Here is a 111,509-nt window from a genome sequence, read left to right as displayed (position 1 = left end):
TGCGGCGGTCGCCGAAGCCAGGTGCTTTCACTGCGCAGGTTTTCAGGATGCCGCGGATGTTGTTCACAACCAGGGTCGCCAGCGCTTCGCCTTCGATGTCTTCCGCGATGATCAGCAGTGGACGGCCAGCTTTTGCGACTTGTTCCAGTACCGGCAGCAGGTCACGGATGTTCGAGATTTTCTTGTCGCACAGCAGGACGAATGGGCTGTCCAGTACGGCAACTTGTTTCTCTGGGTTGTTGATGAAGTATGGCGACAGGTAGCCGCGGTCGAACTGCATGCCTTCAACGATGTCCAGCTCGTCGTTCAGCGACTTGCCGTCTTCTACGGTGATGACGCCTTCTTTACCGACTTTTTCCATCGCTTCAGCGATACGCTCGCCGATCGAGTAGTCCGAGTTCGCCGAGATCGCGCCAACTTGGGCGATTTCTTTGGTCGTGGTGCAAGGACGGGCGATTTTCGCCAGTTCTTCGACGGTGGCTGCAACAGCTTTGTCGATACCGCGCTTCAGGTCCATCGGGTTCATGCCGGCGGCAACGAACTTCATGCCTTCGCGCACGATGGCTTGTGCCAGCACGGTTGCGGTGGTGGTGCCGTCGCCGGCGTTGTCGCTGGTGCGGGAAGCAACTTCCTTGACCATTTGCGCGCCCATGTTCATGAGCTTGTCTTTGAGTTCAACTTCTTTCGCTACCGACACACCATCCTTGGTGACGGTAGGGGCGCCGAACGAGCGCTCCAGAACGACGTTGCGGCCTTTCGGGCCCAAGGTGACTTTGACTGCGTTGGCGAGGATATTGACGCCTTCGACCATCTTGGCGCGCGCTGCGTCGCCGAATACTACTTCTTTAGCTGCCATGTTCAATTCTCCTGAGTTTCGGGATGTATCTGTCTACAACGTGGAAACAATTACTTGACGACGATCGCCATGATGTCTTCTTCGCGCATGACCAGCAGCTCATCGCCGTCAACTTTGACGGTTTGGCCAGCGTATTTGCCGAACAGGACGCGGTCGCCTACTTTGACATCCAGAGGACGGACTTTGCCGTCGTCGAGAATCTTGCCATTGCCTACGGCAAGGACTTCGCCTTGATCCGGTTTTTCAGCAGCTGCATCAGGAATGATGAGGCCGGACGCAGTTTTGGTTTCCTGGTCGAGGCGTTTGACGATGACGCGATCGTTCAATGGGCGCAGATTCATACAAAACTCCTTAAAGTTCAATGGATAGGTGTTGCTAAATGAATACATGCCTGGCACAGCGCCAGGCGTGCTTTCAGTGACCGCCGTTGAAAGCAGCCCGCAACGGTCAAGCAAACCCCATGTCATCGGGTGCGTGCCAGCTAGGCAGTGGTGGCATCGCGGCGTCGCCCGCCGCGTAGCGTTCCCTGCTGTTGCCCGGCAGACACCATCATGTCCTGAGGATTGCTACGAAAGAGTTTGTTAGCACTCTCTACTAACGAGTGCTAATTATAGGGACGGTAGGGGGCTTATTCAAGGGCTTATTCTCCGGGAAGATAAGCTTAGACGTTCTGCGCAGCCTGCATTTACGCAGGGTTTGCGCAAACGCAAGCCTCGTTCCCGGGCGTCAGCAACAGGCGCGACTCTAGCATGCCCGTCAGGCGAACGGCGTTCCTGTACGTACAGGAAACACAGTTTTACTATGGACTTTGATAAGATGATTGTAATTGCATATCAATATCACCATATATCGCCACCTGCACGAGAAAGCACGCCATGCCATCGACCACTTCCCGTACCGCCCTGCGCCTGTTGGGCGCCACCGTCATCGGCCTCGCCTGCCTGGGCAATGCCGCCGCGCAAACGCCCACCATCGTCGACGAGATCACCGTAGCCGCCCTGACGCCGCAGCAAAAGGAAATGCTGCTGGGCGACCTGTTCAACGATCTGAACAAGGATGACGACGACCAGGAAGCGCACGTGTGGGACAACGGCGGCGACCGCGGCGTGATGGTCAAAGTCACGTATAACTTCAGCAACTCCGGCATGACGGAACACAGCCTGAAGGCGCACATCTGCCGCGACCTGAAATTCGTCGTCACGGCGGGCGGCAAGTCGCAGGATCTGAGCCGCCGCACCTGTTCGCAGAACAGCGGCCGCTGGGATGTGCAGGGCAAGGATCCGGCGCCCGTCGTGTATCCGCCTTTCCTGTCCGACGTCACCATCGCCAAGCTGAATGCCAAGGAAAAGCAAGCCCTGTTGACGGCCGCCGTGCGCACCTTGAAAGATGAAGAGGATGGCAAGACGCGCCAGTGGAGCAACAAGGGACTGGGCAATGCGGTACCGCTGGCGGTGCGCCTGACGCCCTCGGGCACGGACGGCAAACCTGGCAGCTACGGCCGTACTTGCCGCGATTTGACGATGGTGCTTGACGGCAAGAGCGGACAACAGACGCTGACGCGCCGCTCTTGTGAAAACCGCTATGGCGGACTCGATATCGAACCCGATTACGTCGACGAGTAAAACGCTGCCATCACGGCGCTGGCAGATGCGCGCACTTGGCGAAAAGCGCCGGAAAAAGCGTGTATTTCACGGCAACTGACCTGCATTGATGTAAATATGTGTGACAGCGGCGTGATTCGATTGACGCCCATGGAGCGTCCGCCCTATAGTGGCGGGATGATTTCCGAATTCAACGAATTATCCGACAAAATAGGCCTGCTGGCCGAAATGACCCATGCGCTGCGCCGTGAAAACGCGCAACTGCGCAAGGATAACGCCGCGCTGGCCGCCGAGAACGCCCTGTACGTGCAGCGCATGCGCGAGGCGCAGGAGCGGGTGGAAGCCTTGCTGGAAAAAATTCCCGAACTGGTGCAAGCCGGCCTGGAGCAAGCCGCTTCGGAAGCGGGCGCCTATATTGCAGAGAACGAGAAGGAAGCGTGATGCCGCGTGTCGATGTCAATATCATGGGCCAGTCCTACAGCATGGTGTGCCGCGACGGCGAAGAGCGCGCGCTGCGCGAAGCGGCGATCTATCTCGATAGCAAAATGAAAGCCATCCGCGACGCGGGCAAGGTCAAGGGCAACGACCGCATCGCCGTGCTGGCCGCCCTGGGCGTGGCCGCGGAATTCCTCTCCGTGAAGTCGCCGCAAGGTCCGCTGTCGGAATTGACGATCCTGGAAGTGAAGCAGAAAATCTCGGCCATGCACACGGTATTGGATAGCGCGCTGACGCCCCAGGAAAACCTTTTTTAAGCGTGCACGCGACGATTTGTCTTTGAGATGCGCGATCAAAGGAGTAAACTTGGGTCTACCCTGCGGTGTTCGCGATTGCCATATATTCCTTGAACCATTTATGCGCATCGGTTGCGAATTTTGTTTGATGGGAGTGAGCGTCGCTCGTTCGACGAACCCGAAATTGAACTAACGTGACCACCTTGAACCGTTTGGTTCGGGATGCCGGCATAGCGGCACAGGCGGGGCCCAATTCGCAGTAACTTGGTAGTACAACTGAAAACGGTTGCAGCATTGATGCGCAACCGTTTTTTTACGCCTGTCACTTTGATACGGAGTCTGCATGAAACAATACTGGCTGATGAAATCCGAACCCGATGAAGTGAGCATCGACGACCTGATGGCGGCGCCCCAGCACACCATGCCGTGGTTTGGCGTGCGCAATTATCAGGCGCGCAACTTCATGCGCGATGGCATGCAGCCGGGCGATGGCGTACTGTTCTATCACTCGAGCTGCCCGCAGCCGGGCGTGGCGGGCGTGGCCGAAGTGGCCAGCGGCGCGTATCCCGATCACAGCCAGTTTGAAGAGGGCGGCAAATATTTCGATCCCAAGGCCACACAGGAGCAGCCGCGCTGGATCAGCGTCGACGTGCGCGGCCTGAAGAAGACAGCATTGCTGCCCCTGTCCGAGATGCGCCAGATGCCGGAACTGGAAGACATGCTGCTGCTCAAGAAAGGCAGCCGGCTGTCGATCACGCCCGTGACGCCGGCGCAATGGAAAGTGATTACCAATAAGCTGAAAGGCTAGGCTTCGACCCGGTTGCGGCCATTCTGCTTGGCCCGGTACAGGGCCTGGTCGGCGGCGGCCAGCAATTGTTCCGGCGTCTGCCCTGCGTCGCTCAAGGCCAGGCCGATGCTGGCCGTTACCAGGCCGCCGCGCGACGGCGCGTGGACGATGGCGGCCGCGGCGATCGCTTCCTGCATCTTGTGCGCCACGGCCAGTGCGCCGTCGCCATCGGTGGCGGGCAGGATGGCGGCAAACTCCTCGCCGCCGAAGCGTGCCGCCAGGTCGCTGGCGCGCGGCAGCGCCGAGTGCAGGGCGGCCGCGATCCGCACCAGGCAGGCGTCGCCATACGGGTGGCCGAAGGTATCGTTGAGGCTCTTGAAGAAATCGATATCGATGATCAACAGGGCCAGCTCTTGATGGTTGCGCGCGGCGCGCTGCCACTCCAGCTGCAATGTCTGGTCGAAGCAGCGCCGGTTGGCGATGCCCGTCAAGCCATCTGTCAGCGACAACTTTTCCAGTTTGTCATGCGCGACGCGCAAGGCCAGTTCGCTTTGCATGTAGCGGCTTTGCAGGGTGGCCGAGCGCAGCGCGTGGACCAGCAGCGCGACGAACAGCGACGCCGCCGCCAGGTAGAAATGCGCGCGCATGACGGCAAAGCCCAGGCCCAGCAGGGCGGCCGTAAAGAAGATGGGACTGAAATTGTCGATCAGCAGGGTCAGCTTTTGCGGGGCTTGCTGCGCCTGCGTATTTTCGGCTGCGGATTGCGCCGCCGTGACGCGCGTGGCCAGCAGCACCAGCAGCAGGAACGGCAGGCTGGGCAGCACTTCGCTCCATGCTTGCGTCACGCCATGCAGGGTCAGATAGTTATACGCGGCCGCGCAGCCCGCATAGCACCATAAAAACACCGTCAGCAGCAGGTAAAAGCGGCCTTGCCCGCCATCGCGGCGGTGCGCCAGCAGGCGCAGCGAAGCGCAACAGGCCAGGACCAGGTTTTCCACGTTGTAGGTCAGCACCAGCAGACTGGCGGGAATCGGCGCGATCGAGCGCTGGTCGAATGGCGACACGGAAAAGATGGCCGTATAGGCCAGGTAGGCCGCCAGCAGCACTTGCACGGCGTCGAGCCATTGTAAGGTGCGCGAAGGATGGCTGTGCGTCACGGACGACATGGCCAGCAGCAGGGGCGCGCCATACATGAAATAGGCGAAATCGGAAAAATACGTGGCGTCGGATGCCACTTGCCAGCTCAGATCCTGCCAGGCGGACAATATCATGCCCGTGCTCCAGAACAGCATGGCCACGGCGAACAGGGCCCAGCCTGTCCTGGCGGCGCCCGCCGTGCTGAGATAGGCGCAGCGGCAACAGGCCGCCAGCGCCAGCAGGGGCGCGACAATGTTGAACGCATAGCTGACGTACGGCGCGTGCGTGCCGGCCCAGGCCGTCAAGGCCAGCTGCGCCAGCACATAGCTGGCGCCCAGCGCAATCGAGTACGTCAGTTGTTGTCCGGCAGGCGGCATGGCAAGGCACTCCCCGGTGGCGGCATGAAAACGATGATACCGAGATGTCAACAGCAAGTCTATTCCGCGAGGAAATTTAATTGTGTTGAGGGAAATGTTGCCGGGGAGGCGAGGCGGGAGAGCGGCGCGCCTGCTTGGCGCGCCACCTGGGAACAGCGGTTTTACGTGTTGGCCGGGCGGACCTTGGTGGGCGGCGTGCCCATCACCTGGCATTTATACGCCCACACCAGCAGCGCGATGGCGCCGACGATCATCGGCAGGGACAGCATCTGGCCCGAGGTGATCGGCACGCCCAGCCACACGACTTCCCAGTCCGGCGTGCGGAAGTATTCCGTGAAGAAGCGCGCGCAGCCGTACAGCAGGGTGAACATGGCGCCCACGGCCATGCGCGGGCGCTGCTTGCGCGCAAACAGCCACAGGATGATGAACACCAAAATGCCGTCGACCAGCATCTGGTAGATCGGCGACGGGTGCACGGGATAGGGAATACCCGGCCACTGCATGGCCCACGGCAGGGTTTCCGGCGCGATGCGGCCCGGCAGTTCGGCATTGATGAAGTTGCCCAGGCGGCCGGCCGCGTAGCCGAGCGGCACCAGCGGGGCGATGAAGTCGAGCACGTCGAACAGGTTGCGGCCCGCCTTGCGGCTCCACAGATACATGGCCACGATGACGCCGAGGAAGCCGCCATGGAAGGACATGCCGCCATGCCAGACCATGAAGATCTCGAGCGGATTGTGCATGAAGTATTCGGGACGGTAGAACAGCACTTCGCCCAGGCGCCCCCCGATCACCACGCCCAGCATGCCGTAGAACAGCATGTCATCGAGGTCTTCCTTCTTCCAGCCCAGCACGGCGATGTGCGGCTGCTTGATGCGCACTCTGCCCAGGATAATGAACAGGGCAAAAGCCAGCACATACATCAGGCCGTACCAGTGCACGGCGAGCGGGCCGATCTGGATGGCTATCGGGTCGGGCATCGGGTGTATCAGCATGGGGTTTCTTTCTTTGTTTAAAGCCAAGGTTGCGTAGTATGGGGGCGCTGGCCGTTTTTTGTCTTAGCGGCCACTTAATTTTAATCGGCGGTAGCGCCGATCTGCTTGCGCAGCAGCGCCAAAAAACCTTGCAGCACGGCGGAGGGATTGTCGCGGCGCCAGGCCAGGCCCGTTTCCACCAGCGGCGTGGCGTCCTGCAGCGGCCTGTATTCTACGCCCGGGCGCATCAGATTCGATACCGATTGTGGCACAAGCGCGATGCCCATGCCAGCCGAGACGAGGCTGACGATGGTCTGCATCTGGATCGCTTCCTGGCCGATCTGCGGCGTGATGCCGGCCGCGCGGAAGACGCCGAGGATCGCGTCATGCAGGGCGGGAGAAATGGCGCGCGGGAAAACGATCAAGGGCAGGGGCGGCACGTCGCGCAGGCGCACGGGGCCCGGCGTATTCAATATGTCGAGGCCGGACGGCGCGGCCAGCACCAGTGGTTCGGCCAGCACGGGCAGGTAATCGAGTTCCCCTTTCGCTTTTTCGGGCAGGGGCGGGATCAACAGGCCCGCATCCGTGCGCCCGGCCAGCAATTCATCGAGCTGCAGGTCGGACGTGGCTTCCTGCAGGGCGATCTGCACTTGCGGATAGGCCGCCTGGTACGCGCGCAGCAGGGGCGGCAGCACGCTGTAGTCGGCCGACGAAACAAACGCCAGGCTCAAACGCCCCGCCTCGCCCTGCGCGGCCCGCAGCACCAGCGCGGATAAATCCTGCGCCTGCGCCAGCAGCCGGCGCGCCTCGGGCAGCAGGGCCGTGCCGGCCGGCGTCAGCTGCACTTCGCGCCGCGTGCGCACGAACAGCGGGGCGCCCAGCAATTCTTCCAGCGCCATGATGGTTTGCGACAAAGGCGGCTGCGTCATGTGCAGGCGCGCGGCGGCGCGGCCGAAGTGCAATTCCTCGGCGACGGTGACAAAGTAGCGCAGCTGGCGCAGTTCCAGGTTCATATGTGTTTCCATGCGGATTGATTGCTGTGATATGTAAAACGACTCACAGACACGTGCATCATATATTTGACAGTGGGGCGCGCGCAAGGCAATCTGGCGTACCCCCACTGCATGCAGGGTTTTGTTGAAAATCCGGGCAGTCAGGCATTATTCATTTCTCGGAAGGTCCCCATCATGCCTCAATACCGCTCCCGTACCACCACCCACGGCCGCAACATGGCTGGCGCCCGCGCCCTGTGGCGCGCCACCGGCATGAAGGACGGCGACTTCGACAAGCCGATCATCGCCGTCGTCAACTCGTTCACCCAGTTCGTGCCCGGCCACGTGCACCTGAAGGACCTGGGCCAGATGGTGGCGCGCGAAATCGAAAAGGCTGGCGGCGTGGCCAAGGAATTCAACACCATCGCCGTCGATGACGGCATCGCCATGGGCCACGGCGGCATGCTGTATTCGCTGCCGTCGCGCGACCTGATCGCCGACTCCGTCGAATACATGGTCAATGCCCACTGCGCCGACGCCATGGTCTGCATCTCGAACTGCGACAAGATCACGCCGGGCATGCTGATGGCCGCCATGCGCATCAATATCCCCGTCGTCTTCATCTCGGGCGGGCCGATGGAAGCGGGCAAGGTCGTCAAGGTTGTCAACGGCACGCAGAAGATCATCAAGCTGGACCTGGTCGACGCCATGATCAAGGCCGGCGACAGCACCGTGTCCGACGCCGACGTGGCGGAAATCGAACGTTCGGCCTGTCCGACCTGCGGTTCCTGCTCCGGCATGTTTACAGCTAACTCGATGAACTGTTTGACCGAGGCGCTGGGCCTGGCCCTGCCCGGCAACGGCACGATTCTGGCCACGCACTCGGACCGCCAGCAACTGTTCCTGCGCGCGGGCCGTCTGATCGTGGAACTGGCCAAGCGCCACTACGAGCAGGATGACTACTCGGTGCTGCCACGCTCGATCGCCACCAAGGCGGCGTTTGAAAACGCCATGGCGCTCGACGTCTCCATGGGCGGCTCGACCAACACCGTGCTGCACTTGCTGGCCGCCGCGCACGAGGCGGAAGTGGAATTCACGATGGCCGACATCGACCGCATCTCGCGCAAGGTGCCGTGCCTGTGCAAGGTCGCGCCGATGACGGACAAATACCATATCGAAGACGTGCACCGCGCGGGCGGCATCGTGGGGATTCTGGGCGAACTGGCGCGCGCCGGCCTGCTCAACACGACTTTGCCGACGATCCACGCGCCGACCCTGGCCGACGCCATCGCGCAAAACGACATCAAGTGCACGGACGATCCGGCCGTGCATGAACTGTTCCGCGCCGCGCCCGGTGGCGTGCCGACGCAGACGGCGTTCTCGCAGTCGGAGCGTTTTGCGGCAGTCGACACGGACCGCAGCACGGGCTGCATCCGCGACAAGGCCCACGCCTATTCGCAGGATGGCGGCCTGGCCGTCTTGTACGGCAACCTGGCTGAAAAGGGCTGCATCGTCAAGACGGCGGGCGTCGATGAAAGCATCTTGAAATTCTCGGGCAAGGCGCGCGTGTTCGAAAGCCAGGACGCGGCCGTCGCGGCGATCCTGGAAGACACCGTGCATGAAGGCGACGTCGTCATCATCCGCTACGAAGGCCCGAAAGGCGGCCCGGGCATGCAGGAAATGCTGTACCCGACCTCGTACATCAAGTCGAAGGGCCTGGGCAAGGCATGCGCGCTGTTCACGGACGGCCGTTTCTCGGGCGGTTCCTCGGGCCTGGTGATCGGCCACGCTTCGCCGGAAGCGGCCGAAGGCGGCGCCATCGGCCTGGTGGAAGAGGGCGACTTCATCGACATCGACATCCCCGAGCGCACCATCAACCTGCGCGTGACGGATGCCGAACTGGCCGCGCGCCGCGCCGCCATGGAAGCGAAGGGCGACGCGGCCTGGCTGCCCGTCAACCGCGACCGCTACGTGTCGCAGGCGCTGCAGGCGTATGCGGCGCTGACGACGTCGGCCGACCGGGGCGCCGTGCGCGATCTGTCGCAGCTGAAGAAGCGCTGATCTGTTGCGCAGGTAAGACAGCCGGCCCCGTTTGGCTATGCGGGGCCGCTTGTCGTTACATCGCCTTACAAACAACATGGTCATGGACGCGCAGATGGGGCAGAATATGAATGCCTAATCGCTACTACACTGCGTTACTACATTGAAACGCTTGATCTGGGCTCGTGGTGCATCTGCGGAAACACAGTAAAATGCCGCAGGAAGTAACTTTGGAGAAAAGACAATGAAACGTTTTATGTTGGTGAGTGTATTGACCGTATCGGCTCTGGCATCGCAAGCAGCGTTGGCCAATCCGGACCTGGCGAAAGCAAAAAACTGCATGGCTTGCCATGCGGTGAGCACAAAACTGGTGGGCCCTGCGTTCAAGGACGTGGCTGCCAAGTACGCTGGCCAGAAAGACGCTGAAAACAAGCTCGTGGCGAAAGTCATGAAGGGCGGTTCCGGCACCTGGGGCGCGATCCCGATGCCAGCGAACCCGCAAGTGAGCGATGCTGAAGCCCACACCCTGGTCAAATGGGTACTGGCACAGAAATAATCTGTGCCGCAGTACCTGCAATTAGCGCGCCGGCAATCCCGGCGCGTTTTTTTTGCCCGCTGCTTTTTGCAGATTGCCCATGCCTTCCAATGTCGCCCGCACCGCCTCGTCGAGCGGCGTATGCGGCTCCCGGCCCAGCACGGCCAGCAGCCGCGCATTCTCCATGGACAGAGGCGTCTGCCACAGATAGCGCATCTCGCGCATTTCACGCAAGGTCGCCACGAACGGCGACGCCAGCGCCACCAGCCACCACGGGAAACGCCGGATAGCGGGCGCAACTCCCGTCGTTTGTTCCACCACACGGGCGATCGCCCCCGTCATTTGCCGGCCGTCGTGGTCCCAGTGGCCGGCCATGTGAAAGCGGGAGAACGCGGGCAAGGTGGCGCGCATGGCCAACAATTGCACCATCGTGCGCGCCACGTCTGGCAGGTAGGACCACTGGTGGCCCACGCCGGGCGCGCCCGGATACAGCACGCTGCGCACCCTCTGGCCTGGTTTCACCAGACCCTGCGAAAACCAGTTATTGCCGGCGCGGGGGCCGAAGAAGTCGCCCGCGCGCACGATGATGACCCTGGCGCCCTGCGTGCTGGCCCGCTCCAGCCGCGCTTCCAGTTCCACGCGGATGGCGCCCTTGCGCGTCTGCGGGCGCTGCGGCGCGTCTTCCGCCAGTACGGGAAAGGCGTCGGGGCCGAAGTTGTACACGGTGCCCGGCAGCACGATGGTGGCGTTTTCGGCAATCGCCGCAGCAATCGTGTTGTCGAGCATGGGCAGCACCAGCTGGCCCCAGTTGCGGTAGCCGGGCGGGTTGACGGCGTGCACGATGAAGGCGCAGCCTTTGGCGGCCGCCAGCACGTCCGCGCGCGACAGCGCATCGCCGCGCAGCCATTCAATGCCGTCGCCGCGTGGCGATGGCGTCGCTCCCCGCGTCAAGGCGCGCACCTGCCAGCCCGCCGCCAATAGCTGGCGCACCATCTCGCCGCCGATGCCGCCCGTGGCGCCCAGTACCAATGCTGTTTTGTCCATTCTGACCTCCGTGTGGTTGATGAGGCCAGTATCTGCCGCGCAGGGCTAATTGGGAATTGACGAGCATCGACCACAGGCTATACATTTATGTATGACTACCTCGATTGCCTGGGAATACTACCGTTCGCTGCTGGCCGTGCTCAAGCATGGTTCCCTGTCCGGCGCCGCACGGGCGCTGGCCATCACGCAACCGACCGTCGGCCGGCATATCGCCGCGCTCGAGCAGGCACTGGGCGCGACCCTGTTTACGCGCTCCCAGCTGGGTTTGCTCCCGACGGAAGTGGCGCTGGCGCTGCGGCCCCATGCGGAAACCATGGAGCATACTGCCGCCCTGATGGAGCGCGCCGCCAGCAGCCAGGGGCAGGGCGTGGCCGGTGTCGTGCGCATCGCGGCCAGCGAAGTGGTAGGCGTGGAAGTGCTGCCGCCCATCCTGGCCAGCTTGCGCGCGCGCCATCCGGACCTCGTCATTGAATTGGTATTGAGCAACAAGGTGCAGGATTTGCTGCGCCGGGAAGCGGACATCGCCGTGCGCATGCTGCGGCCCCGCCAGGAGCAACTGGTGGCGCGCAAGGTGGGGGAAATCGAACTGGGCCTGCACGCGCACGGGGACTACCTGGCCCGGCATGGCACGCCGCTGGGACTGGCCGATCTGGCGCGCCATGCCGTCATCGGCTACGACGAGGCGAGCCCCTTCGTGCGCAACGCGGGCGCGGCTTTCAACGAATTTACGCGGGAAAATTTTGCCTGGCGCAGTGACAGCGACCTGGCACAACTGGCCCTGATACGGGCAGGCGCCGGCATCGGCGTGTGCCAGGCGGGGCTGGCGGCGCGCGATCCGGCCCTGCGGCGCGTGTTGCCGCAGGCGTTTGCGCTACCGATGGAAACCTGGATTACCATGCATGAAGACTTGCGCGGCAGCCTGCGCTGCCGCGCCACCTTCGACGCGCTGGCCGAAGGCTTGCAGGCTTACGTGGCGGAGCCGGCGCTTATTTGACCACTTCCATCTTGGTCTTCTTGCCTTCCCGATAGGTGAAGAGCGTCAGCGCGCCATCCTTGATGTCGCCGTTGGCATCGAACGAGATCGGACCCGTCACGCCCTGGTAGTGCACCTTGGCCAGGAATGGCAGGTAGACGGACGGTTTCGACGATTTGGCGTCGGCCATGGCGGTGGCCATGGTCATCACGGCATCGTAGACGTACGGCGCGTACAGCTGCACTTCCATGTTGTACTTTTGCTTGTAGCGGGCGCGGAAATCGTCCATGCCTTTTTGCTGCGCGCCCGTCACGCCGCCCGCTTCCGCGCAGGTGACCATGTCTTCGCCCACGGCGTCGCCCGCCAGCTTACCCAGCGGTTCCGTGCACAGGCCGTCGCCACCCATGAACTTGGCCTTGATGCCCAGCGCCTTCATCTGGCGCAGCATGGGGCCACCCACGGAATCCATGCCGCCAAAGAAGATCAGGTCGGGATTTTTCGACTTGATGCTGGTCAGGATGGCATTGAAGTCCGTCGCGTTGGCATTGGTAAATTCCTTGCCGACGATTTGCACGCCGGGTGCCGCCTTCTTGGCGCCCTTGACGAACTGTTCCGCCACGCCCTGGCCGTAGGCCGTGCGGTCATCGATGACGGCGATTTTCTTCGCTTGCAGCTTGCCCACGGCATATGCGCCCAAAGTTCCCCCCAGCTTGTTGTCATTGGCGACGACGCGGAAGGCCGTGTTGAATTTCTGCTGGGTGTATGTCGGGTTGGTGGCCGCCGGTGAAATCTGCGGAATGCCGGCATTGAAGTAAATGCGCGAGGCGGGAATCGTCGTGCCCGAGTTCAGGTGGCCGACGACGCCGTTGACCTTGGCGTCGACCAGTTTTTGCGCGACGGCCGTGCCCTGCTTGGGATCGGCTGCGTCATCTTCGGGTACCAGCACGAATTTGACGGCTTTGCCATCGATCTTGAAGCCTTTGGCGTTCAAATCCTCGATGGCCATCTTGGCCGCGTTCTCGTTATCCTTGCCCAGGTGGGAGCTGGCGCCAGAGACCGGGGCGACGTGGCCTATCTTGATGATTTCCTGTGCGCCCGCATGGCCGGCAAAAGCGAGGGCGAGGGCGAGAGGAAGGACTTTGGTCTTGAGCAGCATAAACATTCTCCAATGGATAAAGATACGGCGGCGTCTCGTGAAAACCGCTTCGACAGGCGGTACGTGTGAAGAAAGGTACAACAAAAAACAGGCGGCGCAAAGCCGCATTTCGGGCTTTTTACATTTTGTCGCAACAATCACCAAAGTGAGGCGCGATGCACCGATTTCGCAGGCGCGAGCGCACCAAAGAATGGCGTTGGAGGGAAGAATAGGGTAGGTCGGGTAGGTCGGGTTAGCGCAAAGCGCGTAACCCGACATTGCGCAGCATGCTCAGGCTTGCGCGGGTGGGTGCAAATGTCCCAGTTCATGACTGACCGCATGCGCCACGATCTGCTCCAGCGACTGCTGCAAGTCTTCGCGCAAGGCGCCCCGCATGCCGATCAGGGCGTTTTGCAGGGCCGTTTGCAGCACGTGGGCGATGCGCTCTTCCAGCAGATGGTCAATCTTGCCCTGCACTTGATGCAGGATGCGCTGCGTCAGCCGCTGTTCGATGGCGTCCCAGTCGGGCTGCGCCACCGTAGGCGGCAACGCCGGCGCTTCCTCGACGGCAGGCGGAGCCGCAACTGGCGCGACGACCTCAGGCACTTCCGGCCCCAGCAGCACCTCCGTCAGCAGGGGGATGCCCTGGTCGAATGGCTGCTGGCTCATGTCTTCCCTGCCACGAAGTGGGTCGGCTGCACGTTCTGCTGGCGGTAGTGCAGGAAGCGCTGGCGGCCCGCCTGCGCATCTTGCTCATCCATGGAAACGATCTCGAAGACGCGCTGGAACTGCGCGTAATTGGCGGGCGGCAGCTGCGACAGGTTGACGAGGATGTCGTGATGCGGCAATTCCGCCGCTTCGTCATCGGTCAGGATGATGGGCGTTTGCGCCGCCAGCGGGTCGCCGGCCAGCACGTGCGGCAGGAAATCCGTGGCGGAAATGGTCCACATGGCGCTGTTCAAGGCGTCGAGCTGGGCGCTGTCGGCCACCAGCACGACGACCTTGTTGCCGGCCATATAGGCCTTGCGCGCCAGACGGCAGGCATACGCCAGCTTGTCCGGCACGTTGCTGTGAAAATCGACACGGCTCATGGCGATCAAGCGGCCATGCCGCTATGGCGCAGCAGGGCATCGATGCTCGGCTCGCGGCCGCGGAAGGCGGTAAACGATTCCAGCGCGGGGCGCGATCCGCCGACGGACAGGATTTCCTGCAAATAACGCTTGCCTGCCGCCGTGGTGGCGTCCGGTCCCAGCGCCTTGGCTTCTTCAAACGCCGCATAGGCGTCGGCGGACAGCACCTCGGCCCACTTGTAGCTGTAGTAGCCGGCCGCGTAGCCGCCGGAAAAGATATGCCCAAAGGCATTCTGGAAGCGGTTGAATGGGGGCGGGATGAGCAGCGAAAACTTGGCGCGCACGCCGTCGATCAGCTGCTGCACGCTCTGGCCCGTGCTGGCATCGTAGTCATAGTGCAGATGCATGTCGAGCAAGGAGAACTCCACCTGGCGCAGGGTTTGCAAGCCGGACTGGAAATTCTTGGCCGCCAGCATCTTGTCGTACAGCGCGCGCGGCAGCGGCTCGCCCGTGACGGCATGCGCCGTCATGTGTTCGAGCACTTCCCATTCCCAGCAGAAGTTTTCCATGAATTGCGATGGCAGTTCCACGGCATCCCATTCGACGCCGGCGATGCCCGACACGCCCAGTTCGTCGACGACGGTGAGCATATGGTGCAGGCCGTGGCCGAATTCGTGGAACAGGGTGATGACTTCATCGTGGGTGAACAGGGCAGGCTGAGCCTTGCCGTCGATCACGGCCGGTTCCGTGAAATTGCATGTCAGGTAGGCGATCGGCGTTTGCACGTGTTGTGCGTCGGCGCGGCGGCCGCGCGCGTCGTCCATCCAGGCGCCGCCGCTTTTACCGGCGCGCGCATACAGATCCAGGTAGAACTGGCCGACCAGCTTGCCGTCGCGCTCGATGCGGTAAAAACGCACGTCCGGGTGCCAGACGGGCGCCGTATCGGGCTTGATCTCGACCGCAAACAGGTTCTGGATCTGGCGGAACAGGCCGTCGATCACCTTGTGTTCAGGGAAGTACTGTTTGACTTCCTGGGCCGAGAACGCGTAGCGGCGCTCCTGCAGCTTTTCGGAGGCGTAAGGCACGTCCCACGCCTGCAGCTCGGCGATGCCCAATTCTTCGCGGGCGAATTGTTTCAGTTCTGCCAGGTCCTTCTCGGCGAACGGACGCGCGCGCTTGGCCAGGTCTTCCAGGAAAGCGATGACTTGCGCGGGCGAGGTGGCCATCTTGGGGACGAGCGACACTTCGGCGAAATTGGCGTAACCGAGCAGTTGTGCCTCTTCGTTGCGCAGCCGCAACAAGGTGACGATATTCTGGGTATTGTCCCAGTCCTCTTTTTTGCTGAAGACGTCGCCCTGGTCCGACGCCTTGGTGGCGTTGGCGCGGTAGATGGTTTCACGCAGCGCGCGATTGTCGGCAAATTGCAGGATCGGGTAGTACGACGGGAAGTGCAGCGAGAATTCGTAGCCTTGCTTGCCCGCCTTTTCGGCGGCGGCGCGCGCGGCGGCCTTCACGTCGTCGGGCAGGCCGGCCAGGTCAAGCTCGTTCTCGACCAGCAACTTGTAGTCATTGGTGGCGTCGAGCACGTTTTCGGAAAAACGCGTCGAGACGGCCGCGTGTTCTTCCTGGATGGCGCCAAAGCGCTCTTTCTTTTCTTCGGGCAACTCGGCGCCGCCCAGGCGGAAGTCGCGCACGGCATTGTCGACGATGCGGCGGCGCGCCGGCGACAGGCTGGCGAAATCGGCGCGGGCCTGCAACTGCTTGTATTTGCCGAAGAGGATTTCGTTCTGGCCCAGCTCGGTCCAGAATTCCGTCACCTTGGGCAGGTTGGCATTGTAGGCGGCGCGCAGTTCAGGCGTATCGACCACGCTATTCAAGTGGTTGACGATGCTCCAGGCGCGGCCCAGGGTTTCGGCGATCTGGTCCTGGGGCGCGACGAAGTTTTCCCAGCTCACTTCTTCCATGGGCGCTTCCAGCTGCGCCACCGTGGCGCGCGCCTGTTCCAAGAGGGTATCGATGGCGGGCGTGACATGCTCGTGCGTGATCGCGTCGAAGCGTGGCAGGCCGGAAAAATCAAGCAGGGGATTGGTATTCATCGTCGGTTCCATCCATATATAAAAGGGCGGTCATGCCGCCCCGGTGATTCTTAAATGCGCTCGGCGGCCTCTACCGTGTTCATGAGAAGCATCGTAATCGTCATCGGACCCACGCCACCCGGTACGGGGGTGATGTGGGAGGCGACTTCTTTCACGCCGGCAAAATCCACGTCGCCGCACAGCTTGCCTTCATCGTCGCGGTTCATGCCCACGTCGATGACGATGGCACCTGGCTTGACCATGTCGGCCGTCAGGGTGTTGCGGCGGCCGACGGCGGCCACGACCACGTCCGCCTGGCGCGTGTACAGGCCCAGGTCCGGGGTCGCACTATGGCAGATGGTGACGGTTGCGTTCGCTTGCAAGAGCAGCAGTGCCATCGGCTTGCCGACCGTGTTGCTGCGGCCGATGACGACGGCGTGCTTGCCGCGCAAGTCCACGCCCGTGCTTTCGATCAGTTTCATGCAGCCGTATGGCGTGCATGGGCGGAAGCCGGGCAAGCCCGTCATCAGTTCGCCTGCGCTCAGGACCGAATAGCCGTCCACGTCCTTCGTCGTGGCGATCGCTTCGATGACCTTGTGCGGGTTGATATGTTTTGGCAGCGGCATTTGCACGAGGATGCCATGGATGGCCGGATCGGTGTTCAGGCTGGCGATGCGTGCCAGCAAGTCCGCTTCGGACAGGTCCGCTTCATATTTTTCCAGCACCGAGTGGAAACCCACGTCGCCGCACGCCTTGACCTTGTTGCGGACGTACACCTGGCTGGCCGGGTCTTCGCCGACGAGGATCACGGCCAGGCCGGGCTGGATGCCCTTGGCCGTGAGGGCGGCGGCGCGCGTGGCGATCTCGCTGCGCAGTTTTTGGGAGAGGGCGATTCCGTCGATCAGTTGTGCTGGCATGGTAGGAGGCTGTGTGGGAGGGAAAAGACAGATTATAAAGCCGGCCGGTGCAAAGGGGCGGTTTTGGCTATGCAAAGGCGTGACAACAGCGGGCCAGAGACGCGGGCCTGAGAAAATGTCGATGGCGGCGTTGCAGCTCCTTGCCGTACTGGCGTACTGTCTGCGTCGCTGCGCCTTGCCCTCGACATTTTTCAGGCCCGCTTGGCCCGGTATGCCTGTGCGGGCGACCGGGGTGTACATTCGTTTTTGGCACTTTGATCACGCTAATTTCCGGACAGAATTTGCGGCAGTGCAGCATAAATTTCATAGGGTAATTTCACAATACGAAATGCTATATCGTAATTTGAAAAATAGTAAATACGCTGTTAGAATCCCCACACTAAACCGACTTAATAGTAAATAATCAGCGAAATACCGTCCGACAGCGATCCGGAAAATCGGGGTGGGGCGTTCACAAAGGAGACTCAACAGATGTCAGCTCAACTGAACCAGGTAACGACACAGATCGGCACCGACCCGGATATGCAGGAAACCAAGGAGTGGCTGGACGCGCTCGAAGCCGTTCTGGAAAATGAAGGTCCGGAACGCGCGCATTACCTGATGGAGCGCATGGTTGACCTGGCTCGCCGCCGCGGCGCCCAGATCCCGTTCTCCAGCACCACCGCCTACGTCAACACCATCCCCACCAAACAAGAAGCACACTGTCCCGGCAACCTCGAATACGAAGAGCGCCTGCGCTCGTGGATGCGCTGGAACGCCATGGCCATGGTCGTCAAGGCCAACCGCGCCGACGGCGACCTGGGCGGCCACTTGTCCTCGTTCGCTTCGCTGGCGAACATGCTGGGCATCGGTTTCAACCATTTCTGGCACGCGCCAACAGCTGACCACGGCGGCGACCTGCTGTACATCCAGGGCCACTCCTCGCCCGGCGTCTACGCGCGCGCTTTTCTCGAAGGCCGCTTGACGGAAGAGCAAATGCTGAACTTCCGCAAGGAAGTCGACGGCAAGGGCCTGTCCTCGTACCCGCATCCGAAGCTGATGCCTGACTTCTGGCAGTTCCCGACCGTGTCGATGGGCCTGGGCCCGCACATGGCGATCTACCAGGCGCGCTTCCTGAAATACCTGCACGCACGCGGCATCGCGAAAACCGACAACCGCAAGATCTGGGCCTTCTGTGGCGACGGCGAGATGGACGAGCCGGAATCGCTGGGCGCGATCGGCCTGGCCGCACGCGACATGCTCGACAACCTGGTCATCGTGGTCAACTGCAACCTGCAGCGCCTGGACGGCCCGGTACGCGGCAACACCAAGATCATCCAGGAACTGGAAGGCGAATTCCGTGGCGCCGGCTGGAACGTCGTCAAGGTCATCTGGGGCCCGGGCTGGGACGCCCTGCTGGCACAAGATAAAGAAGGCATCCTGCAGCGCGTGATGATGGAAACCGTCGACGGCGAATACCAGAACTACAAGGCGAAAGACGGCGCCTACGTGCGCAAGCACTTCTTCGGCAAGCATCCGAAGTTGCTGGAAATGGTTGCCAACATGACGGACGACGACATCTGGCGCCTGACCCGTGGCGGCCACGATCCGCACAAGATCTACGCGGCATTCAAGATCGCCCAGGAACACAAGGGCCAGCCGACCGTCCTGCTGGTGAAAACCATCAAGGGTTACGGCATGGGCAAGTCCGGCGAAGCGCGCAACACGGCGCACCAGACGAAAAAACTGGACGACGAAGCCATCCGCGAAATGCGCGACCGCTTCTCGCTGCCTATCCCTGACGACAAGCTGGCCGACATCCCGTTCTTCAAGCCAGCCGACGACGCGCCGGAAATGGTCTACCTGCACGAGCGCCGCAAGGCCCTCGGTGGCTACCTGCCGCAGCGCCGCCAGAAGTCGGAAGAAACCCTGCCGGTGCCTGGCCTGGACGCGTTCAAGAACGTGCTGGAAGCGACGCCTGAAGGCCGTGAAATCTCGACCACGCAAGCGTTCGTGCGCGTCATTTCGACCCTGCTGAAAGACCCGAACCTGGGCCAGCGCGTCGTGCCTATCCTGGTCGATGAATCGCGTACCTTCGGCATGGAAGGCCTGTTCCGCCAGATCGGCATCTACAACCCGAAAGGCCAGTTGTACGAGCCGGTCGACAAAGACCAGGTCATGTACTACCGCGAAGACAAGGCTGGCCAGATCCTGCAAGAGGGCATCAACGAAGCGGGCGGCATGAGCTCGTGGATCGCCGCGGCGACGTCGTACTCGACCAACGACCGCATCATGATCCCGTTCTACACCTTCTACTCGATGTTCGGCTTCCAGCGCATCGGCGACCAGGTATGGGCTTCGGCCGACATGCGCGCCCGTGGCTTCCTGATGGGCGGCACGGCCGGCCGTACGACGCTGAACGGCGAAGGTTTGCAGCACGAAGATGGCCACAGCCATATCTTCGCCGCGACCATCCCGACCTGCATGCCCTACGATCCGACCTTCAGCCATGAAGTCGCCGTCATCATCCAGGACGGCCTGCGCCGCATGATCGCCAACCAGGAAGATGTGTTCTACTACATCACGATCATGAACGAGAACTACGCCCAGCCAGGCATCAAGCCAGGCCAGGAAGAAGGCATCCTGAAAGGCATGTACAAGCTGCAGGAAGGTCCGGCGGACGCCAAGCTGCGCGTACAGCTGATCGGTTGCGGCACCATCCTGCGCGAATCGATCTTCGCCGCCGAGCTGTTGCAAAACGACTGGGGCGTGGCTGCGGACGTGTGGTCGGCGCCGTCGCTGACCCTGGTGGCCCGCGATGGCCAGGATGCGGAACGCTGGAACATGGTCAACCCGTCGAAAGAGCAGCGCGTGCCATACGTGACGTCGCTGATGCAGGACACGGACGGCCCGATCGTCGCCACGACCGACTACATGCGCGCGTTTGCAGAACAGATCCGCGCCTTCATGCCGAAGGGCCGCACTTATAAAGTGCTCGGTACCGATGGCTTTGGCCGCTCGGACAGCCGCGCCAAGCTGCGCGAGTTCTTCGAAGTGAACCGTTATTATGTCACCGTGGCCGCGCTCAAATCGCTGGCTGACGAAGGCAAGATCGACGTGTCGGTGGTGGAGCAGGCGATTGCCAAGTACGGCATCGACGCGAACAAACCGAATCCGGTGACCCAGTAATCGTTGTGCGGACCCGATGATGCCAGGGCGGTGCGAAAGTACCGCCCTGGCGTGTGTGCGGGTCCATCTGACAAATAAAATAACGGAGCAAGCTATGAGCATTGTGGAAGTCAAAGTCCCGGATATCGGCGATTTCAAGGAAGTCGAGATCATTGAACTGATGGTCAAGCCAGGCGATACGGTCAAGGTCGACCAGTCCCTGATCACGGTCGAATCGGACAAGGCCAGCATGGAAATTCCATCGAGCCACGCCGGTGTCGTCAAGGAATTGAAAGTCAACGTGGGCGACAAGATCGCCGAAGGTTCGCTGGTCCTGCTGCTGGAAGTGGCGGACGACGCCTCGGCGCCTGCGCCGGCCGCTGCCGCCCCGGCCGCAGCACCTGCCGCTGAAGCCGCCCCCGCCGCCGCGCCAGTACCTGCCGCTCCTGCCGGCGCGCCAGCCCTGGTCGAAGTGACCGTGCCCGATATCGGCGACTTCAAGGAAGTCGAAGTCATCGAACTGATGGTCAAGGTCGGCGACAGCATCAAGGTGGACCAGTCGCTGCTGACGGTCGAATCGGACAAGGCCAGCATGGAAATCCCATCGAGCCATGCCGGTATCGTCAAGGAATTGAAAGTCAAGGTCGGCGACAAGGTTGCCAAGGGCAGCCTGGTGCTGGTCGTGGAAACGACCGGTGGCGCTGCCGCTCCTGCTGCTGCACCTGCCGCTGCTGCAGCAGCACCGGCTGCGCAAGCTGCCGCCGCGCCAGCCGCCGCCGTCGCTTCGGCGCCGGTCGCTGCACCAGCTCCTGCCGCCGCTCCTGCAGCGAACGGCAAGCTGGCACACGCGTCGCCATCGATCCGCAAGTTCGCGCGCGAACTGGGCGTGGACCTGACCCGCGTGGGCGGTTCCGGTCCGAAGGGCCGCATCACCCAGGAAGACGTGCAGAACTTCGTCAAGGGCGTGATGTCGGGCGCCGTCGCCGCGCCGAATGCGCCGGTCGCCGCCAAAGGCGGTTCGGGCGTGGGCCTGGATCTGCTGCCATGGCCGTCGCTGGACTTCAGCAAGTTCGGCACGACCGAATTGCTGCCGCTGTCGCGCATCAAGAAAATCTCGGGCCCGAATTTGCACCGCAACTGGGTCATGATCCCGCACGTCACGCAGTTCGACGAAGCGGACGTGACGGACTTGGAAGCGTTCCGCGTCGACACCAACGCGGCCAATGCGAAGAACAAGGATGCGGCCAAGCTGACCATGCTGGCATTCGTCATCAAGGCGTCCGTTGCCGCGCTGAAGAAATTCCCCGCGTTTAACGCTTCCCTGGATGCCAAGGGCGAGAACCTGATCCTCAAGCAGTACTACAACATCGGCTTTGCTGCCGACACGCCGAATGGCCTGGTGGTCCCCGTGATCAAGGGCGCGGACCAGAAGTCGGTCTCGCAGATCGCCCGCGAAATGACGGAACTCTCCTTGCAGGCGCGCGAAGGCAAGCTGAAACCGGCCGACATGCAGGGCGCCAGCTTCACGATCTCCTCCCTGGGCGGTATCGGCGGCACGCACTTCACGCCTATCGTCAATGCGCCGGAAGTCGCGATCCTGGGTCTGTCGAAAGCCTCGATCAAGCCGGTATGGGATGGCAAGGCCTTCCAGCCGCGTTTGATGATGGGCACTTCGCTGTCCTACGACCACCGCGTGGTCGATGGCGCGATGGGCGCGCGATTCTCCGTGTACCTCGGCGAAGTCCTGGCCGACATGCGCAAAATTCTGCTGTAAGGAGCGATTGATGAGCACAGTAGAGGTAAAAGTACCGAATATCGGCGACTTCAAGGAAGTCGAAGTCATCGAGCTGATGGTCAAGGTCGGCGACACCATCAAGGTGGACCAGTCGCTGGTCACGGTGGAATCGGACAAGGCCAGCATGGAGATCCCATCGACCCACGCCGGCGTCGTCAAGGAAGTCAAGGTCAAGGTCGGCGACAAGATCGCCGAAGGCAGCGCGCTGCTGGTGGTGGAAGCGTCGGAAGGTGCTGCAGCTCCCGCAGCCGCACCGGCGGCCGCTCCTGCGCCTGCAGCGGCTCCGGCTCCTGCAGCGGCGGCACCAGCTGCAGCCGTTGCCGCCATCCCGGCCGGCAATTACAGCGGCCAGGTCGACATCGACGTCGACATGATGGTGCTGGGCGGCGGTCCTGGCGGCTATTCGGCGGCGTTCCGCGCGGCCGACCTGGGCATGTCGACGGTCATCGTCGAGCGCTACGCGACCCTGGGCGGCGTGTGCCTGAACGTGGGCTGCATCCCGTCGAAGGCGCTGTTGCACGTCGCCTCCGTCATCGATGAAACGGCGCACATGTCCAACACGGGCGTGACGTTTGCCAAGCCGACGATCGACATCGACCAGGTACGCAAGTACAAGGAAGGCGTGATCTCGAACATGACGGGCGGTCTGGCCGGCATGGCCAAGGCGCGCAAGACGCAAGTCGTCACGGGCGTGGGCCAGTTCCTGTCCGCGAACCACATCGAAGTGACGGCAGGCGACGGCTCCAAAAAAGTCGTGCAGTTCAAGCAAGCCATCATCGCCGCCGGTTCCTCCGTGGTGAAACTGCCCTTCGTGCCGGAAGACCCGCGCATCGTCGATTCGACGGGCGCGCTGGAATTGCGCCAGATCCCGAAACGCATGCTGGTCATCGGCGGCGGCATCATCGGCCTGGAAATGGCGACCGTCTATTCCACGTTCGGCGCGCGCATCGACGTGGTCGAAATGATGGATGGCCTGATGCAGGGCGCGGACCGCGACGCCGTCAAGGTGTGGCAGAAGTTCAACGAGAAGCGCTTCGACAACATCATGACCAAGACCAAGACGGTGGCCGTCGAGGCTCTGCCGGAAGGCATCAAGGTCACGTTCGAAGCGGCCGAAGCAGGTGCTACCGCACCGGCGCCACAGATCTACGACCTGGTATTGGTGGCCGTGGGCCGCAGCCCGAACGGCAAGAAGCTGGCCGCCGACAAAGCGGGCGTGCAAGTGACGGACCGCGGTTTCATTAACGTCGACAGCCAGATGCGCACCAACGTGCCGAATATCTTCGCCATCGGCGATTTGGTGGGCCAGCCGATGCTGGCGCACAAGGCCGTGCATGAAGCTCACGTGGCAGCGGAAGCCGCTTCCGGCCAGAAGTCGCACTTCGACGTCAAGGTGATTCCATCGGTCGCCTACACGGATCCGGAAGTGGCATGGGCCGGCATCACGGAAGACGAAGCGAAAGCCAAGGGCATCAAGGTCGAGAAGGGCCACTTCCCGTGGGCCGCTTCGGGCCGCGCCGTGGCCAACGGTCGCGCCGAAGGCTTCACCAAGCTGCTGTTCGACGCTGAAACGCACCGCATCATCGGCGGCACCATCGTCGGCACGCATGCGGGCGATATGATCGGCGAGATCGCGCTGGCCATCGAAATGGGCTGCGACGGCACCGACATCGGCAAGACCATCCATCCGCACCCGACCTTGGGCGAATCGATCGGTATGGCCGCCGAAGTGTACGAAGGCGTGTGCACGGACTTGCCGCCGCCGCGCAAGCGCTGATGTTGTAGCGCTGTGTCGTAACACTAAAAACCCCGCAAGCGATTGCGGGGTTTTTTTATTATCCTGCCATCGTCGGCACGCACGCGGGCGACAGGGGAACGATGAGGCGGCGAAATCGCGCTGGCCATCGAAATGGGCTGCGACGGCACCGACATCGGCAAGACCATCCATCCGCATCCAACCCTGGGCGAATCGATCGGTATGGCCGCCGAAGTGTACGAAGGCGTGTGCACGGACTTGCCTCCACCGCGCAAGCGCTGATGAAGCGTTAACTTTCAGTACAAAAAAACCGGGACATGTTCCCGGTTTTTTTATTTCCCTTGATCTGCATCATAGTAAAACGTGGTGTAGCGGGGCCTTGTGAAAATTGGTGAGTATTGCCGTGTGGAAAAAGTGGCAGAATGGAGGTCTGTCACCATGTTTTTCTTTTGCTTCGACGGAAACGCGTGATTTTTCCAGGAATGTTGCCAGCGTGGGATACGGTCAAGTTCCGCTGTACTGAGAGAGCTTTGCAACGATGAAAAAATTTACCGCCCTTCATATTGCCGACGTCCGTTTGCGCCGGGCTGACGAACAAGAGCAAGCCGTGATGCTGCATGCCTTGTACCAGGATGTGGCCGCTATCCTGGCGGCGGGCAAGCGGATCGATGCGATTTTCTTCACGGGCCAGCTGGTGGCGCCCGACGCCTGTGCCGGCACGACGCCCGTGTATGTCTACGAATACTTCCTGCGCCCCTTGCTGCAGGCGGCCAGCTTGCCTGGCGCGCGTTTCTACCTGGTGCCGGGCAGCCGCGCGCAGGGTGTCGCCGCTGCGGCGCTGGGCAATGCCGGTTTCAGCTTTTTCTCCGCCGATGAGCACGCCAGTGCCGAGCAGCGCGCGCACTACAAGAATATCCACGCCGTGTTCCATGGCCATCAGCATACGGGCGATGCCAGTTCGCTCATGAAGTCGCTGGGCATCTTGTTCAAGAGCAATTCCGGCAGCCTGTACGATACCAGTGGCCAGATGGCGGCGTTTGCCGTGCTCGAGTTCGGCACGGGCGAGGCAGCGCCCGATGGCGGCGCGCCAGGCACGCGGTGGACGGTGTCCCTGCGCGAGTTCGATGACGTGAGTAAGAACTTCGCCCTGTCGGTGCTGTACACGCCGAATGGCCAGGAAACGGGGCAGGTGGATGCCGAGTATGTGTTTGCCACCTTGCTGCCGCAGCTGGCAGGCGAACGCGATTATCTCGATGGCTTGCTGGGCAAGGCGGGCGCGCAGCAGCGCGTGGACGCCGGCGCGGCTGCTGATGCGCGTGAATTCCTGATCGAGCTGGCGTTCGTGATGTTCGAAGCCAAGAGCGTCTTCCTCAACGAGGCGGAGCTGGAGCGCTTTGCCAGCGATTATTGCGGCGTGAAGGGCTGGAGCATGGCGGCCGGGGATTGGCTGGCGCCGCTGTATGCGCATGGCTTGCTGCTGCGGGAAGATGGCCAGGTGGCGTTTTCCTTCGATTACTTCCGCACGTATTTCCTGGCGCAGCGCTTTGAAACCTCGTTCGACCTGATGCGCTATGGCCCGGACCGCTACGATGGAAGTGAGTCTCCACTCACTGTCGATGGCGCGTCGGCGGCCCAGCCTTTCCTGCGCGCGCTGGGTTTGAACGATGAACACGCCGAAGCGGCGTCGCCGGCAGACTGCAGCCGCCCTGGCTGATTTCCTGGGCCAGCCTTTCCGCGTCAGTCCGCCAACGGCTGGCGCAGGGTGCCGCGCAGGAACAGGTCGAGACTGACGGCAACCTTGGCGCGTAATTGCGCCACGTCCGGTTGCGTCTGCGGCGGAAACAGCAGGCGCGACATCTGGTCGCCCAGCAGGCAATTGAGCAGGTGCAGCGACAGCATGGCCGGCGCCAGTTCCGCGCGGAACAGCGGCGCGATGTCGGGGCGGCTGAAAAACCTCGTCAGCATCTCGCGCGTCTGTCCCGGTCCCACCTTGTAAAACGTTTCCGCCAGTTCAGGATGCGTGGCCGCTTCGGCCACCACCATGCGATTGAGGTGGATGGCCGCCGGCATGGTGACCAGTTGCACGAACAGCAGGCCGAACTCGCCCAGGATGGTGGGCAGGGGCCGCATATCCGTTTCCAGGGCCGGCATGGTCGAGAAGTAGGCGGCGCGGCGCAATTCCACCACGGCATTGAACAAGCCCGACTTGCCGCCAAACTTCACATAAATCGTGCGCACGGCCACATGGGCTTCGCGGGCGATCATTTCCAGGCTCACCTTCCCATATCCTTTTTCCAGAAACAGGCAGCCGGCCGTGTGCAGGAGGTTGTCCATGCGCGCTTCCATGTCGGCCGCGCGCGGGCGGCCGGCGGGTTTGCCGCAGCAGGAAAGCTCCTGGGCGGTGTCGCCCGATTCTTTATCGGTAGGCAAGGTATCGCTGAGGCCGGGATCGGACATGGTCTGGGTCTCTTTATAAGTTGGAAGGTAAGTGATGGCTCACACTGTAGTGCAAATTAAAATGAAATGCAATCGTTTCATTTCTTGACTTTGACTTTTCTTTGCCCAATAATGAACCTATATCATTTCATTTCCGGAGCGAGTATGTCCAACCAGCCAGGCCAAGCAGAGCACAAAGTGCTGAGCGCCGTCCCACCCGCGGCCCCTGCCGCCCCTTCCGCGCCCGCCGCCTCCGCCAGCTCCGCACCACCGAACAACCGCGTCAAAATCATCGCCGGCCTGATCGTCCTCGTGGCGCTGGGCGCCGGCGCGCGCATGTGGTACCGCAGCCACTATTTCGTGGAAACGGAAAACGCCTATGTGGCCGGCCACGTGCATCCCGTCTCGGCGCGCATTTCCGGCGTCGTCACCAAGGTCTTCATCGACGACAATCAAATGGTGAAAGAGGGCGACGTGATCGCCGAACTCGACCCGTTCGACCAGCGCGTGAAGACCGAGCAGATCGCCGCGCAGATCGCCAGCGCCGAGCAGCAAGTGCTGCAAGCGGACGCGCAGATCGCGCAAGTGCAGGCGCAAGCCAGTGGCGCCCAGGCGCAAGTGGCGCAAGCCGATGCGCAACTGCTGCGCGCAAAACAGGATGCGGACCGTTATGGCCAGCTGTACACGAGCCAGATGAAAGCCGTCTCGAAAGCGGAACTCGACGCGGCCAATGCGGCCCGCTCGAGCGCCGTGGCCGACCTGGCCGCCCGCCGCGACAGCGCGTCGGCCGCCAAGGCGCAGATCGGTGCGGCGCAAGCTGCGCGCGACGTGGCCAAGGCGCAAGTGGCCGTGCTGCGCGTGCAATTGAAGGACGCGGAACAGCAGCTGCAATACAACCGCATCCTGGCCCCTGTCGCCGGCCGCATCGGCAAGCGCAACGTGGAAACGGGCATGCGCGTGCAGCCTGGCCAGCAATTGACGGCCATCGTGCAGGACAACGTCTGGGTCACCGCCAACTTCAAGGAAACGCAATTGGCCGACCTGCACCGCGGCCAGAGCGTGCACGTGACCATCGACGCCATGCCGGGCAAGAAACTGGTCGGTACCGTGGACAGCTTCGCTCCTGCCTCGGGCGCGCAATTCGCGCTGCTGCCAGCCGATAACGCCACCGGCAACTTCACCAAGATCGTCCAGCGCGTGCCGGTGAAAATCGTCTTCCAGCCGGAAGACATCAAGGCCATGAATGGCCGCCTGGTGCCGGGCATGTCGGTGATCGCCGAAGTGGAAGTCAATCAGCCTGAAACGCAGCCGGCCGCGCGCCACGCTGCTGCTCCAGCCGCCCAGTCCACCACCCACTAAACTTCCATGAGCAGCCCCTCCACCACGCTGGCGAAGCCGCCAGCGTTTCCCGTGATCGACGAGAAAGTCTCCGGGCGCACCTGGCTGGCGGTCGCCGCCGGCATGCTGGGCGCCTTCATGGCGGTGCTCGACATCCAGATCACCAATTCCTCGCTCAAGGATATCCTTGGCTCGCTGTCGGCCACCCAGGAAGAAGGCTCGTGGATTTCCACGGCCTACCTGGTAGCCGAAATTATCGTCATTCCCCTCACCGCGCTGCTGGCGCGCGTGTTCGGTCTGCGTACCTACATGATCGGCACCACCGCTTTCTTCCTGCTGTTCTCCACTTTGTGCGGCACGGCCTGGAACCTGGAAAGCATGATCGTCTTCCGCATGCTGCAAGGGTTCACTGGCGGCGCCCTGATCCCGATGGCGTTCACGCTGGTGATGCTCAAGCTGCCGCCGTCGAAGCGCGCCGTCGGCATGGCGATTTTCGGCCTGACGGCCACCCTGGCGCCGGCCATGGGCCCGACCCTGGGCGGGTACTTGAGCGAGCTGTATGGCTGGCCATCGATCTTCTACATCAACTGGGTGCCGGGTGTGCTGCTGATCGCCGGCATGATCTATGGCCTCGACAAGGAGCCGATGAAGCTCGAGATGTTCTGGAAGGCCGACTGGCTGGGCATCTTCTTCATGGCCCTGGGCCTTGGTTGCCTGACCATATTCCTGGAAGAAGGCAACTCGAAGGACTGGTTCGACTCCGGTTTCATCATCGCCTTCGCCTCGCTGGCCCTGGTGGGTATCCTGGGCTGGGTCGTCACCAGCGCCACGCGCGCCGAACCGTTCGTCAACCTAGGCCTGTACGGCCAGCGCAATTTTTTAGTGGCCACCGTGCTGTCGGCCGTGACGGGCATGGGCCTGTATGGCTCGGCCTTTTTGCTGCCGCTGTTCCTGGGCCAGATCGCCGGCTACTCGCCAATGCAGATCGGTGAAGTCATCATGTGGGTAGGCTTGCCGCAGCTGTTCATCATGCCGTTTGTCGCCAAGCTGTCATCCGTGGTGGACAACCGCATCCTGTGTTCGTTCGGCCTGTTGCTGTTTGGCGGTTCGTGCATGATGAATGCCTACATGGATGCATCCACCGGCTACGACCAGCTGCTGTGGTCGCAGGTGGTGCGCGCGCTGGGCCAGCCCTTCGTCATGCTGACCCTGTCGAACTTCGCCATGAAGGGCATCGCGCCGAAGGACATGCCGTCCGCTTCGAGCCTGTTCAACATGACGCGCAACCTGGGCGGCTCGATCGGCATCGCCCTGCTGGCCACGGCCCTGAGCACCCGCGAGCATTTTCATTCGCAGCGCCTGGGCGAAGCGATCAATGCCTATTCCAGCGCCACGCAGCTGCGCATCGACCAGCTGACGTCGTCGTTCATGGCCAAGGGCTATGACGCTGTCACGGCCGGCAACCAGGCCTTGCAGGCGATCGACGGCATCGTGCGCCGCGAAGCGTATGTGATGGCTTACAACGATGGCTTCTTCCTGATCGGCGCTATCCTGCTGGCCTGCATCGTGCCCCTGTGGCTGGCCGACAAACTCAAAGCTCCCGGTGGCGGTGGCGGCGGTCATTGACCGCGCACAGCCCGCACGTGCAGCACTCCAAGAACAAGAAGGTACACATCATGCAAACAGTATTGACGAAAATCGCGCTGGCCGCTTCCCTTGCCGTGGCGCTGTCCGCCTGCGGCACCGTGGGCCAGGATTTCACCGCGCCGGGCAATGTCGCCGGCGCCGGCACCTTCCGCCATGGCGCGGCCGCGGCGGACGCCGCGCAACTGCCCAAGGAGTGGTGGAGCATCTACGGCGATGCGACCCTGAACCGCCTCGAGCAGAGCGCGCTGCAGGACAACCCGAGCGTGAAAGCGGCTGGCGAGCGCTTGCTGCAGGCGCTGGCGCAAAGCGGCACGGCGCGCGCCAACCAGGGCCCGAGCGTGAACGTCAGCACGGGGATCTCGAACTCGCGCACCTCGGCCAACACTTCGCAGGGCCTGGCGCAGGGCAACCGCTCCATCAGCGGCAACAATTTTTCCGCGGGCGCCACGCTGTCGTATGAAGTCGACTTGCTGGGCCGTGTAAAACGCATAGTCGAAGCGGCCGATTCCCAAGCCTTGGCGGCGCAAGCGGACCGCGACGGCGTGCTGCTGATGCTGTCGTCGCAAGTGGCCAGCAATTACTGGCAGCTGCGCGGACTCGATGCGGAAATGGCCATTTTGAATGGCGCGCTGGACACACGCCGCGAATCGGCGCAGCTGGTCGAAGCGCGCTTCAACGCGGGCTTGACGAATGAGCTGGACCTGGCGCGCGCGAAAGTCGAGCTGTCGAACGCACAGGCCGACCTGCATGAAGTCAAGCGCCAGCGCAACCAGCTGGAAAACAGCCTGGCCACCCTGACGGGCAAGCCGCCGTCGGCGCTGCAATTACCGGTGGCCGCCGATCCGTCCGTCTTGCCGCTGCCGCCTGCCATTCCTGTCGGCTTGCCGGCCAGCCTGCTGGCGCACCGCCCGGACCTCGTGTCCAGCGTGGCGGGCTTGCGCGCGGCGAACGCGCAAGTGGGCGTGGCCGAAGGCGCGTTTTATCCGACGCTGCAACTGACGGGCAATTTCGGCTATGCGTCGGAAAAGCTGCGCGACCTGGCGCAAGGCGGTTCGCGCCAGTTCAGCTTTGGCCCGCTGGCCCTGTCCCTGCCGATCTTCGACGGCGGCCGCAACCAGGCCAATCTTGACCTGTCCAAGGCGCGCTATGCGGAAGCCGTGGCGAACCATGAAACGAAGCTGTTGACGGCCTTGCGCGAAGTGGAAGATGCCTTGTCCGACGTGGAGCAGCGCCAGTTGCAGGGCGATGCCCAGGCTCTGTCGCAGGAAGCGGCGGCGCGCGCCTACCTGGTTGCGCGCACGCGCTACGAGCGCGGCATCTCGACCTATCTGGACGTCACGGACGCGCAGCGCAGTTCGCTGGCAGCGGACCGCGCCGCCGCGCAGATCAAGACCCAGCGCCTGCTGGCGACGGTGGCCGTGGCCCGTTCTTTAGGTGCTGGCTGGCAGCCGGACGGCGAGCTGGCCAAGCTGGCTTCCGCGCCATCGACCGTCAAAGCGAACTAGGTACGACGATTACGTGAGCGTGGCCGGTGGCGGTGTCGCCGCCGGCCCGTAGCGTTCCAGCAGAAAATCAATGAAGGTTGTCAGCTTCGGCGTGGGCTGGCGGTCGCGCGGATACAGCACATGCATCAGGCGCGGCGCCGGCACGTAATCGGCCAGCAGCGGCACCAGCCGTCCCGCCGCGATATCGTCGGCCAGTAAAATCTCCGCCTGCATGACGATGCCGAAGCCGTGCAGGGCCGCCATGCGCAGCGCCTGGCCATTGTTCGAGCGGAAGCGGCTCTCGGCCGCAGCGCCATCGTGGCGCGCTTCCTTGCCGCTCAGACGCTAGCGCATGTGGCGCGACCACTGCATGAAATCCACGCATTCGTGCCGCGCCAGGTCGTCCGGCGTGCGCGGCGTGCCGTGCTTTGCCAGGTAGGCGGGCGAGGCGCAGATCACCATCGCATACGGCCGCAAGGGCCGCGCCACCATGCCGGAATCTTCCAGCTTGCCGATGCGGATGGCCGCATCGAAGCCTTCCTCCACCAGATCGACCATCCTGTCATTCAAATTGAGCTCCAGGCTCACGTCCGGGTAGGACGTCAGATAGTCGGCCATCAGCGGCGCGATGCATTCGCTGCCGAAGGACACGGGCGCCGTGATCTTCAGCTTGCCGCGCGGCGTGGCGCGCATCGCTTCGGCGCCCGTTTCGGCCGCCGCGATCTGCGCCAGGATCTGGCGGCACTGCTCCACGTATTGCCGGCCGATTTCCGTCAGGCTTTGCCGCCGCGTCGTGCGCGCCAGCAGGCGCGTGCCCAGCCGCTCTTCCAGCTGTTTGATGTGCTTGCCCACCATCACGGGCGAGATGCGGAAGGTGTCGGCGGCCGCCGTGAAACTGCCTTGGTCGACGATGGACACAAAGATTTCCATGCTACGCAATTTATCCATGTCGCCTTGATTGAAAACTGTGAGTTGGTAATCTTGTAAATTCTAGCGCATTTATTCCTTTCTGAAAGCGGCGCATACTGGCTCCATCGTTCAACCCACACAAGGAAGCAGCATGAAAATCGTCATCATCGGCGCCAGCGGCACCATCGGCAAGGCCGTCACCGCGCAACTGGCGCAGCGCCATGAAATCATCGAAGTGGGCAGCCGCACGGGCACGCACCAGACCGACATGGGCGACATCGCGCAAGTACGCGCCCTGTTCCAGCGCATCGGCAGGGCCGACGCCGTCGTCGTCACGGCCGGCAAGCTGCATTTCGGCCCCCTGGCCGAATTCACGCCCGAGCAATTCCAGCTGGGCCTGGACAGCAAGCTGATGGGCCAGGTCAACGTGGCGCAGGTAGCGCAGGAATACCTGAACGATGGCGGTTCGATTACCTTGACCAGCGGCATCGTTGCCGAGCAGCCGATCCGCTTCGGCGCGGCCGCCAGCATGACGAATGCGGCCGTGGAAGGTTTTGTACGGGGCGCCGCCATCGAACTGGCGCGCGGCGTGCGCATCAATGTCGTCAGCCCGACGGTGCTGGAAGAGTCGCTGGAAGCGTATGGCCCGTTCTTCTATGGCTTCGAGCCGGCCGCCGCTAGCAGAGTGGCGCTGGCCTACAGCCGCAGCGTGGAAGGGGCGCAAACGGGGCAGGTCTACCGCGTGTGGTAGGTCTCAAAGCCGCAAAAAAGGCTGCTTTTGACCGGCCTCAGGCAGCCTGCTTCCATTCATGATAAATTAACTTTTATTTCCAAATGTCAACATCATGGTGATGAAGAATTTGGACATTTTCATGAATGAATGGATGAGACGGATATGCAAAGCACCAAAATCAGCACACGGCTTTATACGGGATTCGGCCTGGTCCTGTTGCTGCTGATCATCGTTACCGCACTCGGCATCAACCGCGTGCAAAAGATCGACGCCATCCTCACCAGTATCAGCGACGTCAACAACGTCAAGCAGCGCCATGCGATCAATTTCCGTGGCAGCGTGCATGACCGCGCGATCGCCCTGCGCGACGTGGTGCTGGCGGCCGACGCGGCGTCGGCCAAGCCGGAAATCGCGCGCATCGAAACGCTGGCCGCCAATTACGCGCAGGCCGCCGCGCCGCTCGACCAGATCATCGGCAGCGGCAAGGGCGTGACCGAAGCGGAACGCACGGCCCTGGCCGCCATCAAGGCCAGTGAAGCGAAGGCCCAGCCGATCATCGCCAAGGTGATTCAATTGCGCCTGGCCGACGATGTGGCCGGCGCCACCGCCTTGCTGCAGCAGCAGGGCGCCGCCGCCTTCACGGGCTGGCTTGCGTCCGTCAACCAGCTGATCGACCTCGAAGAAAAGATGAGCCGCGAACAGGCCGACAGCGCAAGCACGGTGGCGCGCAGCTTTTTCTTCTTCATGGTGCTGCTGTGCCTGGGCGCGATCGCCATCGGTACCATCGCGGCCTGGCGCATCAGCCACGGCTTGCTGCGCCAGCTCGGCGGCGAGCCCGACTACGCGGCCGCCATCGCCGGTGAAATTGCCGCTGGTAACCTGGCAGTGACCATCACTACCGGGCCGAACGACCGTGACAGCTTGCTGTACGCCATGCGCGGCATGCGCGACAGCCTCGTGGCCATTGTCAGCCAGGTGCGCGCCGGCACGCAGACCATCGCCACCAATTCGCGCGAAATAGCGGCCGGCAACCTGGATCTGTCGAACCGCACGGAACAGCAGGCCGGCTCGATCGAGGAAACCGCCACGTCGATGGAGCAATTGACGGGCACCGTCAAGCAGAACGCCGAGCACGCGATCGAGGCGAATCAGCTGGCCGTATCGGCCTCGGGTGTGGCCGTCAAGGGCGGCGCCGTCGTGGCGCAGGTGGTGCAGACCATGGCCGCCATCAACGAATCGTCGAAAAAGATAGTCGACATTATTGGCGTGATCGACGGCATCGCTTTCCAGACGAATATTCTGGCGCTCAATGCCGCCGTGGAAGCGGCGCGCGCCGGCGAGCAGGGCCGCGGCTTTGCCGTCGTCGCCACCGAAGTGCGCAGCCTGGCCCAGCGTTCCAGCCAGGCCGCCAAGGAAATCAAGTCGCTGATCGACGACTCGGTCGAGCGCGTCGGCACGGGCGCGCGCCTGGTCGATGAAGCAGGCACGACCATGCAAGATATTGTCGACAGCGTCAAGCGCGTGACCGACATCATGGGCGAAATCAGTGTGGCCACGCGCGAGCAGTCGTCCGGCATCGAACAGGTCAACCAGGCCGTCGGCCTGATGGACCAGGTGGTGCAGCAGAATGCGGCGCTGGTGGAGCAGTCGGCCTCGGCCGCCGCGTCGCTGGAAGCGCAGGCCGGCAGCCTGTCGCAGGTGGTCAGCATCTTCAAGCTCGACAACTCGCAAGTGCCGCTGCAGGCGCCGCAGCCGGCGCGTGCGCGTCCGGCCGCCGTGACTGCTTTCAGGCCGGTCCTCAAGGCGGCAGCGAAGCCGGCACCGAAAAAGCTGGCCTCCAAGGTGCCCGCCGATGACGCATGGGAAGAGTTTTAAGCGGCGCTCGTTTACAATCGGGACCTTACATTGTTTGCTGAGGTCCCCATGAAACGTATCCTGTTCCCCCTGCTGATGGCTGCCGCCGTCGGCAGCGCTTGCGCCGCAACGCCGGCAGCCCCGGCCACCGCGCAACAACTGGCGGCCATGAGCGCGCGCTACGCACCCGTCGCGCTGACGGCCGATGTCACGCACCTGTCGGCCGGCGACCGCCAGGCCATCGCCAAGCTGGTCGAAGCGGCCAAGCTGGTCGACGTGCTGCAGCTGCGCCAGCGCTGGTCCGGCAATGAAGCGCTGTGGGCGGCGCTGAAGAAGGACACGTCAAAGCTGGGACAGGCCCGTCTGAACTATTTCTGGATCAACAAGGGGCCGTGGTCGGTGCTCGACGCGCATGCCTCGTTCATGCCGGCCAGCTATGCCGGCATCGCCATTCCCGCGCACAAGCCGGAAGCGGGCAATTTCTATCCGCAGGGCGCCACCAAGGCCAGCCTGGAAACGTGGATGAATGGCTTGTCGCCAGAGGACAAGCAGCAGGCGCAATGGTTCTTCACGACGATTCGCGCGGGCAAGGATGGCAAATACCAGACCGTCAAGTATTCGGACGAATACAAGGTGGAACTCAAGCAGCTGGCCAAGCTTCTTGATGAAGCTGCCGCCGCCACGGACAACGCGTCGTTGAAGAAATTTTTGACCCTGCGCGCCAAGGCTTTCCTCGACAACGACTATCTGCCGTCCGATTTCGCCTGGATGGACCTCGATTCGCCCGTCGACATCACCATCGGCCCGTACGAGACGTATAACGATGAGCTGTTCGGCTACAAGGCCGCGTTCGAAGCGTACGTGAACATCCGCGACCAGGCGGAAACGCAAAAGCTGAACTTCTTCGCCAAGCACATGCAGGAACTGGAAGACAACCTGCCGCTCGACGCCCGGTACCGCAACCCGAAGGTGGGCGCGCTGGCGCCGATGGTGGTGGTCAACCAGGTGTATGGCGCTGGCGACGGCAACATGGCCGTGCAGACGGCTGCCTACAACTTGCCGAACGACGAGCGCATCATCAGCGCGCGCGGCTCCAAGCGCGTGATGTTGAAAAATGTGCAGGAAGCCAAGTTCAAGGCCACCCTGACGCCGATCTCGAAACTGGTGCTCACGCCCGAAGCGCAGCAGGACGTCGATTTCAATTCCTTCTTCACGCACATCCTCGCGCATGAAATTGAAATAGCCCCTTGATTCACCAGACACAGCCTATGCGTTATTCTTACGGATAGGAATAGGACTGTGCATATGACTAGGAACAAGCAAACAATCGAGGTGGTGACGGTGAGCCAGGAGCGCCGCAGGCGCTGGTCTGCCGAGGAAAAAGCGGCGCTGGTGCGCGAGACTTACGAGCCAGGCATGAACGTGTCGCTGGTCGCTCGCAAGCACGGCGTCGGTGCAAGCCAGTTGTTCAACTGGCGTAAGCTCGAACGGGAAGGCGCGCTAACGGCGGTCACTGCTGGCGAATCGGTGGTACCAGCGAGCGAACTGGCCGCTGCACGCGCGCAGATAGCCCAGTTGCAGCGCATGCTCGGCAAGAAGACGATGGAGGCGGAAATCCTGAAGGAGGCCGTCGAGTTTGCTCGCGAAAAAAAGTGGATTGCGCGCTCGCCCTTGTCGGGCACGGACGACCAGTGAAGCCGGTCTGCTCTGCCCTTGGCGTAGCGCGCTCACACGTAGCCCAGTTGCTGGTTCGTCCCGCAGACTGGATCGACGGGCGTACCACTCAGACGTTCCACCAACCTGCCGACGCCATCCTGGTCGACGCCGTGCGCGCCGAGATTACAGCGCTGCCGACCTATGGCTACCGCCGGGCTGGCGCTCTGGTCAACCGCACGCGCGCCTTGATGGGCTTGCCAGCAATCAATCACAAGCGGTTTTATCGCGTGATGAAGGCGAACAGTCTGCTGCTACCCAAGGCGCCGAAACGCCCAGTGAGCAGCCGCGTGCACAATGGCGCGGTGGCGGTGGACGAACCCAATCAGCGCTGGTGCTCGGACGGCTTCGAGATCGCCTGCGACAACGGCGAAGTGGTGACCGGTGTGTTCATGAAGGATTGCTGTGACCGAGAAATCATTGCCTGGCGTGCGTGGGCCGAACGTGGCCTGCCTGGCGAGCCCGTGCGCGACATGCTGGTGGAAGCGGTCGAGACAAGATTCGGCCAGGCCAGCGTCGGCTCGACCAGGCTGGAATTCTTGAGCGACAACGGCGGCGCCTATCGAGCCCATGAAACGCACGCGCTGGTGCGCGCACTTGGGATTGAACCGGTGCATACACCGGTATGCAGCCCGCAGTCGAACGGCATGGCTGAGAGCTTCGTGAACACGTTTAAACGGGACTACGTGAACTTGATGGACCGCAGCAGCGCAGAAATCGTTCTGGCTCAACTGCCAGACGCCTTTATGCACTTCAACGAGGTCCATCCGCATTCGTCGCTGAAATGGAAATCGCCTCGCATGTTCAGGAGGGAGCTGGCGCGCCGGGCTCAGGAAAGCGGCGCTAACTAAACGATTGGCTGTGTCTGGTTATATGGGGGCAAGATCAAAATCATGCACGGCCTGGGCCCGCACGCGACCGTCGTCGACGGCAAGCCATCGACGCCGCGCCAGGACTTGAAGGAAGCGTATTCGACCATCGAAGAAGCCAAGGCCGACATCACGGGCCTGTTTGCGCTGCGCTACATGATGGACAAGGGGCAGCTCAAGGATACCTTGGGCCAGGGCGACGCGGCTGAGCGCAAGCTGTACAACACGTTCCTTGCCTCCGGTTTCCGCACCCTGCATTTCGGCCTGACGGATTCGCATGCGCGCGGCATGGCCATCCAGATGAATTACATCCTCGACAAGGGCGGCTTTGTCTCGCTGGGCGACGGCAAGTTCGGCGTCGATTTTGGCAAGATCAAGCAGGCCGTGATTGACCTGGACCGTGAATTTTTGACCATCGAGGCAACGGGCGACTATGCGCGTGCGAAAGACATGATGAGCAAGTACGTGGTCATCCGCCCTGAAGTGCAGGTGGCGCTCGACAAGATGAAAGCCGTGCCCAACGATATCCGCCCGGAATTCGTCACGGCCCGCGCGCTGGACCAGGCGGCGAAGAAATAAGCTGACTTTGATTATTGTCAGTCTGAAAAGCCGGCGCCTCTGCGCCGGTTTTTTTTGTCTTTATTTATGAAAAGTTGCCAGTTTTTCCTTGTGGAAATATTTTCACCGCTTACTCTGCAGTAGTAAATCCCCATTTCTCCTGTTGATCCCATGTTGAAACTGTTCTCGCTGTTAAGTGTGTCCCTTGCTTTGCCTGCCGTGGCTGCCGCTCAGCTCACCGATCTGGAAACCCGCTGGCTGCAGGCGGGCCAACCCGTCATCGCGTTTGCACGTGCGCAAGGCTTGCCCATCGATATCATCGTGCAGCCGCAGGATGCGCCCGGCGCCGTGGCGCTGGCGCTGGGCTACGAAGCAGGGCGCTGCAAACTGGTGCTGTCCTTGCGCGGCAATGCGCAGGCGGACAGTGTCTTGCAGGGCGTACCGGCCGCGCGCCACGGCCTGATGATGGAAGCGATGACGGCGCATGAGATCGGCCATTGCCAGCGCTATGCGCAGGGCGACTGGCATGCCTTGCCACGCGGCTTTGTCGAGCCGCGCAGCATGCAGCGGGGCAAGTTGACACCGCTGGCGCAGGAGCTGCGCGAGACGCGCCGCGAAGAGGGCTATGCGGACCTCGTGGCCTTGGCCTGGATGCATGGGCGCCACCCGGGGCAGTACCAAGATGTACTGGCCTGGATGCGCGGCGTGCGCGATGGCGGCGAGGCTGCGGGCGGCGGTGCAGGCGGTTCCCACGCCACGCAGGCATGGCTGGCGCTGGCCGATGGCGCCGGTGTATTTGATGGGCCCGCTTCAATATTTGAACAGGCGCAAGTATTGTGGCGAAAAGGCTTGAGCGGCGACAAATAAACGATGATTTTTATGTGAATGGACGGTCAGCGTGTGCTGTCGCACGGAGCTTTGCTTCCGGCAGGGGTCTAATCTGGGCATCAACTAACCAGAGAGGAACCATCATGAACAAAATGATCGCACTCATGCTGGCCGCCAGTGCCAGCGCCCTGCTTGCCGCCACGCCAGCGTATGCGCAGGATGCCTCGTACAAGAGTTTGACGGACAAGGCAACGGCCGACTACAAGCAGGCCAAGGCCACCTGTGACGCCCAGAGCGGCAACGCGAAAAAAGTCTGCGTGGAAGAAGCCAAGGTGGCGCGCGCCAAGGCCGAATCGGATGCTGTGGCGCAATACCGCAACACGCCGCGCGAACTGGGCAAGGCCCGCAAGGACGTCGCCAATGCCGAGTATGACCTGGCCAAGGCCAAGTGCGGCGACCAGACGGGCGCCGACAAGACATCGTGCATGAACGATGCCAAGGCAGCGAAAACGGCGGCGCTGGCCGATGCCAACACGGGCGCCAGGGCCGGCACCAACGTGGCGCAAAATCCGCCCGCCACGACGAAGGAAAACTGCGACGCCATGGATGCGACGGCCAAGGCCGCCTGCGTGACGCGCAACGCGGCCGGCAGTACCAAGACGGCCGTGGCCGACTCCGTCATCACCACGAAAATCAAGGCTGACCTCGTCAAGGACAATGACTTGAAAGCGCTCGACGTGCACGTGGAAACGGTCAACGGCGTCGTCATGCTCAGCGGCTTCGTGCCATCCCAGGCGCAAGTGCAGAAAGCCGCCGACCTGGCCCGTGGCGTGGAAGGCGTGACGGATGTGAAGAATGGCTTGAAGGTGAAATAAGCGCACTCTGTAATGCATTAAAGTCAGGACTGGAGCCGCACGCAGCAGTGTGGTTCCAGTTTTTTTTGATTGTATAAATTACGATCATAATATAACATGGAAAAAATCCCGTCGGCTGATGCTGATCGGCATCCACTCTTTCTCTTCGCTCTTACTCATGAGGACTGCATGCTTTCCTATCCCTTTTCGCAATGGCTGGAGCGGCGCGGCGTGCACTTTGCCTGGGTCATCGTCGCCATCACTTTCCTCACGGCATTAACCTCGTCCGCTGCGCTGGGCTTGCCGGGCGCGTTGATGCAGCCTCTGAGCCGCGAGTTCGGCTGGGATGCCGAGCAGATTTCCTCGGCCCTGGCCGTGCGCTTCGTGCTGTTCGGTTTGATGGGGCCGTTTGCCGCCATCCTGATGGAACGCTTCGGCTTGCGCAATGTCATTTGCGTGGCCCTGGGCTTGATCGCTGCCGGCATGCTGCTGGCCACGCGCATGACGCAGTTCTGGCACCTGGTGGCCCTGTGGGGCATCCTGCTGGGGCTCGGTTCGGGCATGACGGCGCTGGTCTTGAGCGCCGTGGTGGCGAACCGCTGGTTCGAGACGCACCGTGGCCTGGTGGTGGGCGTGCTGACGGCCAGTTCGGCCACGGGCCAGCTGCTGTTCCTGCCCGTGGGCGCCTGGCTGATCGAGCACTACGGCTGGCGCACGGCCGTCATGCCCTTGTTCGTCGCCTGCGCCATCGTCGCCGTGCTGGCCTTCCTGTGCATGCGCAACCGTCCGCAGGATATTGCCTTGCGTCCGTATGGCGCCGACCCGGCCACGCCCCTGACGGCGCCAGTGGCCGCAAAAATGACGTTTGCCACGCCGTTCGTGATCCTGCGCAGCGTGGCGGCGAACCGCACTTTCTGGATACTCTTCAGCACCTTTTTCATCTGCGGCCTCAGCACCAATGGCTTGATCCAGACACATTTCATTTCCCTGTGCGGCGATTCGGGCTTGTCCGCCGTGCCGGCCGCGTCCGTGCTGGCCATGATGGGCGCGTTCGACCTGTTCGGCACGATCTTGTCCGGCTGGCTGTCGGACCGCTATGACAACCGCAAACTGCTGTTCTGGTATTACGGCTTGCGGGGCTTGTCGCTGTTCTGGCTGCCGTATTCGGAATTCACCTTGTACGGCCTGTCGCTGTTCGCCATGTTCTATGGCCTCGACTGGATCGCCACCGTGCCGCCGACCGTGAAACTGGTGGGGGCCACGTTCGGCCGGGAGCGGGCGGGCATGGTGTTCGGCTGGATCTTCGCCGGCCACCAGCTGGGTGCCGCCGTGGCCGCCTATGGCGCGGGCCGCATCCGCACCCTGATGCTGACCTACAACCCGGCCCTGTTCGCGGCCGGTGCCGCCTGCCTCGTCGCCGCGCTGATGGTGCTGGCGATCCAGCGTCAGAAGGCGGCCGTGAGCGCCGCGCAAGCGGCATGAAAAAAGCCAGGCTCGCGTGTGCGAAGCCTGGCTTCTGTTTATCAAGAACGTTTCAGGATTTATTTGAGATATTTAGCCAGCCATCCTTCGACTTCGCTATAGAAGAAGCGGCTGTTCTCGCCCTTCAAAATCCAGTGGTTTTCGTCCGGGAACACCAGCAATTTCGCCGGCACGTTCAGGCGCTGTTGCACGGCAAAGTTCATCAGCGCATTGTTGGCTGGCACGCGGTAGTCGAGCTCGCCCACAGTGATCAGGATCGGTGTCGTGAAACCCGTGCCTTTTTCGTGGTTGCCCGCTTGCATGATGGGGCTTTGGTCGCGCCACACGGGCAAGTTCGACCAGACGGGGCCGCCCGCATTCGTTTCACGGCCGAAGCCGCCATCGCTGGTGCCCCACTGCATGATCAGGTCCATTTCACCCGCGTGCGAGACGATGGCCTTGTAGCGCGTGGTGGTCGCCTGCAGCCAGTTGGCCAGGTGGCCGCCATAGCTGGCGCCGCCGGCGGCCAGTTTCGTGCCGTCGATGAATGGATATTTCTTGATGGCTTCATCGACGCCCTGGTTGACTTCATCGCCCGGACCCTTCAAGGGGTCGAATTGAATCGAGCGCGAGAATTCCTCGCCATAGCCGGTGGAACCCTTGTAGTCCGTCAGCAGCACGACATAGCCTGGCTTGGCCAGCAAGTGATAGTTCCAGCGCAGCACGAACTGGTCGCGCCACATGCTGGCCGCGCCGCCATGGATGACGGTAAACAGCGGGTATTTCTTGTTCGGATCGAAATTGGCCGGCTTGACGAGCATATTGTGGATCTTGCGGCCGTCGGCCGTGGTGAACCAGAAGTGCTCGGGCGCCTGCCAATCGATTTTATCGGCCTTGTCCGTGTTGAATGCCGTCAGGCGCTTCGGCTGCTTGCCGTTGAAGGCATAGATTTCCGGTGGGTTGATGGACGACTCCCACACACCGACCAGGGCCTTGCCGCCGCTGCTCAGCGAGTTGATGGTACCCGTCGGCAAGGATGGCTCCTCGCGCACGTCGCCACCCTTGGCGTCGATCGAGTACAGCTTTTCCAGGCCCGCATGTTCATAGCTGAAGATGACGCGCTTGCCGCCTTCGGGCAGCACGAAGCGGGAGATTGAACGGTCCAGCTTGGCTGTCAGGATGGTCGGGGCAGGGTTGCTCATCGGCCAGGCGAAACTGGCCAGGCGCTTCACGTCATACACCTTGCCTGGCGTTTCCGCGTCGCTCAAGGCGAACAGGGTCTTGCCGTCGGCCGCGAATTTCAGGCTGCCATAGCTGTGCTTGTCTTGCGTCAAGCGCTGCGCTTCGCCACCGGCCACAGGCAGCAAATACAGTTGCGAAACGACGGCTTCGCGCTGGGCCGCGTCGCGGTTGGTGGCAGCGTTGAAGACGACAGCCTTGCCGTCCGGCGTCCAGACGGCGTCCAGCGATTGTCCTTCGTCGCCCTGGCCGCCGCCAAAGCCCGGCAGGGTGACCAGTTGCGTGCCCGACAGGATGTCGCGCGGCTTGGCGTCCGCTTGCGCATCAACGACGAACAGGCGCACCTGCTTGTCGGTCAGCCATTTGTCGAAATAGCGCGGTGCCGTCGTTTCATACGAGCGGGCGCTGACTTTGCGCTCCTTGCGTTCTTTCGCGCTTTGCTTGACGTCGGCTTCCGTCTTGTTGCCTGGATAGATATCGCTGATGAACAGCAACTGCTTGCCGTCCGGGCTCCATTTCGGCATGCGCGCGCCCAGGGTGAGCGAGGTCAGGCGTTGCGCTTCGCCACCGTTGGCCACGTCGAGGCGGTAAATCTGTCCAGCTTCATCGCCGTCGCGCTTGGCAACGAAGACCAACTGGCGGCTGTCCGGCGACCAGGCCACGGCGCTTTCGCCGCCCTTGGAATAGCTCAGGCGGCGCGCGGGGCTGTCGTCAAGCAGCGACTTGATCCACAGGTCCGACCATTGCTCCTTGCTATCGTAGGCGCTGTCGACCACGGAAAACACGGCCCACTTTCCATCGGGGCTGGCGACGGGCGCGCCCACCCGTTTCATCAGCCACACGTCTTCATGCGTAATGGCGTGTCTGGCTTGCGTTTGCGTAGCGGCAACTGTGGTGTTGGCTTTGGTATCGGCGGCCTGGGCAAGCGAGGCACAGGCCGCTGCGATCAGCAGGGAGCCGAGGGAACGGCGAAGACGGGGTGAGGTCATGGGCGTGGTCCGGAGTAGTGAAAAAAGTACAGCGGGCAACATTATTGCCCATGCTTTCCTGCACTGCCAAGGCTGGGTACCGTTACTTACCAAGCAGGATGGCAACGTATCGGGCGGGTGCGCCATGGCTGATCAGTTAAACTTGTTCTTTTACTGACGCTACCTGTGGCCGGCCATGAAAATTAGTCTACCCTTATTGAAAACGATATTGCTGGGCGCGAGCTGCCTGCTGGCGGCCCCGGTTTTTGCCGCCGCACCCGCTCCCTACCCGAACACGAGCGCCATGGGCGTCGGTCACGCGGAAAGCACGGCCTGGTATGCAGGCTGCCTGAAGGTCAAGGATGCGGCGCCGCCGCCCGCCGACCTGCCGGCGCCATCGGCCGTGGTGTCCCTGCAGCAATGCCAGGCAACGGACCTGTATTACGATACCAAGAGTATGTCCTCGCCCAAGCCGGCCGACTGGCGTCCCGTGCGCCATTGCGCCATGGCCACGCAAAACAGCGCCGTCCTGATGATGCTGTACCAGAATGGACAGGGCGTGCAAAAAGACCCATTGCTGGCGCTCAAGTATGCGTGCAGCATCGATGCGGCGCCCGCCGAGATGCGGGGCCGCATTGAACACTTGCAGCAGATCAATGCCAGCGGGCGCGGCATGATCGACCTGTGCGACGACATCAGGAGCGGCTACATGATGGGCGTGTGCAGCGCCATCGATGCGCGCCAGAAACAAAGAGTGCGCGGGCAGGCGACAGCCAAAGTCAGCGAAGCAATGCCGGCCGTGGCGCAAGCGTCGCTGCAAAAGCTGCAGGCGGCGGCAAGCAAGTTTGCCGATGCGCGTGCGGCCAATGAAACGGACTTGAGCGGCACGGCGCGCGCCGCCCTGAGCATCGCCGCCCGCATGGCCGAGCTCGATTTGCTGGCGCACGATCTGCGCGAGTACGAAGCGGGCAAGCTGCCGGCCAGCATGTCCAAGGAACAGGCGGCGGCGCTCGACAAGGAGCTCAACGCCATCTACGGCAAGCTGATGAAAAAGCCGGCGCAAACCCATGCGGGCGCCGTGAGCAAGGATGGCATCCGCGCCACCCAGCGCCTGTGGCTGGTGTACCGCGATGCCTGGATGAACTTTGGCGCCGTGCGCTATCCATCCGTGACGAGCGAAACCTGGGCGGCCATGCTGACGTCGCGGCGCAATGTACAACTGCAAGACTTGCTGGAGAACTAAAACATGCGGGAAGCGTACTACCACGAAGACGATTTTTGCATGATCGAACTGCTGCCGCTCGATAACTTGCAGCACTGTTTGACGCAGATGGGCGAGCAAGAGGCGTTTGCCGACGCGCACCGCAGCGGTGCCGGCTGGACGCAGATGTACGTGCCCGAGGCGCCGCCGTCGCAGATGGGTGCGCTGGGCCTCACGATGGAACAGCTGCGGCTGGCGCTGGCCGACGCCTTGCCGCCGTATGACGCCGTCTACACGGGCTACAGCACTTACCGCGTGGAATGCAAGAACGTGCTGGCCTTTGGCGGCGAGAACACGGAGACCTTGTTTGCCGGCCTAGACGACAAGGGCATCGTGTGCGACCTGTGGTGCAGCGACGCCATGCCCGAGCTATTGCTGCTGCCCTTGAAAGAGCAATTGCTGCTGGCCGACTGGGGCGCGGGGTTTGCGTGTCCGCTATCCGATGGGGAACTGTTTGCCCGTTATTTGCAGGAATACGAACTGGACTAGCGTAGGTAAACTTACTACTCGCAGGCGATGGCGTTCGGCTGCGCCACTTTGATGACCGACGCCAGGCGCGCCATGTCGTTGCCGTCGCCTTGCTCCACATATGGCTGATAGCTGTCGATGACGATGCGCGCACGCGCCTGCCAGCCGCAATTGTCGGTCTGGCGTGCGGGCACGCGTAGCAGCCGGCGCGCCTCGCCATCGTTGGAAAAACAGAACCACGCATCGTGTGTGGCGGCAGGCCGGGGCAGACGGCCCCACTGCGCCCTGTCGGGCGCAAAGCAGACGCGCTTGCCGATGATCTCCAAGCTCATCTCGTCCGTGCGCGCACTGTACTGGCCGTCGAGCACGATCGGTGTTTGCGTTTGCGCGTGGGCGGACAGGCAGGCGGTGGCCAGGAGGAGGGCGGCAGCAAGTTTCATGCGTTTCTTTCAGGGCTGGCAAGACGATGAGCCAGTATAACCGCGAGGGCCGGAAACGAAAAAAGCCCATCCGTGAGGATGGGCTTTTTAGTACTGCGCATTCGTGGTAGGCCGTGCGGGATTCGAACCTGCGACCAACGGATTAAAAGTCCGCTGCTCTACCAGCTGAGCTAACGACCCGAAAGAGGCCGCATTATATATCAGTTGAAAAAGAATGCAAAGCATTCCTGTGAGAAAGTGCTGGTCGGCTAGTGCAGGGCAGCCGTGAGTTTCAGCACTTCGTCGATGCTGGTCGTGCCATCGATGATTTTGCGCGCGCCGGCGATGCGCAGCGGCGTCATGCCGTCGAGGATGCTCTGGCGGCGCAGCGCGTGCAGGTCGGCGCCGGCCTTGACCAGCTGGCCGAACGTTTCCGTCACGCTCAGCAGTTCGTAGATGCCGGCACGCCCCAGGTAGCCGCTGTGCCGGCACAGGGCGCAACCGACGGGGCGGTACCCGGCGGCCGGCCGCTCCAGCTGGCCGCCCGTCAGGCGTTGCCATGTCGCGGCGTCGGGGGCCTCGTCCAGCTGTTTGCAGCCCGCGCACAGGCAGCGCAGCAATCGCTGCGCCAGCACGCCGATCAGGCACGCTTCCAGCAGATAGGCGGGCACGCCCAGTTCCAGCAGGCGCATGACGGCCGAGGGCGCGTCATTGGTGTGCAGGGTCGACAGTACCAGGTGGCCCGTCAGCGCTGCCTGGATGGCCATCTCGGCCGTGGCCAGGTCACGGATTTCTCCCACCATGATGATGTCGGGGTCTTGCCGCATCAGCGCCCGCACGCCATCGGCAAACGACAGTTCGATGCCGGCCTGGGTTTGCACCTGCATCTGGTTGAAGGCCGGCTCAACCATTTCGATGGGGTCTTCCACCGTGCACACATTGACTTCGCTGCTGGTCAGCGCCTTCAAGGTGCTGTACAGCGTGCAGGTCTTGCCCGAGCCGGTGGGGCCCGTCACCAGCACGATGCCGTGCGTGCGCGCCGTCAGCTGGCGCCAGCGTTCGGCATCCGCCGGCGGAAAGCCCAGGTCAAACAGGCTCTTGACGGCCACTTCCGGGTCGAAGATGCGCATGACGAGCTTTTCGCCGAAGGCCGTGGGCAAGGTCGACAGCCGCAGTTCGACTTCCTGGCCCTGCGCATTGCGCGTCTTGATGCGGCCATCTTGCGGGCGGCGCTTTTCCACCACGTCCATGCGTCCGAGTAACTTGATGCGCGCCGTCATGGCCAGCAGTACGACGGGCGGCAATTGATAGGCCTGGTGCAGGCGGCCGTCGATGCGCAGGCGTACGAGGCCCGCGTCGCGCTTCGGTTCCAGGTGGATGTCGGAAGCGCGCTGGGCAAACGCGTATTGCCACAGCCAGTCGACGATGCGCACGACGTGCTGGTCGTTGGCGTCGAGGCTGGTCTTGTTGCGCCCCAGTTCCACCAGTTGTTCGAAATTGTGGCGCAGCGCCAGGTCTTGCGTGGACGCTTGCCTGGCTACCTTGACGGAACTGGCCAGGCTGAAAAATTGCGCGATGGCGTCGGCGATGTGCAGCGGGTTGGCGATGACCAGGCTCAGCTTGCGTGGCGCAAGATTCCCCAGCTGCGCCTGCCAGGCGAGCGCATACGGCTGGGCCGTGGCGATGACGATGCGGTCAAGCGTGCTTTCCACGGGCAGGATGTTGAAACGGGCCGCATAGCCGGCCGTCATGACGTCGGCCACCTGGCTGAAATCGATGTGCAGGGGATCGATGCGCACATACGGCAAGCTTGAACGTTGCGCCAGCCACGCGCACAGGGTGTCGAGCGTGAGTGCGCCGTGGGCGATGCTGCACAGCGGATGCAAGGCCGGCGCCGGCAGCAGGGCGGCCTGGGTGCCGATGGCGGCCGCCTGCACCGCATCGAGCAAGCCGTCTTCCTGCAGCCAGGCCAGCAGTTGCGGCAGTTCCAGCGGCGTGTCGGGCGAGGTGGAAGAGGGGGGAGGGGAAGCGGGCATGGCCGGCGCCTTTCCAGGCTGCCGGCCTTGCCTGGACAGGCCGGCGGTTACAGGGTGCTGACGATGCCCTTGACCCAGGATTTGGCGGGCAGCTTGGTCTCGGCGACGATCTGCTTGGCGCGCTCGAGCAGGGCGGCTTGCGCTTCGGCATCGAGTGCCACTTTCGTCTTGAACGCGATCGCCACCACGTTCCCATCATGGACTTCCGGCAGGCAGATCACCTGTTCAAACGCAAACTTCATCGCCTTGATGTTTTTCGCGTAGCTGGGATGGTCGCCAAACAGGTTGACCGTCATGATGCCGTGCGGCGCCAGGCAGGCGCAGCAGGCGGTATAGAAATCGGCGCTGTCGAGCACGGGACCGCGCGCCGTGGCGTCATACAAGTCCACCTGCAGGGCGTCCAGGGTGCCGTGATTGGCGTCGTCGTTGACGTAGTCGAGCGCATCCATCTCGCGCACGTGCAGGCGCTCGTCGTTGGGCGGCAGCTTGAACATCGATTCGCAGATGGTGATGACGGACGGATTCAGTTCGATGGCCTCGACTTGCGCCTGCGGGAACTGGCGGTAGCAGAACTTGGTCAGCGCGGCCGTGCCCAGACCCAGCTGGGCGAGGCGCTGCGGTTGCTCGATCCACAGCATCCACGCCATCATCTGCTGCGCGTATTCGAGTTCCGGCCAGTCCGGCTTGCGGATGCGCATGGCGCCCTGCACCCATTCCGTGCCGAAATGCAGATAGCGCACGCCATCCATTTCCGACAGGGTGACAGGGGCGTAGCGGGGCTTGCGCGCGGGGCGCGAGGATTCGACTTGTTCGATGGATTTTCGTTTGATAAGCATAAGGCGGCCTGAAAGTGTGCCGCATTATAGCCCGTGCCGGAGCGCCATAAAAAATGCCAGCCGCTGGGGCTGGCATGGTATGGGCCGGTTGCTACTCTTACTGTTGTGCGGGCTCGATCGATACACGCAGACGGATGCGCTCGCCCGGATCGTAGGACATGATGCTCGTGTAGTTGCGGCCGCGGTAGTCGTAGGTGACCTGGTAGCCATTGTTGCGCGATTCCCAGTGGTCGACCTGGCGGCATTGCTTGACGGCTTGTTCCTGCATGCCACCCTGGTAATTGTTCTGGTTGTCGACACGGTCGCCGACGACGGCGCCGGCAATCGCGCCAGCGGCTGCCGCGGCCGTGCGGCCATTGCCGCCACCGACCTGGCTACCGAGCAGGGCGCCAGCGATACCGCCGACGATGGAGCCGCCAGCGCTGCGCTGTTGCGGCGGCGCCTGGACTTGCACGTATTCTGTACGGCATTCCTGGCGTGGACGGTTGATCTGTTCGACTTGCGGCACGACGCGCACGACCTTGCCGAAATCTTCAAAGTCGGCGGCCTGGGCGAGTGGCAATGCACCGATACAAAGGGCTGACATCATCAATTTGGCTTGCAAGTTCATTTGTAACCTCGTTATCTAGAGAATCTTTCAGGGTATTTTTTACAACTTGGGACTATAGTAATCCCGCCAGACCGGGACAAGTGTTTCGGCTGGCAACAAAATGTAACAGCCCAAGTCCCTTGCCCCACAGTCTGTAACATGCACTTTCAATCGATACAAGATGTTGAAATGACTTGAAACCAGCGGTTTGTAACAAATCTTGCGTTTGACATCATATTCGGGTTGATTCATGCAGGACAACACGTTACCCTAATACGCGTATGGCTTATATAAAATCGTACTGAATCGCATAAAAGTTGATACAGATCGAATCACCGCGTGCGCATTGACCCGCGTGCGGGGATGCAATAAGAAGAGCAGCTAGAAGAGATCCATACATAACAGGTCGATTTGAGGGAAAAATGAGTTTGTTACTAACCGTGCCGCCCAACCTTGTCCAGTCCATCCGTGCCTTTCGCGTGACCGAATTACAAGACGAGGCGATCCGTCTCGGGCAGCACTTTTTATATGCGCATTGCAACGCTGGACAGACCAAACAACAAGTCATCGGCATTATTGCAGAAGCATTCCTGTTTCCGAAAAACCTGGCGAAGAATTTCGATGCCTTGCGCCTGTGCCTGACGGACACCATGTTCAAGGCGGGCACGCAGACAGGCTTCCTGGTGGTGCTCGAGCAGTTGCCAAATACGCAAAAATTCGACAAGGAGGCGCGCGAGATCCTGCTCGACGTGTTCCGCGACGCGGCCGACTACTGGGCCGAGAAGAAAGTCCCGTTCCGCGTCTTCTATTCGTTCGAGTAAACACTTACTCTCGTTGTGGTAGCGTAAAATCAGCCTTTTTCCGGCTTGGCAGGCAGCATTGTCCGGCGAAAGCGCTTATTGTGCGAGTATGTTGCGGCGCAACAATATCGCCGGCCTTTCTTGGTTCGCATCGCCATAGCGGGTACAATGCGCGCTATGAAAAATATCGTTATCCTCATTTCCGGACGCGGCAGCAACATGGAAGCGGTCGTACGCGCGGCGCAAGCCGAGCAATGGCCAGCCCGTATTGCCGCCGTCATCAGTAACCGGGCCGATGCCCAGGGATTGGTTTTTGCCGCGGAACATGGGATAGCGACCGCAGTCGTTGCCAACAAGGATTATGCCAGCCGCGAACAGTTCGATGCGGCGCTGCAAGCCGTGATCGACGGTTTTGCCCCCGACCTGGTCGTGCTGGCCGGTTTCATGCGCATCCTGACGCCGCCCTTCGTCGAGCATTACGCGGGGCGCATGCTCAATATCCACCCGTCGCTGCTGCCGCTGTTCCCGGGCATGGCGACACACCGCCAAGCGCTCGAGGCTCGTGTAACGGAACACGGCGCGACCGTGCATTTCGTGACTGCCGAGCTCGATCATGGCCCGGCCGTGGCAAGCGCGAAAGTCCCCGTCTTGCCAGGCGACACAGAAGAGAGCTTATCGGCGCGCGTGCTGGTACAGGAACATCTGCTTTACCCGCGCGCCATCCGCCTGTTCATTGACGATAAACTGTCAGTCGAGCATGGCCAGGTCCGCGTGGACCCTCAATAAAATATTACAGAAAGAATAACAATGAGATTGCCACCAGCGATACTTGCCAATGCTGAAGAAGTATTGCGCGAAATTTTACGTTTCACGGCCCCGGCCGACACCACCCTGTCGCGCTATTTCCGCGACCATCCGCGCCTCGGTTCGCGCGAACGCGGCGCCATCGCCGAAGGCATCTATGCCGTGCTGCGCAACAAATCGTTCTTCACGGACTTCGCCGAAGCGGGCAGTGGCCCGACCATGCGCCGTTTGACCATCCTCGGCCTGGCCGAAGCGGTGGGCGCCGATTCGTTGGGCGGCCTGACGGAAGAAGAAGTGGAATGGCTGGAACGCATCACGCAGATCGACCGCAGCCTGATGCCGTCGAACATGCGCGCCAACATGCCGACCTGGCTGTTCGACAAGCTGATCGCCCAGTTCGGCGAAGCGGAAACCATGAAGCTGGCCGATGCGCTGAACGCGCCGGCGCCGCTGGACTTGCGCGTGAACTCGCTCAAGGCCACGCGTGACGACGTGATGCTGGCCCTGGCCGAAGCGCCGATCCTCAGCACGCCAACGCCGTTCGCGCCGCTGGGTTTGCGCGTGATCAAGAAGCCATCGTTGCAAAACCTGCCCCTGTTCCAGAGTGGCGCCATCGAAGTGCAAGATGAAGGCAGCCAGATCCTGTCGCAAATCGTCGGCGCCAAGCGCGGCGAGATGGTCGTCGATTTCTGTGCCGGCGCGGGCGGCAAGACGCTCGCATTGGGCGCGCTGATGCGCAACACGGGCCGTTTGTACGCATTCGACGTGTCGGAAAAGCGTCTGGCCAAGCTGAAGCCGCGCATGGCCCGCAGCGGCCTGTCGAACGTGCATCCGGTGCAGATCGCGCATGAGCGCGATGCCAAGATCAAGCGCCTGGCCGGCAAGATCGACCGCGTGCTGGTCGATGCCCCATGTAGCGGCCTGGGTACCCTGCGCCGCAATCCGGACGTGAAATGGCGCCAGCAGCCGAACTCGATCGTCGAGCTGCAAGCCAAGCAGGCAGCCATCCTGGCCGGCGCGGCACGCCTCGTCAAGGGCGGCGGCCGTCTGGTGTACGCCACCTGCAGCTTCCTGAACGAAGAAAACGATTTTATCGCCGAGCAATTCCTGGCGGCCCATCCGGACTTCACCCTGGTGCCGATGAACAAGGTGCTGGCCGAACAGAAGATCGAGCTGGAAATGGGCGACTACCTGAAATTGTTACCGCACTTGCACCAGACCGACGGCTTCTTCGCCGCCGTGTTCGAGCGCAAGGTCATGCCGAAAAAAGTCTACGCCGATGAAAAACCGGCCGACGACGTTGACGCCGAGCCAGCCGAATAAGTTTGTCACCGGCCATCGCTGCAGCATCGCAGCGGTGGCCATGCACTTGCGCCAGCCAGTCTGGCGCAGGCTGTGGGCACCCCGCCCGTTTGTTTTCCCGCACCACCTTCCAGATTCCATCCGCCATGAATGAAACCCCGCTGCTCAACCTGATCACTGACTTTGTCGACGATTTCCGTCAACCGGCCATCCTGTGGCAGGCGCTGGTCATCGTTGCCTGCCTGGCCCTGAGCTGGCTGCTGGTGCGGCAGTTGCGCGTGTTCCTGCACCAGCGGGCCGAGGCGGCCGCCACGCCGGCCACGCCGGAAACCCTGCAGCGCACCGATAGCTTTATCCGCATCCTGACGCCCGTGCTGGCGGCCATGCTGCTGGGCATTGCGCAGCATTTCCTGGCCAAGTTCCAGTCAGTGAATCTGCTCAGCATCGCCATCCCCCTGTGCACGTCGATGGCGCTGGTGCGCTTCGGTTTTTATGTGCTGCGCCGCATTTTTGCCCGTCATGGCGATATCAGCCCCACCATGTTGCTGCTGGAAAAGATCTTCACGGTCGTTGTATGGGCCGGCATGGCCCTGTACATCACAGGCCTGTGGCCGGAGCTGCATACCTTCCTGGAAAGCATCGTCGTGCCGCTGGGACGCAACAAGGTGTCCGTGGCTGCCATCTTGCAAGCCGCTATTTCCGTAGCCGTGCTGCTGGTGCTGGCCATGTGGGCCGGCACTTCGCTCGACGAGCGCCTGATGAAAATGCAGGGCCTGCACACCTCCTTGCGCGTGGTGCTGTCGCGCATGGGCCGCGCCGTGCTGATCCTTGTTTCCGTGCTGGTCAGCCTGTCGCTGGTGGGCATCGACCTGACGGTGCTGTCCGTGTTTGGCGGCGCCTTCGGCGTGGCGCTGGGCTTTGGCTTGCAAAAGATCGCCGCGAACTTCGTCTCCGGTTTCATCATCCTGCTCGACCGCAGCCTTACCATCGGCGACATGATCACGGTCGGTCAATTTACGGGCAAGGTCACGCAGATCAATACGCGCTATACTGTGTTATTGGGTGGCGATGGGGTTGAATCCATCGTGCCCAATGAAATGCTGATTTCCGGCGGCGTGCAGAACATGTCGCTGAGCAACCGCATGGTCTGGCTGTCGACGGCCGTGTCGGTGGGTTACGAAACGGACCTGGACGTCATCTTCCCCTTGCTGGAAGAGGCGACCGCCAAGGTGCCGCGTGTGTCGCAAAGCAATCCGCCATCGGCTACCCTCGTGCGTTTCGGCGCCGACGGCCTCGATGTGCAGATCGGCTTCTGGATCGCGGATCCGGAAAACGGCACGGGCGGCGTGAAGTCGAATGTGAACCGCGCCATCTGGCGCACCTTGCAGGAACATAAGGTCACTGTACCGTTTCCGCAACGCGAATTGCGTATTGTTGGTACGCCTCCTGCCCCGCTCGCCAGCGCGGCAGACGGTGAGTCCGCGCCATCCGGCACCCAGCCTTAACCTCGCTGCCTGCCTCCGATTTTGCCTGATAGCACCCATTAGGGCGTACAATCACGCCTAAAATTAACTCTGCCGGACCTCCAGAGTCACTGGAGCGACCGTGCGCACGCCCTGTCCACTTGGAGTAGTAGTAATGACATTGAGTTCCGTTTTACACGACGTTTTGCAGTTCATGGCAACTGGCATTACCGATCTGTCCGCATGGCAAGTTTTCCTGTACACCATGGTGGTCACCCACATCACGATCGCCAGCGTCACGATTTACCTGCACCGCCATCAGGCCCATCGGGCGCTGGAATTGCATGCGCTGCCCAGCCATTTCTTCCGTTTCTGGCTGTGGCTGACGACGGGCCAGGTCACCAAGGAGTGGGCCGCCATCCACCGCAAGCACCATGCCAAGTGTGATACGGAAGAAGATCCGCACAGCCCCGTGACGCGCGGCATCAAGAAAGTGTTCTGGGAAGGCGCCGAGCTGTACCGCGCTGAATCGAAGAACATGGAAACCATGGCCAAGTATGGCCACGGCACGCCGGCGGACTGGATCGAGTGCAATCTGTACACCAAATACAGCTGGTTGGGCGTGGTCATCCTGTTCTTCCTGAACTTCGCCCTGTTCGGCGTGATCGGCATTTCCGTGTGGGCCGTGCAAATGATGTGGATCCCGATCACGGCGGCAGGCATCATCAACGGCATCGGCCACTACTGGGGCTACCGCAACTACGACTGCGCCGACGCGGCCACCAATATCATTCCCTTCGGCATTTTGATCGGCGGCGAAGAGTTGCACAACAACCACCATACGTATGCGACGTCGGCCAAGCTGTCGTCAAAATGGTATGAAATCGATATCGGCTGGGCGTATATCCGCGCGCTGGAAATGCTGGGCCTGGCCAAGGTGAAAAAACTGGCGCCGGAACCGAAGTTCTCGCACGGCAAGCTGGAAGCGGACTTCGAGACCTTGCAGTCCGTCATCGCCAACCGCTACGACGTGATGGCCAAGTATGCAAAATCGATCAAGCATGCCTGGAAGGAAGAGCTGGAACACCTGAAACACAAGGCCGAGCTGGAAAAACGCTTCCTGAAATCGTCGCGCAAGCTGATGCAGCGCGAACCGGGCAAGCTGGCCGATGCGCATCACGAGCAGCTGTCGGAACTGTTCCAGCACAGCAAGGCGCTGGAAACCATGCACCACATGCGCGTGGAGCTGGGCGCCATCTGGGAGCGCTCGCACTTTACGCGCGAGCAATTGCTGCAAAAGCTGCAAGACTGGTGCACGCGCGCCGAAGCGTCGGGCATCAAGTCGCTGCAAGACTTTTCCTTGCGCCTGCGCAGCTATGCATAGGTAAGCTGCGGCAGCAGATAAAGGCCCTGGTTTCCAGGGCTTTTTTTTCGTCGCGACAAAGGTGAAGAGAGTCGGTCGAAAATCAGGGCGAAAAAAAACCGCTCATCGGAGCGGCTCTTTTTACAGAACACAATATCAATTACTTGATTTTGGTTTCTTTGTACGTTACGTGCTTGCGTGCTTTAGGATCGAATTTCATGATCTCCATTTTCGCAGGCGTCGTACGCTTGTTTTTGGTAGTCGTGTAGAAGTGACCCGTACCGGCGGTCGATTCTAACTTGATTTTGTCGCGGCCTGATTTTGCCATGATAGCTCCCTTATTCTGCTAATTAGACTTTTTCGCCACGAGCGCGCATATCGACCAATACGGCGTCGATGCCGACTTTATCGATGACGCGCAGACCGGCGTTGGACAAACGCAGGGAGACCCAGCGGTTTTCAGATTCAACAAAAATACGACGATTCTGCAAGTTAGGCAAAAAACGACGTTTGGTTTTGTTGTTTGCATGGGAAACATTGTTGCCGACCATCGGCTTCTTCCCAGTGACTTGGCAAACACGTGCCATGGCGCACTCCTTAAAGATATTCCAAATTGGAAAAACGAGAGTATATCCAAAATAAGCAGATTTATCAATGACTTGCGAAAAACAATTGTGTCATGTTGTATTGAAATAATTTAACAATTTGACTTTTACCCTTCCTCATAGGGAAAAGCACTGGTAAACAGCGCTGTTTACTGTTAGACAAGCCTGCTGCCCTTGTCACGTATGTCCTTGTTTACACATGGTTAACTGCGGTGGAGCGGGCTCTGGCCTAGATTTGCCCATGTTCCGCAAACGAATGCACTTGGCGCCCGGCCACGACGAAATGGTCGAGGATGCGCACATCCACCAGCGACAAGGCTTGCACCAGCGCGCGCGTCAGCAGCAGATCCGATTCGCTGGGCTCGGGTGTGCCGGATGGGTGGTTGTGCGCGAGCATGACGCTGGCCGCGTTGTGCAGCAGTGCCTGCTTGACCACTTCGCGCGGATACACGCTGGTGTGGGTGAGGGTGCCGCGAAACATTTCCTGGGTCGTGATCAGCCGGTTCTTGACGTCCAAAAACAACACGTGAAACGCTTCATGCGCCAGGTTGCCCAGAGTCAGGCGTAAATAGTCTTTGACGGCGTGCGGTGAATTGAGGGCCTGGCCCGCCTGCAAGTCCTCGATGATGGCGCGCCGCGCCAGTTCCAGCACGGCTTGCAACTGGGCGAACTTGGCGCTGCCCATGCCATGCACGGCGGAAAAACTCACGAGGCTGGCGCCAAACAGGCCCCGCAAGGAGCCGAAGTGCTCGACCGTATCGCGCGCCAGCTCCACGGCGCTCTTGCCGCGCACGCCAGTGCGCAGGAAGACGGCCAGCAATTCAGCGTCCGACAGCGATTGTGCGCCATCCTCGATCAGGCGTTCGCGCGGCCGTTCGCCGGCTGGCCAATCCTTGATGCCCATGTTGCCTCCCCGGTGCGCCCAGCTGGTCGTGGCGCCTGCCGATGATTGTCGCGCCTTCCCCGGGCGGCCATGCTGCGCTAGCTCGTCTTTATGTCAGGTCGTGCTAAAAAAACAAAAGCCAAGATGCCCGGAGCGGGTATTTTCAGGCGCTATCATTTGCCTGTCGTTGCATTCCATGCAAGTTGCAGCGACGGGGAGTCAGGGCCCTGAACTCAATGTCTTCCACTTGTTTTACAGGAGCAGTCATGCCGTACATCAAAGTTATCAATGGAGTCATGCAAGAGTTCAACGCCGCCGGCGTCAACACGGGCAAGGTCAGCGGCATCGGCCTCAATTCGCACGCGTACCTGGAGCGCCGCACCTGGAGCGCCGTAGCCGCAGCCACGACGACGAATGACAGCAACCCCGATTACCCGGCCGATTTTCCCTATCTCGCCGCCAATGGTTTCAAGTACATCCAGGTGATGATGGCGCCATTTAACGGCACAATGGCCGACGGCACCGGCTATCAGGTGTGGGACTACGTTGTCGGCAAGCCAAAATTTGCCGACGACAACACGGTCGTGGACCTGGGAATCAACGATACATACTGGGCTGCGGTGAAGGCGCTGCTCGACTGTGCGCTGGCCAACGGCATCGGCATCATTGCCTGTCCGTTCTGGAATCCCTATGCCGTGCCGGAGTTGGTGGGGGAGGCGGGCGCTACACGAACCGAGCACGATGTAATCGCGCGCGCCGCACTGATCAATCCTCAATCGAAAACACGCCACTATATGCGTGCCTTTGCCCAGGCGTTTGCGCAGCGCTACAGCAACCACGCCGGCATCGCCGCGTGGATGGCTGCGCAGGAACTGATGGCCGGGGCGAAGATAGACTTGAATTCGACGCGGGAAATCATCCAGGAAACGGCGCAATTGCTGCGCGACAACGATACCCTGGCCCGCATGATTTCGTCCGGCAATGCGGGCATTGCCCATACCTCGCCCCGTCAAGGCTCCTTGCAGCAATATGTTGAGGAAACCCTGCCATTCATGAATCCGGATCCGGTCGACTGTCTGTGCGAAAACCTGTTCCCGGGTAACGAATATGTCAGCAGTGGCCTGCTTGAGGGCGCGGATTTGCCATCCGACTTCGTTTCGTCTTCGCTCGCTTATTTGCAAGTGATGCAGCGCGCGGCCGAGAAATTAGGCAAACCGTATTACCTTGGCAGCTTTTGCCTGTCTAAAAAGCAAGAAAGGGCCTTGCAAGATACCGAACGGCAGGACAATTTGCACGCATTGCTGAGCGCCATACGCCGTACGGGTGTGCAACTGGCATGTTACTGGGCCTGGAATGCGGGCAAAGCCATGGAGGTCGGCGAAATGAACCTGGTGCAGACGCCGACGCATACTAACGAACGCGAGCCTGTCTGGAACGCCTTGCGCGGCGACGACGCCATCCGCCCTGCACCGCCCAAGCCGTGTTTCGGCGTGACGAAGACCTTGCAGTTCCAGCCTGGCCTGATGCTCACCGTGCCTTCGTCCGTGCGCTACGAGAGTGCGGATTTTTCACTGTCGTATTGTATCCGGCAGCAGGCTGTAACCTCGACCAAGGACGTTGATCAAGCGTTCATCAAGCGCCAATCGAATAGCAAAGGCTGGGCGCTGCTGCAAAAGTTTATTACTACGCAGAACAATCTGAGCACCTACCTCCAGTTATGGGGAGGAAATGCCGTGAGCTCGAACAGCAATGGCCACGGTGCGAAGGTGGATGTCACTGACCGCTGGCTGCGCTGCACTTACACCGTCAAGCATGATGGTTCCATCAGCCTATACGTCGACGATTTTCTCATGTACCAGGGGAACAAAATGGCGCAGCCATTCGTGAACGCTGCGGGCACACCCTTGGTGATCGGTCGTGCCGTCAATGCGCTGGAGCAGGGCACGCCCGCCTGGCAGTTGTCGGACGTTATCCTGTACGACCGCGTGCTGACGCCCAAGGAAGTGTATGACTATGGCCAGTACGGCATCGTGCACCGGCCTGTGGGGCGCTGGAAGCTCGACGGCAACCTGGAAGACAGCTCGGGCTTCGGCAATCATGCGAGCACGCCTGGCCAGTTGGTGTACGTCAACGTCGGATAAGTGACAGGGCGCGCGGTCATGTTTTTTGACAAAAGCATGGCCGCGCCGAGATGGCATGGGGCGCGCTGGCTCAGGGTGGCTTACAATATCGTTTTGCACCAGTTACTTGAAAACTACTATGTCCAACGAGCAACCAGCAGTCGTCACCGAAGCGGCTTACCTCACCCTGCATTATCGTCTTGCTACTGTTGACGGTACTGACATTGTCACGACCTTCAGCGGCAATCCCGCGACCTTGATGCTGGGACAGGGCCAACTGGCGCCATTCCTCGAGCAGCGTCTGCTGGGCTTGCCTGAAGGCACGCACCAGACGTTCGAGCTGGCGGCGGGCGAAGGCTTTGGCGAGCGCAATCCCGAGCTGGTGCAGTCCGTCTCGCGCGCTACCCTGGACGAAAACTCCGTGCCGGGCGCCGACTACAAGATCGGCGACCTGGTCGACTTCGCCGCGCCGGGCGGCGGCCGCTTTGCCGGTGTGCTGCGCGAATTGCGTGACGATTCGGCCCTGTTCGACTTCAACCATCCGCTGGCCGGCCAGCCGCTGCGTTTTGAAGTCAAGCTCATTTCGGTCCTGTAAGGAGTAGCGATGGATAAAGAACTGTTACTGGCCCAGCCCCGCGGTTTTTGCGCTGGCGTCGACCGGGCGATTGAAATCGTCGAACGCGCCTTGCAGCAATTTGGCGCACCGATCTATGTGCGCCATGAAATCGTCCATAACGCCTATGTGGTGGCCGATTTGCGCAACAAGGGCGCCATTTTCATCGACGACCTCGATGACGTGCCTGCCGGCAATACGCTCGTGTTTTCCGCCCACGGCGTGTCGAAAGCCGTGCGTGCCGAGGCGGAATCGCGCGGCCTGAGCATTTTTGATGCGACTTGCCCGCTGGTTACCAAGGTGCACATGGAAGTGGGCAAGATGCGCCGCGAAGGCCGCGAGATCATCATGATCGGCCACGATGGCCATCCCGAGGTCGAGGGCACGATGGGCCAGGCCGATATGGGCATGCATCTGGTGGAAACGCTCGACGATGTGGCGAAATTGCAGGTCGCCAATCCGGAGAGCCTGGCCTATGTTTCGCAAACAACGTTGTCAGTTGACGACACCAGCGACATTATTGCGGCTTTGAAAGCGAAATATCCGAATATCGCCGAGCCGAAAAAAGGCGACATCTGCTACGCCACCACGAACCGCCAGGAAGCCGTGAAATTCATGGCGCCGCTGGTGGAAGTGGTGATCGTCGTGGGCAGCCCGAACAGCTCGAATTCGAACCGCCTGCGCGAAGTGGCAGACAAGATGGGCACGCCTGCCTACATGGTCGACAATGCCTCGCAGATCGACCCGGCGTGGCTGGAAGGCAAGCTGCGCGTGGGTGTCACGGCTGGTGCCTCGGCGCCCGAGGTGCTGGTGCAGGCCGTCATCGACCGCTTGAAAGAGTGCGGCGTGAAGAGCGTGCGCCCGCTTGACGGCGTGCAGGAAGCCGTTACGTTCCCGATGCCGAAAGGCCTCGACGGCATCAAGCGCGACGTCGCCTGAGGCTGTACGGCTGCTGAGTATCGATGAAATAGTTACCTCAAAACCGAATTTAATTCGGAAATGATTGATTTATTCCAAGCTTAGTTTTTGCAAAAGATCGTTATGATTGCCTCAAGCTTGAATATGTTGTCGTTATGACTAAGCAAGGTCACGCCCGTTTTGAGTGCGTGCACCATGCTGGTGAGAACGGTCCAGGGATGGCACTGCAGGAATTCTTCCTCCGGTGCCGTTTTTGTATCAGCGGCATGTTCTGGCGGAAGTTGTTCCCGAAAAATGCATATTTGATAGGGCAATCATGGATACATTCATCCAGCAGATCATTAACGGCTTGGTGTTGGGCAGCATGTATGCCTTAGTCGCCCTCGGTTACACCATGGTGTACGGCGTGTTGAACCTGATCAACTTCGCCCACGGCGACGTGCTCATGATCGGGGCCATGGTGGGCTTGACCATCCTCAAGCTGCTGGGCATTTATGTGCCCGATTGGCCCGGCTATCTGAAGCTGGCCACCGCCATCCTCGGCGCCATACCCATCTGTATTCTGGTGAACATCATCATTGAGCGGGTCGCCTACCGCCGCCTGCGCAACGCCCCCCGCCTCGCCCCCCTGATTACCGCCATCGGCGTCTCCATCCTGCTGCAAACCTTCGCCATGATGATCTGGACGCGCAATCCCTTGCCCTTCCCGCAATTGCTGTCGACCGACCCCATCAACATAGGCGGCGCCGTGATTTCGCAAACGCAAGTGTTGCTGCTGGCCCTGGCCGCGCTGTCGATGGGCGGACTGGTGTTGCTGGTGGAAAAAACCCGCATGGGCCGCGCCATGCGCGCCACGGCGGAAAACCCCCGCGTGGCAGGGCTGATGGGCGTCGATTCCGACAAGGTCATCGTGGCCACCTTTGCCATCGGCGCCGCGCTGGCGGCCGTGGCCGGCGTGATGTGGGGCGCCAACTATGCCTCCATTCAATTCTCCATGGGCGCCATCCCCGGCTTGAAGGCCTTCTGCGCGGCCGTGCTGGGCGGCATCGGTAATATCTACGGCGCCATGCTGGGCGGTATCTTGCTGGGCATTATCGAAAGCCTGGGCGCCGGCTATATCGGCGACATCACGGGCGGCTTCCTGGGCAGCCACTACCAGGATATCTTTGCCTTCGTCGTGCTGATCATCGTGCTGACCCTGCGCCCGTCCGGCATCATGGGCGAACGTGTGGCCGACCGTGCCTGATGTGAAACTGGGAGATTAAATCATGGCACTACTCGATTTCGACGCAAAAAAGAATCCGGCCAAGGCCTACGCCGGCATGCTGGGCCTGGCCGCGCTGCTGATGGTGTTCCCGTTTTTTGCCGCCCAGTTCGGCAACTCGTGGGTACGCATCATCGACATGGCCTTGCTGTACATCATGCTGGCCCTGGGCTTGAACATCGTTGTCGGCTTTGCCGGCCTGCTCGACCTCGGCTACATCGCCTTCTACGCCGTGGGCGCCTACCTGACGGCCTTGCTGGCGTCGCCCCAGTTCGCCATTCTGCTCGAATCGGTGGTGAATCAATATCCGGTGTTGGGCGAAACCCTGGTGCAGCTGATGGGGCCGGAAATCCGCGAGAACGGCATCCATTTGTCGATCTGGATCATCGTGCCGTTGGCCGCCTTTGTTGCCGGCCTGTTCGGCGCCCTGCTGGGCGCGCCCACCTTGAAGCTGCGCGGCGACTACCTGGCCATCGTGACCCTGGGCTTTGGCGAGATCATCCGCATCTTCATGAACAACTTGAACGACCCGATCAATTTCACGAACGGGCCGCAAGGCATCAATCTGATCGACCCGATCCGCATCTTCGGCGTCAACCTGGCGGGCGAGGCGGGCACCAACAGCACCGTGACGGTGGCCGGTTTTTCCATGCCGTCAGTGAACGCCTATTACTTTTTGTTCCTCTTCCTGTGCATCGCCGTCGTGTTCGTCACCAAGCGCCTGCAGCATTCGCGCCTGGGCCGCGCCTGGGTCGCCATCCGCGAAGACGAGATCGCCGCCAAGGCCATGGGCATCAATACGCGCAACGTGAAATTGCTGGCCTTTTCCATGGGCGCCTCGTTCGGCGGCGTGGCGGGCGCCATGTTTGCCTCGTTCCAGGGTTTTGTCTCGCCGGAATCGTTTTCCCTGACGGAATCGATCGCCGTGCTGGCCATGGTGGTGCTGGGCGGCATCGGCCATATCCCCGGCGTGATCCTCGGCGGCGTGATCCTCGCCTCGATACCGGAAGTGCTGCGCCACGTGGTGGAACCGGCCCAGCAGGCGCTGTTCGGCCACGTGGTGATCGAGGCGGAAGTGCTGCGCCAGTTGCTGTATGGCCTGGCCATGGTGTTGATCATGCTCAACCGTCCTGCCGGCCTGTGGCCATCGCCGAAGCACGAAGACCGGCCCGACCACGACGTCGACCAGCCGAACAAATCCACCGGCGTCGTGTCCGCTTAAGGGAGGGATAGCATGAGCGAACAGATCATTCTCAATATTGCCGGCGTGAATAAACGTTTTGGCGGCTTGCAAGCGCTCACCGACGTGGGCATCACCATCCGGCAAGGGCAAATCTATGGCTTGATCGGCCCGAACGGCGCCGGCAAGACGACGTTTTTCAACGTGATCACGGGCCTGTACCAGCCCGACACGGGCACTTTCGAGCTGGCCGGCAAACCATATTCGCCATCCGCGCCGCACAAGGTGGCCAAGGCGGGCATTGCGCGCACCTTCCAGAACATCCGTTTGTTTGGCGACATGACGGCGCTGGAAAACGTCATGGTGGGGCGCCATGTGCGCTCGCATCAGGGCGTGTTCGGCGCCATCTTCCGCCACAAGGCGGCGCGCGAGGAAGAGGCGTCCATCCGCAAGCGGGCCATGGAGTTGCTCGACTTCGTCGGCATCGCCCAGTTCGCCAGCCGCACGGCGCGCTTCTTGTCGTATGGCGACCAGCGGCGCCTGGAAATCGCCCGCGCGCTGGCCACGGACCCGCAACTGCTGGCGCTCGACGAGCCGGCGGCGGGCATGAATGCGACGGAAAAGCTGGCCCTGCGCGAGTTGCTGGTGAAAATCAAGGCTGAAGGCAAGACCGTGCTGTTGATCGAGCACGACGTGAAACTGATGATGGGATTGTGCGACCGCATCACCGTGCTCGAGTATGGCAAGCGCATCGCGGAAGGCTTGCCGGCCGAAATACAACAAAACCCGGCCGTCATCGAGGCTTATCTGGGAGGGTCGCACGCATGAGTAACGATGGCTTGAGCAAGAATATATTGAAGGTATCGGGTCTGCACGTGGCCTACGGCGGCATCAAGGCCGTGAAAGGCATCGACCTGGAAGTCAACCAGGGCGAGCTGATCGCCCTGATCGGCGCGAACGGCGCCGGCAAGACGACGACCTTGAAAGCCATCACGGGCACTTTGCCGGCCTGCAAGGTCGAAGGCACGATCAGCTACCTGGGCGAATCGCTCAAGGGCACGAAATCGTTCCACCTGGTGGAAAGGAAACTGGCCATGGTGCCGGAAGGGCGGGGCGTATTTACCCGCATGTCGATCCGCGAAAACCTCATGATGGGCGCTTACACGCGCATGGACAAGGCCGGTGTCGAGGACGATATCGCCCGCTGGTTCGACGTCTTTCCACGACTCAAGGAACGGGCGGCGCAGATGGCCGGCACCTTGTCGGGCGGCGAGCAGCAGATGCTGGCCATGGCGCGCGCCCTGATGAGCCATCCGAAGCTGCTGCTGCTCGACGAGCCGTCGATGGGCTTGTCGCCCATCATGGTCGAGAAAATCTTCGAGGTGATCCGCAAGGTGTCGTCCGAAGGCATCACGATCTTGTTGGTCGAACAGAATGCCCGTTTGGCCCTGCAAGCGGCGCACCGCGGCTATGTGATGGATTCCGGCCTCGTCACCATGGGCGGCAACGCGGCCGCCATGCTCGACGACCCGCGCGTCAAGGCGGCGTATCTGGGAGAGTAAGCGCGCATAAAAAATGCCCCAGCTGGGCTGGGGCATAATGGCATCCGTCGGGGAAGTACGGGATGGATGCCTGGAGGAGCAGGTACAGCGGACCGCCGTAGCGGTCGCGCAAGAATTACTTGGCGGCAGCGCGTGGCACGACTTTTTCAGCTGCTTGCGTGAACTGGTTCACGGCCGAGGTCAGGTTCGCTTCGATAGCTTCGACGGTTTGCTTGCTGGTTTTCGAGAATTGCTCGTAGCCCGCATTGGCGTTGCCGATGGCGCTTTTCAGGATGGCGACGGCGTTTTCCGAACCAGCTGGCGCGTTCTTGGTGACTTCTTCCACCAGGGACAGGACTTTGCGGTTGGTTTCAGCGATTTGCGATTCAGCAGCTTTGCTGAATTCGGCTTGGGTGCCCGACGTGATGGCAGCCAGGTGACGGCCGTAAGCGATGGCTTTTTCGGCGCTAGGCTGGGCTTGAGCAGCGCTCAGCGAGAAGAATTCTTGTGGATCTTTTGCCGACAGCAATTGCTTGGCGGCGGCGGTCGATTCTTCCAGGGTCGCTTTGGCAGCGGTCAGGTTCAGTTCGACGATCTTTTCGATGCCTTCGAAGGCTTTGCCCGTCAGCGACGAGAACAGGGCGAATTGGGCTTCCAGGTTGGCTTTGGTAGCGGACGAAAATTGCTCAGGAATTGAAAACATATAAATCTCCAAAAAATCGAAATCTGGTTAATTTGATGCTGCGTGTACCGTTTGGGAAAGCAGGTGAATCTAAATTTTTCAAGCTGAACAAGAATTGTGCAACGCAACAAACCCTATTCTACGGTGAAAAAAAACGAAGTCAAGCGTTTCTTGTGCGATGCAACAATTGAATAGATTTGGATCAAAAGTCATTGTTTCTAAAGAGAAATATTTGATTTCTGGGTGTCAATGGTTTATGCCTAAACTATCGTTTCCGGCGGCTACGGGGACGATTGCGGCGCAGCATGCTAGACTTTGCCTCCCGTACTGGCGCAGCGCCCCGGTGCCGATCCTGTTTCCCGAGTTGATACCATGTCCAATCTTCCCGCCGCGGCTGGCGCCAGCGGCAAAGCCTCTCTTCTGACCACTCTGACGCCGATGGCCTTGCCTGGCTTCTTCGTATTGTTATGGAGCACAGGCTTTATCGTGGCCAAGTTCGGCCTGCCGTACGCGCCCCCGCTGACCTTTTTGCTGCTGCGCTTCCTGGGCGTGCTGGTGATCCTGTTGCCGCTCGTGCTGCTGTTGCGCGCACCGTGGCCCGTGGGACAGTTCCGCCAGATCGCCGTGGCCGGCATCCTGATGCAGGCCGGCTACCTGGCTGGCGTCTGGTGCGCCATCAAGCTGGGCATGCCGGCCGGCCTGTCCGCGCTGATCGTGGGCATGCAGCCCGTGCTGACGGCCTGCGCCGCGCCGCTGATCGGCGAATCCGTGCGCCCGCGCCAGTGGCTGGGCCTGTTCTTTGGCTTGCTGGGCGTGGCCCTCGTCGTGTATGCGAAGATCAACCTCGTGGGCCTGACCGTGGAAAGCGTGCTGCTGTGCGTGTTCGCGCTGCTGTCGATGACGGCCGGCACCATGTACCAAAAACGCCACTGCCCGCAATTCGACTTGCGCACGGGCACCGTGGTGCAGTTTGCCGCCTCCATCGTCGTGGTCTTGCCATTCGCCCTGTATTACGAAGGGCTGGACCTGCATTTCAGCAATGTGCAATGGACGGCGAATTTCATCGGTGCCTTGCTGTGGTCGGTACTCGTGCTGTCCATCGGCGCCATCTTTTTGCTGTTCGCCCTGATCCGCCGCAGCGACGCGACGAAAGTGACGGGCTTGCTGTACCTGACGCCGCCCACGACGGCCGTGATGGCCTGGCTGATGTTCGGCGAAGCGTTCAATATGCTGGGCATCGCCGGCATGCTGGTGGCCGTGATCGGCGTCGTGTTTGTCGTCAAGAAGTAGAGATAGCGGGAGAGCAGGGCAGTGAACAAGCAAGCATCTGAAACACCGTCAGCGCAGCAAGCCGTCGACGCCGTCATCCTGTCGCGCCGTTCGATCCGCGCCTTTTTGCCCACGCCGGTGGCGCAGGACGATATCGCGCGCATCCTGGAAGTGGCGGCGCGCGCGCCTTCGGGCGCCAACATGCAGCCGTGGAAAGTGTATGTGCTGTCAGGCGAGGCGCGCGCGCGGCTGTCGCGCCGCATCCTCGACGTCTATGCCGCACCGAAGGCGCCCGATGCGCCCGCGCGCACGGCGTCGTATATCTATTACCCGCGCCAGTGGACGGCGCCGTTCATCGAGCGCCGCCGCAAGATCGGCCTGGACCTGTACCAGCTGCTGGGCCTGGAACGGAGCGACACGGCCGGCATGGCGGCTCAGCATGGACGCAATTTCCAGTTTTTCGATGCGCCCGTCGGGCTGATCTTTACCATCGAACGGGTGCTGGAGCAGGGTTCCTGGCTCGACTACGGCATGTTCTTGCAAAATATCATGCTGGCGGCGCGCGCGCGGGGACTCGACACGTGCCCGCAAGCGGCCTTCATCCACTACCATGACATCATCCGTGACGAGCTGGGCGTGCCGGCCAGCGAAATGGTGGTGTGCGGCATGGCCCTCGGCTATGCCGACCCGGACAAGGTCGAGAACCGCTTGAACACTGAACGCGAGCCGCTGGCCGGTTTTGTTAAAGTCATGGACAAATAGACACGCCAGCGATGAGCACCAGCAAATAGCCGTCAAGGATGAGCTTGTTTGCTGATCGCTAACGATTTGTATTTCAGTACTGCAATAAATACTGTCCTAACTGTTAAATAGGCTTGCGAATACTCTGCATTTCGCTACACTGCAATAAGGCAACAGCTTCACGGGGAATTATCGAATGGCTAAGTTTAAACTTGCGCTGGGTATCCTGGCTTCCCTGCTGTTTGCACTGGCGCCGGCTGCGGCCGTGCACGCCAAGGAAGCGAACGGAAAATCCTCAGCCTCCAAGAAACAGAACACCAAGAAAGTCAAAGTCGTGCTGCGCAAGAGCGCGACGGCCGCGCCGCGCGAAAAGAGCGTGCGCCGGGTTGTCATGGTGCGCGGCAAACGCAAGGTCATCTATCAAAAAATCAGCAGCGTGGCCGTGCCCATGGCCGCGCCGATGCCCACCATGGGCGACCTGGCGGGCCTGAACCTCACGCGCGATCCGCTCGACCTCAAGTCGAGCGTGGCGCTGGTGCTGGACCAGAACAATTCGGAAGTGCTGTTTGAAAAGAATTCGAATGTGGCCCTGCCCATCGCCTCCATCACCAAGATGATGACGGGCCTGGTGGTCGTCGAAGCGCATCAGGACATGGAGGAACTGCTGACGATTACGGACGAGGACGTCGACCGCGCCAAGTTCAGCAGCTCGCGCCTGAAAGTGGGTTCGCAATTGACGCGGGCCAATATGCTGCACATCGCCTTGATGAGCTCGGAAAACCGTGCTGCCTCGGCGCTGGGCCGCAATTATCCGGGCGGCTTGTCGGCGTTTGTCGACGCGATGAACAGCAAGGCGCGCCAGCTGGGCATGATGGATACGCATTACGTCGATTCCAGCGGCTTGTCGAAGATGAACGTGGCCAGCGCGCGCGACCTGGGCAAGCTGGCCATGGCCGCCTTCCGCCATCCGCTGTTGCGCGAGTACTCGACGGACCCGAAAGCCATCGTCGAAGCCAGCGGCCAGCCCATGCAGTTTGGCAATACGAATCACCTGGTGGCGAATCCCGGCTGGGAAATCGGCTTGCAAAAGACGGGCTTTATCAATGAGGCGGGACGTTGCCTGATGATGCAGGCTGTCATCGAAGGACGGGCCGTGATCATGGTCTTCCTCGATTCCAAGGGAAAACAGTCGCGCACGGCCGATGCGGGCCGCATGCGCAAGTGGCTGGAGGCATTGAAACCTGCCAACATGAGCCTGCCAGGCGGCTAAAAGAAACAGGGCAGCGTTGCTGCCCTGCTTCTTTAGTCTTGGGGTATAAAACCCAAAGTCACTGAAATCTGGTTCGCCGTTTCCACCAGGTCCACCAGCCACTCATCCTGCAGGCGGTCGGCTGGCGCCGAGATCGACAGGCCGGCGATCAGCTTGCCTGTATCGTCGCGGATGCCGGCGGCCATGCAGCGCACGCCCAGTTCCAGCTCTTCATTGTCGCGCGCATAGCCGCGCTCGCGCACCAGGCTCAGTTCGCGCTCAAGCTTTTGCAGATCCGTGATGGAATTCTTGTTGTGTCCGGCCAGGCCCGTGCGCGTGGCGTACGCGCGGATGGCTTTCGGCTCGTCCACGGAGAGGAACAGCTTGCCGGTCGAGGTCAGGTGCAGCGGGCCGCGGCCGCCGATGGCGCGCACCACCTGCATGCCCGAGCGTTCGGAAAAGGCACGGTCGATGTAGACGATCTCGTCGCCCTGGCGCACGGACAGGTTGATCGTTTGCTGGGTTTTCTTGTGCAACTGGCGCATGAAGTCCAGCGCCGCTTCGCGCACGCTGAGGCGGCTTTTCACCACATTGCCCAGTTCCAACAGGCGCATGCCCAGCCGGTACGTGCCCGGTTCGATGCGGTCGACAAAGCGCGTCAGCACCATGTCGTTGAGGATGCGGTGCGCCGTCGAGGGGTGCAGGCCCGATACTTTGGACAATTCCTTCAGGCTGACCGGGTCGGAATATTTGGCCAGGGCATCGAGCAGGGCGACCATGCGTTCGATGACCTGGATCGTCGTCTTCGGGGCAGCGACCGGTTCAATTTTCATGATGGATTTGGTGCAATGCAGTATTCATCCTTCTTTATACCATGATGTGAAAAAATAGTGAAATGTTCCGAGATAGATAGCGAATAAATTGTCACAATCCCTATTGTGCCCGTCATAATGCGTGGATAGCATGTGCTTTGAACCATGGAAAACTATGCAACCTGTAAATGAATTCAAGAGCAAAAGCGGCTTGAAACGGATTTTCTCCGCCTTTTTCTACTCGCTCGATGGCTTGAAAGCGGCCTGGCGCCACGAACATGCGTTCCGGCAGGAACTGGGCCTGTTCGTCGTCGGCACGGTGATCGCCTTGCTGCTGCGCGTTTCCGCGTTTGAAAAGCTGGTGCTGATCGGCGTGCTGCTGCTGGTGCTGATCGTCGAACTGATCAATTCGGCAATTGAAGCCGTGGTTGACCGCATTTCGCTCGAACGTCATCCGCTGTCGAAAAACGCCAAGGACTTTGGTAGCGCCGCCGTGCTGCTGACCTGCATCCTGGCCTTCGCCACCTGGGCCGTCATTTTGTTTAACCGTTTTTATTAACTGCTAAATCCCCGTTGCGCGCCGTCCATATGTGAAAAACGCATATCAAACGGCGAAACGCTTCGTTCTCTTTGCGGCCATGGCGCCGTAATCTGGTGGCTCTGCAAGTTCAACCACACGGGGATCTTAGATGCTGTCGAAAAAAATCATCATTGCCGCCGCCATCAGCGCGTTTGCCATTCTGCAAACGGCGCAGGCTGCCGATATCACCCTGCTCAACGTGTCGTACGACCCGACGCGCGAGCTGTATCAGGATGTGAATACGGCGTTTGCCAAGGAGTGGAAAGGCAAGACGGGCGACAACGTCAAGATCAAGCAATCGCACGGTGGTTCGGGCAAGCAGGCGCGCGCCGTCATCGACGGCCTGGAGGCGGATATCGTCACCCTGGCCCTGGCCTATGACATCGATGCGCTGGCCGAGCACAAGCTGCTGGCCGGCGACTGGCAAAAGCGCTTGGCGCACAACAGCTCGCCTTACACCTCGACCATCGTCTTCCTGGTGCGCAAGGGCAACCCGAAAGGCATCAAGGATTGGAACGACCTGATCAAGCCAGGCGTCTCCGTCATCACGCCGAATCCGAAAACCTCGGGCGGCGCCCGCTGGAACCATCTGGCTGCGTGGGGTTACGCGCTGCGCCAGCCGGGCGGCAACGAAGCGAAGGCCAAGGATTTCCTCGGCAAGCTGTATAAAAACGTGCCCGTGCTCGATTCCGGCGCGCGCGGCGCCACCACCACTTTTGTTGAGCGCGGCATCGGCGACGTGCTGATCGCCTGGGAAAACGAGGCTTACCTGGCCGTCAAGGAACTGGGCCCGACCAAGTTCGACATCATCACGCCATCCGTCAGCATCCTGGCCGAGCCGCCCGTCGCCGTCGTCGACAAGTTTGCCGACAAGCATGGCACGCGCAAGGTGGCCGAGGCTTACCTGAACTACCTGTACACGGATGAAGCGCAAGACATCATCGCGAAGAATTACTACCGTCCGGCAACGGACAAGGCGGCGAAGAAATACGCGTCGCAGTTCGCCAAGGTCAACCTGTTCACCATCGAGCAAGTGGCGGGCGGCTGGACGGCTGCACAGAAGGCGCACTTTGCCGACGGCGGCATCTTCGACCAGATCTACCAGCCTAAGTAATACCGGATGGCACGATTGCCAGACCGTTACTAAAAGGACACATCATGGCGCTGCGCAGCTTTTCCGATTACCGGGTACTGATCGTGCCGGGCTTGCATAACAGCGGTCCCGAGCATTGGCAGAGCCGCTGGCAGCGCCTGTATCCGCAATTCGAGCGGGTCGAGCAGGGCGACTGGAACGCGCCCGACCTGGCCACCTGGTCGGCGCGGCTGGACCAGGTGCGGCGGCAGGATGCGCGCCCGACCCTGATCGTCGCCCACAGCTTCGGCTGCCTGACGACGGCGCACAGCCTGGCGCGCGATCCGCAGGGCGTGGCCGGCGTGCTGCTGGTGGGACCAGCCGATCCCGACAAGTTTGGCGTGGCGAAGGCATTGCCGCAAAAGCGGCTGCCTTGCCCCGGCATCCTGATCGCCAGCCAGACCGATCCGTGGATGACGGCCGAACACGCGGCGCAGTGGGCACGGCGCTGGAATTGCAAGTATATTGATGGCGGTGCGCTGGGCCATATCAACGCCGAGTCGCGCCTTGGCGACTGGGTCTACGGCCAGGCGCAATTGCAAACGCTGTTTGATCTGGCGCAAAGCGACAAGCGCCACCGTCAGGCAGCCTGATTCGACCAACATCCCGATACACAACCTCACAGGAGATCACGATGACTTTACGCCTGGGCGATGTCGCCCCTGATTTTGAACAAGACAGCTCGATAGGCCCGCTCAAGTTCCACGAGTGGGCGGGCAATTCCTGGGTGGTGCTGTTTTCCCATCCGGCCGACTTTACCCCCGTATGCACGACGGAACTGGGCTTGACGGCCAAGCTCAAGCCGGAATTCGACAAGCGCAACGTAAAGGCCATCGCCCTGTCCGTGGACGCGGCCGAGTCGCACAAGAGCTGGATCAAGGATATCGAAGAGACGCAAAACACGGTCGTGGGCTTCCCCATCATCGCCGACGTCGACAAGAAAGTGTCGGTGCTGTACGACATGATCCACCCGGAACAGTCCGTCACGGCCACCGTGCGCTCCGTCTTCATCATCGACCCGAACAAGAAAGTGCGGCTGATCCTCACGTACCCGCTGAGCACGGGCCGCAACTTCAATGAAATCCTGCGCGTCATCGACGCCTTGCAACTGACGGACGGCTATACGGTGGCCACGCCAGGCAACTGGAAAGACGGCGACGACGTCATCATTCCATTGACTGTGCAAGATCCGGACGTGATCAAGCAGAAGTATCCGAAGGGGTTTACGGCAGCGAAACCTTATCTTCGTCTGACGCCGCAGCCGAACAAGTAAGAACGGGGTCAGTCGCTTCGCGATTGAAATGCGTCCTACTAGGACGCATTTCCCCGTCGGGTCTGACCCCAGCCGTCAAGGTGTTGGGTTAAGTGTGTGCCCACCCCAACCCCACCCCAAAAGCCGGGGTCGGACCCGCAGGGTCCGACCCCTTTTTTTCGCCCATAGATTCCGCCAGCAAGTATGCAAAATCCATCTAAGCAAATGAGAAATGGTTAGTTCTTTTTATAACGGTTGCATGTGATTATTGCGCCCTATAACTCAAAAATGTAATAAGAAGGGGTTTCTATGTCTGCAGCATCAGCAGCACCGCTCAAGGCGCGCGGAGCGCCGTTTCGGGTCATGCCGGGGTTTAAGCTGTCTCTGGGCTTCACGCTCTTTTACCTGGCCCTGATCGTTCTCATCCCGCTGTCGTCGGTGTTCCTGAAGACCTTCACCATGACATGGGACGCCTTCTTCAGCGCCGTCACGTCCGACCGCGTGATGGCGTCCTACCGCCTGACGTTTGGCGCGTCGTTGATCGCCGCCCTGTTGAACGTGGTGTTTGGCGGCATCCTGGCCTGGGTGCTGGTGCGTTATAAATTCCCCGGCAAGCGCATCATCGACGCGCTGGTCGACTTGCCGTTCGCCTTGCCGACGGCCGTGGCCGGCATCACCCTGACGGCCCTGTATTCGTCGAACGGCTGGTTCGGCCAGTTCATCGAAGGCGTGCTGGGCATCAAGGTGGCGTTTACGCCGCTGGGCGTGGTGGTGGCGCTGACCTTCATCGGCTTGCCCTTTGTCGTGCGCACTGTGCAACCGGTGCTGGAAGACGCGGAAAAGGAACTGGAAGAAGCGGCCGCCAGCCTGGGCGCCAATTCCCTGCAAACGTTTATCCGCGTCATCTTCCCCACGATCTTGCCGTCCTTGCTGACGGGCTTTGCGCTGGCCTTTGCCCGCGCCACGGGCGAGTACGGTTCCGTGATCTTTATCGCCGGCAATATGCCGATGGTGTCGGAAATCACGCCGCTGTTCATTATTACCAAGCTGGAACAATACGATTACGCAGGCGCCACGGCCATCGCCGTGGTGATGCTGGTGGTCTCCTTTTTGCTGTTGTTGACGATTAACTTGCTTCAAGCATGGACGCGCGGAAAGGCGAAGAAATCATGAGTACGAATACGACTGCCGCCGCTGGCGTGGACAAGGCGCTGCCGACAGCGCGCCGCTTCGAACCGAATGTCGGCCCCGTTGTGCTGGAACCATTGTGGGTACGAACGGTATTGATCACCATCGCCTTGCTGTTCCTGACAGCCTTCCTCATCGTGCCCCTGGTGGCCGTGTTTGCGGAAGCGTTCAAGAAGGGCTGGGAAGCGTATATCGCCGCCATCATTGATCCGGACGCGATTTCCGCGATTAAATTGACCCTGATCACGGCCGCCATCGCCGTGCCGCTGAACCTGGTATTCGGCGTGGCCGCTTCCTGGTGCATCGCCAAGTTCGAGTTCCGCGGCAAGAGCATCTTGCTGACCCTGATCGACTTGCCGTTTTCCGTCTCGCCCGTCATTTCCGGCCTGATCTATGTGCTGATGTTTGGCGCCCAGGGCTGGTTCGGCCCGTGGCTGCAGGCGCACGACATCAAGATTTTGTTTGCCGTGCCCGGCATCGTGCTGGCCACCATCTTCATCACCTTCCCGTTCGTCGCGCGTGAATTGATCCCGCTGATGCAGTCGCAGGGCAGCGAAGAGGAAGAGGCCGCTATCGTGCTGGGCGCGTCGGGCTGGAACACTTTCCGCCGAGTCACCTTGCCGAATATCAAGTGGGGTCTGCTGTATGGCGTGATCCTGTGTAACGCCCGCGCCATGGGCGAGTTCGGCGCCGTGTCCGTGGTCTCCGGCCATATCCGCGGCGAAACGAACACCATGCCGCTGCAAGTGGAGATTCTGTACAACGAGTACAACTTCGCCGCCGCATTTGCCGTCGCCTCCCTGCTGGCCTTGCTGGCCTTGGTGACCCTGGCCTTGAAAGCTTTCATTGAGTGGCGTTTGAACGAGAGCGACGCCGACGATTCCGCCTTACGTTCTACGGAGCACTGACATGACCATCGCAGTTAAAAACATCCACAAGCGTTTTGGCGATTTCGTCGCCCTCGACAATATCTCGCTGGACTTTCCCGCCGGCGAATTGACGGCCCTGCTGGGCCCTTCGGGTTGCGGCAAGACCACCTTGCTGCGCATCATTGCCGGCCTCGAACATCCGGACAGCGGGCAAGTGCTGCTGGACGCGGAAGATGCGTCGAACCGCCACGTGCGCGAGCGACAAGTCGGTTTCGTTTTTCAACACTATGCGCTGTTCAAGCACATGACCGTGTTTGAAAACGTGGCCTTCGGCTTGCGCGTGAAGTCGCGCAGCGAGCGCCCGTCGGAAGACCAGATCCGCCGCAAGGTCAAGGATTTGCTGGAACTGGTGCAGCTGGACTGGCTGGCCGACCGCTATCCGCCGCAGTTGTCGGGCGGACAACGCCAGCGTATCGCCCTGGCGCGCGCCTTGGCCGTGGAGCCGCGCGTGCTGCTGCTCGATGAACCGTTCGGCGCTCTCGATGCCAAGGTGCGCAAGGAATTGCGCCGCTGGCTGCGCCGCCTGCATGACGACTTGCACGTCACCAGCATTTTCGTCACGCACGACCAGGAAGAAGCGCTGGAAGTGGCCGACCAGGTCGTGCTGATGAACAAGGGCACCGTCGAGCAACTCGGTTCCCCTGAGCAAGTCTACAACCACCCGGCGTCCCCGTTCGTCTACGGCTTCCTCGGCAACGTCAACCTGTTCCACGGCCGCGTGCATGACGGCGTGATGGCCACCGGCGACGCCAGCTTCGAGGTGCCTGATTATGCGGGCGTGAGCGACAGCAAGGGCACGGCTTATGTGCGGCCGCATGACCTGGAAATCGACCGCTACACGCAGGGCGCGGAAGGCATCGTCGTCAAGCTGAGCCGCGCGCATGCCATCGGTCCGCTGGCCCAGCTGGACTTGCAGCGCGTCGATAACAGCGAGCTGATCGAAGCGGTGATGTCGAACGAGCGTTTTACGCATCTGCAGCTGAAAGAAGGCGAGACGTTAGTTGTCCGCCCGAAACGTCTGCACGTATTCGTTGAACCGACAAGAACCTGAGAGGCTGGGACACTATGAATTTTCAACAACTGCGTTCGATCCGCGAAGCGGCCCGCCGCGGCTATAACCTGACGGAAGTGGCCAACGCCCTGTTCACGTCGCAGCCGGGCGTGAGCCGGCAAATCCGCGAACTCGAGGACGAGCTGGGCGTGGTGATTTTCGAGCGCAACGGCAAGCGCTTGACGGGTTTGACGGAGCCGGGCAAGGGCATCCTGAAGATCGTCGACCGCCTGTTGATCGAGGCGGAAAACCTGCAGCAGGCCAGTCTCGAATACAGCGGCCAGACCAGCGGGACGTTATCCGTGGCGGCCACGCACACACAGGCGCGCTATGCGTTGCCGAAAGTGGTGCAGGGCTTCCGCGCCGCTTTCCCCGAGGTCCGCATCGCGCTGCAGCAAAGCGCGCCCGAACACATCGCGGAATGGGTGCTGTCGGGTAAGACCGATATCGGCATCGCCACGGAAGGCTTGAGCCAGTTTCCCGACCTCGTGTCGTTTCCGTGCTACCGCTGGAGCCATCTGATCGTCGTGCCGGACGGCCACCCGCTGCTCGAGCACTCGCCGATCCGCCTGGAAGACCTGGCGAAATACCCGTTGATCACCTACGACAAGGGGTTCACGGGACGCGGCCATATCGACGATGCATTCGCCAAGGCGGGCGTGACGACCGACATCATTTTGACGGCCATGGATTCGGACGTCATCAAGCAGTACGTGGCGCTGGGCTTGGGCGTGGGCATCGTGGCTTCGATGGCCTTCGATCATGGCCGCGACAAGGGGCTAAGGGCCGTGGAAGCGTCGCACCTGTTCGCCACCAACACGACGCGCCTGGCCGTGCGGCGCGGCGCCTACCTGCGCGCCTACGCCTACGAGTTCATCCTGCAGCTGGCGCCGGACTTGACGCGCGAAGACATCGACCGCGCCATGGCGGGAGAGGAAGCGCTCTAGGCGATGGCCGCCCGCTGCGTGCGCGTCAGGCTGGCCACGGCGCGCGCGTGGCTATCTTGCACCAGTTCCGCCAGGTAATCGGCGGGGAAGCGCGCCACGTCGACGATGGTCACCCAGTGAAAGCGGCCCATGTAGCGGGCCGGTTTGACGCCGGGCATGTCCGTCAGTTCGATAAAGCGCTCGGCGCTGACCCGCAGGCTGAAGCGCCACTGCTCGGGTGCGCTGGTCTTGAAATAGGCAAATTTCTTGCCGCTCACTTCACACACGAGGATGTTCGACGGCGGGCCATGCAGCACTGCTTGCGCGCCGGGCAGGGCCGCGCAAAATTGCTTCAGTTCATCTGTTGTCATTCGTCCACCGCCATGAATTGTTGCGTGTTGTGGTCGAAGGCATAGGCCGATCCGGCCGGAGAATCCAGCAGCGCAATACAACGATCGTCCACGCTGAGCACGGCGCCCACCGATACGAGGGCCACGTTGGCGCTGTCGTTCATGTAGTCGTCGCTTTCGTCGTTGGCCGTGAAGCGCCAGCCGCTGTCGTCGTCGTTGTCCGGTTCCTCGCGGTAGAGATAGCCGACGGGCGCGCCGTCTTCCAGCACTTTTTTCGTCACGAAGCACAGGCCCGCGTAGCGGTTGACGAGGTTATCATCATCGTCGTGCTGGGTATTGATGATGTGGCGCGCCGTGAAGGCGATGGGGTCTTTCGCCTGCAAATCGGCGATGTAGCCGGGCATGTTGTCGAGCTTGCCGGTGAAGTGCCCATACGGCTCGACCGTATCGACCAGCACCCACATGCGCTCGGCACCCGGCGCTTGCGGGTCGTCGCTGTGGAAGGCGAAGATCAGCTTGACCACTTCGCCGGGGCGCACCTGGGCGATGGCCTCGGGCGGCGATTTATAAAAAGTATAGGGATGGCGCGCCGCCAGTTCGGCGGCGTCGGCCAGGTGCCAGCTGGGCATGGTGGTCCGTCATCGGAGTCGAAGAGCTCCCATGGTAGCTGATTGCCCGCCGGCCTGGCTACTCCCCACGCCAGTTCAGGCTGCCTTGCGGGCAAACAGCCTGGCCGCCAGCAGTACGCCGGCCGCGCCCATGACCCAGGCCGTGGTGCTGCTGGAAAAACCGACCAGCGTATTGGCGGCGATCTTGCCCGCTTGCGGCTTGACCAGGGCCATGCGGCGCTGAGTCATCTGTGCGCCCAGCTCGCTCAAGCGCCTTGCTGTCAGCTGCGTCTCGGCTTCCGGCAGCAGCACGGTTTCTTCATCGGCGACATGGTGCAGCACGCCGCGCATCATTTCCAGCAGCAGGGTGTCATGGCGCGTGGTCGCCGCATCGGTCGCGCGCAATTCGGCGATCAGGCGGCGCATTTCCTGGTGCTCTGGCACGCTTTTCTGGCGAACCGCGGCATCGCCGTCCAGCTGGCGCATCTGCGGATAGAAAATTTCCTCTTCCAGCTGCGCGTGGATGTCCAGTGCGCTACAGATGGTTTCTGCCAGGGCTTTTTTGACGGCAGGTTTTTTGCTGGTGGTGTACTGATGGAAGGCCAGCAGCACGTGGCTATGGTCGAAGCGGATCATGTCGGTGATGGAGGGACTCAATTTGCTTAAAGTCAGCATGGCGTGCTCCGTGATGGATGTCGGCAGGAGCATGCATGATAGGGCGCGGCGAGGGGCCGTCCGGCAGGAAGCATGGCGTTTGTCTGCGCTGGCGCAAGACGGCGTGCGATAAAGTCGGCCGGGCTTGCCTGAACGGCGCATGCGTCTGTGTGCATTAACAACACTTCCATCCAGTCAGCAGGTTTCGTCGTCCCGGTTGTACGAAGCATGACACTACGCAAAGCAGGCTAATGCATTCAATGCATGAGACCGATTGAAATTTTCAATGACTCAAGATGTTTCTTTTATTGCATTTTGATTTCCTGAATGATATCTTTTGTCCAATCGCAAAGAAGCGTAATAAAAATATAAACAACATTGTAATTTTTGAAATTCATCAATAGGGGAAACTATGAACATGACTAAACGTGCTGTACTGGGTCTCTGCCTTGCTGTCTCGGCTTGCCTGGCGCCACTGGCCCAAGCTGCGAGCTGGGTGGAAATTACCGATCCTGCCATGAGCGGCTTCGCTGTGGGCAGCAAGACCGTCACCTACGGCAGCGTGGCAGCGGACTCGGTCTGGGTCTTTGACGGCGCCAACCCGTCGGGCGCGCAAAGTGCGGCCGCCATCAAGAGCTTGGTCAGCAGCAAATTTGGTCTGCCATCGAGCGGCACCGGTTCGCTGGTCTTGGCCGCCCAGGGCGACCTGGTCAGCAGCAAGTCCGGTTCGTTCACTGTCAACTCCAGCTTCGACTACCTGGCCGTGCATTATGGCCGTGGCGAACTGTTGTTCCACTGGGATACGCCGCTGGCCGCCAATACGGTTTTCAGCATTGCTAACCTGCCGCGTGGCCTGAGCAATTTCCGCGCGTTCAACTCGGTCTCGGCCGTGCCTGAGCCAGCGACCTACGGCATGATGCTGCTGGGCCTGGGCCTGGTCGGTTTTGCCGCGCGCCGCCGCCGCGCCTGAGCCTGATGCGCCTGCGGGCGCAAGACGTGAAAAAGCCCGGAAACGCACTGTGCGTTCCGGGCTTTTTGCATGGCAGAGCGTTATTTACCAGCTATAGCCAGCCTTGGCGTAGTAGTAGCGGCCGTTGAAACCGTTCGGCGCGAAGATGCTGTAGGGCTGGGTACCGTTGACGTTCAGGTTGCCGGCGCTCGTCACTTGCGCCGGGTAGCGGTTGGTCACGTTGTCGATGCCAGCCACGAGGCGCCAGTTCTTGCCCAGTTTCACGGAACCGGACACGTCCAGCACCCATTGCGGGTCATACGTCTGGTCCAGCTTGACGTCGTTCTGCGGCACGGTGAAGCTGCCGTAGCGCGTCACGACGCCATGCGCATTCCAGATGCCGAAACCGTAGTCGGCGGCCAGGCTGAACTTGTCCTTCGGCGACGCCACCGTGATGCGGTCGATGCTCTGGCGGTCGATCAGTTTCAGGTTGTTGGCCGTCAGAATGGCCGGATTGTCGGCGATTTTCTGTACCTTGCTCTTGTTGTGGTTGTACGCCACGGTGAGGTCGAGGCGGTCCTTGTCCTGCAGGTCGATGCGGTAGGTGCTGACGATGTCGACGCCTTCCGTGCGCGTGTCGACGGCGTTGGTGAAATAGCGTCCCGAGCCCACAGGCGTGCCTTGCGCGGCCAGGACGCTTTTCAATGCATTGTTGAGGACCAGATTGGCCGAGAACAGGATGCGGTTGTCGATGTCGATGCGGTAGGCATCCACCGTCGTCGTGAAGTTGCGGTTAGGCTGGAACTGCAGGCCCAGGCTGTAGTTGCGGGCCTTTTCCGGTTTCAGATCCTGTGCACCGAGGGCGCGCGCCTGCGGCGTGTTGACGGCGAAGGTACCCGTCTCGATCGGCGTGTTGACGCCGTTGACGACCTGGAAGTTGGTGGTGGTGATGGTGTAGTACTGCTGCGCCAGCGATGGCGCGCGGAAGCCGCTCGACACCGTGCCGCGCAGGGACAGGGCATCCGTGAACGCATAGCGTGCGGAACCCTTGGCCGAGGTGGTGCTGCCGAAATCGCTGTAGCGCTCATGGCGCAGGGCCACGCCGCCCGACAGTTTCTTCGTCGCTTCCGCTTCCAGGTTCACATAGATCGACTCGTTGTGGCGCGAGTGGCTGCCCGCGTTGGCAGGACGGAAGCCGGCAAAGCCTTGCGAGCCGCCGCCCGTGTACGACGCCTCGTCGCCAGCGCCGATGCTGTACTTTTCATGGCGCGCTTCGGCGCCCACGGCTACCGTCAGCGGGCCCGTAAAGTAGGAGACGGGGAACTCGCGCGCCGCATCGAGGTTGAATACGGTCTGTTCGTTTTTCAGCGAGCCGGCATAGAAATGCGTGGGGCTGTTCGCGCCCAGCGACTGGTTGACCGTGTTGTCGAGGTCCAGTTCGAACTTGTTGCTGCCGTAGTTCAGGCTGGCATCCCAGCGCCAGCCGGCCGCCTCGCCGCGCAAGCCCGTGACGATGGACTGGTCCGTCAGGGTGCTGTTTTGCAGCGGCAAGAAGCCTTCCGGGAACAGCGGCGTGCGCAGGGCGGTGCCGTTGTAGGCCGTGCGCCAGGTGGCGGCGGCCGACGTGTCGCGCTTGCCATAGTTGCCGAAGGCGTACCAGTCGATGTTGTCGTTGATGCGGTATTCGCTGTTGATGAAAATCGTCGCCGGCTTGCTTTCCGGATCGCCATAGCGCTGGTTGACCTTGCCGTAGCGCGGCTCCAGCGGATTGCGGAAGTCGGCGCCGGCGCGGTTGGTCGGATCGCGTTCCGCCACTTCCGCCGAGACGCGCACCCAGCCGTCGTCGCCCAGCGCGAAGCCGGCCGAGCCCTTGATGGATTTCTGCTTGCCGTCGCGTTCCTGCGTCTGGCCATAGCCCACTTCGACGTCGCCGCCGGCCGCGCCTTTTTTCAGGATGATGTTGATTACGCCGGCAATCGCGTCGGAACCGTACTGGGCCGCCGCGCCATCGCGCAGCACTTCCACGTGGTCGATGGCGGCCAGCGGGATGGCGTTCAGGTCGACGGGCGCCGAGCCGCGGCCCAGCGAACCGTTGACGTTGACGACGGCCGACGTGTAGCGGCGCTTGCCGTTCACCAGCACCAGGGTCTGATCGGGCGACAGGCCGCGCAGCTGGGCCGGACGCACGGCGTCGCTGGCGTCGGCGCCCGTGGCGCGGGCAAAGTTCAGCGATGGCAGCAGGCGCGCCAGCACGGTCGCCAGTTCGCCCGAACCCGTGCTTTGCAGGTCGCGCGAGGTGAGGATGTCGATCGGCGATTCGGAATCGATGGTGCGGCGGTTCTTGGCGAAGGTGCCGGTGACTACCACCGATTGCAATTCGCCTTCGGCCGGCAGCTCTTGCTGCGCTTGCGCCTGCATCGGCAGGCTGAAGCAGGCGACCAGGCTGACGGCGATAACGGTTTTGACGGGGAGGGCGGGAAGCTGGGAGCGGGCGGTGCTTGAACTCATCGACGATATCTCTTCGGTTGGTGGTTGCGCGGACCATGGCGGTCCGATGATGCAATCAGATTAACAGTGGGCACGCGGCGTGCTTACGAATCGTTCTGTCTATCGATATGCAATAAATATCTGAAAGACGTCAACATGGCGCGAGTAGCGCATATGGCCTCGTTTCCAGCATACGACCGGGCAAGGCAAGGCCGCAATGCTGCACAGCAGTAAATTGCCAGCTGTTGTATAAATACGACTATCTGCGATGAGAGTGGGAAGCCTGGCGGCGGCCTGCGCCGCCAGACGGAGCGCGCTTACTGCCCAGGGTTGGGCAGGCTGGCGTGGATGGCGTCGACGGCCGCCACGAGGTCTGGCGACAGGCTGACTTGATGGGCGTCGATATTTTGCTGCAACTGCGCCACGCTGGTGGCGCCGATGATGGTCGAGGCCACGAACCAGCGCGAGTAGCACCAGGCCAGGGCCAGCTGCGCCGGCGTCAAGCCGTGCGCGCGGGCCAGCGCCGCATACTGGGCGGCTGCCGCTATGGTAGCGGGGCGCACGTAGCGTGGACTCCAGCCGGGCGGGAAAATCGTCAGGCGGCCCCTGGCTTGCGGATTGTCGAGGTATTTCGCCGTCAGCTGGCCGAACGCCAGCGGGCTGTAGGCCAGCAAGCTGACATTTTCCCGGTGGCAGGTTTCGTCGAGCAAGCTCGTCTCGAAATGGCGTGCCGTCAGGTTGTACAGGTTCTGGATCGAGGCGATGCGCGGCAAGCCCTTCAGCTCGGCCTGCTTGATGTATTCGCACACGCCCCACGACGATTCGTTCGACACGCCGATGTGGCCGATCTTACCCTCGTCGACCAGCTTGCCCAGCACGGCCAGCGTGTCTTCGATGGCGACCGACGCGTGTTCCTTGCGCGGGTTGTACACGCTGGCGCCGAAGATGGGCAGGTTGCGGCTGGGCCAATGCAACTGGTACAGGTCGATGTGCTCCGTCTGCAGCCGGCGCAGGCTGTCCTCGACGGCGGCGCGGATGTTGACGGCGTCGTGGTCCGTCTTGCCATTGCGTATCCAGTGCATGCGCGAGTTCGGCCCGGCCACCTTGCTGGCCAGCACGATCTGGCCGCGCTTGCCGCTTTTCTTCAGCCAGCTGCCGATGTAGCGCTCGGTGCTGCCCTGCGTTTGCGCGCTGGCCATCACCGGATACATCTCGGCCGTGTCGATGAAGTTGATACCGCGTTCCAGCGCGTAATCGAGCTGGCTGTGCGCTTCGGCTTCGCTATTCTGCTCGCCGAAGGTCATCGTGCCCAGGCAGATCGTGCTCACTTCCAGGCTGCTGGAACCCAGCTTGACCTTGTCGATCATTTCGCCTGCTTGCCGCGCAACGCGCGGGCGCAATCCTTGATCAGGGCGGGGCCCGCGTAGATCAGGCCGCTGTACAGCTGCACCAGCTGCGCGCCAGCCTCGAACTTGGCCACGGCGTCCAGGCCCTGCATGATGCCGCCCACGCCGATGATGGGCAAGGCGTCGCCCAGTTCCGCTTTCAGCAAGCGGATGACATTGTTCGACAGTTCGAACACGGGCGCGCCCGACAGGCCGCCCGCTTCCGCGCCGTGCGGCATGCCTTCGACGGCGCTGCGCGACAGGGTCGTGTTGGTGGCGATGACGCCGTCGATCTGGTGGCGCGTGAGCGACTCGGCGATGCTTTTCACCTGTTCGCCATCCATGTCCGGCGCGATTTTCAGGGCCAGCGGCACGTAGCGCTTGTGCTTGTCCGCCAGGCGTGCCTGGGCTTCCTTGAGCTGCGACAGCAGGGCGTCGAGTTCGGACGCGCCCTGCAACTGGCGCAAATTCTTCGTGTTCGGCGACGAGATGTTCACCGTCACATAGCTGGCATACGGGTAGACTTTTTCAAGGCACAGCAGGTAATCGTCGGCCGCGCGCTCGATGGGCGTGTCGGCGTTCTTGCCGATGTTCAGGCCCAGCACGCCCGCGCGGTTCTGGTAGAACTTCGACGCCTGCACGTTGGCGACAAAGGCGTCCACGCCGCCATTATTGAAACCCATGCGGTTGATGATGCCCTGCGCCTGCGGCAGGCGGAACATGCGCGGTTTCGGATTGCCCGCCTGCGCGCGCGGCGTGACGGTGCCCACTTCGATGGAACCAAAACCCAGGTCGGCCAGCGCGTCGATGTAGGCGCCATCCTTATCCAGACCGGCGGCCAGGCCGACCGGGTTGGGGAAGGTGATGCCCATCACCGTGCGCGGGTCCGCCGCCGGTTTGCCGGCCAGCTTCGTCAGGCCCAGCGCGCTGGCGCGTTTCAGGGCGGGCAGGGTGAGATGGTGGGCCGCTTCGGCATCCATCGAGAACAGCAGCGGGCGGGCGAGGGAGTACAGGAATTTTTCAGACATGGGGCGCTTTGAGTAGGTGTGCGGGCTGCCGGGAAGGGCTGGCGGCGCGCGAAATAAGTGCCGTATTTTACCGTGTTCCGCGCGGCTGCCGGGTGTATAGTTCTCTTTGGTCTAATGCAACATTAATTCATTCATAATTCGCATCGGGCCGCCGACCTTCCTGTTTTTTCTCTGTTCTGTTGACTTCATAAGCGAGACATCGATTGAAAAAGACACGCATCTTGACGGCCATCGCGGCCGCCAGCGCACTGCTGCTGAGCCACCCGGCCCTGGCCCTGCCCAATACGCAAGACACCCGCATGCTGAGCGAACCGGCCGTCTCCAGCCGCCACATCGCCTTCATCTATGCGGGCGATTTGTGGCTGTCGAACCTCGATGGCGGCGGCGCGCGGCGCCTGACCTCGGACCTGGGCGACAAGTCCAACCCCGTGTTTTCGCCCGACGGCAGCCTGATCGCGTATAGCGCGAATATCGACGGCAATATCGACGTGTATGTGATCGCGGCGGCCGGCGGCGTGCCGCGCCGCCTGACCTTCCACCCGGGCGTGGACCTGGCGCAGTCGTTCACGCCCGATGGCCGGTCCGTGATGTTTACCTCGCCCCGCGCCGCCTTCAACAACCGCTTCCAGAAGCTGTTTACGGTGCCGGTGGCGGGCGGCGTGGAAACGCAGCTGGAAATTCCGAATGCCTCGCGCGCCACGTATTCGCCCGATGGCAAGCGCATCGCGTACAACCCGCTGGCGCCCGCCTTCAAGCAGTGGAAGCGCTACCGGGGCGGCACCAATTCCTGGTTGTGGCTATTTTCGTCCAGCGACAAATCGATCGAGAAAATCCCCCAGCCGACGACGCGCTCGAACGACGTCGATCCCATGTGGATCAAGGACACCGTGTACTTCCGCTCCGACCGCAATGGCGAATTCAACCTGTTCGCCTACGACGTGAAAACGAAGGCCGTGCGCCAGCTGACGCGGCATGCGGACTTCCCCGTGCTGAACGCGTCGGCCGCGAACGGCACCATCGTCTACGAGCAGGCCGGCTATCTGCACGCGTTCGACATCGCCAGCGGCCAGGCGCACAAGCTGACCATCGCCGTGGCCAGCGACCTGGGACAGACGCGCCCACGCTGGGTCAAGAATGCGAAATACATCCGCGACGCGTCGATCTCGCCATCGGGCGCGCGCATCGCCTTCGAGTACCGGGGCGAGATCGTCACCATCCCCGCCGACAAGGGCGACGTGCGCAACCTGACGCAGACGGCCGGCGCCCACGAGCGCACGCCGATCTGGTCGCCCGATGGCCGCTCGGTCGCATATTTCTCGGACGAGTCGGGCGAATATGAACTGCATGTGCGGGCGCAGGATGGCAAGGGCGCGGTGCGCAAGTTCAAGCTCAATGGCAGCGGCTTCTATGACAACGCCGTTTGGTCGCCCGACAGCAGGAAGATCGCGTTTGCCGACAATGGCTGGAGCATGTATGTGATCGACGTCGGCACGGGCAAGGTGCAGAAGGTCGCCACGGAACCGATGTATGGCGTCGACAAGAGCATGCGCGCCTCATGGGCGCCCGACTCGCGCTGGCTGGCCTACACGCTCAACTCGCCCACCTACACGCGCAGCGCCTACATCTATTCCGTCGAGCAGAACAAGTCGATGCCGGTGACCGATGGCCTGTCCGACGTGGCCGAACCTGTGTTCGACAAGAGCGGCAAGTACCTGTACTTCTTCGCGTCGACGAATGCGGGCCCCAGCAACAACTGGTTCTCGCAGCAGAACGAAGACAATCTGGTGACGCGCACCGTGTGGATGGCCGTGTTGCGGCGCGACTTGCCGTCGCCCCTGATCAAGGAAAGCGACGAGGAAAAGGCCGCCAGCACGGAGAGTAAAAAAGACACGGCGAAGGCGGAAGCGGAGCCGAAGACTGAACCGAAGATCGATCCGAAGACGGGCCGCGACGATCCGAAAGTGGTAGTCGCACCGGTGGCGCCGATCAGCATCGACTTCGACGGCATCGCCACGCGCATCGTCGACTTGCCGCTGCCGGCCGCGCAGTTTTCCAGCCTGGCTGCCGGCGCCGCCGGGCAGATCTTTTTGCTGCGCGAAAGCGATGGCAAGAAGGCCGTGCAGCGCTTCGATCTGAAGGAGCGCAAGGCGGAAACCGTGGTCGCGGAGGCCGACGATTTCGAGGTCTCGGCCGACGGCAAGAAGCTGCTGTACCGCCAGAAGGATAACTGGGCCATGGGTTCCGCCACGGGCAAGCTGCTGATGCCGGGCGAAGGCAAGATCAAGGTCGACGCCATCGAAGTAAAAGCCGACCCGCGCGCCGAATGGACGCAGATTTTCAACGAAGTGTGGCGCATCAACCGCGATTATTTCTATGACCCGGGCATGCATGGCGTGGACTGGAAAGCCATGCGCGACAAGTACGCCGTGTTCCTGCCTGAGCTGTCGAGCCGCGCCGACCTGAACCGCCTGATCCAGTGGATGTGCAGCGAACTGGCCGTGGGCCATCACCGCGGCGGTGGCGGTGACGATTTTATCGAGGCGAAGAAGGTGCCGGGGGGGCTCCTGGGCGCCGACTATGAAGTGAGCGACGGCCATTACCGCTTCAAGAAAGTGTATGGCGGCTTGAACTGGAACCCGGCCCTGCGCGCGCCGCTGACGGAGCCGGGCCTGAACGTCAAGGCGGGCGAATACCTGCTGGCCGTCGACAGCCGCCCGCTGGCGCCGCCCACCAATTTGTACAGCGCCTTCGAGAACACGGCCGGCAAGGCCATCGACCTGACCGTCGGTCCATCGGCCGACGGCAAGGGCGCGCGCACGATCACAGTCGTGCCCGTGCCGACCGAGGATGCCTTGCGCAACCGCGACTGGATCGAAGGCAATATGCGCAAGGTCAATGCGGCCACGGGTGGCAAGGTGGCGTACGTGTACGTGCCGAATACGGCGGGCCTGGGCCACACCTACTTCAAGCGCTATTTCTTCCCGCAGGCGGACAGGCAGGCCATCATCGTCGACGAGCGTTTCAATGGCGGCGGCAGCGTGGCCGATTACTACATCGAGATCCTGCAGAAGAAGGAAATCGCCTGGTGGACCATGCGCTACGGCGCCGACATGAAGACGCCGTCCGCGTCGATCCAGGGCCCGCGCGCCATGCTGATCGACGAGACGGCCGGTTCGGGCGGCGACCTGCTGCCGTGGATGTTCCGCAAAAATAACTTGGGCCCGCTGATCGGCAAGGCCACGTGGGGCGGCCTGGTGGGCATCCTCGGCTTCCCCGTGCTGATGGATGGCGGCGCCATCACGGCGCCGAACCTGGCGTTCTGGACGCGCGAAAACGGCTGGGGCGTGGAAAACGAAGGCGTGCCGCCCGATATCGAAGTCGAGCAAACGCCGGCCGACGTCATCGCCGGCCGCGATCCGCAGCTGGAAAAAGCGATTGAAGTGATCCAGGCCGAGCTGGCGAAGAATCCGCCCGTGCTGCCCAAGCGTCCGGCGTTTCCGGATAAAAGTAAATAAAAGGCGTAGGTCTGATTAGCGGAGCGTAATCCGACAATATTGTTGGCGCCGCCGGTGGTGTCGGATTACGCGCTTGCGCGCTAATCCGACCTACCAACTGCCCTCCCAGCGACATGCGCCTGGTTTTACATCACCACCCACTGTCCTTTGATCCTCGCTTCCAGCGGCTTGAAGTTGATTTTATAGGCCATCTTCGGGCTCTGCGCGATCCAGTAGCCGAGATACACATACGGCAGCCCCAGTTCGCGTGCCTGGGCGATCTGCCACAGCACGTTGTAGGTGCCGTACGAGGCACCCGGCACGTCCGGGTCGAAGAACGTATAGACGGACGACAGGCCATCGGCCAGCACGTCGATGATGCTGACCATGCGCAGGATGCCGTCGGGGTCACGGAACTCCACCAGGCGCGTGTTGACCCGGCTTTGCAGCAAAAACTGCGCATACTGGTCGCGGCTGTCCTGGTCCATGCCGCCGCCCGCGTGGCGCGTGCTCTGGTAGCGCAGATACAGTTCGTAGTGCTCGTCGAGGAAGGACAGGGTGGCCACGCCCGCCTGCAGGCCGGCGTGCCGGCTCCAGGCGCGGCGCTGGTTGCGGTTGGGCGTGAAATCGCCCGTCACCACGCGCACGGGGATGCAGGCCTGGCAGCCATCGCAATACGGGCGGTAGGTAAAAATGCCACTGCGGCGAAAGCCGTTGCGCACCAGTTCCGAATACACGTCGCTGTTGATCAGGTGCGAAGGCGTGGCCACCTGCGAGCGGGCCTGGCGGTCGTCCAGGTAGCTGCACGGGTACGGTGCCGTCGTGTAGAACTGCAGGGTGGCAAACGGTAGTTCGTTCAGGTGCGTCATGCTGATCCTGTCTGGTCTGTCCGCGGCGGTGTGCCTTGAGCTATCATAGCTTTTTTACGTCGGTGGCGCAGCATGCCAATCGGTGATTTGCGCTGCTTCAATGGCGATCCGTACATGGGCCAGGAAGCGCGCGCGCGAAATGGGCGCCGCGCCCAGCGAGGCCAGGTGTCTGGTTTCTTGCTGGCAGTCAATCATGGCCACGCCGCGCGCCTGCAAAAACCGTACGAGGTGGGCCAGCGCGATCTTCGAGCCATCGGAAACGCGGGCGAACATCGATTCGCCATAGAACATGCGACCGATCGATACCCCATACGCGCCGCCCACCAGTTCACCGTCAAACCACAGTTCCGACGAATGCGCGTAGCCCAGCTTGTGCAAGCCCGTGTAGCCGGCGATGATTTCGTCCGAAATCCAGGTGCCCGGGCCATCCTTGCGCGGCGCCGCGCAGGCGCGCATGACGGCCTCGAAATCGCCGTCGAAGCGCAACTGCCAGCGCCCGTCCGTGGCGGCACTGCGCTCGACCTTGCGGATCGCCTTGCCCAGGCTGTCGGAAACCTTGAAGTCTTCCGTCATCAGCACCATGCGCGGATCGGTGCTCCACCACAGGATGGGCTGGCCTTCGGAAAACCAGGGGAAAATGCCGCGCCGGTAGGCGTCGAGCAGGCGCGCGGGCGACAGGTCGGCGCCGGCCGCCAGCAGGCCGGGCGCCTCGTCGGTCAGGGCGCGCGAGACGTCGGGGAACGGGGTGTGGATGTCGAGCCAGGGAATCATGCGGCGGTTGCTTATTCTGCGTCCGCGCGCGCCATCGGGCGCGTGATGTCGCCCGTATGGACGCCATAGCTGCCGCCTTCGCGGATTTTCACGCGGTCGGCAAAGAACAGTTCCAGGGTGGCGCGGATGGTGGGGAAGGCCAGGTCATCCCAGGGAATCTGCGCTTCCGTAAACAGCTTCACGTCCAGGCTTTCGATGCCGGGCGCGAAATCGAGGTCGCGCAAACGCGCCAGGTAGAACAGGTGTACCTGGTGCACGCGCTGCACGTTGAGCAGCGAAAACAGGGGGCCCAGTTCGATATTCGCGCCCGCTTCCTCCACCGTTTCGCGTTCGGCCGCGTCGGACGTCGTTTCATCGTTTTCCATGAAGCCGGCCGGCAGGGTCCAGTAGCCGAGGCGCGGCTCGATGGCCCGCTTGCACAGCAAGACCTGCAGCTGGCCATCTTCTTCCCAGACGGGAATCGAGCCGACCACCATTTTCGGGTTCTGGTAATGGATGGCGTCGCAGTTGGCGCACACATAGCGGGGACGGTTGTCGCCTTCCGGAATGGACAGGCTGACAGGATGGGCGCATTCGGAGCAGAATTTCATGGGCAGCTTAGGATAAGAGATGTCTCGTGTAACGCTTACTGTACACCGATTGCGTGCCGTGTGGCGAGCAGCGCAGGCACGATTGGCTGCCGCTCGTGCCGCCCGCTTATTCATTAGATTGGTCTATTACGGTTGAATTTGAGATAGCTATTGCCTAAGCCACCCGTTTGCCCTTATAATTCTTGTGCGGGGTGGAGCAGTCTGGCAGCTCGTCGGGCTCATAACCCGAAGGTCACAGGTTCAAATCCTGTCCCCGCAACCAATACCGGAAAGCCGCTGATACTTGCAAAAGATCAGCGGCTTTTTCATTCTCAAGCCGCCCATGCAGCTCTTCCAGCCCGCTGCCGAGATTAGCTCCCCGCAGTGCAGCAAACTGGTATATAATTCGCCTGCGGGGTGGAGCAGTCTGGCAGCTCGTCGGGCTCATAACCCGAAGGTCACAGGTTCAAATCCTGTCCCCGCAACCAATTCGAAGCCGCTGGTTCCTCGCAAGAGGGCCAGCGGTTTTTTCGTTGTGCGCCCCGTTGTGCGCCCCGTTTACTCCGGCGCCTGGCGCGCATACACGACCAGGCGCAAGTGGCGGTCCGCATCGATGGTCAGCGAGGTGTGTTCATAGGCGACCTGCTCGCCGTCGATTGTCAGCTGGCGCATGCCTGCACACGGCGCATGTACATCGTGGCGGCGCCACCACAGCTTGAATTCGGGTGACACTTTTTCCAGTTCCTGCACCAGCGCGTGGATATCGGCTTCCTGCGTGGCGCGCGCATAGTCGCGGCGAAAGCTCGACAGCATCAGCGGCGCCTGCTCTTCCCAGGCCGTGGAGCGTGAGCGCAGCAGCGGGTCCGTAAACAACAGCCATAGCAGATTGCGGCGCGAGGCGGCATGCGCGCCGAAACCAAACAGGGCGTCGGCGCCCGCATTGAACGCCAGTACGTCCCAGCGCAGGTTGAGCACATAGGCCGGATGCGCCAGCTCGTGCATCAGGCGGCGCACCGGTGGCGGCACCACGCAAAACGTCTTGCCTTCTTCGGCCGGCGGGCGCGCATGCGCGAGCAGGAACAGGTGGCGGCGTTCGCCCGCGTCCAGTTTCAGCACTTCGGCCAGCTTGTCGAGAAAGGCGCTCGAGACGCCGATGTCGCGCCCCTGCTCGAGCCACGTGTACCAGGTCAGCCCCACGCCGGCCAGCGCCGCCACTTCTTCGCGGCGCAGGCCGGGCGTGCGCCGCCGTCCTCCGCCGGGCAAGCCCACGTCTTCCGGCGACAGGCGCGCACGCCGCGCCTGCAGGTAGGCGGCGAGTTCGTGGCGGGTGCGGGCTAAAGTGCGCATGGTACGGTCTTTCCGGTGAGCCTGTTGCTATCAGTAATAGCATAAACAGTTAAATTGTAATTGTTTATATTGTATTCCAGAATGCCTGCTTTCTTTCCGAAGGCTTGCCCATGTCTGACTCTTTCCACAGCGCTCCCGCAGTTGACACCACCGCGCTTCCCGCCACCGTCTACCTGATCGCCATTGGCGCATTCGCGCTGGGCATGGCGTCGTATGTGACGGCGGGCCTGATGTCGATGATCGCCGGGGCGTTTTCCGTTTCCCTGGCCATGGCCGCGCAACTGGTGACGGCGTTCACCCTGGCCTATGGCCTCGGCTCGCCCTTGGCCGTGGCCTTGCTGCCGGCGCGCGCGCAGCGCTCCGGCCTCTTGATCGCCTTGGGTGTGTTCGTGCTGGCGAATGGGGCTAGCGCGCTGGCGTCCGGTTTCAGCGGTTTGCTCGCATGGCGCGCCATTGCGGGCATCGGTGCCGGCGTCTACCTGGCGCTCGGTATCGCGGCGGCGGCGGGCGTGTCGGCGCCGCAGCAGCGGGGCAAGGCCATCGGCGTGATCATGGGCGGCATGGCGGGCGGCACGGTGCTGGGCGTGCCATTGAGCTTGCTGCTGGCGCAGCAGCTGGGCTGGACGGCGGCCCTCTGGCTGGTGACTCTTTTGGGCGGGCTGGCGCTGGCGGGCTTGCTGTGGCAGCTGCCCGCGCTGCCGGCGGCACCGGCGATTTCTCTGCGCCGCAAGCTGGCCTTGCTGGCCGATGGGCAGGTGCTGGCCATCTTGCTCGTGTCCTTGCTGGCGGCCATCGCCAGCCTGGGCATGTACACGTTTATCGCGCCGCTGCTGGCGTGGTCCGCGAACGGTATGGCGATGTCCGCCACGCCCTTCCTGTGGGCGTGGGGCGTGGGAGGGATCGTGGGCAGTGTGCTGGTCGGACCATGGGCGGACAAGGTGGCGGCGCCGAAGCTGACCTGCATGATCTTGCTGCTGCTGGCGCTGGCCTTGTGCGCGCTGCCGCTGGCGGCCGGCTGGTCGGCCTGGCTGATGCTTGCGCCGATCGCGCTGTGGGGCGCGGCTGGCTGGGCCCTGCAAGTGCCGCAAAACCAGCGGCTGCTGGCCGTGCGCGCGCGGCAGGGCGACGGCAATCTGGCCATCGCCCTCAACGAATCGGCGCTGTACCTGGGCAGCGCCATCGGCGCCGCCACGGGCGGCCTGCTGCTCCTGCTCAACTGGCCGATGTGGCTGCTGGCGGCAGGCGCCGCCTTGGTCGCCACTGCGGCGTTGCTGCTGCAGTGGCCTGCCGCGCGGCGGACTTAAGCCTTTTTCGCCAGCTGCATGCCCACGGGCAGGGCGCGGATGCGCTTGCCCGTGGCGGCGAAGATGGCGTTGCACAGGGCCGGGGCGATGGGCGGCGTGGCCGGTTCGCCCACGCCGCCGAGCTCCATGTCCAGGGTGCCCGGCACCAGATGCGTGTGGATCACGCGCGGCGCGTCGGCGGCGCGCAGCACGGCGTAGTCGTGGAAATTGCTTTGCTCCACCCGGCCATTTTTAAAGCTGATCTCGCCGCTCATAGCCAAGGACAGGCCCATGATGCAGGCGCCCTCGATCTGCGAGCGCACGCGGTCCGGGTTGATCTGCGGGCCGCAATCCATGGCGATGTCGACTCTCGGCACGATGACTTCGCCGGCCGCATTGATCTCCACTTCGATCACGGCAGCCACATAGGTGACGAAACTGTAGGACACGGCCAGGCCCAGTCCCCGTCCCTTGGGCAGCTTGCGGCCCCAGCCCGCCTTGGCCGTCGCCAGCTCGATCACGTGGCGCATGCGGCCGATATCGACCGGATACTTCGCAGGGTCTTCGCCATAGTTCCAGCCGTCGGACAGGTCGGCCGGATTGATCTTGCGCGCGGGACCCAAGAGCGCCAGCAGGTAGTCGCGGTGGTCCTTCTTTGCCGCGTGGGCCAGTTCGGCCGTGAACGACTGGATGGCAAACGCGTGCGGGATGTTCGACACGGAACGGAACCAGCCAATGCGCGTGTGGGCCGGCACTTCGGGCACTTCGACGCGGACGTTTGGAATAGCGAACGGCACGTTGATGGCCGACATGCCCAGTTCGAACGGCGCCTGCTTGTTCGCGCCGGCGGCAAAGGTCGAGGTGATGGTGGGCGCGGCTGTGCGGTGCAGCCAGGCCGTCGGCATGCCTTTCGCGTCGAGCGACGCTTCCAGCCGTTCGACGGACACCGTGTGCAGATAGTCGTGCTGCAGGTCGTCGTCGCGCGTCCATGTCAGCTTGACGGGCGCGCCATCCATGGCCTTCGACAGCAGCGCCGCCTCGACGGCGAAATCGGGTTTCGATTTGCGCCCGAAGCCCCCGCCCAGCAAGGTCACGTGGACGGTGACGTCGTCGTACGACAAGCCCAGGGCCTTGGCCACGTTGCTGCGCGTCGCTTGCGGCGCCTGCACGCAGGCCCACACTTCGGCCTTGCCGCCGGCGATGCGCACGGTGGCGGCGGGCGGCTCCATGGTGGCGTGGGCCAGGTGGGGCAGATAGTATTCGGCGCTCAGTTTGCGCGCGGCGGGAGCGGCGGCCAGGGTAGCCACCGTCTTGCCCTGGTCGCGCGCCGGGCTGGCCGGCTGGCGCACGGCCGCTTCCAGCGTCTTGCGGAAGGCTTTCGAGTCGTAATCGCCGTTCGGGCCGTCGTCCCATTCCAGCACCAGCGCTTCGCGGCCCTTGATGGCGGCCCAGGTGTTCTTAGCGATGACGGCCACGCCGCCCAGCGGATTGAACATGGCCGGCGGCGGGCTGCCCGCCAGTTCGACGATGCGCAGCACGCCAGGCACTTTCAGGGCCGCCGTCTTGTCCACGCTTTTCAGCTTGCCGCCGAAGACGGGCGGACGGGCGATGACGGCATACGCCATGCCATCGAGGCGCGTGTCGATGCCGAAGTGGGTATTGCCCGTGACGATGTCGCGCAGGTCGATACCGCGCGTGCTGGTCTGGCCGATGTAGCGCAGCTCGTCCGCCGTTTTCAGGCTGATGCGCGCGCGTGGCGGCACCGGCAATTTGGCCGCTTCCTCGGCCAGGGCGCCGAACGACAGCGAACGTCCGCTGGCCGCATGCACGACCGCATGGTTGACGGCTTTCACCTCGGTGACTGGCACGTCCCAGCGCACGGCGGCCGCCGTTTCCAGCATCAGGCGCGCCGTGGCGCCCACGTGGCGCATGGCGCGGAACGAGTGGCGCATGCTGCGCGAACCGTCCGTATCCTGGCTGCCGTAGCGCGCTTCGTCGGCGGGTGCCTGCTGCACGCGCACCTGCGCCCAGTCGGCGCCCAGTTCATCGGCCGCCACCATGGGCAGGCTGGTGCGGATGCCCTGGCCCATTTCGGAGCGGTGCACAACAATGGTGACGATACCATCGGCGGCCACCGACAGGAAGACCAGGGTGTCGTCGACCACGCCGCCGGCCATCTTGTCACCGCCATATTTGACGGCGTCGGCCGCCATCACGAGGCCGGAAGGGCCTGCCACCAGAGTCAGACCGGCCAGCGCGCCGGCGGCCTTGAGCCAGTTGCGCCGCGCAGGCGAATGGACGGCGGGAGTGTCATGGATGCTCATTTGGCCGCTCCTTTTGCGTTGATGCTGGTGGCGGCCTGCTTGATGGCCGCGTGGATGCGCGTGTAGGTGCCGCAGCGGCAGATATTGCCGCTCATCGCTTCGCGGATTTGCTGGTCGTTCGGCTTGGGCGTCTTGTGCAGCAGGGCCGTGGCCGACATGATCTGCCCGGCCTGACAGTAGCCGCATTGGGGCACGCCGTGTTCCTGCCACGCTTGTTGCAAGGCCAGGCCGACCTTGTCTTCGCCCACGGCTTCGATGGTGGTGATCTTCTTGCCGGCGGCGGCCGACACCGGCGTCACGCAGGAGCGGATGGCTACACCATCGAGGTGCACGGTGCAGGCGCCGCACAGGGCCATGCCGCAGCCGAACTTGGTGCCGGTCATGCCCAGTTCGTCGCGCAGGGCCCACAGCAGGGGCGTGTCTTCAGGCAGGGCAAGGTCGTGCTGTTTGCCATTGATGGTCAGGGTCGTCATGTGTATTCCTCTGTGGGGGCTGGTACGGAAAGCGCGACGGCCATCCGCCATACGGATTAGCTCATCAGTAGGGGATGGTAGCACCAGCCGCCATGCGCTGCAGGGAGTGGGGCCCGGTGGCATACTGCGGCTTCTGATATTGGAGTTCTCCATGACATACATCGCAGCGGCGCAAGGCTTGCCGGACATCCTCGCTCCCGGCTTGCAGGTGGTTTTTTGCGGTCTCAATCCCGGCGTGGACGCGGCGGCGGCCGGCCACCATTTTCTCGGCCGCGGCAACCGCTTCTGGCCCGTGCTGCACCTGTCCGGCTTCACGCCGCATCTGGTGGCGCCGCAGGACGATGCCAGCGTGCTCGATTTCGGACTGGGCTTGACGGCGGCCGTCGGCCGCCCGACCAGCCGCGCGGACCAGGTGGGGGCGGACGAATTCGCGCAAGCGGCGGCGGGCCTGCAACATAAACTGGTATTGATGCGGCCGCAGTGGATCGCCTTCCTGGGCAAGGCCGCCTACGCGGCGATGACGGGCAAGCGCCAGCTGGAGTGGGGCGAACAGGCAGAGCGCTTCGGCGGCGCGCGTGTGTGGATCTTGCCCAATCCGAGTGGGCTCAATCGCGGCTATTCGAAGGAGCGGCTGGTCGACGCGTATGCCGAACTCCAACGCGCGCTGGGCTGACGTCCAGTGCCACGGCGCGCAACAGCGGCGTGACGAAATCGAGGAAGGCGCGCAATTTCAAGGGCAGCGGTGCTTGCCCCTTGTGCAGCAGGCTGACGGGCAAGGGCGCCGCTTCGAACGGTGCGAGCACGATGCGCAGCCTGTCGCCGCGCAGGGCGTCCATGACCTGATACGACAGCACGCGGATCACGCCCGCGTCCAGGGTGGCGGCGGCGATCGCCGCGTCCACCGTATTGACGGCCAGGCGCGAGTGCACGGGCACGGACTGCGCAGCCTTGCCCGTGCCGAAGACCCAGGCGCGCCGTGATTCCAGCACTTCGAAACTGATGCAGGCGTGCGCGGCCAGATCGCCCGGCGCAGTTGGCGTGCCATGCGCGGCCAGGTAGCCGGGGCTGGCGCAGACGACCCGGCGCACCGTGCCGACCCGCGTCGCCACGAAGCTGCTGTCGGGCAGGTCGCCGATGCGCACGGCCACGTCGACCTGCTCGTCCATCAGGTGCAGGACGCGGTCCGTCAGTACCAGCTTGATCTCGATGTCCGGATAGCGGGCGAGGAACGCCGCCACCACGGGTACGATGTGCAGGCGTCCGAACATGACGGGCGCCGTGATCGTCAGTTCGCCTTTCGGCACCGCGTATTCGCCCGTCGCAATACGCTCCGCTTCGCCGATCTCTTCGAGGATGCGGCGGCACGCGGCCACGTAGGAGTGGCCCGCCTCCGTCAGCGACAGCTGGCGCGTCGTGCGGTGCAGCAGGCGCGTGTTGAGGTGCGCTTCCAGCGCCGCCACCTTGCGGCTGACGTTGGCCAGCGGCATGCCGAGATGGCGTGCGGCGGCCGACAGGCTGCCCGCGTCCACCACGGCCAGCAGGATGGTCATGGATTCCAGTCTATCCATCGCGTGTTCTCATGTGAGTCTATCGAATTTTGGAAGAATGATTCTCAATCTTATGGGATTCTCTTTGTTGGTGCAAGTACGTAAGCTGGTCTCCTTCGCTGCGGCATGTTGCCGCGGCAACTTGAAAGGAGAGCGCCATGCGCCCCACACCCATTCCCCCGCCCGATGCACACACCGTGGCGTCCGCGCCGCGCGGCAAGATCCTCATGATGGCGGTGATCGCCGGCGCGGTCATCACCAACATCTATTGCACCCAGCCTATCCTGCCCCTGATCCAGTCCGGCCTCGGCGTCGACCTGGCGGCCGTCAACCTGGTCGCCGGCGCGGCGCTGCTGGGCTTTGCCACAGGGCTGGCGCTGCTGCTGCCGCTGGGCGACCGCGTCGACCGGCGCACCCTGGTGCTGGGGCAGATCGCGCTGGCTTTTGTTTGCGCCCTGGCGGCGGCGCTGGCACCGGGCATCTGGCCGCTGATCGGCGCTTCGTTTGGCCTGGGCATCGTCAGCTGCGTGCCGCAGCAACTGGTGCCGCTCGCCGCGAGCATGTCGCCGCCCGCTGAGCGCGGCCGTTCCGTCGGCACGGTGGTCAGCGGCATCATGGTGGGCATCCTGCTCGGGCGCACGGTGGCCGGCGTGGTGGGCGAGGCCTGGGGCTGGCGCGCCGTGTACGCCATGGAAGCGGCATTCATGGTGCCCGTGTGGATCGCGGCGGCGGCCTTGCTGCCACGCGGGAAACCGGGTAGCCAGCTCTCCTACCTTGGCTTGCTGGCGTCGTTGTGGCCACTGGCGCGCGACCATCGTCCCCTGCGCGAATCGATGCTGATCCAGGCGCTGTTGTGGGCCTGCTTCAATGCGTTCTGGGTCAACCTGGCGTCGCTGCTGGCCAACGGTCCATGGCACCTGGGCAGCGCCTGGGCTGGCGCCTTCGGCATCATCGGCGCGGCCGGCGCGCTGGCCGCCACTGTGGGCGGCAGGGCCACCGACAGACTCGGTTCGCGCACGGTCATTGGCCTGAGCATCGCCATCGTGACCTTGTCCTACGTACTGCTGGCGGGCGCCGCCTCGTCGCTGGTCTTGCTGGTGATCGGCGTCATCGTGCTCGACATCGGCGTGCAGGCTGCCTTGGTGGCCAACCAGACGCGCGCCTTTGCCGTCGATCCGGCCGCCCAGGGCCGCATCAACAGCCTGTACATGACGGCGACCTTTATTGGCGGCGCCGCCGGCGTGGCGGTGAGCGGCTGGCTGATGCAGCGTTTCGGCTGGACGGGCGTGGCGGTGTTTGGCGTTGCATTGGGCTTGCTGGCCGGAGCGATCCACCTGGCCGGATCACGCGCACAGCGGCGCGCGCCAACCTTAACTTAACGCGGCTGTTCCAGCTGCGCGTACACGGCGCCGGCGATCTTGCCCAGTTCCTGCTTGGGCAGGTTCGCCGAGAGGGCATAACCGAGCTGGCCGTCGATCCAGTAAAACACGCTCAATTCCTTTTCCTGCGTGTAGCGGAAGGCCGTTTCCTGCCTGCCGGCCCGCTCTTTCGCCACGTACAGGGTCAGGCGCTTGCCGCCGCCATCTTCATACATGAATTGCGCCACGGGGCCGGCGCCATCGCCGGGCAGCAGGCGTCCGCCGATCAGGTGATAACCGAGCGGCGACAGCGCGGGCGGCTGCAATTTCGTACCCAGGCGTTTCGACAGCCATTGCACCAGGTGCGCCTCCTGTTCCGCGCCCACTTCCACAGGGTGGCGCACTTCGGGTGTGTAGACGGCGTGGGCGATGGCGGCGCTGCGCGCCAGGGCAAGGGGGCTGGCGCTGGTGGTGATGCTGTCGCTTGCATCGCCGCGCAGCAGCCAGCCGCCCGCGCCGCCAGCGATCACCAGCACGACGGCCGCTGCTGCCTGCATGGCGGGGCGCTGCCAGGCGCCGTTCGCGGCCGGTGGCGATGCCGATTGCAGCAGGGCCGGTGGCACGGTTTCGTCCAGCACGGGGTCGAACAGGGCGCGCAATTGCCGGTTCTGTGCACGCCAGGCGTCGACTCGGGCGGCGTCTTCTGGATGCGCGCGCAGGTGGTCATCGATGGCCGCGCGCTGTTCCTCGGGCAGGACGCCGTCGGCCAGGGCGTGCAATTGCGCTTCGCTGATGGCTTGCGTTGTCATTTCACGACTTTCAGGGTGGGGGCGCCATGGCTGCCAACGGGGCGGCCGTCGAGCAGTTCGCGCAGCCGCTCGCGCCCGCGCGATAAACGCGACATGACGGTGCCGATGGGGATGTCCAGGGTGGCCGCCACCTGCTCGTACGGCATCTGTTCCAGCGCGACGAGCAGGATCACTTCGCGCTGCCCCAGCGGCAAGCGGGCCAGCGCCGCATCCATTTCGCCGATGGCGATGGACTGCCCGGGCGTGCGCTCGGGCGCGGGCAGCAGGGCGTCGTCGTCGAGCTCCTGCAGCGCCAGGCCGGGACGGCGCAATTGATCCACGTGCAGGTTGTGCATGATGGAAAACAGCCAGGGCCGCATCTCGCCGCCGCGCTGCCGCTGATCGAGCTTGCGCCACGCCCGCTCCACGGTGTCCTGCACCAGGTCGTCCGCGTGCAGGGCGCCCGCCAGCGCGCGCGCATAGCGGCGCAGGCCGGGCAGGCACGCTTGCAGCTGGCGGCTATCGTCTTGCGTGGCCATCGTGGCGGCGGGAAGGGCTGCTTACGGCTTGACGATGTGCCACACATTCTTGAAATTGTCGCCGGCCACGTCGCCCGGCTTCTTGTCTTCCTTGTACAGGTACAGAGGCTTGCCCTTGTAGGTCAGCTGCATGGCGCCGTTGTCTTCGCGCTTGATGCTGCCATATGGTGCGGCGGGCGCCGCTTCGGTGGCGATGACGGCGGGCCAGGCTACCAGGCAGCCGCCGCTGCAGGCGCTCTTGCCGCTGTCGGCGACATCCTTGTCGAACACGTACACGGTCATGCCGCTGGCGTTGACCAGCATGCCGTTGGCGGGCATGACGTCGGCGGCGAAGGCCAGTGGGGCGGACAAGGCGGTGAACAGGGCGGTGGCGGCAAAAGTGGTAAAGCGCATGATGGTCTCCTTGAGGTTTTGGGGGCTTGCAAGGGATAGACGCGTGCCGCCCGCCGTTTATTCCCGCGCTGGCGGATTATTTTTTGGATGCAGGCTGGCCCACAGGTGGGCCGCCGCCATGGTGCGGTGCGGCGCGTACTGGCGCAGCCACTGTTCCGTGCGCGCCATGTCAGGTTTCGTTACTTCGCCGAGCAGCTTTTGCAGGGCGGCGCGGATGGCCACGTCGCCGTGCAGCGAGCAGTCGGCATAGCCGTAGCCGCGCAGCAGCGCGTAGTTGACGGTCCACGGGCCGATGCCCTTCACGGCCAGCAGCGCTTGCGATATCGCCGCCACGTCACCGGAGGGCGGCAGCTCCAGCGACAGTTCTCCCTCATCGACGAGGCGTGCCAGGCGCAGCACGGTTTCCGCCTTGGCGCGCGAGAATTTGCGGCTGGTCAGCTCTTCCACCGACAACCGTGCCACGTCGCGCGCCTCGGGATAGCACCACAAGCCGCTGGCGTGCCGGCGTCCCGCTTGCAGAATGAAAGTGCGGCGCAGGGAAATGGCAAACGGCAGGTTGATCTGCTGGCCGATGATGGCCCAGGTCAGCGCTTCGAACGGGCTGGCCGATTGCACGATGCGCAAGCCCGGATTGACGCTGACCAGAGGCGCCAGCAGCGGGTCGCCGGCGGCCAGTTGCGCGAACGGTTGCGGGTCGATGCGCAGGCCGAGGATGTTCAACAAGGCGCCGTGCAGCGGCGTTTGAAGGTCCGCATCGCCATCGATGTCTGCCTGGCAGATGACCGCAGCGTCCGTGAAGGCCACGTCCAGCACGACCGGCACGCCCTGCATCAGGATGCCCTTGCGCAGGCCCGTTGGCGTGACTTGTTCGGCCACGGCTTCCCCATCGCGGCTGTGGAAGGCGATGACGTCGTCGCGGCGGTAGCCGGCGGGCAGGGGGAGGGTCCAGTGCAGCAGGGTCATGGTGGAGGGGACAAAGTCAGGGACGGTATCAGGGAGGCGATGCGGGCGCACCGCGTTTCTTGCTTTTTGCCTTAGCGCGCGCAGATGTCGGTGGTGGGCGGGCTCAGGGCCGCCGCGTGCTGGATCTGCAGCGTCTCGGGCACGCCATTTTTCACGGCCGTCAGTTCGGCCAGGATGGAGATGGCGATTTCGGCCGGCGTCTTGCTGCCGATGTACAGGCCGATGGGGCCGTGCAGGCGCGCCAGCTGTTCCGCGCTGACGTCGAACTGCAGCAGCCGCTCGCGGCGCTTGGCATTGTTGGCGCGCGAACCGATGGCGCCCACGTAGAACGCGGGCGATTTGAGCGCTTCCATCAGGGCCAGGTCGTCGAGCTTGGGGTCGTGCGTGAGGGCGACGACGGCGCTGCGGCTGTCGAGTTTGAGTTCGAGCACGAGGTCGTCGGGCATGGCGTGCAGCAGGGGCACGCCGGGCACGTTCCAGCCGCCCCGGTATTCCTCGCGCGGGTCGCAGACGATGACGTGGTAATCCATGGCCGTGGCGATCTGCGCCACGAAGCGCGACAGCTGGCTGGCGCCGATGATCAGCAAGCGCCAGCGCGGGCCGTGCTGCGTGGTGAGCATGCCATCTTCCAGGGCCAGCACGGCCCCCGGCGTGGCGCGCCGCAGGGTGACGGCGCCGGTATCGAGATCCAGGCGGCGTTCGACCAGTTCATGCGCTTCCAGGCGTGCCAGCAGTTCGGCCACCTTGCTGTCCGCATGCAGCGGTTCGATGGCCAGTTCGATGGTGCCGCCGCAGGGCAGGCCGAAGCGGTGCGCCTCGTCGGCGCTGATGCCGTAGCTGACGATTTCCGGCTGCGCGCGCACGATGCCGTGCACGCGCACGGTATCGATCAAATCATCCTCGATGCAGCCGCCGGAAACGGAACCGACCACCGTGCCATCGTCGCAGATGGCCAGGGTGGCGCCCACGGGGCGGGGGCTGGAACCCCACGTCTTGATGACGGTGACGAGTTCGCAGCGGTGGCCGGCGGCCAGCCAGGCGGCGCTGGTTTTCAGAACTTCAAGGTCGATGCTGTCCATGGGGCGCGGAAGGAAAGCCGCAGGTAGGCGGCAAAGTATGGAATATTTTTTAATATTGTGGCTATACTACGCTCTCCAACAGCCTGCGGAGAGTTTCATGTCGAACGACCAAAAGACGCAAGATGACGGCATCCCCAAGTTTGGCAAACTGCTCATCGCCCTGTTCCTGGCGGTGGTGTTTTGCGGCGCCCTGACCTGGGTCATGGGCACCTACTTTCCGAATTTCCCCGGCGCCTGAGCAAACCTGCTGCATCAGGCGCCTTTGGCGTTTAAGGCTTCAACGGCTTCTTCGCCGCCTGCTTTGCGCGCACGTCGATGACGGCGCGGTTGACGGCCGCCATGCGCGAGTTGGTACCCGGGTGCAGGGCCGTGTAGCCGTTGGCGACTGTCGCCGGCACTTGCGCGGCCAGGCGCTGCCAGAAGCGGGCGGCGTTGTCGACGTTGTAGCCGGCGCGCGCCAGCAGGTAGATGGCCAGGGTGTCGGCTTGCACGTCGAGTTCCTGCGGCATGGCCTTGATGCCGGCGGCGCCCGTCAGCATTGACACGTCGGGCTGCACGGCACCGAGGCTGTCGATGATGCTGCCGGCCGTGCCTGCCGTGCGCTGGCTGCGCGCGTGGTCGAGGATGTTGTGCGCCATTTCGCGGGCGATGACGAAGGCGATGCCTTCGTCGTTTTGCGCCGCATTGACCATGCCGCGCGTGAGCATGATACGTCCGCCGTCTGAATACGCGTTGATATTGTCCGCATTGCCCAGGGCGACGCGGAAGGCGCAGGCGCGCGTGACGGGAATTTTGAGGTCCTGCTGCTGGCCGTCGCGGGCGATGGTCATGTTCAGGCTTGCGCTTTTCGAGGCCAGCGGGCCGACGATGGCGCCGAACGGGCCTTCCGCTTTCGGGCCGGCCGGCAGCGGCTTGCCTTCGGCTGCCAGCAAGCCGTCGCCCTTGCGCAAGCCGGCGCGCGCGGCGCCGCTGCCCGGCAGGACGCCGGACACCTGCATCTGTTCGCCATAGCCGAGCGCCGCCTGCGCCGCGTCGGCATAGATGCCAGGGTAGGAATACTTGTTCTGCGCCGTGAAGCCCAGCAAGTTGCGCGCATACGTCTTGCACAGGTCCGCATTGTTGATCAGCAGGGGCGCCGAGACTTTCGACAGGCGGTCCTGCAGCGCCACCATCTTCACCAGTTCTTCCTGCGCCGCCTTTTGCTGCGCCGTCGGCGCGGGCGCATCGGGCGCCGGCACGACGTTGAACGGGCCGCTGACATTCGTCATCGGGGTGGTGCAACCAGCGAGGATGGCCGCACTGGCCAACAGGAGAGGAGTGGCCAATCGGCGCAGCGAAGTTGGGGCTGGGATCAGATGGCGGAAACCTGGCATGGACTATTCCTTCGTGTAGCTCCTGACAAAACCTACTGCGCGGCGCGATTTGCGGCCTCCGATGCTCACTGTGCATTCGCACAGCTCCGCTTCTCAGCCACAACTCACATCCGCTCGCTACGGTTTGTCAGTCGCTGTTAATGTTTGCCGGTGCTGCCGAAACCGCCAACACCGCGTTCGCTGTCGCCGAATTCCTCGACGACGTTAAAGCCCACTTGCAGCACCGGCACGATAATCAGTTGCGCCAGGCGTTCCATGGGATTGAGCGTGAAAGCGCTCTGGCCCCGGTTCCAGGTCGATACCATCAGCTGGCCCTGGTAATCGGAGTCGATCAAGCCTACCAGATTCCCCAATACGATGCCGTTTTTGTGGCCCATGCCGCTGCGCGGCAGGATCATGGCCGCATACGACGGGTCGCCGATGTGGATGGCCAAGCCAGTGGGAATGAGCACGGTCTGGCCGGCTTCGATGGTGATCGCTTCGTCGATGCAGGCGCGCAGGTCCAGGCCGGCGCTGCCGGGCGTGGCGTAGGCCGGCAGCAGTTCTTTCATGCGGGCGTCGAGGATCTTGATGTCGATATTTTTCATGAATCTAACTAACTAAGCTAAGTCGTTTAATGGGATTATTTGAGCAGCGAATTCTTGGCAATGCGCTTCGAGATTTCCGAAATCAGCTGGCGCGCCAGGTTCAGTTTCGAGGCGCGCGGCAGCACGGTATGGCCTTCCTCGTCGAACAGGATGATGGTGTTGTCGTCCTGGCCAAACGTGTTCTGGCCGATATTGCCGACCAGGAGGGGAATGCCCTTCTTTTCACGCTTGGTCGAGCCGAATTCCACGAGGTTTTCCGATTCGGCGGCAAAGCCCACGCAGTACGGATAGCCGGCCAGGTTGGTGCGTGCCGCCACGGTGGCCAGGATGTCGGGGTTTTGCGCGAACTGCAGTTCGGGCACGGAGCCGTCGGCCTGCTTTTTCATCTTCTGGTCGCTGGCGTTGGCCACGCGCCAGTCGGCGACGGCGGCCACGGCGACGAAGACATGCTGGCCGTCGACGTGGGCCAGTACGGCATCATGCATCTGCTGCGCGCTTTGCACGTCGATGCGGCGCACGCCGAATGGCGCGTCCAGGGCCGTCGGGCCGGAAATGAGCAGCACCTCGGCGCCCGCTTCGCGCGCCGCGCGCGCCACCGCATAGCCCATCTTGCCCGAGGACAGATTGGTAATGCCGCGCACGGGGTCGATGGCTTCGAACGTGGGGCCGGCCGTGACCAGCACGCGCTTGCCCGCCAGGACTTTCGGCTGGAAGGAAGCGATCAGTTCCGTCAGCAATTGCTCCGGTTCCAGCATGCGGCCCAGGCCAACTTCGCCGCATGCCTGTTCGCCGGCGGCCGGGCCGAACAGCTTGATGCCGTCGTCGCGCAGCTGCTGCACATTGCGTTGCGTGGCGGGGTTCTGCCACATTTCCACGTTCATGGCCGGCGCCACCAGCAGGGGCAGGTGGGATGGGCGGGCCAGGCACAGGGTCGACAGCAGGTCGTCGCACACGCCATGCGCGAGCTTGCGCATGAAGTCTGCCGAACACGGCGCGATCAGGATGGCGTCCGCATGGCGCGTCAAATCGATATGCGCCATGTTGTTGTCGATGCGCGCATCCCACTGGCTCGTGTGCACGGGGTGGCCGGACAGCGCCTGCATCGTGACGGCCGTGATGAAGTGGCTGGCCGCATCCGTCATCACCACTTGCACCGAGGCGCCGGCCTTTGTCAGCGCGCGGCACAGTTCCGCCGCCTTGTAGCAGGCGACGCCGCCTGACAGTCCCAGGACGATTTTTTTGCCGGACAATTCCATGCCGTTCTCCCGCGTGTCTATTTGTTTACCCGGCGCAGTTCATCGATGATGAACAGGGCCGCGCCGATGCAGATGGCGCTGTCGGCGATATTGAAAGCGGGGAAATGGCCCCAGCTTTTCCAGTGGAAGTCGAGGAAGTCGACCACGTGGCCGTACATCAGGCGGTCGATGGCGTTGCCCAGCGCGCCGCCGAGTATCAGCGCCAGGGCCCAGCAGAACATGCGCTGGCCCGCGTGCTTTTTCAGCAGATAGATGATGTAGATGGCGGCCGCCAGGGCGATGCCGGTGAAGAAATAGCGCTGCCAGCCGCCTTGGTCGGACAGGAAGCTGAACGCGGCGCCCTTGTTATACGCGAGCACCAGGTTGAAATACGAGGTGATGACCATCTCCTGCGCATAACGGAAGGTCTTCAGGATTGTGATCTTGGTGATCTGGTCGAACAGGATGACGATGGCGGCAATGCCCAGCCATGGCACGAGCGACGCCGACGATGACGATTTCGATGAAAAACGGTTTTTAGTGGCCATATTTTTCCAGGGAAGATAAAGCCGCCGCTACCCTTGGGGCAGCGGCGGTGGGAGCGGGGCGGAAGTCACCCAGCCCCGGCTTGCTGTTTTAGGCGAAGCGGCGTTTCTCGCCCGCGCCAAACAGATTGCTGACGCAGCGGCCGCACAGGGTAGCATGCGCGGCGTCCGTACCCACGTCCGCACGGTAGTGCCAGCAGCGCTCGCACTTCGGCGCCGTCGACGCGGCCACGACCACCTCTTCTGCCGCTTCGTCGGCCACTTCAGCCACGGTTGCCTGCGAGGTGATGAAGACGAACTTCAAGTCTTCGCCCAGGGTGGTCAGCAGCTTGTACTTCATCGGCGCGGCCTTGATCGTCAGTTCCGCCTGCAGCGACGAACCGATGGCGCCCGAGGTGCGCAAGTCTTCCAGCTGTTTCGTCACATCCGTGCGCACGGCGCGCAGTGCCGTGTATTTCTCCAGCAGGCCGGCGGCATCCGCCACTTCCGGCAGCTGCCACCACGTTTGCGTGAAGATGGTTTCATCGCTGGCGGCATACGCTTCGCTTCCTGCGAAGACAGCCCAAGCTTCTTCTGCCGTGAACGACAGGGCCGGAGCCATCAGGCGCAGCAGGCTTTGCGTGATGTGCCACAGGGCCGTCTGCGCCGAACGGCGCGCATGCGACGTCAGGCCCGAGGTGTACAAACGGTCCTTCAAGATGTCCAGGTAGAAGCCGCCCAGGTCTTCCGAGCAGTACGTCTGCAGCTTCGACACGACCGGGTGGAACTCGTAGCGCGCGTAATTGTTCTCGATCTGCGTTTGCAGCGATGCCATGTTGGCCAGCGCATAGCGGTCGATTTCGAACATGTCCGCCACCGGCACGGCGTCCGTGGCCGGATTGAAGTCCGACGTATTGGCCAGCAGGAAGCGCAGGGTGTTGCGGATGCGGCGGTACGATTCCGTCACGCGTTTCAGGATCTCGTCGGAGATCGACAGCTCGCCCGTGTAGTCGGTCGAGGCGATCCACAGGCGCAGGATGTCCGCGCCCAGGGTGTCCGAGATCTTTTGCGGCGCCAGCGTGTTGCCCAGCGACTTAGACATCTTCTTGCCTTCGCCATCGACCGTGAAACCGTGCGTCAGCAGGGCTTTGTATGGCGGACGGCCGTTCAGCATCGACGACACGAGCAGCGACGAGTGGAACCAGCCGCGATGCTGGTCCGAGCCTTCCAGGTACAGGTCGGCCGGGAATTGCAGCTGCGTCGAATGCGAACCGTGGCCTTGCGGGCCGCCCAGCACCGTCTGGTGCGTGGCGCCGGAATCGAACCACACGTCCAGGGTATCTTTGTTTTTCGCGTAGATGGCCGCTTCGTCGCCAATCAGGTCTTTCAGATCGAGCGCCTGCCATGCCTCGATGCCGTTCTTTTCGATCAGCTTGGCCACTTGCTCCAGCAGTTCCGGCGTGCGCGGATGCAGGTCGCCCGTTTCCTTGTGCACGATGAAGGCCATCGGCACACCCCACTGGCGCTGGCGCGACAGGGTCCAGTCAGGACGGTTGGCGATCATGCCGTGCAGGCGCGCCTGGCCCCAGTCCGGGAAGAACTCGGTGTCGGCGATGCCTTTCAATGCCGTCTCGCGTAGGGTCGCGCCGCCGTCTTTCGGCGTCACGTCCATGCCGGCGAACCACTGCGAGGTGGCGCGGTAGATGATCGGCGTCTTATGGCGCCAGCAGTGCATATAGCTGTGGTCGAACATCTTGACTTCGAACAGCGCGCCCGCTTCGCGCAGGGCGTTGCAGATCGGCTTCGACGCTTCCCAGATGGTCATGCCGCCGAACAGGGGCAGGGTCGAGGCGAACTTGCCGTCGCCCATGACGGGCTTGATGATGTCGTCGTCCTTCATGCCGTGCGCCTTGCACGAGATGAAGTCGTCCAGGCCGTAGGCTGGCGCCGAGTGCACCACGCCCGTGCCGCTTTCCGTGGTCACGTATTCGGCCAGGTACAAGGGCGACAGACGGTCATAGAAAGCGTCGCTCGCATGCAGCGGGTGGCGGAAGCTGATGCCGGCCAGGGCCGCGCCGTCGCAGGTGGCGATCGTCGTGCCTTCGAGCTTGAAGCGCGCCAGGCTGGCCACGACCAGGTCTTGCGCCAGGATCAGCAGCAATGGCTGGCCATCGCGCTCGGCTTTCACCAGCGCGTATTTGACTTCCGGGTGCACGTTCAGCGCCTGGTTCGACGGGATGGTCCACGGCGTCGTGGTCCAGATGACGATGAAACCGTTATCGGTCGGCAGCGATGGCAGGCCGAAGGCGGCCGCCAGTTTGGCCGGCTCGGCGAACTTGAAGCCGACATCGATGGCGGGATCGCGTTTTTCCGCGTATTCCACTTCCGCTTCGGCCAGCGCCGACTGGCAGTCGAAGCACCAGTTGACGGGCTTCAGGCCGCGGTAGACATAACCTTTTTCCAGCAGCTTGCCCAGCGAGCGCAATTCGTCCGCTTCATTGCCGTGCGCCATCGTCAAATACGGGTTGTCCCACTCGCCCAGCACGCCCAGGCGGATAAAGTCTTTCTTCTGGCGCTCGACCTGCACGTTGGCGTAGGCGCGCGCCTTTTCCAGCACTTCGGCCGTCGGCAGGTTCTTGCCGTGCAGTTTTTCGATCTGGATCTCGATCGGCATGCCGTGGCAATCCCAGCCCGGTACATAGGGCGCGTCGAAGCCGGCCAGTGAGCGCGACTTGACGACCATATCCTTGAGGATCTTGTTGACGGCGTGGCCCAGGTGGATGTCGCCATTCGCGTACGGCGGGCCGTCATGCAGGATGAATTTCGGACGGCCGGCGGCGGCCTTGCGCACGCGCTCGTAGATTTTCTTGTCTTGCCATTGCTGTACCCATTGCGGCTCGCGCTTGGCCATGTCGCCGCGCATCGGGAATGGGGTTTCCGTCATGTTGACCGGGTATTTGCTTTCAGGCTTCTTGTTCTGCTTGGGCGTGGCTGGCTTGTTTTGATCGGACATAATCTTCTTTAATGATATTGAATGGTTTGCGGCGGCAGGTGCCGCCAGTCGGCGGAGTTGGCCGGCGTCAAATTCGGTCGGTGGCGGTAATGGCGCCGCTGCGCTGCTCGAAGTAGGCGCGCGCCTGGTTCGAGTCGCGCTCGATGGCGGCCGTCAGGGTGGGCAAGTCGTCGTACTTTTCTTCGTCGCGCAGCTTTTCCAGGAATTCCACGCGTACCAGCTTGCCGTAGCAGGACTGGGCGAAATCGAACAGATGCACTTCCAGCAAGACGCGGCCGCTGTCGTCGACGGTGGGGCGCACGCCGAGGCTGGCCACGGCGGGCAGCGGTGCCGGTCCCAGGCCGTGCACCTGCACGATAAAGATGCCGGACAGGGCGGGGCGGTGCGCCACGCGCAGGTTCAGAGTGGGGAAACCGAGCGTGCGGCCCAGCTTCTGGCCGTGGATGACGTGGCCGGAAATGGCGTACGGATGGCCGAGCAACTGCGTGGCCAGCGGGAAATCGCCGGCGGCCAGGGCCAGGCGCACGGCCGACGAGGAGATGCGCGTGCTGCCATTCATCACCGTCGGTAAAGTTTCTACGTGGAAACCGTATTGGCGGCCCGCTTCCTGCAGCATGGCGACGTCGCCGGCGCGCCGGGCGCCATAGCAGAAGTCGTCGCCGACCATCAGCCATTTCACGTGCAAGCCGTCGACGAGGACTTTTTCCGTGAATTCCTGCGGCGTCAGGGCGGCGAACTGGGCGCTGAAGTGCTCGACGACGACACGGTCGATGCCGGCGTCGTCCAGCGACTGCAGCTTGTCGCGCAGGTTGGCGATGCGCTGCGGCGCCTTCGACAGGTCGCCCGCGCGCTGCGCGAAGAACTCGCGCGGGTGCGGCTCGAACGTCATCACGGCCGCTTCGATGCCGAGTTCGGTGGCAGCTTCGCGCACGCGCGCCAGCAAGGCCTGATGGCCGATGTGGACACCGTCAAAATTGCCGATGGTCAGAGCGCAAGGCGCTCGTGCCTGGGCATTGGGAAGTCCGCGGAATACCTTCATAGGAATCTGATGAAAAACTGTGCCAAAAGGGGGATTATACGGACTGTTTCAGGGATGCACACCCGGCAGGGCGGGCGCAGGGGCAATTTCCCTGCTGAAATGATAAAAAGCGTTGCCGGCGGGTGTGCTGGCAACGCTTTTCGGGACGCACTAACTATTCAGTGCAATCTCAACATGAACTTATTTGTTCATCAGGGCCCAGTAACGGGCCAGGTCAGCCGCGCCATCCGTGCCCTTGACGGCTTTCAACGCGGTCGATGCGTTGGATTTCTTGCCGGCGTGGATGTAGGCGATGCCCAGATGCAGCTTGGCTTCTTCCGGATACTTGGCGGTGCCCATTTTCACGGCGTCATTCATCAGGCCCAGGCCTTTGTCGGCCTGGCCATCGTAGACCAGGGCGAAGCCCAGCTTGCTCAAGCTGTCGGCGTCCTTGTTCTTGACGTATTCCGCTTCCGACTTGGCGGCGTTGGCCTTCAGGTCAGCCTGGGTCTTCAGGGCCAGGTCTTTCAGGCGCTGGTGACGGGCGGCATCGGTGCCGGTGCCCAGCACGCCTTTTTTGTAGCCCTGCTCGATGATGGCCAGCGCTTCGCCAGGATTGCCTGCTTGCAGGGCCAGCTGGCTGATTTCCATGTATTCGGATGGCTTGGTGAACAGGCCGTTGGCCAGGCGCAGGCGCTGGACGTCCAGGCCCAGGCGCTGCGAGAAGCCAGGTTTGCCGGAAACGCGGTTCAGCAGGTCGGCCCAGTAGCTGGTTTTCGGATAGCTCGATGCCAGTTTTTCCAGGGTGGCGACATAGCCGGCCTTGTCGTTCTGTTTCAGCTGGATGTTGGCCAGCATTTGCAGGCTCGCTTCCGAGTTGCCGCCGCGCGATTGCAGTTCCTTCGCCGCTTCGGCGTAGTTGCCGCTGACGTAGTAGGTCTGGATCAGCAGTTCGCGCATCTGTGGATCTTCGCGGTCTTTCAGCGAACGTTTGATCCAGGTGATGGTGTTCGGCCAGTCCTTGGCGCGGTAGTACATGCCTGCCAGCGCTTGCGTGAATTTGGGGGCTTCGGCGGCGCTCAGGCGGCCGGAATTGATGACGGCTTCAAACGCCTTGATGGCGGTGCCGTTGTCGCCGGCGGCAGCAGCGGCCGAGGCGCGCACGCGCTCGATCTGGTAGCTTTCAAAGGCGGTCTTGCCGCCGACGCTGTCAGCTTCGCGCAGCTTGGCCAGCGCTTCCTTGTTTTTGCCGCTGCTAGCGAGTTTTTGCGCTTCTTGCAGTGGCTTGCCCACTTCGGCACGCACGGTGTCCGCGGCGTATGCCAGCGAGCCCAGGCCGATTACGGGAGTTGCTGCGGTAAAACCGATAGCGGCCATGACGAGGCCGAGATGAGCGAGACGAAACTTGGACATAAGAAAGTCTTTCAGTAAAAAGCGAATAGGCAGGAAGTCCTGCCTATTCGGATGTAAAGAGAACCTGATTGCTGCAGCTTACTGGAATTGCTCGTTGCCGACCAGACCGATTTTGGTCACGCCCAGACGCTGCGCCGACGCCATCACACCGGCGACGACTTTGTATTCCACCAGCTTGTTCGGACGCAGATGCACTTCCGGCTGGTCTGCTTGCGCAGCGACGTTGCTCAGCTTGGCTTCCAGCGAAGCGCGGTCAGGAACGACCTGATTGTCCCACAAGATCGTACCGTCAAAATCGACATCGATCGTGACGACCACTGGTTCGGTTGTCGGTGGCGGCGGGGTGCCGACCGGCATGTTCAAGTTCACCGAGTGGTTTTGCTTAGGAATCGTGATGATCAACATGATAATCAGCACCAGCATCACGTCGATGAGGGGCGTCATGTTCAGTTCCATCATTGGTTCCGGATCCGCGCCTGGAGCGCTTCCCGAACCGACATTCATACTCATAGTGTTTCCTTTAAGAAGTCCAACGAAGCACCGGGCGAAACTGCCGCCCGGTCAGCTTCCGGCAGTGGCGCGCCCTTGTTGCCGGGGCGCCGCTGCCAGTCGCTATCAGCCCTTGTCAGGTGGTTCGGTGATGAAGCCGACCTTCTGGATCCCGGCACGTTGGGTCGTGTAAATAACCCGGCCGATCGATTCGTAGCGTGTTTCTTGGTCGCCACGAACGTGTACTTCCGGCTGCGGTACTTTCACTGCTTCAACTTTCAGATAATCGAACAGTTCGCTCGTATCTTTCAGTTTCTTCTGGCCCAGATAAATCTCGCCATCCTTGTTGACAACGATGTTGACGTTTTCTGGCTTGCTTTGAAGGGCTTGGTTGGCCTCGATCGGCAGATCGATTTTCTGCAATTTGAGGACAACCGGACTGGTGATCAAGAAAATGATCAGCAAAACCAACATGATGTCGACGAGCGGCGTCGTGTTGATTTCTGACATTACTTGATCTTCATCTCCGCTGTCGGAGCCGACGGACATCGACATGATTCTTATCCGATCTTTTTAGCGCCGGCAGCACGGCCAGCTTCGCTGGTCGACATTGCGCCGGAGATCAGTACCGAGTGAACGTCGGCGCTGAACGAGCGTACGTCTTCCATTGCGGTTTTGTTACGACGCACCAGCCAGTTGTAACCCAGAACGGCAGGAACGGCGACCAGCAGACCGAAAGCGGTCATGATCAGTGCTTCACCAACTGGACCTGCAACTTTATCGATCGAAGCGTTACCGGTCATGCCGATGTTGGTCAGCGCGCCATAAATACCCCAAACGGTACCGAACAGACCGATAAACGGTGCGGTCGAACCAACGGTTGCCAGGAACGACAGGCCATCTTGCAGACGCGATTGGACTTTGTCCGAAGCGCGCTGGATCGACATCGTCACCCAGGTCGACAGATCGATTTGTTCCAGCAGGGCGCCGTCATGGTGAGCCGTTGCCTTGGTGCCCGATTCAGCGATGAAGCGGAATGGCGAGCCTTCGGTCAGCGTTGCCGAACCAGCAGCGATCGAAGGTGCTTTCCAGAATTTGGCAGCGGTTTCTTTAGCTTGCTTGAAGATCTTCATTTGATCCATCAGCTTGGTGATGATGATGTACCAGCTGCCGATCGACATGATGGCCAGGATGATCAGGGTGGCGCGTGGCACGAAGCCGCCGTCCCATACTGCTTGCAGGCCGAACGGGTTGTGGACTTCTTCGGTTTTGGCTGGAGCTGCTGCGTCAGCGGCTGGAGCGGCTGCGTCTGCTGCTGGAGCTGCTGCGTCAGCAGCTGGTGCTGGTGCTGCTGCAGCGTCTGCCGCTGGAGCCGTAGCTGCTGCCGATGCTGGCGCGTCAGCGAATGCCGGAGCTGCTACCAGAGCGGTAGTAGCGGTAACGGACAACAGAACCGCGGCAAAAAATGCGGACAAACGGGTATTCTTAAACAT

General features: G+C 62.2%; 103 protein-coding genes, 3 tRNA genes, 1 other RNA gene and 2 pseudogenes (1 of these 109 running past the window's edge). 57 read left to right on the top strand and 52 right to left on the bottom strand.

Annotated features, from left to right (window positions below; genetic code table 11):
- Nucleotides 1-856, bottom strand: the 5' portion of a protein-coding gene (groL, locus tag AC54AG_RS02310; protein WP_010400981.1) for a chaperonin GroEL. 794 nt of this gene lie to the left of the window's left edge; 856 of the gene's 1,650 nt are visible here — the first part of the coding sequence; its start codon is at nt 854-856; the stop codon falls past the left edge of the window.
- 50 nt (nt 857-906) lie between these two features.
- The gene (groES, locus tag AC54AG_RS02305; protein WP_010400979.1) at nt 907-1,197 is read right to left on the bottom strand and encodes a co-chaperone GroES; all 291 of its coding nucleotides are present in this window, start codon (nt 1,195-1,197) and stop codon (nt 907-909) included.
- 534 nt (nt 1,198-1,731) lie between these two features.
- Between groES and AC54AG_RS02300 the strand changes: the two genes are divergently transcribed.
- The 5 genes from AC54AG_RS02300 (at nt 1,732) to AC54AG_RS02280 (ending at nt 3,996) form a co-directional block, all read left to right on the top strand.
- Nucleotides 1,732-2,478, top strand: a complete 747-nt coding sequence (locus AC54AG_RS02300; protein WP_496629393.1) for a hypothetical protein — start codon at nt 1,732-1,734, stop codon at nt 2,476-2,478.
- A 156-nt stretch (nt 2,479-2,634) separates the two neighbouring features.
- Nucleotides 2,635-2,898, top strand: coding sequence for a hypothetical protein (locus AC54AG_RS02295; protein ID WP_034747342.1), 264 nt, complete (start codon nt 2,635-2,637; stop codon nt 2,896-2,898).
- On the top strand, nt 2,898-3,209 hold the full coding sequence (locus tag AC54AG_RS02290) for a cell division protein ZapA (RefSeq protein ID WP_034747344.1): 312 nt from the start codon (nt 2,898-2,900) through the stop codon (nt 3,207-3,209). The genes AC54AG_RS02295 and AC54AG_RS02290 overlap by 1 nt, the downstream gene beginning before the upstream one ends.
- Nucleotides 3,210-3,263: 54 nt before the next feature.
- Nucleotides 3,264-3,441, top strand: a non-coding RNA gene (gene ssrS / locus AC54AG_RS02285) — 6S RNA.
- Between the two features lie 90 nt (nt 3,442-3,531).
- The gene (locus AC54AG_RS02280; RefSeq protein WP_496629392.1) at nt 3,532-3,996 is read left to right on the top strand and encodes an EVE domain-containing protein; all 465 of its coding nucleotides are present in this window, start codon (nt 3,532-3,534) and stop codon (nt 3,994-3,996) included.
- Here the strand turns inward: AC54AG_RS02280 and AC54AG_RS02275 are convergent.
- From AC54AG_RS02275 to AC54AG_RS02265, 3 genes are all read right to left on the bottom strand, one after another.
- Entirely contained in the window at nt 3,993-5,489 is a 1,497-nt protein-coding gene (locus AC54AG_RS02275; RefSeq protein WP_496629391.1) for a GGDEF domain-containing protein, read from the bottom strand. The genes AC54AG_RS02280 and AC54AG_RS02275 overlap by 4 nt on opposite strands.
- A 161-nt stretch (nt 5,490-5,650) precedes the next feature.
- Complete coding sequence (lgt, locus tag AC54AG_RS02270; protein WP_496629390.1) at nt 5,651-6,481, bottom strand: prolipoprotein diacylglyceryl transferase; 831 nt, start codon at nt 6,479-6,481, stop codon at nt 5,651-5,653.
- Between the two features lie 80 nt (nt 6,482-6,561).
- The gene (locus AC54AG_RS02265) at nt 6,562-7,473 is read right to left on the bottom strand and encodes a LysR family transcriptional regulator (protein WP_072455529.1); all 912 of its coding nucleotides are present in this window, start codon (nt 7,471-7,473) and stop codon (nt 6,562-6,564) included.
- Between the two features lie 174 nt (nt 7,474-7,647).
- Between AC54AG_RS02265 and ilvD the strand changes: the two genes are divergently transcribed.
- Together ilvD and AC54AG_RS02255 are read left to right on the top strand one after the other, a co-directional pair.
- On the top strand, nt 7,648-9,513 hold the full coding sequence (ilvD, locus tag AC54AG_RS02260; protein WP_139091057.1) for a dihydroxy-acid dehydratase: 1,866 nt from the start codon (nt 7,648-7,650) through the stop codon (nt 9,511-9,513).
- 223 nt (nt 9,514-9,736) lie between these two features.
- Entirely contained in the window at nt 9,737-10,048 is a 312-nt protein-coding gene (locus AC54AG_RS02255; RefSeq protein ID WP_034747381.1) for a c-type cytochrome, read from the top strand.
- Nucleotides 10,049-10,069: 21 nt separating this feature from the next.
- Here AC54AG_RS02255 and AC54AG_RS02250 read toward each other — a convergent pair whose 3' ends face one another.
- Nucleotides 10,070-11,071, bottom strand: coding sequence for an NAD-dependent epimerase/dehydratase family protein (locus AC54AG_RS02250; protein WP_496629389.1), 1,002 nt, complete (start codon nt 11,069-11,071; stop codon nt 10,070-10,072).
- Nucleotides 11,072-11,162: 91 nt separating this feature from the next.
- On the opposite strand from AC54AG_RS02250, the gene AC54AG_RS02245 reads away from it, so the two are divergent.
- On the top strand, nt 11,163-12,065 hold the full coding sequence (locus tag AC54AG_RS02245) for a LysR family transcriptional regulator (protein ID WP_496629388.1): 903 nt from the start codon (nt 11,163-11,165) through the stop codon (nt 12,063-12,065).
- Here the strand turns inward: AC54AG_RS02245 and AC54AG_RS02240 are convergent.
- The 5 genes from AC54AG_RS02240 to folD form a co-directional block, all read right to left on the bottom strand.
- Nucleotides 12,058-13,200: a branched-chain amino acid ABC transporter substrate-binding protein gene (locus AC54AG_RS02240; protein WP_034747385.1), complete on the bottom strand. Its 1,143-nt coding sequence runs from the start codon at nt 13,198-13,200 to the stop codon at nt 12,058-12,060. The two genes, AC54AG_RS02245 and AC54AG_RS02240, sit on opposite strands and share 8 nt — an antisense overlap.
- Nucleotides 13,201-13,470: 270 nt before the next feature.
- The gene (locus AC54AG_RS02235) at nt 13,471-13,848 is read right to left on the bottom strand and encodes a DUF2486 family protein (RefSeq protein ID WP_070301413.1); all 378 of its coding nucleotides are present in this window, start codon (nt 13,846-13,848) and stop codon (nt 13,471-13,473) included.
- On the bottom strand, nt 13,845-14,270 hold the full coding sequence (locus tag AC54AG_RS02230) for a DNA polymerase III subunit chi (protein WP_034747952.1): 426 nt from the start codon (nt 14,268-14,270) through the stop codon (nt 13,845-13,847). Before AC54AG_RS02230 ends, AC54AG_RS02235 begins: the two co-directional genes overlap by 4 nt.
- A gap of 5 nt (nt 14,271-14,275) precedes the next feature.
- The gene (locus tag AC54AG_RS02225) at nt 14,276-16,345 is read right to left on the bottom strand and encodes a M3 family metallopeptidase (protein WP_496629387.1); all 2,070 of its coding nucleotides are present in this window, start codon (nt 16,343-16,345) and stop codon (nt 14,276-14,278) included.
- Between the two features lie 50 nt (nt 16,346-16,395).
- Nucleotides 16,396-17,241 (bottom strand): bifunctional methylenetetrahydrofolate dehydrogenase/methenyltetrahydrofolate cyclohydrolase FolD, encoded by an 846-nt coding sequence (folD, locus tag AC54AG_RS02220; RefSeq protein ID WP_072455517.1) that lies wholly within the window; start codon nt 17,239-17,241, stop codon nt 16,396-16,398.
- 471 nt (nt 17,242-17,712) lie between these two features.
- Between folD and aceE the strand changes: the two genes are divergently transcribed.
- The 5 genes and pseudogenes from aceE to AC54AG_RS02195 all read left to right on the top strand — a co-directional run bounded on the left by aceE (nt 17,713) and on the right by AC54AG_RS02195 (nt 25,653).
- On the top strand, nt 17,713-20,409 hold the full coding sequence (gene aceE / locus AC54AG_RS02215) for a pyruvate dehydrogenase (acetyl-transferring), homodimeric type (RefSeq protein ID WP_034747396.1): 2,697 nt from the start codon (nt 17,713-17,715) through the stop codon (nt 20,407-20,409).
- Between the two features lie 94 nt (nt 20,410-20,503).
- Nucleotides 20,504-22,162, top strand: a complete 1,659-nt coding sequence (gene aceF, locus AC54AG_RS02210; protein ID WP_496629386.1) for a dihydrolipoyllysine-residue acetyltransferase — start codon at nt 20,504-20,506, stop codon at nt 22,160-22,162.
- A gap of 10 nt (nt 22,163-22,172) precedes the next feature.
- Nucleotides 22,173-23,960, top strand: coding sequence for a dihydrolipoyl dehydrogenase (gene lpdA, locus AC54AG_RS02205; RefSeq protein ID WP_456150822.1), 1,788 nt, complete (start codon nt 22,173-22,175; stop codon nt 23,958-23,960).
- Nucleotides 23,961-24,028: 68 nt separating this feature from the next.
- Nucleotides 24,029-24,221 (top strand): annotated as a pseudogene (locus AC54AG_RS02200) (oxidoreductase dimerization domain-containing protein); the annotation flags it as partial.
- 256 nt (nt 24,222-24,477) lie between these two features.
- Nucleotides 24,478-25,653, top strand: a complete 1,176-nt coding sequence (locus tag AC54AG_RS02195; RefSeq protein WP_496629385.1) for a hypothetical protein — start codon at nt 24,478-24,480, stop codon at nt 25,651-25,653.
- Nucleotides 25,654-25,676: 23 nt separating this feature from the next.
- On the opposite strand, the gene AC54AG_RS02190 is transcribed toward AC54AG_RS02195, so the two are convergent.
- A complete protein-coding gene (locus AC54AG_RS02190; RefSeq protein ID WP_034747405.1) occupies nt 25,677-26,396 on the bottom strand; it encodes a TetR/AcrR family transcriptional regulator in 720 nt (239 codons plus the stop codon).
- A gap of 144 nt (nt 26,397-26,540) precedes the next feature.
- On the opposite strand from AC54AG_RS02190, the gene AC54AG_RS02185 reads away from it, so the two are divergent.
- From AC54AG_RS02185 to AC54AG_RS02175, 3 genes are read left to right on the top strand one after another with little or no spacing between them, the layout of a single operon-like run.
- Nucleotides 26,541-27,734: an HlyD family secretion protein gene (locus AC54AG_RS02185; protein WP_034747407.1), complete on the top strand. Its 1,194-nt coding sequence runs from the start codon at nt 26,541-26,543 to the stop codon at nt 27,732-27,734.
- Between the two features lie 6 nt (nt 27,735-27,740).
- Nucleotides 27,741-29,339, top strand: a complete 1,599-nt coding sequence (locus AC54AG_RS02180; RefSeq protein WP_058050139.1) for a DHA2 family efflux MFS transporter permease subunit — start codon at nt 27,741-27,743, stop codon at nt 29,337-29,339.
- Nucleotides 29,340-29,389: 50 nt separating this feature from the next.
- Entirely contained in the window at nt 29,390-30,865 is a 1,476-nt protein-coding gene (locus tag AC54AG_RS02175; RefSeq protein WP_496629384.1) for an efflux transporter outer membrane subunit, read from the top strand.
- Nucleotides 30,866-30,874: 9 nt separating this feature from the next.
- Here AC54AG_RS02175 and AC54AG_RS02170 read toward each other — a convergent pair.
- A pseudogene (locus AC54AG_RS02170) lies at nt 30,875-31,792 on the bottom strand (LysR family transcriptional regulator).
- A gap of 112 nt (nt 31,793-31,904) precedes the next feature.
- Here AC54AG_RS02170 and AC54AG_RS02165 point away from each other — a divergent pair.
- The 8 genes from AC54AG_RS02165 to AC54AG_RS02130 all read left to right on the top strand — a co-directional run bounded on the left by AC54AG_RS02165 (nt 31,905) and on the right by AC54AG_RS02130 (nt 40,644).
- The gene (locus AC54AG_RS02165; protein ID WP_496629383.1) at nt 31,905-32,504 is read left to right on the top strand and encodes a short chain dehydrogenase; all 600 of its coding nucleotides are present in this window, start codon (nt 31,905-31,907) and stop codon (nt 32,502-32,504) included.
- Between the two features lie 144 nt (nt 32,505-32,648).
- On the top strand, nt 32,649-34,361 hold the full coding sequence (locus tag AC54AG_RS02160) for a methyl-accepting chemotaxis protein (protein WP_496629382.1): 1,713 nt from the start codon (nt 32,649-32,651) through the stop codon (nt 34,359-34,361).
- Nucleotides 34,362-34,409: 48 nt separating this feature from the next.
- Nucleotides 34,410-35,591: a dipeptidyl-peptidase 3 family protein gene (locus tag AC54AG_RS02155; protein WP_496629381.1), complete on the top strand. Its 1,182-nt coding sequence runs from the start codon at nt 34,410-34,412 to the stop codon at nt 35,589-35,591.
- 54 nt (nt 35,592-35,645) lie between these two features.
- A protein-coding gene (locus AC54AG_RS02150; protein ID WP_496629380.1) for an IS3 family transposase occupies nt 35,646-36,904 on the top strand; the annotation gives its coding sequence in 2 pieces (ribosomal slippage) (nt 35,646-35,985 and nt 35,985-36,904; 1,260 coding nt in all).
- A 42-nt stretch (nt 36,905-36,946) separates the two neighbouring features.
- The gene (locus AC54AG_RS02145; RefSeq protein ID WP_496629379.1) at nt 36,947-37,501 is read left to right on the top strand and encodes a hypothetical protein; all 555 of its coding nucleotides are present in this window, start codon (nt 36,947-36,949) and stop codon (nt 37,499-37,501) included.
- Between the two features lie 150 nt (nt 37,502-37,651).
- Complete coding sequence (locus AC54AG_RS02140) at nt 37,652-38,347, top strand: hypothetical protein (protein ID WP_496629378.1); 696 nt, start codon at nt 37,652-37,654, stop codon at nt 38,345-38,347.
- 104 nt (nt 38,348-38,451) lie between these two features.
- Nucleotides 38,452-39,183, top strand: a complete 732-nt coding sequence (locus AC54AG_RS02135; protein WP_496629377.1) for a BON domain-containing protein — start codon at nt 38,452-38,454, stop codon at nt 39,181-39,183.
- Nucleotides 39,184-39,351: 168 nt separating this feature from the next.
- The gene (locus AC54AG_RS02130; RefSeq protein ID WP_496629376.1) at nt 39,352-40,644 is read left to right on the top strand and encodes an MFS transporter; all 1,293 of its coding nucleotides are present in this window, start codon (nt 39,352-39,354) and stop codon (nt 40,642-40,644) included.
- Nucleotides 40,645-40,703: 59 nt separating this feature from the next.
- On the opposite strand, the gene AC54AG_RS02125 is transcribed toward AC54AG_RS02130, so the two are convergent.
- On the bottom strand, nt 40,704-42,851 hold the full coding sequence (locus tag AC54AG_RS02125; RefSeq protein ID WP_496629375.1) for a prolyl oligopeptidase family serine peptidase: 2,148 nt from the start codon (nt 42,849-42,851) through the stop codon (nt 40,704-40,706).
- Nucleotides 42,852-43,026: 175 nt separating this feature from the next.
- Here AC54AG_RS02125 and AC54AG_RS02120 point away from each other — a divergent pair, with 175 nt between their 5' ends.
- A complete protein-coding gene (locus tag AC54AG_RS02120) occupies nt 43,027-44,073 on the top strand; it encodes a lysozyme inhibitor LprI family protein (RefSeq protein ID WP_496629374.1) in 1,047 nt (348 codons plus the stop codon).
- 3 nt (nt 44,074-44,076) lie between these two features.
- Nucleotides 44,077-44,580, top strand: coding sequence for a hypothetical protein (locus AC54AG_RS02115; RefSeq protein ID WP_219327671.1), 504 nt, complete (start codon nt 44,077-44,079; stop codon nt 44,578-44,580).
- 14 nt (nt 44,581-44,594) lie between these two features.
- Here the strand turns inward: AC54AG_RS02115 and AC54AG_RS02110 are convergent, their stop codons facing one another.
- The 5 genes from AC54AG_RS02110 to AC54AG_RS02090 all read right to left on the bottom strand — a co-directional run bounded on the left by AC54AG_RS02110 (nt 44,595) and on the right by AC54AG_RS02090 (nt 48,460).
- Entirely contained in the window at nt 44,595-44,999 is a 405-nt protein-coding gene (locus tag AC54AG_RS02110; protein WP_496629373.1) for a hypothetical protein, read from the bottom strand.
- 104 nt (nt 45,000-45,103) lie between these two features.
- Nucleotides 45,104-45,179, bottom strand: a tRNA-Lys gene (locus AC54AG_RS02105).
- Between the two features lie 68 nt (nt 45,180-45,247).
- Entirely contained in the window at nt 45,248-47,014 is a 1,767-nt protein-coding gene (locus AC54AG_RS02100; protein ID WP_496629372.1) for a GspE/PulE family protein, read from the bottom strand.
- 47 nt (nt 47,015-47,061) lie between these two features.
- On the bottom strand, nt 47,062-47,850 hold the full coding sequence (locus tag AC54AG_RS02095) for a class I SAM-dependent methyltransferase (RefSeq protein ID WP_128142140.1): 789 nt from the start codon (nt 47,848-47,850) through the stop codon (nt 47,062-47,064).
- Between the two features lie 97 nt (nt 47,851-47,947).
- Nucleotides 47,948-48,460, bottom strand: coding sequence for a glycine zipper 2TM domain-containing protein (locus AC54AG_RS02090; RefSeq protein ID WP_034785134.1), 513 nt, complete (start codon nt 48,458-48,460; stop codon nt 47,948-47,950).
- A gap of 401 nt (nt 48,461-48,861) precedes the next feature.
- On the opposite strand from AC54AG_RS02090, the gene AC54AG_RS02085 reads away from it, so the two are divergent.
- The 5 genes from AC54AG_RS02085 to AC54AG_RS02065 all read left to right on the top strand — a co-directional run bounded on the left by AC54AG_RS02085 (nt 48,862) and on the right by AC54AG_RS02065 (nt 54,192).
- The gene (locus tag AC54AG_RS02085) at nt 48,862-49,260 is read left to right on the top strand and encodes a barstar family protein (protein WP_034747450.1); all 399 of its coding nucleotides are present in this window, start codon (nt 48,862-48,864) and stop codon (nt 49,258-49,260) included.
- Between the two features lie 156 nt (nt 49,261-49,416).
- Nucleotides 49,417-50,025: a phosphoribosylglycinamide formyltransferase gene (gene purN, locus AC54AG_RS02080; protein ID WP_034747453.1), complete on the top strand. Its 609-nt coding sequence runs from the start codon at nt 49,417-49,419 to the stop codon at nt 50,023-50,025.
- Nucleotides 50,026-50,046: 21 nt separating this feature from the next.
- A complete protein-coding gene (locus AC54AG_RS02075) occupies nt 50,047-51,366 on the top strand; it encodes an RsmB/NOP family class I SAM-dependent RNA methyltransferase (RefSeq protein WP_072455489.1) in 1,320 nt (439 codons plus the stop codon).
- Nucleotides 51,367-51,491: 125 nt separating this feature from the next.
- Complete coding sequence (locus tag AC54AG_RS02070) at nt 51,492-52,850, top strand: mechanosensitive ion channel family protein (protein ID WP_072455487.1); 1,359 nt, start codon at nt 51,492-51,494, stop codon at nt 52,848-52,850.
- Nucleotides 52,851-52,983: 133 nt separating this feature from the next.
- Nucleotides 52,984-54,192 (top strand): DesA family fatty acid desaturase, encoded by a 1,209-nt coding sequence (locus tag AC54AG_RS02065; RefSeq protein WP_496629371.1) that lies wholly within the window; start codon nt 52,984-52,986, stop codon nt 54,190-54,192.
- Nucleotides 54,193-54,331: 139 nt separating this feature from the next.
- On the opposite strand, the gene rpmG is transcribed toward AC54AG_RS02065, so the two are convergent.
- The 3 genes from rpmG to radC form a co-directional block, all read right to left on the bottom strand.
- Nucleotides 54,332-54,499 (bottom strand): 50S ribosomal protein L33, encoded by a 168-nt coding sequence (rpmG, locus tag AC54AG_RS02060; RefSeq protein WP_010400929.1) that lies wholly within the window; start codon nt 54,497-54,499, stop codon nt 54,332-54,334.
- Between the two features lie 22 nt (nt 54,500-54,521).
- Nucleotides 54,522-54,758, bottom strand: a complete 237-nt coding sequence (gene rpmB, locus AC54AG_RS02055) for a 50S ribosomal protein L28 (RefSeq protein ID WP_010400928.1) — start codon at nt 54,756-54,758, stop codon at nt 54,522-54,524.
- A 247-nt stretch (nt 54,759-55,005) separates the two neighbouring features.
- Nucleotides 55,006-55,680 carry a RadC family protein gene (gene radC, locus AC54AG_RS02050; RefSeq protein ID WP_070301434.1) on the bottom strand — a complete coding sequence of 225 codons (675 nt, stop codon included), beginning with the start codon at nt 55,678-55,680 and terminating at the stop codon, nt 55,006-55,008.
- Between the two features lie 245 nt (nt 55,681-55,925).
- On the opposite strand from radC, the gene AC54AG_RS02045 reads away from it, so the two are divergent.
- The 7 genes from AC54AG_RS02045 to AC54AG_RS02015 all read left to right on the top strand — a co-directional run bounded on the left by AC54AG_RS02045 (nt 55,926) and on the right by AC54AG_RS02015 (nt 63,316).
- Nucleotides 55,926-57,800, top strand: coding sequence for a LamG-like jellyroll fold domain-containing protein (locus tag AC54AG_RS02045; protein ID WP_496629370.1), 1,875 nt, complete (start codon nt 55,926-55,928; stop codon nt 57,798-57,800).
- A gap of 118 nt (nt 57,801-57,918) precedes the next feature.
- Nucleotides 57,919-58,374, top strand: coding sequence for an FKBP-type peptidyl-prolyl cis-trans isomerase (locus AC54AG_RS02040; RefSeq protein WP_034747468.1), 456 nt, complete (start codon nt 57,919-57,921; stop codon nt 58,372-58,374).
- A gap of 9 nt (nt 58,375-58,383) precedes the next feature.
- Nucleotides 58,384-59,331: a 4-hydroxy-3-methylbut-2-enyl diphosphate reductase gene (ispH, locus tag AC54AG_RS02035; protein WP_034747471.1), complete on the top strand. Its 948-nt coding sequence runs from the start codon at nt 58,384-58,386 to the stop codon at nt 59,329-59,331.
- Nucleotides 59,332-59,626: 295 nt separating this feature from the next.
- Nucleotides 59,627-60,556 carry a branched-chain amino acid ABC transporter permease gene (locus AC54AG_RS02030; RefSeq protein ID WP_034747477.1) on the top strand — a complete coding sequence of 310 codons (930 nt, stop codon included), beginning with the start codon at nt 59,627-59,629 and terminating at the stop codon, nt 60,554-60,556.
- A 22-nt stretch (nt 60,557-60,578) separates the two neighbouring features.
- Nucleotides 60,579-61,796 carry an ABC transporter permease subunit gene (locus tag AC54AG_RS02025; protein WP_034747480.1) on the top strand — a complete coding sequence of 406 codons (1,218 nt, stop codon included), beginning with the start codon at nt 60,579-60,581 and terminating at the stop codon, nt 61,794-61,796.
- Between the two features lie 12 nt (nt 61,797-61,808).
- A complete protein-coding gene (locus AC54AG_RS02020; RefSeq protein ID WP_034747484.1) occupies nt 61,809-62,582 on the top strand; it encodes an ABC transporter ATP-binding protein in 774 nt (257 codons plus the stop codon).
- An 11-nt stretch (nt 62,583-62,593) separates the two neighbouring features.
- On the top strand, nt 62,594-63,316 hold the full coding sequence (locus AC54AG_RS02015; RefSeq protein ID WP_331777336.1) for an ABC transporter ATP-binding protein: 723 nt from the start codon (nt 62,594-62,596) through the stop codon (nt 63,314-63,316).
- A 115-nt stretch (nt 63,317-63,431) separates the two neighbouring features.
- Here the strand turns inward: AC54AG_RS02015 and AC54AG_RS02010 are convergent, their stop codons facing one another.
- Nucleotides 63,432-63,998, bottom strand: coding sequence for a phasin family protein (locus AC54AG_RS02010; RefSeq protein WP_331776890.1), 567 nt, complete (start codon nt 63,996-63,998; stop codon nt 63,432-63,434).
- Nucleotides 63,999-64,349: 351 nt separating this feature from the next.
- Here AC54AG_RS02010 and AC54AG_RS02005 point away from each other — a divergent pair, with 351 nt between their 5' ends.
- The 3 genes from AC54AG_RS02005 (at nt 64,350) to pbpG (ending at nt 67,257) form a co-directional block, all read left to right on the top strand.
- Complete coding sequence (locus tag AC54AG_RS02005; protein WP_319990901.1) at nt 64,350-65,267, top strand: DMT family transporter; 918 nt, start codon at nt 64,350-64,352, stop codon at nt 65,265-65,267.
- 21 nt (nt 65,268-65,288) lie between these two features.
- Nucleotides 65,289-66,008, top strand: coding sequence for a nitroreductase (locus AC54AG_RS02000; protein ID WP_496629369.1), 720 nt, complete (start codon nt 65,289-65,291; stop codon nt 66,006-66,008).
- A gap of 175 nt (nt 66,009-66,183) precedes the next feature.
- The gene (gene pbpG / locus AC54AG_RS01995; RefSeq protein WP_034747497.1) at nt 66,184-67,257 is read left to right on the top strand and encodes a D-alanyl-D-alanine endopeptidase; all 1,074 of its coding nucleotides are present in this window, start codon (nt 66,184-66,186) and stop codon (nt 67,255-67,257) included.
- Between the two features lie 32 nt (nt 67,258-67,289).
- Here pbpG and AC54AG_RS01990 read toward each other — a convergent pair whose 3' ends face one another.
- Nucleotides 67,290-68,069, bottom strand: coding sequence for an IclR family transcriptional regulator (locus tag AC54AG_RS01990; protein ID WP_034747499.1), 780 nt, complete (start codon nt 68,067-68,069; stop codon nt 67,290-67,292).
- 154 nt (nt 68,070-68,223) lie between these two features.
- Here AC54AG_RS01990 and AC54AG_RS01985 point away from each other — a divergent pair, with 154 nt between their 5' ends.
- The 8 genes from AC54AG_RS01985 (at nt 68,224) to AC54AG_RS01950 (ending at nt 75,127) form a co-directional block, all read left to right on the top strand.
- The gene (locus AC54AG_RS01985; protein ID WP_034747502.1) at nt 68,224-68,607 is read left to right on the top strand and encodes a diacylglycerol kinase; all 384 of its coding nucleotides are present in this window, start codon (nt 68,224-68,226) and stop codon (nt 68,605-68,607) included.
- A gap of 130 nt (nt 68,608-68,737) precedes the next feature.
- Nucleotides 68,738-69,742 (top strand): sulfate ABC transporter substrate-binding protein, encoded by a 1,005-nt coding sequence (locus AC54AG_RS01980; protein WP_338679546.1) that lies wholly within the window; start codon nt 68,738-68,740, stop codon nt 69,740-69,742.
- A 44-nt stretch (nt 69,743-69,786) separates the two neighbouring features.
- Nucleotides 69,787-70,353 (top strand): RBBP9/YdeN family alpha/beta hydrolase, encoded by a 567-nt coding sequence (locus tag AC54AG_RS01975; protein WP_331776888.1) that lies wholly within the window; start codon nt 69,787-69,789, stop codon nt 70,351-70,353.
- Between the two features lie 41 nt (nt 70,354-70,394).
- Nucleotides 70,395-71,033 (top strand): peroxiredoxin, encoded by a 639-nt coding sequence (locus AC54AG_RS01970; RefSeq protein ID WP_034747512.1) that lies wholly within the window; start codon nt 70,395-70,397, stop codon nt 71,031-71,033.
- Between the two features lie 342 nt (nt 71,034-71,375).
- On the top strand, nt 71,376-72,185 hold the full coding sequence (cysT, locus tag AC54AG_RS01965; RefSeq protein WP_099408869.1) for a sulfate ABC transporter permease subunit CysT: 810 nt from the start codon (nt 71,376-71,378) through the stop codon (nt 72,183-72,185).
- The gene (gene cysW, locus AC54AG_RS01960) at nt 72,182-73,108 is read left to right on the top strand and encodes a sulfate ABC transporter permease subunit CysW (protein WP_070301500.1); all 927 of its coding nucleotides are present in this window, start codon (nt 72,182-72,184) and stop codon (nt 73,106-73,108) included. Before cysT ends, cysW begins: the two co-directional genes overlap by 4 nt.
- Nucleotide 73,109: 1 nt before the next feature.
- Nucleotides 73,110-74,180 carry a sulfate/molybdate ABC transporter ATP-binding protein gene (locus AC54AG_RS01955; RefSeq protein WP_034747519.1) on the top strand — a complete coding sequence of 357 codons (1,071 nt, stop codon included), beginning with the start codon at nt 73,110-73,112 and terminating at the stop codon, nt 74,178-74,180.
- A 14-nt stretch (nt 74,181-74,194) separates the two neighbouring features.
- Nucleotides 74,195-75,127 (top strand): CysB family HTH-type transcriptional regulator, encoded by a 933-nt coding sequence (locus AC54AG_RS01950; RefSeq protein WP_070301441.1) that lies wholly within the window; start codon nt 74,195-74,197, stop codon nt 75,125-75,127.
- Here the strand turns inward: AC54AG_RS01950 and AC54AG_RS01945 are convergent.
- The 3 genes from AC54AG_RS01945 to AC54AG_RS01935 all read right to left on the bottom strand — a co-directional run bounded on the left by AC54AG_RS01945 (nt 75,124) and on the right by AC54AG_RS01935 (nt 76,739).
- Nucleotides 75,124-75,477 (bottom strand): MmcQ/YjbR family DNA-binding protein, encoded by a 354-nt coding sequence (locus AC54AG_RS01945; protein WP_496629368.1) that lies wholly within the window; start codon nt 75,475-75,477, stop codon nt 75,124-75,126. The genes AC54AG_RS01950 and AC54AG_RS01945 overlap by 4 nt on opposite strands.
- Entirely contained in the window at nt 75,474-76,085 is a 612-nt protein-coding gene (locus AC54AG_RS01940; RefSeq protein ID WP_496629367.1) for an immunity protein Imm33 domain-containing protein, read from the bottom strand. The genes AC54AG_RS01945 and AC54AG_RS01940 overlap by 4 nt, the downstream gene beginning before the upstream one ends.
- A gap of 75 nt (nt 76,086-76,160) precedes the next feature.
- Entirely contained in the window at nt 76,161-76,739 is a 579-nt protein-coding gene (locus AC54AG_RS01935) for a hemerythrin domain-containing protein (protein ID WP_175444482.1), read from the bottom strand.
- 397 nt (nt 76,740-77,136) lie between these two features.
- On the opposite strand from AC54AG_RS01935, the gene AC54AG_RS01930 reads away from it, so the two are divergent.
- Entirely contained in the window at nt 77,137-77,688 is a 552-nt protein-coding gene (locus AC54AG_RS01930) for an FxDxF family PEP-CTERM protein (RefSeq protein WP_496629366.1), read from the top strand.
- Between the two features lie 84 nt (nt 77,689-77,772).
- On the opposite strand, the gene AC54AG_RS01925 is transcribed toward AC54AG_RS01930, so the two are convergent.
- The 3 genes from AC54AG_RS01925 to AC54AG_RS01915 all read right to left on the bottom strand — a co-directional run bounded on the left by AC54AG_RS01925 (nt 77,773) and on the right by AC54AG_RS01915 (nt 82,567).
- Complete coding sequence (locus AC54AG_RS01925) at nt 77,773-80,175, bottom strand: TonB-dependent receptor plug domain-containing protein (protein ID WP_496629365.1); 2,403 nt, start codon at nt 80,173-80,175, stop codon at nt 77,773-77,775.
- A gap of 296 nt (nt 80,176-80,471) precedes the next feature.
- Entirely contained in the window at nt 80,472-81,518 is a 1,047-nt protein-coding gene (locus tag AC54AG_RS01920) for an aldo/keto reductase (RefSeq protein WP_331777335.1), read from the bottom strand.
- On the bottom strand, nt 81,518-82,567 hold the full coding sequence (locus AC54AG_RS01915; protein ID WP_128142159.1) for a quinone-dependent dihydroorotate dehydrogenase: 1,050 nt from the start codon (nt 82,565-82,567) through the stop codon (nt 81,518-81,520). The genes AC54AG_RS01920 and AC54AG_RS01915 overlap by 1 nt, the downstream gene beginning before the upstream one ends.
- Nucleotides 82,568-82,770: 203 nt before the next feature.
- Between AC54AG_RS01915 and AC54AG_RS01910 the strand changes: the two genes are divergently transcribed.
- Nucleotides 82,771-86,082 (top strand): S41 family peptidase, encoded by a 3,312-nt coding sequence (locus tag AC54AG_RS01910; protein WP_496629364.1) that lies wholly within the window; start codon nt 82,771-82,773, stop codon nt 86,080-86,082.
- A 125-nt stretch (nt 86,083-86,207) separates the two neighbouring features.
- Here AC54AG_RS01910 and AC54AG_RS01905 read toward each other — a convergent pair whose 3' ends face one another.
- From AC54AG_RS01905 to AC54AG_RS01895, 3 genes are read right to left on the bottom strand one after another with little or no spacing between them, the layout of a single operon-like run.
- Nucleotides 86,208-86,930 (bottom strand): arginyltransferase, encoded by a 723-nt coding sequence (locus AC54AG_RS01905; RefSeq protein WP_070301448.1) that lies wholly within the window; start codon nt 86,928-86,930, stop codon nt 86,208-86,210.
- 54 nt (nt 86,931-86,984) lie between these two features.
- Complete coding sequence (aat, locus tag AC54AG_RS01900; protein WP_496629363.1) at nt 86,985-87,701, bottom strand: leucyl/phenylalanyl-tRNA--protein transferase; 717 nt, start codon at nt 87,699-87,701, stop codon at nt 86,985-86,987.
- Between the two features lie 11 nt (nt 87,702-87,712).
- Nucleotides 87,713-88,291, bottom strand: a complete 579-nt coding sequence (locus AC54AG_RS01895) for an NUDIX hydrolase (RefSeq protein WP_496629362.1) — start codon at nt 88,289-88,291, stop codon at nt 87,713-87,715.
- 185 nt (nt 88,292-88,476) lie between these two features.
- Between AC54AG_RS01895 and AC54AG_RS01890 the strand changes: the two genes are divergently transcribed.
- Nucleotides 88,477-88,553 (top strand) — tRNA-Met (locus tag AC54AG_RS01890).
- A 128-nt stretch (nt 88,554-88,681) separates the two neighbouring features.
- Nucleotides 88,682-88,758, top strand: a tRNA-Met gene (locus AC54AG_RS01885).
- Nucleotides 88,759-88,828: 70 nt separating this feature from the next.
- Here AC54AG_RS01885 and AC54AG_RS01880 read toward each other — a convergent pair.
- On the bottom strand, nt 88,829-89,617 hold the full coding sequence (locus tag AC54AG_RS01880; RefSeq protein ID WP_496629361.1) for a helix-turn-helix transcriptional regulator: 789 nt from the start codon (nt 89,615-89,617) through the stop codon (nt 88,829-88,831).
- 110 nt (nt 89,618-89,727) lie between these two features.
- Here AC54AG_RS01880 and AC54AG_RS01875 point away from each other — a divergent pair, with 110 nt between their 5' ends.
- Complete coding sequence (locus tag AC54AG_RS01875) at nt 89,728-90,921, top strand: MFS transporter (protein ID WP_496629360.1); 1,194 nt, start codon at nt 89,728-89,730, stop codon at nt 90,919-90,921.
- Here AC54AG_RS01875 and AC54AG_RS01870 read toward each other — a convergent pair.
- Together AC54AG_RS01870 and AC54AG_RS01865 are read right to left on the bottom strand one after the other, a co-directional pair.
- A complete protein-coding gene (locus tag AC54AG_RS01870; protein ID WP_496629359.1) occupies nt 90,918-93,224 on the bottom strand; it encodes a xanthine dehydrogenase family protein molybdopterin-binding subunit in 2,307 nt (768 codons plus the stop codon). The genes AC54AG_RS01875 and AC54AG_RS01870 overlap by 4 nt on opposite strands.
- Entirely contained in the window at nt 93,221-93,697 is a 477-nt protein-coding gene (locus tag AC54AG_RS01865; protein ID WP_034754200.1) for a (2Fe-2S)-binding protein, read from the bottom strand. Before AC54AG_RS01865 ends, AC54AG_RS01870 begins: the two co-directional genes overlap by 4 nt.
- 151 nt (nt 93,698-93,848) lie before the next feature.
- On the opposite strand from AC54AG_RS01865, the gene mug reads away from it, so the two are divergent.
- Nucleotides 93,849-94,370, top strand: coding sequence for a G/U mismatch-specific DNA glycosylase (mug, locus tag AC54AG_RS01860; protein WP_319990910.1), 522 nt, complete (start codon nt 93,849-93,851; stop codon nt 94,368-94,370).
- On the opposite strand, the gene AC54AG_RS01855 is transcribed toward mug, so the two are convergent.
- On the bottom strand, nt 94,303-95,265 hold the full coding sequence (locus AC54AG_RS01855) for a LysR family transcriptional regulator (protein WP_496629358.1): 963 nt from the start codon (nt 95,263-95,265) through the stop codon (nt 94,303-94,305). The genes mug and AC54AG_RS01855 overlap by 68 nt on opposite strands.
- A gap of 137 nt (nt 95,266-95,402) precedes the next feature.
- Here AC54AG_RS01855 and AC54AG_RS01850 point away from each other — a divergent pair, with 137 nt between their 5' ends.
- The gene (locus AC54AG_RS01850; RefSeq protein ID WP_496629357.1) at nt 95,403-96,623 is read left to right on the top strand and encodes an MFS transporter; all 1,221 of its coding nucleotides are present in this window, start codon (nt 95,403-95,405) and stop codon (nt 96,621-96,623) included.
- Here the strand turns inward: AC54AG_RS01850 and AC54AG_RS01845 are convergent.
- From AC54AG_RS01845 to AC54AG_RS01825, 5 genes are all read right to left on the bottom strand, one after another.
- Nucleotides 96,620-97,411: an anti-sigma factor family protein gene (locus AC54AG_RS01845; protein WP_496629356.1), complete on the bottom strand. Its 792-nt coding sequence runs from the start codon at nt 97,409-97,411 to the stop codon at nt 96,620-96,622. The two genes, AC54AG_RS01850 and AC54AG_RS01845, sit on opposite strands and share 4 nt — an antisense overlap.
- Nucleotides 97,408-97,929, bottom strand: coding sequence for an RNA polymerase sigma factor (locus AC54AG_RS01840; RefSeq protein ID WP_219327651.1), 522 nt, complete (start codon nt 97,927-97,929; stop codon nt 97,408-97,410). Before AC54AG_RS01840 ends, AC54AG_RS01845 begins: the two co-directional genes overlap by 4 nt.
- 21 nt (nt 97,930-97,950) lie before the next feature.
- Nucleotides 97,951-98,322 (bottom strand): COG4315 family predicted lipoprotein, encoded by a 372-nt coding sequence (locus AC54AG_RS01835; RefSeq protein WP_071322330.1) that lies wholly within the window; start codon nt 98,320-98,322, stop codon nt 97,951-97,953.
- Nucleotides 98,323-98,379: 57 nt separating this feature from the next.
- Nucleotides 98,380-99,285, bottom strand: coding sequence for a DNA-3-methyladenine glycosylase family protein (locus AC54AG_RS01830; protein ID WP_496629355.1), 906 nt, complete (start codon nt 99,283-99,285; stop codon nt 98,380-98,382).
- Nucleotides 99,286-99,356: 71 nt separating this feature from the next.
- Nucleotides 99,357-100,364, bottom strand: coding sequence for an XdhC family protein (locus AC54AG_RS01825; protein WP_456130192.1), 1,008 nt, complete (start codon nt 100,362-100,364; stop codon nt 99,357-99,359).
- Nucleotides 100,365-100,461: 97 nt separating this feature from the next.
- On the opposite strand from AC54AG_RS01825, the gene AC54AG_RS01820 reads away from it, so the two are divergent.
- Nucleotides 100,462-100,602, top strand: a complete 141-nt coding sequence (locus tag AC54AG_RS01820) for a hypothetical protein (protein ID WP_162995759.1) — start codon at nt 100,462-100,464, stop codon at nt 100,600-100,602.
- Between the two features lie 31 nt (nt 100,603-100,633).
- On the opposite strand, the gene AC54AG_RS01815 is transcribed toward AC54AG_RS01820, so the two are convergent.
- From AC54AG_RS01815 to AC54AG_RS01770, 10 genes are all read right to left on the bottom strand, one after another.
- Nucleotides 100,634-101,737 (bottom strand): M48 family metallopeptidase, encoded by a 1,104-nt coding sequence (locus AC54AG_RS01815; RefSeq protein WP_070303583.1) that lies wholly within the window; start codon nt 101,735-101,737, stop codon nt 100,634-100,636.
- A 137-nt stretch (nt 101,738-101,874) separates the two neighbouring features.
- Nucleotides 101,875-102,324, bottom strand: coding sequence for a dUTP diphosphatase (gene dut / locus AC54AG_RS01810; protein WP_034785229.1), 450 nt, complete (start codon nt 102,322-102,324; stop codon nt 101,875-101,877).
- Between the two features lie 35 nt (nt 102,325-102,359).
- Nucleotides 102,360-103,580, bottom strand: a complete 1,221-nt coding sequence (coaBC, locus tag AC54AG_RS01805; protein WP_496629354.1) for a bifunctional phosphopantothenoylcysteine decarboxylase/phosphopantothenate--cysteine ligase CoaBC — start codon at nt 103,578-103,580, stop codon at nt 102,360-102,362.
- A gap of 17 nt (nt 103,581-103,597) precedes the next feature.
- Nucleotides 103,598-104,107 carry a signal peptidase II gene (lspA, locus tag AC54AG_RS01800; RefSeq protein ID WP_034754175.1) on the bottom strand — a complete coding sequence of 170 codons (510 nt, stop codon included), beginning with the start codon at nt 104,105-104,107 and terminating at the stop codon, nt 103,598-103,600.
- An 88-nt stretch (nt 104,108-104,195) separates the two neighbouring features.
- Nucleotides 104,196-107,096, bottom strand: a complete 2,901-nt coding sequence (gene ileS / locus AC54AG_RS01795) for an isoleucine--tRNA ligase (protein ID WP_496629353.1) — start codon at nt 107,094-107,096, stop codon at nt 104,196-104,198.
- Nucleotides 107,097-107,163: 67 nt separating this feature from the next.
- Nucleotides 107,164-108,135: a bifunctional riboflavin kinase/FAD synthetase gene (locus tag AC54AG_RS01790; protein WP_034754171.1), complete on the bottom strand. Its 972-nt coding sequence runs from the start codon at nt 108,133-108,135 to the stop codon at nt 107,164-107,166.
- A 180-nt stretch (nt 108,136-108,315) separates the two neighbouring features.
- Nucleotides 108,316-109,527: a tetratricopeptide repeat protein gene (locus tag AC54AG_RS01785; protein WP_034754169.1), complete on the bottom strand. Its 1,212-nt coding sequence runs from the start codon at nt 109,525-109,527 to the stop codon at nt 108,316-108,318.
- A gap of 78 nt (nt 109,528-109,605) precedes the next feature.
- Nucleotides 109,606-110,037: an ExbD/TolR family protein gene (locus tag AC54AG_RS01780; protein ID WP_176741207.1), complete on the bottom strand. Its 432-nt coding sequence runs from the start codon at nt 110,035-110,037 to the stop codon at nt 109,606-109,608.
- Between the two features lie 105 nt (nt 110,038-110,142).
- Nucleotides 110,143-110,571 carry an ExbD/TolR family protein gene (locus tag AC54AG_RS01775; RefSeq protein WP_034754165.1) on the bottom strand — a complete coding sequence of 143 codons (429 nt, stop codon included), beginning with the start codon at nt 110,569-110,571 and terminating at the stop codon, nt 110,143-110,145.
- Between the two features lie 5 nt (nt 110,572-110,576).
- A complete protein-coding gene (locus tag AC54AG_RS01770) occupies nt 110,577-111,509 on the bottom strand; it encodes a MotA/TolQ/ExbB proton channel family protein (protein ID WP_181878028.1) in 933 nt (310 codons plus the stop codon).

This window comes from Janthinobacterium sp. BCJ23 (assembly GCF_059617945.1).
This window is presented reverse-complemented; position numbering and strand designations above follow the sequence as displayed.

Bases quoted from the DNA above. Each gene is read 5' to 3' on its own strand.
- groES (WP_010400979.1), bottom strand. From the start codon at position 1,197: ATGAATCTGCGCCCATTGAACGATCGCGTCATCGTCAAACGCCTCGAC.
- AC54AG_RS02300 (WP_496629393.1), top strand. From the start codon at position 1,732: ATGCCATCGACCACTTCCCGTACCGCCCTGCGCCTGTTGGGCGCCACC.
- AC54AG_RS02295 (WP_034747342.1), top strand. From the start codon at position 2,635: ATGATTTCCGAATTCAACGAATTATCCGACAAAATAGGCCTGCTGGCC.
- AC54AG_RS02290 (WP_034747344.1), top strand. From the start codon at position 2,898: ATGCCGCGTGTCGATGTCAATATCATGGGCCAGTCCTACAGCATGGTG.
- AC54AG_RS02280 (WP_496629392.1), top strand. From the start codon at position 3,532: ATGAAACAATACTGGCTGATGAAATCCGAACCCGATGAAGTGAGCATC.
- AC54AG_RS02275 (WP_496629391.1), bottom strand. From the start codon at position 5,489: ATGCCGCCTGCCGGACAACAACTGACGTACTCGATTGCGCTGGGCGCC.
- lgt (WP_496629390.1), bottom strand. From the start codon at position 6,481: ATGCTGATACACCCGATGCCCGACCCGATAGCCATCCAGATCGGCCCG.
- AC54AG_RS02265 (WP_072455529.1), bottom strand. From the start codon at position 7,473: ATGAACCTGGAACTGCGCCAGCTGCGCTACTTTGTCACCGTCGCCGAG.
- ilvD (WP_139091057.1), top strand. From the start codon at position 7,648: ATGCCTCAATACCGCTCCCGTACCACCACCCACGGCCGCAACATGGCT.
- AC54AG_RS02255 (WP_034747381.1), top strand. From the start codon at position 9,737: ATGAAACGTTTTATGTTGGTGAGTGTATTGACCGTATCGGCTCTGGCA.
- AC54AG_RS02250 (WP_496629389.1), bottom strand. From the start codon at position 11,071: ATGGACAAAACAGCATTGGTACTGGGCGCCACGGGCGGCATCGGCGGC.
- AC54AG_RS02245 (WP_496629388.1), top strand. From the start codon at position 11,163: ATGACTACCTCGATTGCCTGGGAATACTACCGTTCGCTGCTGGCCGTG.
- AC54AG_RS02240 (WP_034747385.1), bottom strand. From the start codon at position 13,200: ATGCTGCTCAAGACCAAAGTCCTTCCTCTCGCCCTCGCCCTCGCTTTT.
- AC54AG_RS02235 (WP_070301413.1), bottom strand. From the start codon at position 13,848: ATGAGCCAGCAGCCATTCGACCAGGGCATCCCCCTGCTGACGGAGGTG.
- AC54AG_RS02230 (WP_034747952.1), bottom strand. From the start codon at position 14,270: ATGAGCCGTGTCGATTTTCACAGCAACGTGCCGGACAAGCTGGCGTAT.
- AC54AG_RS02225 (WP_496629387.1), bottom strand. From the start codon at position 16,345: ATGAATACCAATCCCCTGCTTGATTTTTCCGGCCTGCCACGCTTCGAC.
- folD (WP_072455517.1), bottom strand. From the start codon at position 17,241: ATGCCAGCACAACTGATCGACGGAATCGCCCTCTCCCAAAAACTGCGC.
- aceE (WP_034747396.1), top strand. From the start codon at position 17,713: ATGTCAGCTCAACTGAACCAGGTAACGACACAGATCGGCACCGACCCG.
- aceF (WP_496629386.1), top strand. From the start codon at position 20,504: ATGAGCATTGTGGAAGTCAAAGTCCCGGATATCGGCGATTTCAAGGAA.
- lpdA (WP_456150822.1), top strand. From the start codon at position 22,173: ATGAGCACAGTAGAGGTAAAAGTACCGAATATCGGCGACTTCAAGGAA.
- AC54AG_RS02195 (WP_496629385.1), top strand. From the start codon at position 24,478: ATGAAAAAATTTACCGCCCTTCATATTGCCGACGTCCGTTTGCGCCGG.
- AC54AG_RS02190 (WP_034747405.1), bottom strand. From the start codon at position 26,396: ATGTCCGATCCCGGCCTCAGCGATACCTTGCCTACCGATAAAGAATCG.
- AC54AG_RS02185 (WP_034747407.1), top strand. From the start codon at position 26,541: ATGTCCAACCAGCCAGGCCAAGCAGAGCACAAAGTGCTGAGCGCCGTC.
- AC54AG_RS02180 (WP_058050139.1), top strand. From the start codon at position 27,741: ATGAGCAGCCCCTCCACCACGCTGGCGAAGCCGCCAGCGTTTCCCGTG.
- AC54AG_RS02175 (WP_496629384.1), top strand. From the start codon at position 29,390: ATGCAAACAGTATTGACGAAAATCGCGCTGGCCGCTTCCCTTGCCGTG.
- AC54AG_RS02165 (WP_496629383.1), top strand. From the start codon at position 31,905: ATGAAAATCGTCATCATCGGCGCCAGCGGCACCATCGGCAAGGCCGTC.
- AC54AG_RS02160 (WP_496629382.1), top strand. From the start codon at position 32,649: ATGCAAAGCACCAAAATCAGCACACGGCTTTATACGGGATTCGGCCTG.
- AC54AG_RS02155 (WP_496629381.1), top strand. From the start codon at position 34,410: ATGAAACGTATCCTGTTCCCCCTGCTGATGGCTGCCGCCGTCGGCAGC.
- AC54AG_RS02145 (WP_496629379.1), top strand. From the start codon at position 36,947: ATGCACGGCCTGGGCCCGCACGCGACCGTCGTCGACGGCAAGCCATCG.
- AC54AG_RS02140 (WP_496629378.1), top strand. From the start codon at position 37,652: ATGTTGAAACTGTTCTCGCTGTTAAGTGTGTCCCTTGCTTTGCCTGCC.
- AC54AG_RS02135 (WP_496629377.1), top strand. From the start codon at position 38,452: ATGAACAAAATGATCGCACTCATGCTGGCCGCCAGTGCCAGCGCCCTG.
- AC54AG_RS02130 (WP_496629376.1), top strand. From the start codon at position 39,352: ATGCTTTCCTATCCCTTTTCGCAATGGCTGGAGCGGCGCGGCGTGCAC.
- AC54AG_RS02125 (WP_496629375.1), bottom strand. From the start codon at position 42,851: ATGACCTCACCCCGTCTTCGCCGTTCCCTCGGCTCCCTGCTGATCGCA.
- AC54AG_RS02120 (WP_496629374.1), top strand. From the start codon at position 43,027: ATGAAAATTAGTCTACCCTTATTGAAAACGATATTGCTGGGCGCGAGC.
- AC54AG_RS02115 (WP_219327671.1), top strand. From the start codon at position 44,077: ATGCGGGAAGCGTACTACCACGAAGACGATTTTTGCATGATCGAACTG.
- AC54AG_RS02110 (WP_496629373.1), bottom strand. From the start codon at position 44,999: ATGAAACTTGCTGCCGCCCTCCTCCTGGCCACCGCCTGCCTGTCCGCC.
- AC54AG_RS02100 (WP_496629372.1), bottom strand. From the start codon at position 47,014: ATGCCCGCTTCCCCTCCCCCCTCTTCCACCTCGCCCGACACGCCGCTG.
- AC54AG_RS02095 (WP_128142140.1), bottom strand. From the start codon at position 47,850: ATGCTTATCAAACGAAAATCCATCGAACAAGTCGAATCCTCGCGCCCC.
- AC54AG_RS02090 (WP_034785134.1), bottom strand. From the start codon at position 48,460: ATGAACTTGCAAGCCAAATTGATGATGTCAGCCCTTTGTATCGGTGCA.
- AC54AG_RS02085 (WP_034747450.1), top strand. From the start codon at position 48,862: ATGAGTTTGTTACTAACCGTGCCGCCCAACCTTGTCCAGTCCATCCGT.
- purN (WP_034747453.1), top strand. From the start codon at position 49,417: ATGAAAAATATCGTTATCCTCATTTCCGGACGCGGCAGCAACATGGAA.
- AC54AG_RS02075 (WP_072455489.1), top strand. From the start codon at position 50,047: ATGAGATTGCCACCAGCGATACTTGCCAATGCTGAAGAAGTATTGCGC.
- AC54AG_RS02070 (WP_072455487.1), top strand. From the start codon at position 51,492: ATGAATGAAACCCCGCTGCTCAACCTGATCACTGACTTTGTCGACGAT.
- AC54AG_RS02065 (WP_496629371.1), top strand. From the start codon at position 52,984: ATGACATTGAGTTCCGTTTTACACGACGTTTTGCAGTTCATGGCAACT.
- rpmG (WP_010400929.1), bottom strand. From the start codon at position 54,499: ATGGCAAAATCAGGCCGCGACAAAATCAAGTTAGAATCGACCGCCGGT.
- rpmB (WP_010400928.1), bottom strand. From the start codon at position 54,758: ATGGCACGTGTTTGCCAAGTCACTGGGAAGAAGCCGATGGTCGGCAAC.
- radC (WP_070301434.1), bottom strand. From the start codon at position 55,680: ATGGGCATCAAGGATTGGCCAGCCGGCGAACGGCCGCGCGAACGCCTG.
- AC54AG_RS02045 (WP_496629370.1), top strand. From the start codon at position 55,926: ATGCCGTACATCAAAGTTATCAATGGAGTCATGCAAGAGTTCAACGCC.
- AC54AG_RS02040 (WP_034747468.1), top strand. From the start codon at position 57,919: ATGTCCAACGAGCAACCAGCAGTCGTCACCGAAGCGGCTTACCTCACC.
- ispH (WP_034747471.1), top strand. From the start codon at position 58,384: ATGGATAAAGAACTGTTACTGGCCCAGCCCCGCGGTTTTTGCGCTGGC.
- AC54AG_RS02030 (WP_034747477.1), top strand. From the start codon at position 59,627: ATGGATACATTCATCCAGCAGATCATTAACGGCTTGGTGTTGGGCAGC.
- AC54AG_RS02025 (WP_034747480.1), top strand. From the start codon at position 60,579: ATGGCACTACTCGATTTCGACGCAAAAAAGAATCCGGCCAAGGCCTAC.
- AC54AG_RS02020 (WP_034747484.1), top strand. From the start codon at position 61,809: ATGAGCGAACAGATCATTCTCAATATTGCCGGCGTGAATAAACGTTTT.
- AC54AG_RS02010 (WP_331776890.1), bottom strand. From the start codon at position 63,998: ATGTTTTCAATTCCTGAGCAATTTTCGTCCGCTACCAAAGCCAACCTG.
- AC54AG_RS02005 (WP_319990901.1), top strand. From the start codon at position 64,350: ATGTCCAATCTTCCCGCCGCGGCTGGCGCCAGCGGCAAAGCCTCTCTT.
- pbpG (WP_034747497.1), top strand. From the start codon at position 66,184: ATGGCTAAGTTTAAACTTGCGCTGGGTATCCTGGCTTCCCTGCTGTTT.
- AC54AG_RS01990 (WP_034747499.1), bottom strand. From the start codon at position 68,069: ATGAAAATTGAACCGGTCGCTGCCCCGAAGACGACGATCCAGGTCATC.
- AC54AG_RS01985 (WP_034747502.1), top strand. From the start codon at position 68,224: ATGCAACCTGTAAATGAATTCAAGAGCAAAAGCGGCTTGAAACGGATT.
- AC54AG_RS01980 (WP_338679546.1), top strand. From the start codon at position 68,738: ATGCTGTCGAAAAAAATCATCATTGCCGCCGCCATCAGCGCGTTTGCC.
- AC54AG_RS01975 (WP_331776888.1), top strand. From the start codon at position 69,787: ATGGCGCTGCGCAGCTTTTCCGATTACCGGGTACTGATCGTGCCGGGC.
- AC54AG_RS01970 (WP_034747512.1), top strand. From the start codon at position 70,395: ATGACTTTACGCCTGGGCGATGTCGCCCCTGATTTTGAACAAGACAGC.
- cysT (WP_099408869.1), top strand. From the start codon at position 71,376: ATGCCGGGGTTTAAGCTGTCTCTGGGCTTCACGCTCTTTTACCTGGCC.
- cysW (WP_070301500.1), top strand. From the start codon at position 72,182: ATGAGTACGAATACGACTGCCGCCGCTGGCGTGGACAAGGCGCTGCCG.
- AC54AG_RS01955 (WP_034747519.1), top strand. From the start codon at position 73,110: ATGACCATCGCAGTTAAAAACATCCACAAGCGTTTTGGCGATTTCGTC.
- AC54AG_RS01950 (WP_070301441.1), top strand. From the start codon at position 74,195: ATGAATTTTCAACAACTGCGTTCGATCCGCGAAGCGGCCCGCCGCGGC.
- AC54AG_RS01945 (WP_496629368.1), bottom strand. From the start codon at position 75,477: ATGACAACAGATGAACTGAAGCAATTTTGCGCGGCCCTGCCCGGCGCG.
- AC54AG_RS01940 (WP_496629367.1), bottom strand. From the start codon at position 76,085: ATGCCCAGCTGGCACCTGGCCGACGCCGCCGAACTGGCGGCGCGCCAT.
- AC54AG_RS01935 (WP_175444482.1), bottom strand. From the start codon at position 76,739: ATGCTGACTTTAAGCAAATTGAGTCCCTCCATCACCGACATGATCCGC.
- AC54AG_RS01930 (WP_496629366.1), top strand. From the start codon at position 77,137: ATGACTAAACGTGCTGTACTGGGTCTCTGCCTTGCTGTCTCGGCTTGC.
- AC54AG_RS01925 (WP_496629365.1), bottom strand. From the start codon at position 80,175: ATGAGTTCAAGCACCGCCCGCTCCCAGCTTCCCGCCCTCCCCGTCAAA.
- AC54AG_RS01915 (WP_128142159.1), bottom strand. From the start codon at position 82,567: ATGTCTGAAAAATTCCTGTACTCCCTCGCCCGCCCGCTGCTGTTCTCG.
- AC54AG_RS01905 (WP_070301448.1), bottom strand. From the start codon at position 86,930: ATGACGCACCTGAACGAACTACCGTTTGCCACCCTGCAGTTCTACACG.
- aat (WP_496629363.1), bottom strand. From the start codon at position 87,701: ATGATTCCCTGGCTCGACATCCACACCCCGTTCCCCGACGTCTCGCGC.
- AC54AG_RS01895 (WP_496629362.1), bottom strand. From the start codon at position 88,291: ATGAAATTCTGCTCCGAATGCGCCCATCCTGTCAGCCTGTCCATTCCG.
- AC54AG_RS01880 (WP_496629361.1), bottom strand. From the start codon at position 89,617: ATGCGCACTTTAGCCCGCACCCGCCACGAACTCGCCGCCTACCTGCAG.
- AC54AG_RS01875 (WP_496629360.1), top strand. From the start codon at position 89,728: ATGTCTGACTCTTTCCACAGCGCTCCCGCAGTTGACACCACCGCGCTT.
- AC54AG_RS01870 (WP_496629359.1), bottom strand. From the start codon at position 93,224: ATGAGCATCCATGACACTCCCGCCGTCCATTCGCCTGCGCGGCGCAAC.
- AC54AG_RS01865 (WP_034754200.1), bottom strand. From the start codon at position 93,697: ATGACGACCCTGACCATCAATGGCAAACAGCACGACCTTGCCCTGCCT.
- mug (WP_319990910.1), top strand. From the start codon at position 93,849: ATGACATACATCGCAGCGGCGCAAGGCTTGCCGGACATCCTCGCTCCC.
- AC54AG_RS01855 (WP_496629358.1), bottom strand. From the start codon at position 95,265: ATGGATAGACTGGAATCCATGACCATCCTGCTGGCCGTGGTGGACGCG.
- AC54AG_RS01850 (WP_496629357.1), top strand. From the start codon at position 95,403: ATGCGCCCCACACCCATTCCCCCGCCCGATGCACACACCGTGGCGTCC.
- AC54AG_RS01845 (WP_496629356.1), bottom strand. From the start codon at position 97,411: ATGACAACGCAAGCCATCAGCGAAGCGCAATTGCACGCCCTGGCCGAC.
- AC54AG_RS01840 (WP_219327651.1), bottom strand. From the start codon at position 97,929: ATGGCCACGCAAGACGATAGCCGCCAGCTGCAAGCGTGCCTGCCCGGC.
- AC54AG_RS01835 (WP_071322330.1), bottom strand. From the start codon at position 98,322: ATGCGCTTTACCACTTTTGCCGCCACCGCCCTGTTCACCGCCTTGTCC.
- AC54AG_RS01830 (WP_496629355.1), bottom strand. From the start codon at position 99,285: ATGACCCTGCTGCACTGGACCCTCCCCCTGCCCGCCGGCTACCGCCGC.
- AC54AG_RS01825 (WP_456130192.1), bottom strand. From the start codon at position 100,364: ATGGACAGCATCGACCTTGAAGTTCTGAAAACCAGCGCCGCCTGGCTG.
- AC54AG_RS01820 (WP_162995759.1), top strand. From the start codon at position 100,462: ATGTCGAACGACCAAAAGACGCAAGATGACGGCATCCCCAAGTTTGGC.
- AC54AG_RS01815 (WP_070303583.1), bottom strand. From the start codon at position 101,737: ATGCCAGGTTTCCGCCATCTGATCCCAGCCCCAACTTCGCTGCGCCGA.
- dut (WP_034785229.1), bottom strand. From the start codon at position 102,324: ATGAAAAATATCGACATCAAGATCCTCGACGCCCGCATGAAAGAACTG.
- coaBC (WP_496629354.1), bottom strand. From the start codon at position 103,580: ATGGAATTGTCCGGCAAAAAAATCGTCCTGGGACTGTCAGGCGGCGTC.
- lspA (WP_034754175.1), bottom strand. From the start codon at position 104,107: ATGGCCACTAAAAACCGTTTTTCATCGAAATCGTCATCGTCGGCGTCG.
- ileS (WP_496629353.1), bottom strand. From the start codon at position 107,096: ATGTCCGATCAAAACAAGCCAGCCACGCCCAAGCAGAACAAGAAGCCT.
- AC54AG_RS01790 (WP_034754171.1), bottom strand. From the start codon at position 108,135: ATGAAGGTATTCCGCGGACTTCCCAATGCCCAGGCACGAGCGCCTTGC.
- AC54AG_RS01785 (WP_034754169.1), bottom strand. From the start codon at position 109,527: ATGTCCAAGTTTCGTCTCGCTCATCTCGGCCTCGTCATGGCCGCTATC.
- AC54AG_RS01780 (WP_176741207.1), bottom strand. From the start codon at position 110,037: ATGAGTATGAATGTCGGTTCGGGAAGCGCTCCAGGCGCGGATCCGGAA.
- AC54AG_RS01775 (WP_034754165.1), bottom strand. From the start codon at position 110,571: ATGTCGATGTCCGTCGGCTCCGACAGCGGAGATGAAGATCAAGTAATG.
- AC54AG_RS01770 (WP_181878028.1), bottom strand. From the start codon at position 111,509: ATGTTTAAGAATACCCGTTTGTCCGCATTTTTTGCCGCGGTTCTGTTG.